Raw genomic sequence first — 112,474 nt, 5'->3', positions numbered from 1 at the left:
CAGCCTGACGCTGTTTTTCGGCGAACTGGACGACACCCATCGCCCACACAAGCTGTATCGCTATCGCCTGGACGGCACCGCCGCGCAGGAAGTGTTCCACGAGCCCGACGGCCGTTTCTTCCTGCATTGCTACCGCTCAAGCTCCGAACGCCAACTGTTGCTGGCCCTGGGCAGCAAGACCACCAGCGAAGTCTGGGCGCTGGACGCCGAGCAACCGCACCTGGCCTTCACCTGCCTGGCGCCACGGGTCGAAGACCACGAATACGACGTCGACCACGGCAAGCGCAATGGCCAGTGGACCTGGTTTATCCGCAGCAACCGCGACGGCATCAACCATGCGCTGTACGTGGCCGCCGACACCGGCACGCCGCCCACCGAAGCGGACTGGCAGAACCTGATCCCCCACAGCGACGAGGTCATGCTCGACGGCGTGAGCCTGAACGCCAACGCCATGACCTTGAGCCTGCGCATCGGTGGCCTGCCAGTCATCGAAGTGCACCCGGAGGATGTGCCGGCCTATCGGGTGCAATTGCCTGACGCCGCCTACAGCCTCTACGTGCAGAACAGCCTGGAGTTTCCCAGCGACAAGATCCGCCTGCGCTATGAGGCCTTGAATCGCCCGGCCCAAGTGCGCCAGCTTGAGCTGGCGACAGGCGCACAGGTCGTGCTCAAGGAAACTCCGGTGCTGGGCGTCTTCAACGCCGACGATTACGTCAGCCAACGCCTGTGGGCCACTTCCGCCGACGGCACTCAGGTACCCATCAGCCTGGTGGTCAAGCGTGACCAGCTCGGCAAGCCGACGCCGCTGTACCTATATGGCTACGGTGCCTACGGCTCAAGCCTGGACCCGTGGTTCTCCCATGCGCGCCTGAGCTTGCTCGACCGTGGCGTGGCGTTTGCCATCGCCCATGTGCGCGGCGGCGGTGAGCTGGGGGAAGCCTGGTATCGCAACGGCAAGCAGGAACACAAGCAGAACACCTTCAGCGACTTTATCGCCTGCGCCGAACATTTGATCGCCGAGGGCCTGACCACCTCCCAGCAACTGGCGATCAGCGGCGGCAGTGCCGGCGGCCTGTTGATCGGCGCGGTGCTCAACCAGCGTCCGGAATTGTTCCAGGCGGCGATTGCCGAAGTGCCGTTCGTCGATGTGCTCAATACCATGCTCGACCCGGAACTGCCGCTGACCATCACCGAGTACGACGAGTGGGGCAACCCCGAGGAACCCGAGGTGTATGCGCGCATCAAGGCTTACGCGCCGTACGAGAACGTCAGCGCCCAGGCTTACCCGGCCACGCTGGTGATCGCCGGCTATAACGACAGCCGCGTGCAGTACTGGGAAGCCGCCAAGTGGGTGGCCAAGCTGCGGGATATCAAGACGGACGACAACCTGCTGCTGCTCAAGACCGAGCTGGGCGCCGGCCATGGCGGCATGAGCGGGCGCTATCAGGGGCTACGTGACGTCGCCCTCGAATATGCCTTTGTGTTCAAGGCTCTCGGGTTGGTCTAACCGCCCGGCGTTTTCGGCTTGCTGTCGTTCTGCTGCAGGCCAGGGACCGTCTGGTCCTTGGGCGGCGCCGGCAGCACGATGGGCGCCAGCGGCGGCGAGCCATTCTGGGTCTTGGGCGCAACGGGCGGCGTGACTTGCGGGTACAACGTGGGTGTTGGCGTGCCCGGCGCGCCTGGGGTTGGCGTGGGCGCGACCGGTACGGTTTGTAACTCCTGAGCCTGCGCGGTACCCAATGCGAGCGCGCTCAACACAATGACCGTTAGAATGCTGCACTTCATCGATGGCTCCATGGCCTGACCGGAATGCCCTAAGGCTACTCCCAACCGCGCAAGAATGCCCTTCCCAATGAGATTTCCATGAAACGTTTCGTTCTGCTCGACACCACCCCAATCCCCGACAACGGCGGTGCCTTGTGCCTGTTCGAATACGGCGAGGACTTCGTCATCAAGATCCAGGGCGGTGACGGTGGCCAGTTGATGAACACGCGCATGCATGGCTCCGAAGATGCCCTGGCGGAGATTCCCTGCCGCAAAGTGGCCGGGCGCCCGGGTTCACGGGTGCTGATCGGCGGTCTGGGCATGGGCTTTACCTTGGCCGCGGCGCTCAAGCATTTGGGCAAGAGCGCCGAAGTGGTGGTGGCCGAACTGGTGCCCGGCGTCGTGGAATGGAACCGTGGGCCGCTGGGGGAGAAATCCGGTCGCCCGCTGCTGGACCCGCGCACCGTGGTCCGCCTGGAAGACGTGGCCAAGGTACTGCAGGCCGAGCCCCAAGGCTTTGATGCGATCATGCTCGACGTCGACAACGGCCCCGAGGGGCTCACGCAAAAAGCTAACAGTTGGCTGTACTCGGCCAGTGGCCTGGCCGCGTGCGCCAAGGCCCTGCGGCCCAAGGGCGTGCTGGCGGTGTGGTCGGCCAGTGCCGACAAGCTGTTCAGTGACAAACTGCGCAAGGCCGGTTTCAAGGCCGAGGAAGTGCAAGTGTTTGCCCATGGCAACAAGGGCACGCGGCATACCATCTGGATTGCAGAGAAGCTCAAGGGCTGATCACGGTTGATTCAATAGCGCCAATCCCCTGTGGGAGCGGCTAGAATCAACCTTGTCCGTGAACCACCCAATAATAGCCAGGAGCCATGATGAGCTCGAACAACCCGCCCTCCCACACCGCCAAGCTGGACCGCATCCTCGCCGATGCCCAGCGCGACCGCGAAATGGGCTACCGCGATAAAGCCTTGAAGATGTACCCCCACGTGTGTGGCCGCTGCGCCCGTGAGTTTTCCGGCAAGCGCTTGAGTGAACTGACCGTCCACCACCGCAACCACAACCATGATGACAACCCCCAGGACGGTTCCAACTGGGAGTTGCTGTGCCTGTACTGCCACGACAACGAACACTCGCGCTACACCGACCAGCAGTACTTCGGCGAAGGCTCCACCAGCAGCCCGAGCATTGCCAAGGCGACGCACAACCCGTTTGCGGCATTGGCGGGGTTGATGAAGAAGGACGACTAACGTTCTTCTTTGCCTGTTCCGGCCTCATCGCAGGCAAGCCAGCTCCCACAGTAGGAATGCATTTCCCTGTGGGAGCCGGGCTTGCCCGCGATGCGATCGCCCAAGCACTGCATCCCCCCAGGCCGTATAATCGCCGTTTTTCTCAAGGCACCCTTCCCCGTGGGCAATAAACGCTACAGCTGCATCGGTCTGTATAACCCCAAATCCCCCGAAAACGTCGGCTCGGTGATGCGTGCCGCCGGCTGCTACGGCGTGGCCTCGGTGTTCTACACCGGCGTGCGTTACGAGCGCGCCCGGGATTTCATCACCGACACCAAGAAGGTGCACCACGATATCCCGCTGATCGGCATCGACGACCTGAAAAAGATCCTGCCCCTGGGCTGCATTCCGGTAGCCGTGGAACTGGTCGAAGGCGCCCGTCCGCTGCCTGAATACACCCACCCCGACCGCGCGCTGTATATCTTCGGCCCCGAAGACGGCTCCCTGGACAAAGAGATCCGCGACTGGTGCGAGGACGTGGTGTACATCCCCACCACCGGCTGCATGAACCTGGCGGCTACGGTCAACGTGGTGCTCTACGACCGCCTGGCCAAGGGCAATAACACCCGTTCGGGCCCCAAGTACTGACATTGCGGGAACATCCGGCACGTGCGCATAGTCAGCTAGTAACACTTGCCCTTGTTGGAGACTGATCATGAGCGACAGCAAAACCTTGCGACCTATCATCGAAGCCACACCCTTGAAGCCTCAACCCACCCAGAACGTGCATGGCTGGGAGCGCATCGGCTCGGTGGCCGGCGGGGTAATGATGGTGGGTAAAGGCTTGCGCCGCGGCGGGATTTTCGGCTTGATCCAGGTGGCGATTGGTGGCGTAGCACTGGCCCGTGGCTTTACCGGGCACAGTTCGCTCAAGGACAAACTGGAACAGGGCCGCCAGGAAATGAACAGCGTGCGCACCAAGATCGAACGTGCCGGTGAAGAGTTGAAGAACCTGAAGACCAAGGCTGAAGTGGCGGCTGAAAAGGCGGTGAAACCTAAAGCCTGATCCCTGTCTTCAAGACTGTGAAGATCTAAAATGTGGGAGCTGGCTTGCTCCCACAGTTTTGTTGCTCAGCGCAGTAATTTGGAATCCAGTACCACCGACGACTCACCGATCACGCTCTCGGCCAACTGCACGAATTCTTTGGTGTTGACGCTGTTCACCCGCATCACCGCCTGCGCCAGATCGTCCAGGGAGCGTTTGTTGTGGGTCTTCACGCGGATCTCACGGTCCAGTTCCTGCAATACCACCACCGAACGCGCCAGCGTCGCGCCGTTGACGTGCTCGCCTTTGAGAGTGGTGACATCTTTGCCTTCTTTGGTCAGCCGCGCCTGGATCGCCGCATAGCGTTCATCGGTGATGCCACCGGCACGTCGCATCAGCTCAATCGCGTAGTACTCGCCCAAGCCCTCGCTGATCCAGTCACTGCTGTCGTGGTCATTGAAACGTCCGATGGCCTGCACCACTTCGCGCAGCAGCGGGCTGCTGCCATTTTCGCCCACCAGCGGCGTGCGGCTGTTGAGGTAGATCGAATCGCGTAACGAATAAGCGCCCCGCCGCATCGGGTCATTGGCACCGACAATCAACAGTTTGCCGGGATGGCGCGGGAACGCGGCTTCCACCTGGGGCCAGACAAACGTCAGCAACGTCAGCACGTCCATGCGGCGCATGCCCTGGCCCTTGGGCGAGGCCACGGTGACGTCGGTTTCACCCAGGCGCAGGCGGCGGCTGCCGAGGTTGCCCGCCAGCATCCAGCCGGTGGGGCGGTCGAACAGGCGGGACACGTTGTCGATGCGGAATTTGTTCTGGCCGATGCGCGGCCAGGCCGTTTCGACGCTCTTCCAACCCGTCGGCAGTTCGAACATCAGACGTGAGACCAGCTCGATACCGTCTTGCTGGTCGAGACGTGCGGCCGGCACCAGGTCTTCGCCGCGCAGTAACGCCCAGCCGGGCGTGATGCGTGTGTCATACACGCCGGGCTTGCGCACATGGGCCAGGCGCACCCGGTAGGTCAGGCTGGCCTTGTCAGGGCTGGGTTGCCACAGGCCACGGTTGCCCGTGACTTGCCACTGGCCATCGGCCTTGAAGTCGCTGTAGTCACCGTCGCGGCCCAGGTCGAAGTTCAGGCTGCGCACCGCCGCGCCCTGGGACAGGCTGACGCGCACCTCGGCCTGCTGGCTTTGGGGCAACAGCTTGATGTGGTAATCCAGGTCGACTTTCTTCGCGCACCAGCCCGGCCCGCTCAGCGCCAGCACGACCAGGCCCGCGGCCCACTTGGCGGCCACCTTCATACACACTCCTCGTTCAGCCTGCGCGGAAAATCAGGTAATCCTCCCAGTCGTCCTCGGGCACGCTGCCTTCGCTGAGCATGCGCCCGGACTGGGAAATGCGTTCGTGGTGTACCGCGTCACGGTCGCCGCAGACCAGGTGATGCCACAGCGGCAAGTCCTTGCGCTCGCTGACCAGGCGGTAACCGCAGGTCGGCGGCAACCATTTGAATTGGTCGGCCTGGCCCGGCGTGAGCTGGATGCAATCAGGCACCGAGGCACGGCGGTTGGGGTAATCGGTGCACTGGCAGGTTTTCAGGTCGAGCAGTTTGCAGGCGATACGCGTGTAATAGACGCTGTTGTCGTCCTCATCCTCAAGCTTTTGCAGGCAGCACAGGCCACAGCCGTCGCACAATGACTCCCACTCCTCTTGGTCGAGGTGCTCAAGGGTTTTGCGTATCCAGAAAGGTTCGACTTTGGCGGCCATGGCTCTGCATCAGTATCGGAAGGTGAAAAGGCCGCCAGTCTAGTGCCCAAGCCCGTTGGGGCCAAGCGCTTACGACTGACGGTGTTGCAAGACTTGTCAGGCCTGGGTGGGCGCAGTAGTTTTGAATCCCGTTTTTTTCATCAGGGTCTGTCCATGAGCAATAACCCCCGTGTTGCCGATTATCCGATCCACACCCAATTCACCGAGCGCTGGTCGCCCCGTGCCTTTACCGGCGAAAGCATCCCGCAAGAGACCTTGCTGAGTTTCTTCGAAGCCGCACGCTGGGCACCCTCGGCCTACAACTCGCAGCCGTGGCGGTTTCTGTATGCGCGCCGTGACACGCCGGATTGGGAGCGTTTCCTGGGCCTGCTGAATGAATTCAACCGCAATTGGGCGCAGCATGCGTCGGCCCTGGTCATCATCGCGTCGAAAACCGACTTCATCGCCCCGGGTGCTACCGAAGAAACCCCGGCGCTGTGGCACACCTTCGACACCGGCTCGGCCTGGGGCCACCTGGCGCTGCAAGCCAGCCTCAGTGGCTGGCACACCCACGGCATGGCCGGTTTCGACCAGGAACTGACCCGCAAGGAGCTCAAGATTCCCCAGGGTTATGCGCTGCATGCGGCGGTGGCGGTGGGCAAGCTGGGTGACAAGTCGAGTTTGCCGGAGTACCTGCAAGGGCGCGAAATGCCGAGCCCGCGCAAGCCGTTGAGCGAGCTGGTGTCCGAGGGTGACTTCAGTCTCTAAGACTTGCATACACTCAATGTGGGAGCGGGCTTGCTCGCGAATGCGGTGTGGCAGCCACAAAATGTGTTGACTGATCCACCGCATTCGCGAGCAAGCCCGCTCCCACATTTTTCCGCGTTTTGTCAGTAGCCGCGCTCGAAATCCACTTCCCCGCGCAGCGCTTGCTTGGCCTGATACGCCCGCAGGTTCTGCACAAACAACTCCACCATCATTGGCGGCGAGGTCGGGGCCGAGCTGTGCCCGGTCAACAGCAAACCCCATGCCGTCCAGAACGGGTGGCGTTGCGGCAAGGGCTCCTGACGGCACACGTCGATCACCGCGCCGGCCAGGTGCCCTTCTTTGAGCGCCTCGACCAGGTCGGCGTCCACCACCGCCACGCCGCGTCCGACGTTGATAAACAAACCGGTGGGTTTGAATTGCTTGAACAGCGCCGCGTCGTACAGGTCATGGGTATCAGGCGTGTTGGGCAGCAGGTTGATCACGTAATCCACCTCCCCCACCAGCCGGCCCAACTGGTCGAGCCCGGCCACTTCGATAAACGGTGCCTGCTCGCGGCCCTGGCTGGCGATGCCATACAACTGCACGCCGAATGGCAGCAGAAACTCGGCCACGCGCTGGCCGATGTCACCGGTGCCGACGATCAGCGCCTTGCGCCCGGCCAGGCTCTGGCCCATGCGGTTATCCCACTTGCGCTCTACCTGGCTGACCAACCGCGCCAGCACTTCGCGCTCGTGACCCAGCATGTAGGTGAGGACAAACTCGGCCATGACCTGGCCATAAATGCCCACCGCTCGGGTCAGGCGATAGTCGCGAGGCAAGCCGTCGGCCAGCAACGGCGTGATGCCCGCCCAAGTCGATTGCAACCATTGCGGATGATGGCCCTGGCGCAGCAGGGTAGCCAACAGATCGGGCTGGCCCAGCCACACCGGACAGTCGGCGGCCAGGCGCGAGAGCTCGGCCGAATCGCCGCTGGTCAGCACTTCGAGGTCTGGGGCGGCGTCCCTGAGCAATTGGGCGTAGAGCGGATGATCCTGTTCAGCAATCAGAACACGCATGGTTCAAACCTTTGAAAAAACAGTGCAGACGGCCGCCCGCATCCTTACGGCCACCGTCCTCTAATACGATTCCATTGAAGCTGTGCCCTGAAGCGGGCACTGGTCGATCACATCGGGTCGTTGCGGCGCAGCAGCTCTTCGGGCAAGTGCTCGATGTACTCGTCCTCGGCCGGCGGCATTTGCAGGTGGTAGCCCTGCTTGTCGAGGTTTTCCAGCACCACGGCGATGTCTTCGCGCGACAGCTTGCGCTCCGGCGTCAGCACCATGTCAAAGGCGTGATGCGCCTTGCCGAAGGCTTCCATCAACGGCTCGGGTACGCGCTCCAGGGCATCGCTTTTGAGCACATAGAGGTACATGCCGTCTTTTTTCTTGCTGCGGTAGATGGAGCAAATACGTTTCAAGGCTGTTCTCCGGCATTGGCCAGGCTGTCGAGCAACGCCTGGCCCATCAACTCGCGGCGCCAGCCACGCAGCGAGTCTGGCAATTGGTAAGGCCCATCGGGGTAGCCACTTTTAACCAGGGCTTCGAGGGTTTTCTTGCGCAGCATCAGTTCCGGCGCCATGTCCAGGCGCTCGGCGAAGGTTTGGCCCAGGGCCCGCAGTTGCTTGATCAACGCGGCAGCGTCCACGGGTAACGGCTCAGCCACGGCAGGCGGCCATTGGTCCATGGGCACGCTACCGGTGCGTTTGATCAGGTCCAGCAAAAACTGGCCGTCCTGGCGCACGGTGCGCGGGTGCATGTCTTCGATCTTGCCCAGGGCGGCGAGGTTATCCGGCTGGGATTTGGCCAGGGGCCACAACGAGTGTTCGCGAATAATACGGTTGCGCGGCAAGTCGCGAGCACGGGCCTGCTGCTCGCGCCAGGCGCACAGTTCACGCAACACCGCGAGTTGGGCACGGGACAATTTCCACGCCAGCTTGGCGTCGCGGTACACCTCGTAGGGGTCGATCTCGCGGCGCAGGTTGGCCACCAATTCGGCGCCGTCTTCCAGTACCCAGGCGTATTTGTCGTCCGACAGTTGCGGGCGCAGACGGGTGTAAACCTCGGCCAGGTGCACCGCGTCTTCGGCGGCGTAGCTGATCTGCGTCTCCGACAATGGCCGCTGCAGCCAGTCGGAGCGGGTTTCACCCTTGGGCAACTCGATATCCAACACCGCCTGCACCAGGCGCGAGTAGCCCATGGAAAAACCGAGGTTGAGGTAGGCCGCTGCCAATTGGGTGTCGAACAATGGCACCGGCAAGCTGCCGGTCAGGCGCGACAGCACTTCCAGGTCTTCACTGCAGGCGTGCACCACCTTGATCACCGCAGGGTTTTCCAGCAAGGCGGCCAAGGGTTGCCAATTGTCGATGGTCAGGGGGTCGATCAGGTAAGCGCGCACGCCATCACCGATCTGGATCAGCCCGGCAATAGGGTAAAAGGTGTCGACCCGCATGAATTCGGTGTCGAGGGCGACGAATGGCAACTGCTGCCATTCGGCGCAATGCTGGCCGAGGCTATCGTTGTCGCAGATCCAGTGAATATCGATGGCCACACGGCTCTCCCTTGAAGAATGGCGCGCAGTATATATCGCGAAAGGGGCTAGCGAGCATCCGCAGTGCACACGCCATCATGAAAACTCCGATAGGAGATGAAGAATAGTCCGACAAACAGGCGTTATCCTCTCTTACGCAAAACGTAGACGCACCATCGCCGCGAGCCCGGCAGGAACTCTTGGTAATTGAGGATTTTGAAGCCGGCTTGGCGAAACTCGCTCTCTACCGGCGTGCCCACGTTCACGGCAACAATCACCGTGTCGCGACTGACGCGGTGAAACTCGTGCAATAACATGAGTCGTGCATCGCTGTCGGGCACATGGCGAAACAAATCTAGGCAGAAAATGCAGTCCACCGCATTCGCCGAAAGGCCAATGGAAAACGCCGAGCCCTGGAATGTTTTGACACGCTTGAGCAACCCGCCCGGGTGATGGGTGCGCGCGTGATCGAGCATCGCCTGGGAGTTGTCCGAGGCCAGGATCACACGGTTGACGTGTTCGGCCAGCACCGGCCAGAAGCGCCCGGAACCACACGCCAGGTCGAGGATAAGCCCTGGCTCGCCCGCCACTTTCAGGGCCTGGCGTACCAACCGCGCATCGCGCCACGCCGACAGGCGCTGCAACAGCCTGGGCGGACGCGGGTCGCCACAGCCCCTGGCATGCTCACGGTCATAGCGCTCGGTGAATTCGGTCTCGATGGAGGATGGAGGTTGTGGCGACATCGCGGGCTCATGTGAATGAAACGGTAGTGAACGACCTTGATCCGCAGCTTAACCTTCGCAACGTGAAAAAAAGGTCGAAAGCCCACCCCGCTAAAACCGGTCACGCTTGATGCAAGTACCACCGCCAATCCTGCTCCCCCACCTCGCCCATGAACTGACGGTATTCGGCACGTTTGACCGCCAGGTAAACGCCGAGGAATTCGCGCCCGAACGCATCCGGTGCCCAGCGGGAGGTTTCCAGCGCGCGCAAGGTGGTCAGCCAGTCGGTGGGCAGCAGTTCCTTGGCCTGGGCGTAGCCGTTGCCTTGCACCGGGGCGCCAGGGTCGAGCTGTTCGCGGATGCCTCGATGAATGCCGGCCAGGATCGCAGCAGCCGCCAGGTAGGGGTTGGCGTCGGCACCGCAGATGCGGTGTTCGATATGCCGCGATTGAGCCGGGCCACCGGGCACGCGCAGGCTGACGGTGCGGTTGTCCACGCCCCAGGTGGCAGCGAGCGGCGCATAGCTGTTGGTTTGGAAGCGTCGATAAGAGTTGGCGTTGGGGCAGAACATCAACAGGGAATCGAGCAAGGTACTGAGCATGCCGCCCAAGGCCTGGCGCAGCAGTAGCGTGCCGTCGGTCGCTTCACTGGCAAACAGGTTATTGCCCTGGGCATCGGCCAGGCTGACGTGCATGTGCATGCCGGTGCCGGCCAGGTCGTCAAACGGCTTGGCCATGAAACAGGCGGTCATTCCATGTTTGTGTGCCACGCCCTTGACCAGGCGTTTGTAGCGCACGGCTTCGTCCATCGCCTGCAGCGCGTCGGTGCGGTGTTCGAGGGTGATTTCCACTTGGCCCGGCGCGTACTCGGAGATAGCCGTGCGCGCCGGAATCCCTTGCAGCTTGCAGGCGCTGTAGAGGTCGGCAAGAAACGGCTCGATCTGCTCCAGTTCGCGCAGGCCGTAGACTTGCGTCGAACGCGGGCGATTGCCATCCACATCCCGCGCCGGTTGCGGGCGGCCGTTGCTGTCGGGCTTCTGGTCGAGCAGATAGAACTCCAGCTCCGCCGCCATCACCGGGTAATAACCATCGGCCTTGAGCGCCTCGATAACATTGGCCAGCAGGTGCCTGGGGTCGGCCACGGTGGCGGGCAGGCCTTCGGTGGGGTGCATGCTGACTTGCACCGCTGCGGTGGGGATCAAGCGCCATGGCATGCGCTGCAAGCTGCCGCTGATCGGGTAGGCGCGGCAGTCAATATCCCCTACCTCCCAGACCAGCCCGGAGTTTTCTACGTCATCGCCATTGATGGTCAGGCCGAGGATGGTACTGGGCAGAGGCCGGCCACTTTCGTACACCGCCAGCAGTTCGTCGCGGTGCAGCAGCTTGCCGCGCGGTACGCCGTTGTTATCGAGGATAAACAGCTCGAACATCTCAATATCGGAGTTCTGTTCAAGGAAAGTCTGGGCTTCATGCAGGCTGGCAAAAACACTCATGGGAATTCTCATACGTTTGCGTCAGGCAAGCGCGCAGGCACCGCCGGGCAGATGCGCACAGGTGTGCGTCATCCATGGGGGTAGATCAACGTAGGAGAGAGGTATCTGGCGGGCGCGCGTGTCGGCAATGGAACAAGGCCCAGAACGCAAGCGCAGACGGCAATGTCGCGGTGTGAGTGTCGGGGCAAGCGTGCATGCGCGGTCCACAGTGATAGAAAGACTTGAGCGTCACACGCGAGGATACGCGAGTAAATTCAGGCTTGATGGAGTTTGGTTGCAGTTTGGCTAAACATTCACCGCGCCTTGCCACCCTGCCCTGTGCTGGAAATAATGAGCCCCCGACCGTGCCCCAAGGATTCGACCCCATGAAAGCGCCTCTGGCCCTCTGTGTACTGGCAAGCCTGGCCACTGTCGCCCAGGCCGACACCGCTGCATCTCGCCTTGACGACGTGATTGCGCGCGGCACCCTCACCGTGTGTACCACCGGCGACTACAAGCCTTACACCTCGCTGCGCAGCGACGGCGGCTATGAAGGTATCGACATTGCCATGGCCGAGTCCCTGGCCAAGAGCCTCAACGCCAAAATCAACTGGGTGCCCACCACCTGGAAAACCCTGATGCCGGACTTTCTGGCCCAACGCTGCGACATCGCGGTGGGCGGTATTTCCGTGTCGTTGGAACGTCAGAAAAAAGCCTTCTTCAGCCAGTCTCTCGGGGTCGATGGCAAGATCCCACTGGTGCGCTGCGCCGATGTGCAGCGCTACCAGACGGTGGAACAGATCAACCAGCCCCAGGTGCGAGTGATCGAACCCGCCGGTGGCACCAATGAAGTGTTTGCCCGTGCGCACTTGGGCCAGACGCAGATTCGCCTGCATGACAACGTGACGATTTTTGATGAGCTGCTGGCGGGCAAAGCCGATGTGATGATTACCGACGCCAGCGAGGCGCGTTATCAGCAGAAGCTCAAGCCTGGGTTGTGTGCGGTCAACCCGGAGCAACCGATGCAGTACAGTGAAAAAGCGTTTTTGTTGCCGCGCGATGATGTGGCCTGGAAGAGTTACGTGGATCAGTGGTTGCATTTGAGTGTGGCGACGGGGGCGTATGCGGGGATTGTGGGGCAGTGGTTGGCTGCGCCTTGAATGTGGCCGACGCGATCTAACTGTGGGAGCTGGCTTGCCTGCGATAGCTATAAGTATCTACACAACGCTGTAACGGTCGACGGTAACCACGATGCGAAGCGAGTCGCTCTTGATCTTGATCTGCTTTTGATCTCAGGCGCCCCGTTAAACCACGCTGGCCGTAATTCGACAGTGATTTGGGGCTCTTTTCCAAAGTGACCCGCCGTCAGGGCGGAACCCTAGGTGGCCGTTACCGCAGGAATGGATATGTACACAATCCACGGTGTTGACTGTCAGGCCGTCTTCGCAGGCAAGCCAGCTCCCACATTTGAATCGCGGGGCATCAGGTAGAAAGGCGTCGGCTGGCGGGCCGTCATCGCGGGCAAGCCAGCTCCCACATTGGGATCCTGGGGCGTCGGTTCGGCCTACGCCTTGATCAACGCTACAAACGCCGCACACGCAGCGCTGCGATACGCGCCCTTGCGGCTCAGGAGTGCCGCGGTGCGCTGCGGCAATGGTGGGTCAATGGCCACGGCATGCAGGCCCGCCTGAGACTCGGCCAGTGCGCGGGGCAGGATGGTTGCCAGGGGCGTGCTGCGCACGATTTCGATAATCGCGCTGATGGAATTGGCTTCCATGGCAATCTGCGGTTTAACCCCTTGCTGGTGGCAGTAGTCGTCGATGTAGCGGCGGGTGGCGAAGCCTGTGTTCAGTAGCACCAGGGGGTGTTCGAGCCAGGCCGGTTGTGTGCGTTCGGGATGGCTGGCACTGACGACCAGGCTCAGCTCTTCGACAAACAGCGCCTCACAGTCGATCTCCAGCCCATGCTCGCCGGTAAAGCCGATGCCGATATCCAGCAGGTCTTCGCCCAGGGCGGCTTCGATGCGGTCTTGGGTCAGTTCCTCAATGCTCAGGGTGATGCCGGGATACAACGCATTGAAGCGTGCCAACAGCGGGCCGATCAGGTAGGCGGTGAAGGTCGGCGTCATGGCCAGGCGCAAATGCCCTCGGCGCAGGTCCTGCACGTCATGTATGGCGCGGGTGCCGGCCTGTAGATCCTGCAAGGCCAGCCGCGCATAACGCACATAGGCCTGCCCCGCGTCGGTCAGGCTGACACTGCGCCCGGAGCGGTCCAGCAGTGGCGCGCCCAGGCTTTCTTCCAGTTGCTTGATCTGTTGCGACAAGGTCGGTTGCGAGACATGTAGCGCCTCGGCGGCACGCGTGAAGTTGCGATGCTCGGCAACGGCCAGCAAGTAACGGATATGACGCAACAGCATGGGCAGCGCTCCAACTATAGGCAGGACTTATAGAAAGCATAATAAACCGGTCTTGGACGCTATAGCCGAAAACTTCCATCCTTGCCCCATCAGCGACGCAAGGAGAACCACCATGCAGCATCTCATCGACGGCTTTCGCAAATTCCAACGTGAAGCCTTTACCCCGCGCAGTGACTTGTTCAAACACCTGGCGACCACGCAAAACCCCGGCACCTTGTTCGTGTCCTGCTCTGACAGCCGCGTAGTCCCCGAGCTGTTGACCCAGCAGGAACCCGGTGACCTGTTCGTCATCCGTAATGCCGGCAACATAGTGCCGTCCTACGGCCCGGAGCCGGGAGGTGTGTCGGCCACAGTCGAATATGCCGTAGCGGTGCTGGGCGTCAGCGACATTGTGATTTGTGGGCATTCGGACTGCGGCGCAATGACCGCGATTTCCACCTGCAAATGCCTGGACCACCTGCCCGCCGTGGCCAATTGGTTACGCCATGCCGAGTCGGCCAAGGTGATCAATGCCGCCCGCACGCACGTATCGGACGCTGCACGCCTGGATTCGTTGGTGCGCGAAAACGTGGTCGCCCAACTGGCTAATCTCAAGACCCACCCTTCGGTCGCCCTGGCGCTGGAACAAGGCCGGATGAACCTGCATGGCTGGGTGTACGACATCGAAACCGGCGGCATCGACGCTTTGGACGGGCACACCGGGCGCTTCGTCTCCCTGCTCGACCACCCCAGCACCCGCGCCCACGCCGCCTGAACCTTATTCAACCCAAGAGGACCTCACCATGTTGCAATCCCAATTCGCTCAAACCCCACGCCTGGCCCTGGCCGACACCGTTATCGACCTCAAGGCACGCAAAAACCTGTCGTGGCAGGACCTCACCGACGGCACCGGGCTGAGCCTGGCATTCGTCACCGCTGCCCTGCTCGGCCAGCACCCGCTGCCCAAGGAGGCGGCCGACATCGTGTGCGGCAAACTCGGCCTCGACGAGGACGCCAGCCGCCTGCTGCAAAGCGTCCCACTGCGCGGCAGCTTCCCGAGCGGTGTGCCGACCGATCCAACCATGTACCGTTTCTATGAAATGCTGCAGGTCTACGGTTCCACCCTCAAGGCCCTGGTGCATGAGCAATTCGGCGACGGCATCATCAGCGCCATCAACTTCAAACTGGACATCAAGAAAGTCGAAGACCCGGACGGCGGCTCCCGTGCGGTCATCACCCTGGACGGCAAATACCTGCCGACCAAACCCTTCTGATTTGCCGCCAACCGTCTACGCTCTTGGCACACCAACAAGAACGAGGGACGGGTAAAATGAAGAGACTGCTCCGATTCACCTGGCTGCTGCTGTTGTGTTGCAGTCAGGTGCATGCCGCCACGGCACAGGAAGCGGATGCCCAAGCCGCCAAGGCCCTGCTGGAAAAGGCCTTGGCGTACTACCACAAGCAAGGTGACAAGGCCTTCGCCGCCTTCAGCCGTCAGGGCGAGTTCATCGACCAGGACCGCTATGTGTTTGTGGTCGATACAAAAGGCGTGCTGCTGGCCAGTGGCGGGCCCTCCTCCGCGCTGATCGGTCGCGACGTGTCCGAGGTACTCGGGCCCGACCTGCAAGCCTCGTTCAAACAAGCCTTGAGCGTGCCGGAAGACCAGGGTATCCAGCAGGCTGACTACCGCTGGCAGAACTGGAATGACGGCAAGGTCGAACATAAGCACGTGTTTTATCAGCGGGTGGGCGAACGCATCCTGGCAGTCGGGTATTACTTGCCGCGCGCCACACCGGAACAGGCACGGGCGCTGCGCAACAAGGCGGTGGAGGCGTTGGTCAAGGATGAAACCGGCACGCTCAAGGCGATCAACTCCTTGCAGAGCGGTTTCCTGCAAGATGATCTCTACGTGTTTGTGGTGGACCTGAACACGCGGCGCTACGTCGCCCATGGCACCAACCTGCGGCTGCTCAACACCGATTTTGCCAAGATCAAGGACCCGGATGGCAAACCGGTGGGTGTGCCGATCCTCCAGATGATGGCCGAACAGGACCAGGGCGAATACAAATACCGCTGGAAAAACCCGGTGACCGGCAAGGTCGAGAACAAGCATGCCTATGTGCGCAAGAGCGGGCATTTCATGGTTGCGGTGGGGTATTACAGCCCCTGATCCTGATCGTTCCCACGCTCTGCGTGGGAACGCCGCCTGGGACGCTCCGCGTCCGCTTATCTAACGTTGTCTTCACGGCCGCGCAGTACCCGATTCGGCATCGCTATCGCTGCTGCCAACCCCAGCAGCGACACCGCCGCACTCACCATCAGCAAATGCCGGAACGTCACCGCCAGCTCGCCGCGCAACGCATCCTGCGCCGGGCCGGGTGCGGCGTTGAGGCCGTCGAGCAGTACGTTGCCGGAACTGCCTTCGGCCACCAGTGCGCCGCTCGTCAAATGGGCGAAACTGGAATCGTGCAACAGCGCCAGCAGCAACGCCGACATGCAAGCTACCCCCACTGCTCCGCCCAGGGAGCGAAACAGGTTGGTGGTGCTGGTGGCCACGCCGATATCCCGCTGCTCCACCGAGTTCTGCGTCCCCACCAACGAGGTCGGGAACTGCATACCGGCGGCGATACCGCACAACAACATGAAGACGCTGGTAAACGCCACCGCCTGGGGCGCGCTGTAGGCCATGCCGAGGATCGCCAAGGGGCTCAACAACGCGCCGCTGAGGATCATCGGTTTATAACGACCGGTCACCGAGGTCATGCGCCCGGCGAAATACGCGCCCATCGGCAAGCCCATCGCCAACGGCAGCAAGTGCAGGGCTGCGCTGTCGGCACCAGCGCCGGTCACGGTCTGGTAGCGCAGGGGCATCAGCACCGTCAGGGAAATCGCCTGGAAGCTGGTGACGAAAATCGTGCACCAGCACAACACCGCACTGCGGTTGGCAAACAAGTGCATCGGCAACAGCGGTTCCCGCGCCCGGCGTTCGTGCCACACAAACACGCTTAACGCCATCAGTGCGCAGGCCAGCAACCCCAGCACTTGATCGTCACGCCACGAATGGCCCTGGCCGATTTCAGTGATGCCCAGCAACAAGGCGGTGAGGCCGACGATCATCAGCACCGTGCCGAGGTAATCGATGATCGGCTTGCGCTGCGGCACCGGCAGCCCCACCAGGGTGCGATGGGCCACGTACCAGGCGCCGACGCCCAGTGGCAGGTTGATCAAAAACACCCAGCGCCACGACAGGTACTCGGTCATATAACCGCCCAGTACTGGCCCGGCCACGCTGGCCACCGCGTACATGCTGCTGAAATACCCCTGATAACGTCCCCGTTCGCGGGGAGGAATAATGTCGCCAATGATCGCCTGGCTCACCGAGACCATCCCGCCAGCGCCGATACCCTGCAGAACCCGCGCCAGCACCAGTTGCTCCATGCTTTGCGCAAGGCCGCAGAACAGCGACGCGAGGGTGAACACGCCCATGCCGATGAGCATCATGGGGCGGCGCCCATACAGGTCACCGAGCTTGCCGTAGATCGGCACCGCCACGGTCATCGCCACCATGTAGCCGGAGATCACCCAGGCCAGCAGGTTGACGTCATGGAACTGTGCGGAAATGGCCGGCATGGACACGGCGACAATGGTCTGGTCCAGGGCACCCAGGAAGATCGCCATCATCAGCGCGACCAGGATACTGCGCACGGCGGGAACGGTTGGAGCGGGCTGATTGAGGTGTGTCACGGCAGAACCTTCGAGCAGGGCCCACAGGCAACGGTCACCGGTGGGAATGCTCGATACGATAGCAGGCTATTCGATAGGCTCATAAGGAAGGCCGACGTAATTTTCTGCGATGGTTTTACGCCCGGCCTCAGAGCGAATGAAATAGTCCAGTTCGCTTTCGGCAATACGCTGGCTGAAGTCATCCGCCTGGGGAAACTGATGCAGCATCGAGGTCATCCACCAGGAAAACCGCTCGGCTTTCCACACCCGGCGCAGGCAGATTGCCGAGTATTTTTCCAGCAAGTCCAGGCGCCCTTCGCGGTACACCTTGAGCAAGATGCGGAATAAGGTGCTCACATCACTGGCTGCCAGGTTCAAGCCCTTGGCACCGGTGGGCGGCACAATGTGCGCGGCATCGCCGAGCAGGAACAGGCGCCCGTACTGCATGGGTTCCACCACAAAGCTGCGCAGCGGCGCGATGCTTTTCTCGATCGACGGGCCGGTCACCAATCGTTCGGCCAACGAGCCGGGCAGGCGGTTTTTGAGTTCATCCCAGAAACGTTCATCCGCCCAGTCTTCCAGCTTCTCTTCGACCGGCACTTGCAGGTAGTAACGGCTGCGGGTCGGCGACCGCATGCTGCACAGCGCAAAACCCCGCGCATGTTTGGCGTACACCAGCTCGGCATGTACCGGCGGCGTGTCGGCCAGCACGCCCAGCCAGCCGAAGGGATAGACCCGTTCGAACACCTTCAGCGCTTGCGCCGGTATCGACTGGCGGGCCACGCCATGGAAACCGTCGCAGCCGGCAATGTAGTCGCACTCCAGGCGACAGGCTTGGCCTTCATGCTCAAAGGTCAGCCACGGCTGTTCACTTTTCAGGTCATGGGGTTGAACATTGGAGACTTCGTACAGGGTGATGGCACCCGCGGCTGCGCGGGCGGCCATCAGGTCGCGGGTGACCTCGGTCTGGCCGTAGATCATCACCGACTGGCCGCCGGTCAAGGCCTTGAGGTCGATGGAGGTGAGTTGGCCATTGAGGGCAATATCAAACCCGTCGTGCACCAGACCCTCGGCGTCCATGCGTTGGCTGACGCCGGCTTCGCGCAGCAGGTCGACCATGCCCTGTTCCAACACACCGGCGCGGATACGGCCTTGTACGTAATCGGCGCTCTGACGCTCTAGAACGAGGGTCTGGATGCCAGCGTTGTGCAGCAGTTGGCCGAGCAGCAATCCGGAAGGACCGGCACCAATAATGGCGACTTGGGTTTTCAGGGTTTTCATTATTTTTATGACCTTCAAGCTTCACGCGAACGTATGGAGTGAAAGAGTTGTCATTGCTCTTGTGGCTGACATTTTTCACTTGAGTGAGGCTCATAAGAAGGTGAAAACTGCGTCAAAACCTGTGCTTTTCGCCAATCGGGGCGATTACCGAACCATTATCCTGAGTATCGGATTGAAACCATGACCAAAACCGCGATTCCGGTCTTCAAGCTTTACGGGGAAAGCCAGCAGTGGCCGACTCCCGATTTGTTGCACTGCGAAACCATTTCCCGGCGCAGTCGGGAATACCAGTGGGAAATCCAGCCCCACCGGCACGCGGACCTGTGCCAGTTGCTGTATGTGCACAAAGGCCAGGCACAACTGGAAATCGAGGGCCAGCGCACCACGCTTAACGAGTCGAGCCTGCAAGTGCTGCCACCGCTGTGCGTGCATGGCTTTCGTTTTTCCGAAGATGTGGAAGGGTTTGTGGTAACGCTTTCGGCGCCGCTGGTCAGCCACTTGCAGGCGCAACTGGGCTCTACCGTCGATGGCCTGCACACACTCGGCAGCTACCCGGCGGGCAAGGACAGCGATTACTTGAACAGCCTGTTCGTACGCTTGCAGGACGAATACGCCGATGACCAACCGGCACGGGACATGATGCTGCACGCCCTGGTCAGCGTGTTGTTGGTATGGGTCAGCCGCCAGGCGATCCAGCGCCGCCATCCACGCGCGCCGCGGGGTCGTGAGTACTTTCGGCGGTTTACGCAACTGGTCGAACAGCATTACCGCGAACACCCGAAGATTGAAGACCTGGCCCACAAGCTGGGCATCTCGGTCTCACACTTGAACGGGACGTGTCGGGAATTGGGTGGGCAACCGGCGTTGCAGATCATGCATGACCGCCAATTGCTGGAAGCCAAGCGCCTGCTGACCTACACCAGCATGACCATCAACGAGATGTCCGAAGTGCTGGGTTTTTCCGACCCGACCAACTTCTCACGGCTGTTTCGCCGCAGGGTCGGGTTTTCACCCAAGGCGTTTCGTGAACAACTGAAGGCAGAGCAGCCTACCTGAGCGCACTGAAACTGCCGGTGCGGGGAACGCATTGGTCCTGATGGCAGCTGATAGCGAACGCCGCTGGCTGCATGCGCGTTTGCTCGACGCGGTAGGCGGCAGTCCCATACAGCGCTGTCGCCAATGCGCAGAGGGTGAAAATTGTCAGGTACTTTCTGGTTTTAATGCTCATGGCACAGACCTCTGAACGGATCTACAGGGTGCTGTTTAAAGCATAGGTCAACTTGCCATGATGCGATGCCATTCAGCGCGCTTATTTCAGCTCAAAGCCCGACATCCCAAACCGGCTCTTCGGGAAAGCGCAGCACCAGGAAATCCAGGAGGCTACGCAACGCCGAAGGCATGTGTTTGCGTGAGGCGTACACCGCATAGATGTTCATTTGTCGGGGCTCGGCGTGCGGCAGCAAGCGCACCAACTCCCCACTGCGAATCAGCTCGCCGGCCTGATAACTGGGCAGCATCGCCACCCCTGCCCCGGCCAGCGTCACGCGCATCAACGTGCTGGCCTCATTGGCCGTGATATTGCCATGGACCGGCACCGACACGTGCTCTCCGTTTTCTTCGAAATGCCACAGGCTCTTGCCGAAGTAAGAGTGGGTCAGGCAATTGTGCCGGGCCAGGTCTTCGACTTTCTGCGGCGCCGGATGCTCGCGCAGATAGGCCGGTGTGGCGCACACCACCGAGCGACATACGGTCAGGCGCCGGGCGATCAGGTTGGGGTCCAGGTCGTTGCTGGTGCGGATCGCCAGGTCGATGCGCTCGTCCACCAGGTTCACCGTGCGATCAAGCATCTGCAAATCCACCGTCACCAGGGGGTAAAGCTTGACGTATTCGGCAATCGCCGCGCCCAGCTGCGCCTGGCCGAACGAGGTGCTGACGCTCAGGCGCAACAGACCTCGGGGCGCATCATCGGGTTCGCTGACGGCGGCCTGCATATCCCCACACAAATCCAACAATTGCCGGCAACGCGGTAGTGTTTCACCCCCGGCGGCAGTGAGGCTGAGCTTGCGCGTGGTGCGGTGCAGCAGGCGTGCGCCCACCCAGTCTTCCAGTTCGGCCAGGTAACGCGAGACCACCGGGCGCGACAGGTCAAGGTGGTCGGCAGCGGCGGATTGGCTGCCCAGGTCCACCACGGTGACAAACACGCGCATTGCTTGAAGACGATCCATGATTTGCCCGCTTTTAGAAACAAACTATGTCCCAGCATCGCATTTTTTGTCGCGTTTTATGCAACTAAGCTCTGTGCATCCCTTACCTATGGCAGGAGCTGCCCGATGTTCTCGACCTTCAAACGCTTGACCCTGGCTACTACCGCCCTGGCATTCGCTGCCCACGCAGCGGCGGCAGACCTGAAACTGGACGTGTACAACCCAGGCGAAGCCGCGATCTTCCCGGTCAGCTCGGTGCTGGTGAGCGGCGAGAAAGACGCGATCCTGGTGGATGCGCAATTCGGCAAAGGCCAAGCCGAGCAACTGGTGCAAAAGATCCGCGCCAGCGGCAAGCACCTGACCACCATCTACATCAGCCACGGCGACCCGGACTACTACTTCGGCCTGGACACCCTCACCGCCGCTTTCCCCGACGCCAAGGTGCTGGCGCCGCAGCCAGTGGTCGACCATATCAACGCCACCGTCGCCGACAAGCTGGCCTTCTGGGGCCCGAAAATGGGCGCAGACAAACCGGCCAAGACCCTTGTACCGCAGGTACTTAAAGGCCACAGCCTGACCCTGGAAGGACAGCAGCTTGAAGTGGTGGGCATCGACGGCCCGCAGCCAGATCGCAGCTTTGTGTGGATCCCGTCGATCAAGGCCGTGGTCGGTGGTGTGGTTATCGCTGAAAACATCCACGTCTGGATGGCTGATACCCAGAGCGCGCAATCCCATAAAGACTGGTTGGCCACCCTCAAGCGCATTGAAGACCTGAAACCGAACACCGTGGTGCCAGGCCATTACCTGGGCACGCCATCGCTGGCCTCGGTCAACTTCACCGCCGATTACATCAAGGCCTTCGACCTCGAAACCGCCAAGGCCAAGGACTCCGCCGCCCTGATTGCGGCCATGAAAAAACGCTACCCCACCCTCGCCGACGAAAGCTCGCTGGAACTGAGCGCCAAAGTCGCCAAGGGCGAAATGAAGTGGTAACTGGCTTTAAACCTTAACCCTGTTGGAGAACATCATGAGCAAGATTGCAATCATTGGTGCCACCGGCCGCGCCGGTAGCCAACTGCTGGAAGAAGCGCTGCGTCGCGGACATACCGTCACCGCCATCGCCCGCAATACCGACAAGCTGGCTGTGCGCCCAGGCGTTACGGTCAAACAGGTTGATGCCCTGGATGCCGAGGCCTTGCAACACGCCATCAGCGGTAGCGACGTGGTGATCAGCGCGGCGCACTTCGCCACGCTTCCCGCCAGCGCCGTGATCGGCCCGGTGAAAAAGGCCGGGGTGAAACGTTTGTTGGTGGTCGGCGGCGCAGGTTCGCTGCTGTTGCCCGGTGGCGGACGCGTGATCGACAGCGAAGGGTTCCCGGCTGAATATAAAGCTGAAGCCAGTGCCGGGGCTGAATTCCTGGAAACGCTGCGCCAGGAAAAGGAGCTGGATTGGACCTTCCTGTCGCCATCGGCCCTGTTCGACGGCACCGAGCGCACGGGCAAATTCCGCCTGGGCACGGATGATCTGCTGGTGAACAGTGACGGCAACAGCTCGATCAGTTTTGCCGACTTCGCCATCGCCATGCTGGATGAAGTGGAAACGCCGAAACACTCGCGCCAGCGCTTTACGGTCGGTTACTGACCCAACGCCGTCAACGCTAACCACGATGCGAAGCGAGTAGCTCTTGATCTGCTTTTGATCTTGATCTTAAGCGCCCCGTTAAACCACGCTGGCCGGAATTCGACAGGGATTTGGGGGGTAAACCGGCAGGGATGCCGGTTTAGCCGCCCCGCGCCATGGATGGCGCGTGGCGGCGGCCCCCAAAATCACTGGCGGATTACGGGTACACCGAGCCTAGGCGAGGTGCCGAGTGGTGGGGCAAGAGCGTTTTGCTTACTTTTGTCTGGGCCGGCATTCCGGCTTTTCAAAAGTGAGCCGCCGTCAGGCGGAACCCTAAGTGGCCGTTACCGCAGCAATGGATATGTACACAATCCAACTGTGTTGACTGTCAGGCCGCCTTCGCGAGCAAGCCCGCTCCCACAGTTGGATCGTGGGGTGTCTAGTAGATAGGCGTTGGCTTTCAGGGCGTCATCGCAGGCAAACCAGCTCCCACATTTGGATCGCGGCGAGTCAGGCAGATAGGCGTTGGCTGTCATCCCGCACTGGCCTCACTCACCAACCAATCCATCAGCGCGACCAGCCCAACCGACGGTTCCTTCCCCGGCGGATACACCAGGAAATACCCCATCCCCGTCGACACCCGCAGTTCAAACGGCATCGCCAACCGCCCCGCCTTCAGATCCTCGCCAATCAGCGCACTGTCGCCCATCGCCACCCCGGAGCCCTGGGACGCTACGGTCATTGCCAAGTCCAAGGTTTCGAAGTGGTGCCGTTGGATGGGATCGCTCAAGCAGGCATTGGCAGCCTTGAGCCACAACGTCCAATCGCGCTCGTCTCGGGTCGGGTGCAACAGTACCTGATGCTGCAAATCCTGCGGCGTACGCAAACTGCCCAGCAACCCAGGCACGCAGACCGGCGTTAGGCGCTCGTCGAATAAGTGCCGCGCCTCGGCCGACTGCTCGGCGATGGGCCCATAGATCACCGCCGCGTCAAACGTCTCACGACGAAAGTCGACGTTATAGGCCACCGTCGTGGTGAGCTCCACCGGCACATCCGGGCGTTCTTTTTGCCATTGCAGCAAGCGCGGCAACAACCAGCGCATCACGCAGGTGGACGCTTTGAGCTGCAAGGTGCGGCGCCGGTCACCGATGTGCTCCACCGCGTCAGCGAGCAAGCCAAACACCTGTTGCGCACACGCCAGCCATTCGCTCCCCTCCTCCGTCAGGCTCAAGCCCCGCGCCTGGCGCTGAAACAGGGCATAGCCCAACTGGCTTTCCAACCCGGCCACCTGCCGGCTCACCGCGCCCTGGGTGATGTGCAGGTGTTCGGCGGCACGGGTGAAGTTGCAGCACTGGGCCGTGACCCAGAAGGTGTGCAACGCAGGTAACGGAGGGAGGCGTTTCATCGGGGCGCAGCCATGACGGGAGGACATGGCGAGTATGACTTTTTATCGATTGTTGCCGCCACCGGCCAACCGCTCCAATAGCGCTTCGAATCCATCACAAGAGCGACCTGTATGGCGACCTGCGGCGAAGTATTGGTGCACCTCCTGGAACGCTACGGCGTGGACCACGTGTTCGGCATTCCCGGCGTACACACCGTGGAGCTGTACCGGGGCCTGGCGCGTTCCAGTATCCGACATGTCACCCCGCGCCACGAACAGGGCGCCGGCTTCATGGCCGACGGTTATGCGCGCACCTCTGGCAAGCCCGGCGTGTGCTTTATCATCACCGGCCCCGGCATGACCAATATCACCACGGCCATGGGCCAGGCCTATGCCGACTCGATCCCGATGCTGGTGATATCCAGCGTGCAGGCACGCAGCCAGTTGGGCGGCGGGCGCGGCAAGTTGCATGAGCTGCCGAACCAGAGCGCGCTGGTGGCCGGGGTGGCGGCGTTCTCCCACACCTTGATGTCGGCGGCGGAACTGCCGGGCGTGCTGGCGCGGGCGTTTGCGTTGTTCCAGGCCGGTCGGCCGCGCCCGGTGCATATAGAGATCCCCCTGGATGTGTTGGTGGAAAATGCCGACGCGTTGCTGGGCAGTACGCCTGTCAGCGTCGCCCGCGCTGGCGCGGCACCGGCGGCCGTGCAGCAGGTGAGCCAGAGGCTGGCTGCGGCCAAGCGCCCGCTGATCCTGGCCGGTGGCGGCGCCATTGACGCAGCCGACGAACTGACCCACCTCGCAGAAGCCCTCGGCGCGCCCGTGGCCTTGACCATTAACGCCAAGGGTATGTTGCCCGCCGCGCACCCGCTGCTGATCGGCTCCACGCAAACACTGCCCGCCACCCGTGCCTTGGTGGCTGAAGCTGACGTGGTATTGGCGATCGGCACCGAGTTGGCGGAGACCGACTACGACGTCACCTTCGCCGGCGGTTTCAACATTCCCGGAACGCTGTTGCGCATCGATATTGACCCGGACCAGACCGTGCGCAACTACCCGCCCCAAGTGGCACTGGTGGCCGACGCGCGCATTGCCGCCCAGGCCCTGCTTACCGCACTCAACCGCCAGCCGCTGGCGCCGCGCACTGCCGACTGGGGTGCAGCACGCGTCGCCCGTTTGTGGGCCGAGCTGGAACCTGCCTGGGACGCTGCGACGCGTGCGCAAACCCGGTTTCTCAACGCGGTTCTGGAGGAATTGCCCGGCGTGGTGTTCGTGGGCGACTCCACTCAACCGGTGTACAGCGGCAACCTGACCCTGAACCTCGACCACCCACGCCGCTGGTTCAATTCCTCCACCGGTTACGGCACCCTGGGTTATGCCCTGCCTGCGGCCATTGGTGCCTGGCTCGGGCGCGGCGATGGCCAACCGGTGGTGTGCCTGATCGGCGACGGCGGCCTGCAATTTACCCTGCCGGAGCTGGCCAGCGCGGTGGAAGCGCGTACACCGGTGATCGTGCTGCTGTGGAATAACCAGGGTTATGAAGAGATCAAGAAATACATGGTCAACCGTGACATCGAACCGGTGGGTGTGGACATCTACACGCCGGACTTTATCGGCGTGGCCAAGGCCTTGGGTTGCGCAGCGCAAAGCGTCCATGGCACTGAAGCGTTGCGCACTGCTTTACGTGCCGCCGCTGATCGCCAAGGGCCGACGCTGCTTGAAATCGACCAGGGGCGGTGGGAGTTGCCGAGTCTGTGATCCCGGCCTGCCAGCCAACACCCCATGCGCGCTTACCTCACCACTCGGCATCCGCATTTTTTCAATAACCCCTGCGACTTTCTGATTTGCCCCGCTGCACGCTCCATGGCCTGATTCGCCCTTGTTCATTCAAGGCAGGCCCATGGAAAACGTTCAGGCAAAATCCACCTCCGCACTATGGCTGATGATCAGCGTGGTGCTCGTCGCTCTCAACTTGCGCCCCTCGATGGCGGCCGTGGGGCCCTTGCTGGCGTCGATTCGTGCGGATGTGCCGCTAAGTTTCAGCAGCGCCGCCTTACTGACCATGTTGCCGGTCATGGCCATGGGCCTGGCGATGTTCTTTGGCATGGGCCTGGCCAAGCGCGTGGGCGAGCATCGCAGCATTGTGCTGTCGCTGCTGGTGATTGGGCTGGCGACCTTGTCGCGGTTGTTCCTGGACTCGGCACTGGAGCTGATAGTAAGTGCCATCGCGGCGGGAGTCGGCATTGCGCTGATTCAGGCATTGATGCCGGCGCTGATCAAGTCGCGGTTCAGCGCCAATGTCTCGTTATTCATGGGCCTGTATGTCACCGCGATCATGGGCGGCGCGGCCCTGGCTGCTTCGTTCTCGCCGTTGGTACAAACCCGGACCGGCAGCTGGCGTATCGGCCTGGCGGTCTGGGCGATGCTGGCGTTGTTGGCCCTGGTGTTCTGGTATGCCCAGCGTGCGGCCCTACCGCCCTTGCCTCAAGCCGGTTCGGGCCCTCAGGAGGCTTTTTTCAGCAATCGCCGCGCCTGGCTGCTGGCGATCTTTTTTGGCCTCGGCACCGCGTCCTACACCTGTGTGCTGGCGTGGCTGGCGCCCTACTACGTCGAGCAGGGTTGGAGTGAACAGAATGCCGGCTTGCTGCTGGGATTCTTGACCGCCATGGAAGTGATCTCCGGCCTGGTCACCCCGGCCATCGCCAACCGCCGCCAGGATAAGCGTGGCGTGGTGGCGGTGTTGCTGGTGCTGATCATCCTGGGTTTCTGCGGGCTCATTCTCAGCCCGCAACACTGGAACCTGTTGTGGCCCTGCCTGCTCGGCCTGGGGATTGGCGGCCTGTTTCCGATGAGCCTGATCCTGTCCCTGGACCACCTCGACAACCCGCGCCGCGCCGGTGGCCTTACCGCCTTTGTGCAGGGCATTGGTTATCTGATCGCCGGCCTGTCGCCGCTCATTGCCGGCATGATCCGCGACCAATTGGGCAGCTTCGAATGGGCCTGGTGGTCATTGATGGCAGTGAGCGGGCTGATGCTGCTGATCGTCATGCGTTTCAACCCGACGCATTACGCACGCCATATCCGCTGACGTCGTATTACAAACATTTTTTGTCCCACACAAAACATTGAAGGGTCCTACAGAGCTTTCTATTGGTACGAGCGTTCCGTTAACATTTTGCTCAGTCTTGTACTGAGTTCGGTACAAAGGGTTTACGGACGAAACCGATGCTAAACAGTAACTTGCTCAGAAAGCTCGATATGCAGGATTTGATGGTGTTCATCGCCGTCTACGACCAGAGCAGCGTTACCGAGGTGTCTGAAACGCTGTTCGTCAGCCAGTCCACCGTGAGCTATAGCCTGAAGAAGCTGCGCACCAGCTTTGAAGATGAGCTGTTTATCAACACCCGCGCAGGCATGCGTCCTACGTACAAGGCCACCACCATGTACGAACACGTGCACAAGATTCTGGAAAGCATCAACCTGTGCCATGCCGGTGGCCAGGCTTTTGATCCGACCCAACAGGCCGTGACCTTCAATGTGTGCGCGCCGGAATATTTCGAACAGTTGATCCTGCCGCGCCTGCTGAAGCGCTTCGACCATGCCGACCTGCCGGTAATCGTCAATGTGCAGAAGCTGGAAACCGACATCCCCGCCGATGACCTGCGTGAAGGTCGCCTGGACCTGGTGATCTGCTTCGGCCCGCACTTTCACCGCGCTCACAAAGACTTCAAGACCCAGATGCTGCTGGAGGACGACTTGGTCTGCGTGTGCGACCAACGCTCAGCGCCCAGGGAACAGGCGTTCAGCCTGCAATCCTTCGTTGAGCGGCGCCACGTATTCCCTACGCCGTGGACCTCCGACACCAACATGATCGATGGCTGGCTTGCGCGCCAGGCCCGCAAGCGTCAGGTGATTGCACGGGCCAACAGCTACAGCGCGGCATTGAAGATGATTGCCGGCACTGACTTCATCGTCACCTTGCCCCGCCGCGTGCAAAAGTTACTGGCACCGGCGCCGGCATTCGGTGTTTGCGAAGCACCTAACGGTTTGCCGGGGTTCACCCTGGATATGCAGTGGAACGAAACCAGTGGGCAGGACAGCGCCAATACCTGGTTTCGGGAACAAGTGGTGAAGGTGTGTGCGGATCAGGGTTTGTTATAGGAACACGCCTGATCAAGCTCTCCACCCCCTGATCAGATAGCCAGTGACGTTCGGCGCTTAGTGACAGCCTGCGATGCAACATCCCGAGCGACCGGGCAATCGATATGGCAGTCTGCTATTACTTTGACCATCCATGCCAGAAACTTCTTTACGGCACCTGAACGCTCACGCCCCGGCACGCACACAGCTGAAAACTGCGCGCCCGGAATCTTGATGTCGGGTCTGTAAGGAATCAGCAATCCATTCGCAACATAGTCTGCCGCCAAGACCGTGCTCGCCAGCGTCAAGCCATGCCCGGCAATAGCGGCCTGGAGCGCAAAATGCTCATCGTTGTATTCACGATAGACCGCGTTTGATAGCCAACTTTCATGATTCGCAGCCGCGCACCAGGACGCCCAACTAATTGAAGCGGGCGATGACGTAGCCCAACGTATATTTATAAGTTTCAACGAAGTTTCAACTTCTTCTTGCCTCCAGTGGGCATGAGAGAAAACACCAAACTGTTCGCGCATAAGCGCGTGGCTGTACAAGTCTGGAAAATCGCGAAACCCACAACGAATAGCTAAATCAACAGATGAATCACGAAACAAATCCACTACTTCATTACTGGTTTCAACACTGATATGAATGTCTGGATGTTCACTATAAAATTTCGCCAGTCGGGGAATCAACCATAAAGACGCAAATGCTGGCGTGGTAGAAACTCGGAGTGTGTTGGCGTCGGCGGGTGGCTTGAGCGAAGACATACTACCGCTTATATCCAGAAACGAAAGATGCACCTTTGAATATAGCCTCTCACCGTTCGCTGTGAGTTGAACACCGTGGGGAGTGCGCACAAAAAGCATACTGCCCAGTAAGTTTTCAAGTGTTTTTATTTGTTGTGATACTGCCGCTGGGGTAACAAACAACTCTGCGGACGCTGCTTTAAACCCGCCGAGTCTTGCGGCAGATTCAAATGCACGAATGGCTGTCAACGGCAATTTTGCGAACATTAATCAATCCCCCTTCCATGGTAAAAAAACTAAGCCAGGCTTACTTTATCTGATTTGCCTTCGCTTTCATAGAAGTGAATTCTAGGCTACGCCACCTAGCCGGTATCAGGAGGCGCGTCGATCGAGAATGTCGAGTCCCTACTGACAGCGCTTGCGGATTGACGGAATTCTTTAGTCTAACTAATGACACTGGCCTATATACGGTCTATCCCTGAGTGCACTTCAGCGTTCATGGAGTAGGTCTCGTTGCGCCTTTTTTAGAGCAAATGGTGCATTCATGGAAAAGAACATACCTATCATTGACGTCGGTAGTTTGACGCAGGGAGCAGAGATATCACCATATCTAGTAAAGGAGATCGACAACGCGTGCAGGGAGGTCGGATTTTTCACCGTCGTCAATCACGGTGTAGATAACACGCTTATTTCAACTGTCTTCTCTCAGATAGAATCGTTTTTTGACCTGCCTGTTCAGGCCAAGGAAAAAATCGAAATTCATAAATCCCCCTATATGCGTGGCTACTTTAGCGAAGGCGCTGATAAGTCGGATGGCATATTGGGCGATGTCAAAGAGGGTTTTGACATGGCAGCGGACTTGTCGCTTGACGACGAGTTCGTAAAAGCCAAATTACCTTTCTACGGCCCCAATGTATGGCCAGAGGAATTACCCGACTTCAAGCTTGCGATGACGGAATATCACTCGCAAATGCTTGCGTTCGGAAAAAAACTGCTAAACGTGTTTGCCCTTGCGCTCAATATGCCGATCGATTACTTCGATGATAAATTCAAGAAGCCGATGGCCCAATTGAGAGTCCTGCGTTATCCCTCCACCCAATATACGCAGGGAGCGCCGATGGGTGCTGGAGAGCATACAGACTTCGGCTGGATCACCATGATCTCGGAAAGTGCCACCGGGGGGTTGGAGGTACAGAGTGCCAACGGCACCTGGATCAAAGTCAAACCCATCCCGAATGCCTTTGTCGTCAATGTCGGGGACCTAATGTCTCGCTGGACGAATGACCGTTACAAGGCAACGCTGCATCGAGTGATAAATACCTCCGGCAAATTACGCCATTCGGCGGCGTTCTTTATGGACCCAGACTACACCGCCAAAGTGGAGTGCCTGCCCAGTTGTTGCGCAGACGGCAGCCCTGCGAAATACAGAGCGATCATCGCGGGTGAGTACATGGACCAGAGGTTCTTGGAAACCACCACATTTCGTGAACTTGAACCCAACTAGTAGGAGTATTGAACGTGCTAGGTAAAGAATACACATTCTATCTATCAGCGATCGTAGCGATACTGGGCACCGTGGGCTATCACATGCTCATGAAGAAAATACCGTCTACGATCAACCCCTTGGTTTCAATTGTCAGTATTTATGTGGCGATCGTTATCCTGTCCACCTTGATGTTGCCGTTTTTTTTGGGCAGTGGAACGTTACTCGCGGGTTTGAAGCAAATGACCTGGCTTCAGGGAGGCATCGCGTTTTGCATCTTGATGATGGAAATCGGCTTTTTGATGATGTATCGCAGTGGATGGGACCTCAGTACGGGCAATATCGTTACCGGCGCCATTATCAATATTGCGCTCGGCTTCATCGGGGTATTTCTGCTTAAAGAAGGACTCTCTTATTTAAATATTGCCGGTGTTTTATTGTGCATCGTCGGCGTGATACTGATCGGCTACAAATCCAGTAGCAGCGAACAACCCGTGGACGCGGATACGCACGCTACGGTCTCGCTAGTACCACCTTCACTGGTGCCAGATGCAACAGCAAAAGAACCCTAGCCAGCCGTACACCTGCAATACATCTCTGGCATTGTGTATGCACACATATTCAAACCCCGCCGTTAGTTCCACATGCGCACGGAAGTGATTACACCTGTCCAGGCATGATCGGTTGTTCAATGCTAGCCCCCAAACCAGCTCAATAAGCGTTTCAGTGATTTTGCTCTTGAAGGTGATGAGATGTCTTTACTGTATGCTGATAATTATCTGCGCGCCATCAAAGACGCCAACGTGAAAACCCTGCTTATTTCAATAGCTAAAGAGCGAAGACTGTTGCCATCGCTGATGGTACTAAGTGCAATAGCATCCTTCACTGTAGGGGGCATATTCCTGGCATATACTCAACAGATCGTTGCGGTACTCGGTGCGATTATCTTGATTGCCCTTGCCAAAATCTGGTCCTGGTACCTGAGCCACGATTGCGCGCACAATTCTGTTTTCAAGTCGAAGAAAGTCAATTCTGTCATCGGAGAGTTGCTGTCTTTCCTTAACGGCCTCTCTTTCTTTTCATTTGAAGCCTATAGAAAAGATCATGTTCGCCATCATGCGGAAAAAATTGATATTGGTGGGTTCGATAGTGGTCACTTTGCTGTCGCTCACCCGAGGCTATTCAGTGCAATCATTGTTGCAGAAAAAATATATCTTCCCGCCTTCTACTATGTGATCAAGCTTACCAATATTTACTCCGTGATATTCAGTGGCAGCAGGCGCGAAGTTGCAAGGGGTATTGGAAGCCTGTGCATTTACGTTGTCGCCTTCGCTACGTTTGCCCGGTTCTCCCTGATACTTGTGGTGGTATGGCAAGCCTCCTCCTTCCTTAGGATACACATCGTACGATTCGTCGACTGTTTCCAGCATTCTTTCCAGCAGGTGTATACGGCGGGAGAAAAGCTAACCCATGGAAAACACTACGAAATCCAGAATACCTTCTCCGTACCGGTGGCAAGAAAGTTTACCTTCCTCAATCTGATTATTTTGAATTTTGGTTACCACGCGGCCCACCACTGCTTTCCAACATGCCCTTGGTATATGTTGCCACAACTGGAAGCTGCCATAACCAAACAGTTGCGGCTTTACGGAATAACGGACACAAGAGAAGAAAGCACGCCATTCTTCAACTTCATGACTGCCTATCATCGTGGGCGGTTATCAAGAATCATCAGCACCGATGAAGGACAACCCTATGATGCTGATGGCCAATTTAACACCCATCATTTCACCGGTGCGTACACAGATAAGCTCTTAGGTTGAGTCACCCACTCAGGTCGGGCCTTATCAAAGCATGGACACTGTCAGGTCGTGGATACGGAGACCCCCACCTCAGCGCTTGAAAGCCGTAACTTACTATAACTCAACTCATGACAAATCAATCAGATCTATAAAGGAGTGCGCGTGGACGATTCATGTGCAGACGCCAACAGCTTCTGGCTGACGGCTGTTGAAAAAGAGAGTATTCGGGACGCGCTCATAGACATTTGTTACGAGCCAACGGGAGGGCGAGACTACATCCACCTCATTCGCATGACCGCTTATCAAAAGTTTCCCGCACGACTTCTAAAAAAGCTTGAATCACTTAAAGATGACGATGCTTCTTATTGTGTATTTGAGAACCTTCCGATTGATGACACATTTGGCAGCCCCCAAGGCGACGCTAATAGCTTGAACTTCAAAAGTGGTTATCTTTCTGAAAATGTGCTGGTTGCCCTGGGCAGTTTGATAGCGGAGCCCTACTCCATCAAGCATGAGGGGCCAAAACTGGTCAATGACTTGGTACCGCATCCGGAGGCCGTAGGCGAGTATACCGGCAACGGTTCGGACCTGGAGTTGGACCTGCACACCGAAAATGCCTTTCAGGCTTATGACTCCCGTGGAGACACCTCGCCGCTGGCTCTTCTGCTTCTCGGCGTTCGCGGTGACCCTGCCGGGGTGGGCCCGAAAACCTGGGTGGCCGATGCGAGGGAAGCCCTTCAGGTTCTGGAACAGGCCGATATTGAAATCCTATATGGCAAACATTTCATCATTCGTCAGCCCTACCGCTGGAGGAACAGTGCCGCAGGCGCTAAAGAAACTCATGTGTACCCAATTCTGAGCGGCCCGCTGACTCACCCTAGAGTCACTGCTGCGTTTTACCCGGACATGGTAATTGCCGCTGATCACGAAGCACAAAATACCCTGTTGAGGTTTTACAACGCGCTTAAAAGCGTAGCGCGGCCGCTGGACATTCAACCTGGCAAGTTGGTGTACATCAACAATCGTTTCATGCTCCATTCGCGTGACAAGTTCACCCCCAGTTTCGATCCAGAGGGGCATGCGTATCGTTGGATCCAGCGTTTGTTCATCACGAACAACTTGTGGAACTTCCGTTCATTCAACAAGTGTGGCGCGCGGATCTTCGAACCCGTTACTCGATGATATAAAGAGATAAATTAAATGTCGAACCATAAGCCATATACATCAATTATTCATAATATAGGCACTTTCCTCACGGGTGATCTCGCGTCTCCACTCATTACAGCAGATACCCTCGTCAGTGTTGATGGAATGATCACCTACGTTGGTCAGGCAGCAGATGTGGATTTTTCACACGCAGACCTGCTGATTGACGCCAAGCAGAGCACGGTCATGCCAGGTTTGATCGACAACCACACTCACCCGACCCTGGGTGAGTACAGCCCGCGCTCTGGCAACCACAATTGGATCTGGCACTCCTTGCAGGGCGGCGTGACGACCATGATCTCTGCCGGGGAAGTGCACGTTCCGGGGCTACCGACCGACAGGGTCGGTACTATCGCCATGGCAATCGCAGCGCAGCGCTCTTTCTCCAATGCGCGCCCTAGCGGAATAAAAATGGAAGCCGGCGCGCCACTGCTCAACGATGAATTTTCAGATGAGGATTTCGCCGCAATGGTTGCTCAAGGCATCAACCAACTGGGAGAGGTCGGGATAGGCCCGGTCAAGTCAGTCAGTCGTGCAGCTGAATTGGTCAAGATGGCTCGCAAACACGGCATGACCTCCATTACCCACACGGGCGGTCCTTCAATTTCTACCTCCCAGAGCATGGGTGCAGAAGAGATCCTTGAAATTGCGCCCGATATCATCGGGCATATCAATGGCGGCTATACCGCACTGGCACCCAGCCAAATCAGATGCCTGTGTGAAGGCTGTCTGGGTGCCTTGGAAATCGTACATAACGGCAACGAGTTCGCGGCGGTTACCACCCTGAATTACGCACGAGAAATGAACCAACTGGACCGTATCGTCATTGGCACGGATTCTCCTGCCGGATGTGGGGTTCCCGCGCTTGGCATGCTCAGGGCAATTGCCTTGCTCAGTAGTTTCGGCGACGTTCCACCGGAAAAGGCCGTCTGTTTCGCAACGGGTAACACCGCCAAGGTGAGAAAGTTGAATCGCGGGATTCTGGGCGTCGGAAGAGAAGCCGACATTCTGATCGCCTGTGGGCCTTTGGGAGGAGCGCAACCCAGCGTACTTGGAAGTTTCAGCAGTGGTGACCTTCCAAGTATTACCTCGATTCTGATCGATGGGCGCCTGGTCGTGAGGCAATCCAGGAACTCGCCACCGCCATCTGTCACACCTGAAATAACTCTGCGTACCTAATAGCAGCGTCCCGAAAGGGACGTCGCCTCGAGAGCACTCATATGCATAGAATTCTGCCCGAAATTACGCGCAGAGGGCCTACCGTACTCGCATGCGGTTGCGCAATTGGATTGGCTATTCCCTATCTTGCAGACTTGGCGAGGCCATTGCTCCCCGTCATGGTTTTCATATTTGTTCTGGGCACTCTCCTGCGTATTAACAACGCTGAAGTCATCAGTGCAGCCAGAAACTTGAAAATATCCCTGATATTTCCAGCCCTGATGGTGGTGGCATGCCCTTATATTTTTGGAATGCTTTCGCTTTACCTCACCGGCAATCAAGAACTTTCCCTTGCGATAGCCATCGCTGTTGCCGCCCCGCCCGCCAGCGGAAATGCAGCCGTCGCGAGAATGCTCGGGCTTGACCCTTCCATGTCACTGGTGACTGCGCTCTGCTCAATGGCAATTATCCCTGTCACCGCTCCGCTGATACTCCACCTATTCGCTGATGGCCTTTCACTCTCCTTGAACCCCGTTGATCTGGCGATCAGACTGGCCGTGTTGATAGGAGGCGCCGAAGGTGCTGCTATTTTGATACGTCGTTTTTCGCACACCTTCGTCGCCACGCACGGCCTGGCTATTGACGGTATTGTCGTCATCGCGCTTTTCCTCTTTGCAGTAGGCACGATGGCGGGCATGCAGCAGGTAATTCTGGAGACCCCTTCGTTGGCCATCTCAATGATCGCCATCGCTTACTGCATCAACATCTGCCTGCAGCTTCTCATGGGCTGTTTATATCCCGGGTCATTGATCGCCAAGTTCACCATGGCACTCAACGGTGGCAATAGAAATGTTGGGCTATTATGGTCTGCTCTTGGTGTCAGCTTATCGCCCACAATGGCGTTGTATTTTGCATGCTGCCAACTGCCTATTCACACCATGCCGAAGATACTGCAGTTTGTTTTACCCAAAGTTGAAAGCTATTTGAACAAACTGGTTTTAAGCAAGAATCGAATTTGAGCTATTACCGCCTGGAACTGCATAAAAATGATACTCACGCCAGAAAATATCAGGCAGATTGCCGAACGCTCTTCGCTGGAGACTACTGCCTGCTCTTGTATTCGGGGCTTGTCGCAGGGGTGGGAAACCTTACCCAAAACACTCGAGGCGAGCAGCCTGTTGCGCTTCATAGGCGAAATCTCGACCGATAGGGCACAAGAACTCAGCCTTGAGGAATACCACCCGAACGGTACCCATTTCTGGTCTGAAGACGCGCCTATCTGCTTTGATTTCTTTCCTTATAATATTTCAAGCATCTGGGGCTGTAAGTGTTGCGCGCGAGCATTCCTCAGGTTTACAGAAGCAGGCGCCTATCACTCCGAGCAACGCATCCGTATTTTGCGTGCGTCGCTGATTGGCAACCCCGTTCAAGAAGAGCACGTTCAGGATTAGCCGTTCTTGAGCCGCCCCCCCTCCTGCCCCTAGCACGGGTATAAACCTCAGGCTTTATTCGCTACCAACCCGCGATCACTCATGAATGCCTCCAGCCGCGAGCGCATCCAGCGTTCCGCCGGGTCTGTGTCAACGTGACTGAGCCACACCATCGACAAATCCAGGGTCGGGGTTTCGAACGGGAACGGCTCGCAGAACAGGTTCCCGCTGGCGGCCATGGCCTGGGCGGTGTAATCCGGCAGGCTGGCGATCATGTCGGTGCCGGCAAGCAAGGCCGGCAACGAGCTGTATTGCGGCACCGAGAGCACTACATGGCGTTTGCGTCCCACCTCTGCCAGCCACTCATCGGCAAACCCGGCGACGTTGGCGGTGTGGGACACCAACACGTGGGGCCGTGCGCAATATTCGTCGAGGGTCAGCGGTGTGTCCGAGGCATCGGCGCGCAGCAGGCACGGGCGGATGTGCCGCAACAGCTTGCGCTTGGCATTGGCCGGCAGCCCGCGGGTCTGGGTGATGCCGACGGTAATATCGCCGGAAGCCAGCAGGTCGGGAATGCGCCAATAATCCACATGCTGCACCACGAACACCACCTGCGGCGCTTCCTGACGCAAGGCCCGTAGCAAGGGTGGCAGCAGGCCGAACTCAACGTCATCGGACAGGCCGATGCGGAAAGTCATGGTGCTGATGGACGGGTCGAAATCATGGGTCAGGCTCAGGGCCGAAGACAGCGAGTCCAGGGCCGGCGACAGGTGCTGGATGATCTCCTCGGCGCGCGCCGTAGGCTCCATGCGATGGCCGACACGAATAAACAGTGGGTCGTTGAACAGGGTACGCAGGCGGTTGAGGGCCGAACTGATGGTCGGTTGGCCGAGAAACAGCTTCTCCGCCACCCGCGTCACATTGCGCTCGAGCATCAGTGCTTCAAAGACCACCATCAGATTGATGTCAGCCTTGCGTAATTCATTGCGATTCATCGGCGCCTGCCCCTTTCCCCAAGACAAGCGGCAGTTTAGGAAGGCTGGGGAGCTGCGTCTATGTGCGTACTGCTCAATAACGGGTTGGGGACGGTAAATCTGCGTTTGAAGGTTGCCGCTGCACTTAAAAATGTGGGAGCGGGCTTGCTCGCGAAGGCGGTGGATCAGCCGACGACTCCGTTGACTGACACACCGCCTTCGCGAGCAAGCCCGCTCCCACAATTAGACCGCGGTTACCTGACTCAAGGCTTGAGCGGAAACTCCTGGTCACGCTCGGAAAGCTCGGTGCCATCGTCCGGATGCTTCCAGGTTTGCGGCTTTTCGTCTTCGCGCTGCCGCCGGGGTTCTTCACGCTCCGGCTCGTTGTGCTGCTTGTGTTCGTTCCCCATAACGGCCTCCGTCCATAAGAATTGGAAACAGCTTCAAGCATAGGACACGGCGGGTTGTTTTGAAGCCGGGATAGATTGATAGCCAATACGCATCAATTCATCCAAATTAGTCACTTATCATTTCTAAATGTGTCAGCCACTATCCCAAGTCTTAAGCGAAACAAGCACTTTAAAAAGAACGCTGGAGACACAAAACCATGACAACCCCTTCCCGGCCTGCGGCTGCCCCCTCGAAAGTAGGCGCGGTATTGCGCGTTACTTCGGGCAATTTCCTCGAACAGTTCGACTTCTTTCTGTTCGGTTTCTACGCCACCTATATCGCTGCCGCGTTCTTCCCGGCCGCTAATGAGTTTGCGTCATTAATGATGACCTTCGCGGTGTTCGGCGCTGGCTTCCTGATGCGTCCATTGGGCGCGATTATTCTGGGTGCCTACATCGATGACGTGGGCCGTCGCAAAGGCTTGATCGTGACCTTGTCGATCATGGCCAGCGGTACGCTACTGATCGTACTGGTGCCGAGTTATCAGACCATCGGCCTGTGGGCGCCGTTTCTGGTGCTGCTGGGGCGCCTGCTGCAAGGTTTCTCGGCCGGTGCAGAGCTGGGTGGCGTGTCGGTGTACCTGTCCGAAATGGCCACGCCGGGCCGTAAAGGCTTCTACACCAGTTGGCAGTCGGGCAGCCAACAGATCTCCATCGTCGTCGCCGCGGCCCTGGGTTATGGCCTGAACGTGTGGATGGAACCTGCGGTGGTGGCCGATTGGGGCTGGCGTATTCCGTTCGCCGTCGGCTGCGTGATCATTCCGTTCATCTTCGTGCTGCGTCGCAACCTGCAGGAAACCGAAGAGTTCGCCAACCGCAAGCATCGCCCGACCATGCGTGAAGTGATGGCGACCCTGGTGAAGAACTGGACCGTGGTCATCGGCGGCATGCTGATGGTGGCCATGACCACCACCGCGTTCTACCTGATCACCGTGTACGCACCGACTTTCGGTAAAACCGTGTTGCACCTGAGCACCTCGGACGCCTTGCTGGTGACCTTGCTGGTCGCGATCTCGAACTTTTTCTGGCTGCCGATCGGCGGCACGTTAAGCGACCGCTTCGGCCGCAAACCCGTGCTGATTGCCATGACGGTGCTGACTGTCCTTACGGCTTATCCGGCATTGTCCTACGTGGTCAACGCACCAAGCTTTGCGCACATGCTGGAAACCCTGCTGTGGTTCTCGTTCCTGTATGGCATGTATAACGGCGCGATGATCCCGGCGTTGACTGAAATCATGCCGGTGGAAGTGCGTGTGGCGGGTTTCTCCCTGGCTTACAGCCTGGCGACAGCAGTGTTCGGTGGCTTCACGCCAGCGATCTCCACCTGGTTCATTCACATCACCGAAGACAAGGCTTCACCTGCGTATTGGATGATCTTCGCCGCGCTGTGTGCATTGTGTTCGACCCTGGCGTTGTATCGCCGCGCCAATACACGTGGCCAAGTCATGCAGGAGGCTGCGCAATGAAGCCACTGTTCAAGACCCTCGCTGCTGTCGTCCTCGGCACCCTGGCGCTATCAGCCCAGGCCGAACAACTCAAGGTCATGACCTCGGGCGGCTTCACCGCCGCGTATAAATTGCTCGGCCCGCAATACGCCGAGCAAAGCGGTGACACCCTCGATACCATCCTTGGCCCGTCCATGGGCAAGGCGCCGGAAGCGATTCCCAACCGCCTGGCCCGTGGCGAACAGGCCGACGTGGTGATCATGGTCGGCTATGCCCTGGATGAGTTGATCAAACAAGGCAAAGTCGACCCCGCGTCCCGCGTGGAGCTGGCGGACTCGCGGATCGGCCTGGTGGTGAAGGAAGGTGCGGCCAAACCTTCGATCAATACCGATGCCGAGCTCAAGGCTGTGTTGAGCCAAGCCAAGTCGGTGGCCTATTCGGATAGCGCCAGCGGGGTGTATGTCGAGAAGGAATTGTTCAAGAAACTCGGCATGCCGGCCAAGGGCACCATGATCGAACGCGTGCCGGTGGGCGAGCAGGTGGCCAAGGGCGATTACGAGGTCGGCTTGCAACAAGTGGCGGAGTTGTTGCCAGTCAAGGGCGTGACGTTCGTAGGCAAGATCCCGGAAGACGTGCAGTCGGTGACGCGCTTTGCCGCCGGTATTCCAGTGAACGCCAAACACCCTGAGCAGGCCAAGGCGCTGGTGCAGTTCATGGCATCGCCCGAGGCCCAGCCGGAGGTGCAATCCACCGGCCTGGACTCGGTGTCACGCTGACCGGAACGGCATCTCCCGCACCAAACGCTCCAACTCCAGCGCCGCCGGTGGCAACGTCCGCCCGCGGCGCTTGATCAAGCCTACATTGCGCAGCACCTGGGGCTCCACCAGCGGCACACTGACCAGAATCGGGTGAGTGTGCGCCGGCATCGCAATAGACGGCACCATCGCTACGCCCAACCCCGCCTCCACCAGTCCGATCATGGTGGTCACGTGGTGCGTCTCGCAGATACTCGGCTTTTTCACCCGCACCCCACGCAGGGCCTGGTCGAGCAGGAAGCGGTTGCCCGACGTCTTGTCCACCTCGATGTAGTCATGCTCATAGGCCTCGGTCCACCTCACGCTGTCACGCCCAGCCAAAGGGTGATCACGCCGACAGGCCAGCACGTAGCGCTCCTGCAGCAGCAACTCGAATTCCACCTCATCGGCCAGGCTGCCGCTGAAACTCACGCCAAAGTCCGCCTCGCCACTGGCTACCGCATTGCACACCTCGCCGGCACTGGCATCCAGCACCCGCAGGCGAATCTTCGGATACAGCTTGTGGAACTCGGAGATCACGTGGGGCATGAAGTAGTACGCGGTAGACGGCACGCAGGCGATGGTGACATTACCCATGCGCGTCGAGGCGACGTTGCTGATACCCATCAGCGCGATGTCGAGATCGTCGAGCATGCGCTCGACCTGGGGCAAAAATGCACGCCCGACCATGGTCAGGCTGACCCGCCGAGTGGTGCGTTCGAACAGCTTTACATCCAGCGCGGATTCGAGCTTTTCGATACGCCGGCTGAGGGCCGGTTGCGAGATACGGATGGCCTCGGCAGCGCCACGAAAACTGCCCTTGTCCACCACGGCGCGGAAAGCTTGGAGGTCGTTGAGGTCGAAGTTGATGATCACGGGAGGCAGGCCAAAGGTGGTCGAGGTGGCGAGCATTATCGTATGGGAGCGGGTGGGACGCCATGTGTGCCGAGATGGTTTGCCGAGATCATCCTGTTACACATATGAAGTCATACATATCAGCAGGTTATCAGCCACCTACGGCAACGCGATCGCCGAAACGGGTCAATACTTTCGGCCTGACCTACACAACTGGAGACGTAGCAACTCATGGAAACCTACCCCTTCTGGATAGACGACGAGGCGCCGGGCATCGGCATCGATCAGTTGCTTCTTGCATCGCGCCAATGGTCGAGTAGGATTGAATCCCACTCACCCCAGACGGATACACCCATGCGCTCAACCCAGCAAATGAGCATCACCCTGCCCCTAGAAATGGCGGCCCTGGTCAAAGCCAAGGTGGCTGCTGGCGAATATGCCAGCGAAAGTGAAGTGATTCGCGACGGCCTGCGGGCGTTGCTGGCGCGTGATCGCGCCATGGAGGATTGGCTCAGAGCCGAAGTCATCCCCGCAGCGACCGCCCTTGAGGCGAAGCCTGAGCTTGGGTTATCGCCAGAACAGGTCCGCGAACATATGGCCGCCAGACGTCAGCGCAAAGGCACAGGGGAAGCGTGAGCTACTCGGTAGTTTTTTCGCCCGAGGTCTTGGCGCAACTCGATGCCCTCGAAGACTACATCAGCGATGTCGGCTCCCCTCCTGTAGCGGCGCGTTTTATCGACAATCTTGTCAGCTACTGTGAAAGCCTTGCCCTGTTTCCCTTGCGTGGCATGCGCCGTGACGACCTGTTGAAAGACTTGCGCATCACTCACTATCGTCGCAGCACCATTATTGCTTTCAGGGTGAAGCCTGACTTCAAAACGGTATCAATAGTGGGGGTGTTTTACGGCGGGCAAGATTACACGGCGTTGTTGCACGCAGATCAGAACGAGCACCCGACAAGGGCTGAAAAGCCTGCTGAAAACTGATCAGCAGGCCTTTAGCGTTCAAACACCCTTTAATGAAGGGCCTGAGCGCGCGTTCCAAGCCGTTGGTGCACCGAAAAACGCCTGGGCATTACTGTCCAACGTTTCCAAGTGATACCCGCCTTCCTGCACGATCACGCAGGGCAACCCCAGCGCACGGATGCGGGCTCCCAACCGCGCAAAGCCTTCCCGCGTCACCGCGACTTTGCTTTGTGGGTCCAGCTCATAGATATCGAAGCCCAGTGACAACACCAGCACATCCGCTGAGAAGTCCTTCACCGCTGCCAGGGCCTGCTCCAGCTTTTCAAAGAACACCGCTTCGCTGGCACCATGGGGCATCGGCAGGTTGAGGTTGTACCCCTCGCCGGCGCCACCGCCTTTTTCGTCGGCAAAGCCTGCCACGCCAGGATAGAAGTTGGTCGGGTCGCCGTGGATCGACACATACAGCACGTCGTCGCGGTCGTAGAAAATTTCCTGGATGCCTTGGCCGTGATGCATATCGGTATCGAGCACGGCGACACGCTGGAAACCCTGGCGCAGTGCTTGCGCAGCCACGGCCGCATTGTTGATGTAACAGAAGCCACCGGCCGCGTCGAAGCGGGCGTGATGGCCCGGCGGCCGGCACAAGGCGTAGGCGGCAGGGGCGCCATCGAGGATGTCTCCCGCTGCGGCGATGGCGCTTTGGGCTGACCAATAAGCCGAGCGCCAGGTCAATTCACCGATGGGGCAACTGCCATCGGCCAGGTAGCGTGCCGCCTGAGCCAGGATGCCGCGCAAGGCATTGGGTTCACGCACGAAGATGTTGGACATGACTTCGTCGCCCCAGTCTTCGGGGATTTCTTTCCAGCGCTGGTGAGCTTCTTGAAGAAAAGCCAGGTAGGCGCCGCCGTGCACCGCGAGCAAAGGATCCATACCGTAATCGGTCGGTTGCTGGATATCGAAGCCCAGGGTTTGCGCAGCCAGCAGCAAGTTGCGCGCTCGCTCGGGAACCTCTTGGGGCGTGCGCATCTGGCCGCGGGAGTAGTAGCTACGCGGGTGATGCAGGAGTTGTTCGGGGTGAAAAAACGTCTTCATGAGTTGCTCCTGGATAAACACAGCACCTGTGGGAGCTGGCTTGCCTGCGATGGCGGTGAATCAGGCAGTACATTGCTCTCTGACAGTCCGCTATCGCAGGCAAGCCAGCTCCCACAGGGGGTACGGCGTCGGCCTTTAGAAATGAACGCGCCCGGCGCGCTTCAAGACGGCATTGAGCAAGACATCGGTGCCTTGGCGCACATCGTCGGGCAAGACATCCTCGGCTTCGTTGTGGCTGAGGCCGCCGACGCAGGGGATGAAGATCATCGCGGTGGGGCAATAGCGCGCCAAGTGAATCGCATCGTGGCCGGCGCCGCTGACGAGGGTCTGTTGGCTGTAGCCCAAGCCGTCCACCGCAGCCTGCACGCAAGCCACGCACTCGGCGTCGAACGGCGTGGCCGGGCTGATCCAGTGAGGCGTGATGGTGACGCTCAGGCCACGGTTGTCCGCGATAGCCTGCAGGCGTGCACGCACTTGCTGCTCCATGGCGTCGATGTCGGCGTCGCGGTGATGGCGAAGGTCGACGGTAAAATTGAGCAAGCCGGGGATGGTGTTGCGCGACGACTTGGCGATGCTCAGTTCACCCACAGTGGTGAGGCCCTGCGGGGCAAAATCGGCGGCGAGGTTTTCCAGGGCCTGGATCATTTTTGCCGCGCCGTACAGCGCATCTTTACGCAACGGCATCGGCGTGGTGCCAGCGTGCGCGGCCATGCCTTCGACCCGTACATCGAGCCAGCGAATCGCTTGACCACCGGTGACTACGCCGATGCTGTTGGCGTTGTCTTCCAGGATCGGGCCTTGCTCGATATGCGCTTCGAAATACGCATCCACTGCGCCACCCAACGGGCGCTCACCGTTGTAGCCGGTGGTGCGCAACGCCTCGTTAACGCTGATACCGTCTACATCAGCGGTTGCCAATGCCTTGCCCAGGGCAAGCGTGCCGGTGAACACTGCCGAGCCCAGCATGGCCGGAGTGAAACGGGCGCCCTCCTCGTTGGTCCACACTGCAATTTCCAACGGCTTGCGCGTCTGGATACCCTGGTCGTCGAGGCTGCGGATCACCTCCAGGCCAGCCAACACGCCGTACACCCCATCGAAGCGTCCGCCTTCGGGCTGGGTATCCAGGTGGCTGCCCATCATCACCGGGGCGGCGTCATTGTCGGTACCCGCGCGGCGGGCGAACAGGTTGCCGATGGCATCCACGCTCAACGTCAGGCCGGCTGCTTTACACCAGTGGCTGAACAGCTCACGACCGGCCTTGTCTTCGGCGCTCAACGCCAGGCGGCAGCTGCCACCGCGTGCGGTCGCGCCGATCTCGGCCATGTCCATCAGGCTACGCCACAGGCGCTCGCCATTAATCCTCAACATTGCTGACTCCCTCAACTGTGTGCCATTTCCAGGCGGTGGGCCGTGGCATGGCGGCGGGACAAGGCCAGCACGCACACCAACGAAACCGCCGCGATCACGCTGTAAAACACTGCCATCGGCCACCATTGGCCCAGGTATTGATGGGCCAGCCAGGTGCCGATCAACGGTGTCAGGCCGCCGGCCAGCGCGCCGCATACTTGGTAAGCCAGGGAAATCGCGGTGTAGCGCACACGGGTTTCAAACAGGCCGCTGACATAACCCGCGATCACGGCATAGAACGACGCCATGCACACCACCGCCAGGGCAATGCCGAGGATGATCAACGGTGCCTGAGCGCTGCTGACCAGGACGAACATCGGGTACGGCGAGGCCATTGCCAGCACGCACATGGCGCACAGAAACCGCGTAGCGCCGACCTTCTCCGCCACCCAGGCGGCCAGCGGCTGGACGCAGAACTGAATAATGGCGACGAAGAACAGGCACTCCAGAATCAACGAGCGCGGCAGGTTAAGTTGCTGAGTGCTGTAGGCAATCATGAAGGTGTTGGTGAAATACACGCCGGCAATCCCCAACGTATTGGCGCCAATGCACAACAACAGTGGGCGCCAAGCGGTCTTCAACACTTCCAGCACGGGGGCTTGGTCCTGCTTGATCGCCCGCGCTTTTTCCGCCTGGGCCTTGTCTTCGAGGAACTCCGGCGACTCGTTCACACCCAGGCGAATCGCCAAGCCGACGACCAACAGCAAAGCACTGGCCAGGAACGGCAGGCGCCAGCCCCAACTGAGCAGGTCTTCTTCAGGTAAACGAGTGACGGCACTGAACGCCAGCAAGGAAAGAATCAAACCGGCCGGGCTGCCCAACTGCGCGAAGGATGCAAAGAAATTACGCCGCCCTTTCGGTGCGTGCTCGCCAGCCATCAACACCGCCCCGCCCCATTCGCCGCCGACTGCAATGCCCTGCACCACGCGTAACAGGATCAACAGCACTGGCGCGGCGGCGCCGATCTGGGCATAGGTCGGCAACAGGCCGATGCACACCGTGACCACGCCCATCATCACGAGGGTAATCACTAAGGATTTCTTGCGGCCGATGCGGTCGCCGATATGACCGAACACAATGCCGCCCAACGGCCGCGCAAAAAAGCCAACGGCGAAGGTGCCGAACGCGGCCATGGTGCTGAACAATTTATCGTCGGAGGGGAAGAACAGCTGACCGAACACCAGCGCTGCAGCGGTGGCATAGATGTAAAAGTCGTACCACTCGATCATGGTGCCGATAAAGGCGGCGGCCGCAGCACGGCGAGGCTGCGGCGAAGCGGAAGGCTTCATGGGGCTGGCTCCTTTGTTTATTTTTTTGGCAGGAGAAAGTCAAACCGGTGCGCTCTGGTGGCGCTCGTTAAACCCGATTTTTCGGCCAGGGGCTATGATTAGTCAATTTTCTATTTATTATCTTGATTATAAGAACTGCTTATTATCGAGCGCCGCCATGCCCGAATTCCGCCGCGATATTCACCCTCTGCTCAATGACCGCCTGGACTGGAACCTGCTGCGCACCTTCCGCGTGATCGGCCAGGAACTGAGCATCAGCCGCGCCGCCGCCCGCCTGCATCTGACGCAACCGGCCATCAGCCAGGCGCTCAAGCGCCTGGAAGAACAGCTGGATTGCCAGCTCATCCTGCGCCGAGGCCCGCGCTTCGTGCTCACCGAGGCCGGTGAGCAGATCTTCGCCATTGCCGGGGAGATTTACGGACAGGTTTCGCAGATGAGCAACGCTCTGCAAAAGCCGGGTGATGAAGTGATCGGCAAAGTGCGCCTGCTGATGATCAGTCGGATTAATTCCGACACTTTCGATGACTTTCTCGCAGGCTTTCATCGCGAACATCCGCGGGTCGATCTGGAAGTCGAAGTGATGCGCAGCTCCGACATTGTCGCCGCGTTGCTGGAAAAAACCGCGACCCTGGGGCTCAGCCTCAACCGCCGGCCACAACCGCGCCTGGAACAGCATCTGTTTCTGCGTCAGCGTTATGCGTTCTTTTGTGGAAAACACCACCCATTGTTCGGACGCACAGGGTTGGTCGAAGGGGATCTGCAATCGGAGAATTTCGTGAGTTTTACCAGCGACCAGATTGGCGGCATGTTGTCGCCGCTGACTATTTTCCGTGACCAGCAAGGGTTCGGTGGGCGGATCGTGGCGTCATCCTCCAGCCTGGAAGAAGTGCGGCGATTGGTCATTGCCGGGTTTGGCTTGGGCTGCTTACCCACTCATGTGGTGGCGGACGATGTGAAGAGCGGGCTGCTGTGGCGGTTGCCGCCGGATGAGGGGATTGCGGATGTGGATATTCATCTGCTGTGGAACCGGGAGCAGAAGTTGAGTCGGGCGGAGGGGGTGTTTATTGAGTGCCTTCTGGAACGGTTGGCCGAAAAATGATTGCTCACATCGATAGCACTGATGATTACTATCGAAACGAGCGCCTGAACGATTGCCGATACTGATTCCTATAATCGCCCCACATTCCCTCCTCGCCTGGCTTCAGGCGACATTCCTCCCGGAACCCAATCCCATGCCAAGCGCGAGCCAGGCCCCTAGCGGCCTTCCCGAACATAATCAACAAAGCGTCAAACAGCAGTGGTTGGCGATTCTTTCGGTCGCCGTGGGTGCCTTTGCCCTGGTGACCAGTGAATTCCTGCCGGTGGGCGTACTCAACGACGTCGCCAGCGATCTGGGCATCAGTGCCGGTCACGCCGGTTTGATGGTGACATTGCCCGGCATCATGGCTGCCCTCGCCGCGCCGTTTCTGTCGGTCAGCATTGGCGCCATGGACCGTCGCTATCTGCTGATTGGCCTGACACTGGTGATGATCATCGCCAACTCGGTGGTGGCCTTCGCTAACGATTTCAGCCTGCTACTGTTCGGCCGCGTATTGCTCGGCATCAGCATCGGCGGCTTCTGGGCCACCGCCATTGCCCTCAGCGGGCGGCTGGCGCCCAAGGGCGTGGGCGTAGCAAAGGCCACCTCGATCATCATGATGGGCGTGACCCTGGCCACCGTGTTGGGCGTGCCGGTAGGTACATGGCTCAGCGGCCTGATGGGCTGGCGGATGACCTTCCTGGTCACGGCGTTGGTGGGCATTCCGGTGCTGTTGGCGCAAATCTTCCTGCTGCCGCGACTCACCCCTGAGAAAGCCATTCAGATCCGTGACCTGCCGGCTTTGTTTATCAACCCACAAGCACGGGTCGGGTTGATCGCCGTGCTGCTGATCGGCCTGGCGCACTTTGCGGCGTATACCTATGTTGCACCGTTTTTCAAACACAGCTCCGGCTTCGACGGCCCCACGATTGGCTCGCTGTTGTTGCTGTATGGCGTGGCTGGAGTGCTGGGCAATATATTCGCTGGCTTTGCCGCCAACCGCAGCGTACGCAACACCCTGCTGCTGGTCGCGCTGATGATCGGTACCAGCACTGCACTGTTCCCCTACTTCGCCACCGGTATGACAGGCGCCGTAGTGCTGATCGCGCTCTGGGGTTTTGCCTTTGGCGCTTTCCCGGCCTGCGCCAGCATCTGGATGTTCGTGGTGGCACCCAAGGATGTGGAACGAGGCATGCCGCTGTTCGTGGCGCTGTTTCAGGTGATCATCGCCCTGGGTTCATTCTTTGGCGGGCGCATCGTCGACCAAATGGGCAGTTCGGTGTTGTTGAGCCTGGCTACGGTGTTGGTGGGGTTCGGGTTCGCGACCGTGCTGGTGTTGGGGCGCAAGGTGAGTAATAGCCTGGTGGCGCAGCCTGCCTGACCGAACTGCATGCGCAAAAAAGCCTGCTGAGCGTTGAGTTCAGCAGGCTTTTCTCGTTTCGGGAGCAGGTATTTATTTGGCCGTGGAGAAATCACGCTCGAGGACAGCATCCACCAAGGCTTGCGCGTTCTCGATCAATTGAGCCAGGGCCATGATCACGGGCGACTGCGTGCTGGCTGGATCTTCGGCGCGGTTTGAGCCCCGGCCAACGCAACCCTGCTCGAAAAGCGCCGATCCCGCATAACGTAAGCACCGGTTTCGGAAAAGCTTGGTAACCAGAATGCCCACAGGGAACCTTGTGTGCGTAAGCCTCTGAGCTAGCCTGAAAAAGGTGGCCGCCGTGGCGGCATACTGTCAAGAGTGCTTACATGCCAACGAGATATCGCGATGCGGTCACAGGTGAATACGTAACCATTGGCCTCGTCGTAAAGATACTGCAACCGGAGGCAGGCATAAAAAATCCAGAGCTCTTATGAGGAGCCTGGATTTTTTCAGCGGGTCAGACTCATTCAGTGCTACAGCGCTTTTACCGGTTTAATCAGACTCTCTGCAGGAATCCCAAACATCTCATGCAGTTTCCAAATCATCGGCAGCGTAAGAGCTCGCTTCCCGTTCAGCACCTCATACACCCGATTCTTGCGCCCAATGGCAGGCACAAGGTCTGTCGCTGACAAACCGGACTGTTCCATCCTGAAACGTATGGCATCCACCGGATTGGGCAGGTCAACCGGAAAGTGTTTCGCCTCATAAGCTTCGATCAGCGTAATCATTACCTCAAGGTAATCCCCTTCAGGCGTCCCGGGCTCTGGTTCATTATCGAACAGAGGCGAGACAGCCTTCAGCGCTTCTTGGTAATCCTGTTCGGTATGAATGGGTCGAATGTTCATGGGTTACTCCATTTCAACAGTATCAGCGTCGACGGCGTCGTACTGCTTATGTGTGCCGACAAATTTGATATAGAGCGCGCCGTAGCGATAGGCCACAGCGACCACTAGCCGGTAGTCATTGCCTTTGATGTTGAACACGACCCTGCGGCTTTTGAGAACGCTCGCATGGCGAAATTGGCCCTTGATGTCTGCGGGCGTCTGCCAGTTCGCTTTCCTTTGCCTCGTCAATCCAGGCAAGGAGGGATTGCTCTGAATCCGGGTATTTCTGCCAGAAAGTCTTGAGCTGGCTGATCGCGATGATTCTCATGGAATGATCCTAGTCCCATACTGGGACCCACACAAGTGCGTTTCATCTGTTTGTCGTGCTCTGATACCCCACCACGCTCAGAAACGCCAAACTGAAATCATGAAGAAATTTTACAGTCAGACACCCACCATGATCGGGCGGTTTAAGAAGCCGTCGTGGTCGCTCACGTCGGCCAGCTGCAGTTCAGATGCACCGATGCTCATGGCCACTGCCACCACGCCGTCGATGCGACCAGGGATTTTGCGCTTGGCGAAGATGCGGCTGTCCTTCTGATCGGCGTCTAATACGGCGCTCGCTGCGGTCCAGCGTAATACCGGGTTGGCTTTGGTCTGGATGCTTTGCGCGGTGAGCAGAGTTTCCGTCAGCTCAAACCAGGCCATGGACGAACAGGAAGACTTCGATGCTCTGAGCTTCCAGTTCCGGTAGGAAACATTTGATGCGATAGGCATCGAACGCCACGCCGATAATATTGAAACGGGCACCGTTCATGTCGACGGCGAACTCAAAGCTCAAGCCTATCTCAAACTCGAAAACTCGGCGTCATACACGACCGTTCGGAACCGGTTGGCGAATCCTCAACGGGTAAAGATCTCATTAGATGACCTGTAGCCTTGAGTTACCGCGGGCCATTTGAATCGGCTTACTATCCCGCGTCCTTAGTGAAGACATGTGCACTGAATGCCAGGAAATCGCCCAGATGTTTGGTGATGATCGCAACGGTAATAGGCAACTGAAGCGTCTTATACTCATGCACAGCGATATTACAAAAACCGACCATGTTTTTCAGATTGGTGAGCTAGGAACGATTCACCCATCCGCCCTGCGCCAGCAGCTCAAACACGTCACGAGCACTTTGGGGGACACCGAGGCGCTCACGACGAATCAGATGTTGCCCCATGTCCAGGGCAGCCTCACAGGTACGCAGAATATTGAGAATGGCCGCATCCTGACGGGTTAAGTCAGTGGCGAAACTGGCTGGATCCTTTTCGTACTCCTCCCGAGCACGAGCAACGTAACGCTCAATGCTGGCAGCCTTGTTGATGAGTACATCATCGGCCATATACCGTTCCGTCCTTTTGAAGGTCGACTAGCAGCTCTGCTCTGGCGCAATCCAACGCAGTCTTCTCGCTGAGTATGTAGCTCTCAAAGATACCCGCCTGACTGTCCTTGCTCCACAGGCGACGCCCTGTCGTTATGACTTGGTATTGCATGACCGTCGAGGCTGCGCGTAAGTCCAGCAAATCAACGGGGACCTTGACGATATCCGCTAATTCTCCGGATAGGCGCCACAGTTGCAGTGGGTCAATGCATCCCTCAATCAGTACAGCCAAGTCAAGATCGCTGTCGCCATTTGCCTCGCCCGTCACCTGGCTGCCAAAGACGTACACTGCCAAAAGATCTGGAAGGTTAGCCCGCAAATGCGTGAGCACTTTTTCAAAGTTCATGATCGACCCGCATTGTCATCAGGTAATGACGACCGTAGCAGAATTCACCTGAGCATTTCTGCTATAAAAACAAAAACCCCCAACAACAGTTAAGTTATTGGGGGTTCTTGTTTATCAATAATGGCGGAGAGATAGGAAAAATACGCCACCCTCTCTACAGCCCTTACACCCCAAGCCCTGCGAAGATCCCGCTTCATTTTGGTACAAAATACTGGTACAAAACAGTATCTCCACCGAAAAAGGCGTGCCCTAGCATGGCAGCGGACAATCTTATCCTCAAAGCGGGCACATGGCACGCCAGATTCGTCATCCCAGAGGACTTACGAGAATATTTCGGGAAGAGTCAGTTTTCCCAATCCTTGAAGACTGGCTCCAAAGCCGATGCTCAAAATCTCAAAATCCCTCACATCAAGCGGTGGAAAGCTGAGATAGAAACGAAGCGAAAATTGCTGCGTGACGAAAGCGGTGATTTAAAGCTGAATTTGGATTTTGAAGAGGTTAAAGAAGTAGCCGTGTCGTACATGGCTACAAAGGCGGAAAAAGAGAAGGATTATTTAGCCAAACTGGTAAACGACCTGATCGGCAATGGCGCTGAATTTGGCGAAACCAAATTAGTAATGAAAAGGGATGAACAAAAAGAAAGGGTTATGCACCTTCATATTCAAGGCTACATTTCTGATCAGGAATATGAAGACCTTATAGAAGAGTTTGATGTCTGGTACGTCAAACACAGCATGATCATTGAAAAGGAAGGTAAGTTAGGATTTGAAACCATCGTCGCCGCAGTAAAGTACTTAAACAGATTAACCACTCAGCTTGATTTAAAAATGCTTATGGGAGAACTTTCCGAAACAGATGAGTTCACCATTACAGAGCGAAAAGATGTGGTGGAATCCGCTAAACATTACGAATCACACGCACCTGAAACGCCCTTCACCAAAGCAAACCTAGAAAAGTTTTCAGCGTATCAAAAGAAGATTCGGAAAGTCATTGACAAGACAGTAGACATGCAAGTTAGCCGCTTGGAGAAGATTAACGACTGGCTAAAAAAAGAAAAATTGCCATTGGAACATAAAAGCGTGCGCCTCTACCTTGAGTCGCAAACATCCCTTTCACCTAAAACAAAGAAACAATACGTTTTGGCTGGCAATACATTTTACAAATGGGGAATGAATAACCTTACACGTTTCGAAGCTAAATATCAGAATATGAAACCCCCATTTCAAAACCACGAATTCCCTACATCACGTAAAGGTAAAGCTCAAGTAGAAGCAGAGCGTAAAAATTACACGGTTAAACAAGCCGAAGAAATTTATGCCAAAGCTAAAGAAGTTAAAGGTAAAAACCGGCAACACTTGATGGATGCGATTCGCATTGGTGCTTTCACAGGCATGAGAATTGAAGAAATATGCCAGCTAGAAATTCAACGAGATTTGGTGGATGACGAAGGTGTTTACTGTATTTCCTTGGATGAGGGCAAAAACCGCTCCTCAATTCGTAAGGTGCCGATCCATCCCGATTTACTCCCAATTATTAAACGCATGAAAGAAAACTCCAAGGATGGGTTCTTGGTGCCCTCCCCGGCTGGAAACAAGTATGGAATTAGGTCAGATTTTTTGAGCAAGGCTTTTGGGCGATTGAAAACTTCGATGGGTTTCAACGAACAGTACGTTTTTCACAGCTTTCGTGGCACGGTAATTACACAGCTCCAACGCGCTGGCGTTGCAGAATTGACCGTCAAATGTATTGTTGGGCATGAAACTGGTGAAGTGACATGGGACATCTACAGTGACGGTGCGTCTCCAGAACAGAAATTTGAGGCGATAAAAAAGTTGAAATATGAATTTGCTGACTAGGTAGAGGATCTTCTATTCATCACTACCCAAAACCCCGCTACCACTGGCTCCGTTCAGCCCACATCTCAGTATCCAAAAAGACCGGGCTGAAGCGCCTTTTTTTTGTTTTTTGAAACCCTGCATCTACTCATCACACCCGGTAGGCAAATATCCCCGCGCAGCGGAATGCGTCAAATGCTAGATTCTCGAATCGCCCGAGGATCTCTACCAACATGCTCATGCAGTTCCTGACCAGCCTCTTGCCTTCCCTGACACCCGATAACACCAAGATCCATTTGGCACAGCACAACGGGATCGAACACCCAATGGACGTGTACCTGGCTGGTGACTTTGATGAGTGGCAGTCGTGGCAGTCAAGGAAGAATTTCGAGTGCCGATACGTCATCGGCCTTGTTGAGATTCCAGAGTCCAAGAACTGGCTCCTAGCTGGGATCTACGATTCGTTGAAAGTGAAAGAGGTACGCCAAGGCAAGGTCCATCGTGACTACGTTTACGAATACCGCCGAGTGCCAGAGTTCGAAGAACTGGCGGGGCGACTGGTCCTGGAGTACAAAAAACCAAGGGCCAACTACCTGTACCTCAAGACATGCATGCCCACGATGAAGCTGTCCGAAATCCTAGAAAGGAAAATGACCGTGGGGAGATTCCCCGGCTTTAAGGATGTAGACATTAGCTTCCAAGAATTGAAAATCATCGCCAGGGAAGGGATCGTGTCGTGGCAGACTGCTTTGAGCAGCGTTGCAGGCGTTTACCTGATATCCGACCGCACCGAGGGTGAACACCAGCTATATGTAGGCTCTGCCACGGGCACAGGTGGCTTGTGGGATCGTTGGGTGACTTACTCAAAGAATGGGCATGGCGGTAACACCCGAATACGTGACCTTCACCTGAAACGGGGTGAGTCGTTTTCTGAACATTTCAGGTTCAGCATCTTAGAAATTGCCGATAAGCACACTGGCGCTGACGAGATGAAGGATAAGGAAATTCACTGGAAAAAGAGACTATTGACTCGTGACAGTGGATTGAATGGCAACTGACTAGAATACGAAACCTTAAAAAATCATTCATTACTATTGTGAAAGCAATACTTATAAGGAAATATACATGGCAGTTAAAAGCAAGGTAATCCAGGCAGAACCTCAATTTCTTCTACGACCGGAAAACGCCGTCAAAAAATATGAAGCGCTTTTCCTTGAAATTGATTCTGGCCAAATTAAACTGCCAATGTTTCAACGTGAATTTGTTTGGGATAAAGAACAAAGTGCCAAACTAATCGACAGCATTCTCAAAGGCTATCCAATCGGCACGTTCATCTTATGGAAGACCAAGGATACCTTGCGGTCCGTAAAAGACATTGGCAACCATAAATTACCAGATACGCCTAAAGGCGACTATGCGCAATACATACTGGACGGTCAGCAACGCATCACCTCCCTATATGCTATTCGCAAGGGCATTCGCATAACCAAAGACAAAAAGGAAATTGATTACAAAGATATTTATGTAAATCTTGATTACGATCCTTTGACCGACGAACAGATAGTAACGAGCCAGCAAGAGGAGGACAAGATTTATGTTTCTGTACATGACCTCCTAACCTCGGACGCATTAGACTTCATTGAAGATATCGGAAAAGAAAAAGCCAAGAAATTTCAAGAGTACAAAACTAATTTAACAACATATGACTTTGCAACGATCACTATCAAAGACTATCCAATTGAAATTGCTTGTGACGTATTTGCCCGGATAAATACAGGCGGTAAACCGCTGACCTTATTTGAAATCATGGTAGCTATGACCTACGATGAAGCTAGGGATGCTCCGATCAACTTGCCGTATGCCGGCGGCCAGTCGCAATTTTCCCGAAGCGCCCCGCTATTTGCTGAAAAGCGAACAGTGCATCGGGTATTGAGGGCGTTTTTGTCCGGCTTTCGGTGTTAAGCGCGCAATTCGCCCATACCCATCAGTTTTTTTCGAGCCATCCACAGGTTCGACAGGGCGAACAGCGTGGTCAACTGGGCCGTGTTTTTCATCAGCCCACGAAAGCGTACTTTCATATAACCGAACTGCCGTTTGATCACCCGAAAAGGATGCTCGACCTTGGCCCGCGTCTGAGCTTTGCAGTACTCGATCTTGCGTTTGGCCTTGTACAGCAGACTGCGTTTATTCAACTTGGAATAGGTGCTGCGGCGAGTCGCGATTTGCCAGATCACTTTACGATTTTCATGCTCTTTACGTTTCTCGACACCGGTGTATCCAGCATCCGCATACACCGCGTTTTCTTCGCCATGCAACAGCTCGGCGACCTGTGTGACATCGGCCACATTGGCAGCGGTGCCATGGACGTGATGAACCAGACCGGATTCGACATCAGCACCGATATGAGCCTTCATCCCGAAGAAATATTGATTACCTTTCTTGGTCTGATGCATCTCGGGATCGCGCTTTCCCTCCTTGTTCTTTGTCGAGCTGGGGGCATGAATAATGGTCGCATCGACGATGGTGCCCTGGCGCAGCGACAGGCCTTTGTCCTGCAAATAGCCATTGATGACAGCGAGGATTGCAGGCGCGAGCTTATGTTTCTCCAGCAAGTGCCGGAAGTTCATGATCGTGGTGTCTTCAGGGATTGGCGCACTCAGAGTCAAACCCGCGAACTGGCGTATGGGCGTGATTTCGTAGAGCGCCTCTTCCATGGCCGGGTCGCTCAGGGAGAACCAGTTTTGCAGCAGATGAATCCGCAGCATGGTTTCCAGAGGATAGGGTTTTCGACCACCGCCAGCCTTCGGGTAATACGGTTCGATCAGCTTTAGCAAAGCGCTCCAGGGCACGACCTGATCCATCTCGGTGAGGAAGCGTTCACGACGTGTCTGCTTGCGCTTGCCTGCGTATTCAAAGTCGGAAAAGCTCATCTGGCTCATGGGTAGCTCGGATCAGGGGACGGACATATTTCAGCACATCTACGGACTTGTTCGGAGAATCCCTAATGAATGGCCCGTAATAAAATCAAAAAAGCTATTTGCCGTTTACAGGCGACTCATACGGTACGCATCGACCCTTTCAAGCGAACAAACCATTCCTGGCAGCCTATCGCGCCGTCGATGCCTTCTCCAGCCCTTTCTTTTCCATAACCCATTTCAGCATGCATTACTTCATGGAATGGCCAACCAGCATTCGACTTGAACTCTTTGGAAAATTAAGAATTCATAAATTCCTTAATTCGTGCAGCACACCCAACCGGTGATTCAGCAATATCCTTTCCAGAAACTCTATAAGAGCGTATGCCTATTTTATTAAGCTTGTCGTCTATAGTGGAGTCTTTGGCTTTATCTTCTGCTGACGTATGATGAGCTACCGAGTCGCAAAATATCGCTATTTTCTCATTCTCAAAAAAGAAGTCAGCTTCAGTTATTATTTTAGAAAGTCTGCTCGTGCGAATCCCACCTTCCCACATAGATTGCAGAGAGGGAAATACAGACCCATCAGGGTAAATTAACATTTGAATTTTCGGATTTAATCCTAACTGGCTCATTGCTTGTAAAAGAAACAGCTCAATCGGTGAGTCGCAACCCCATACTTTTATTGGCGCAACGCTTTTAAAACGCTTAAAGTATCGTGAGAATCTGAATTTTCTATAATCACCGGTCATGCCCTTACTATCGCCAAGCAATGAAGTGCATAAGCCTGGATCGCACACATCAGACTTTACATAATTTGAAGAAAGAAAATAGGTATTATAAAAAAATCCTATCGTATCAGAACACGTATTTTTACTTACCGGCATACCACCTCCAGCATAAATTCCGAATGCTTTCGAGAAGGGGTTATAGCCTATATATTGAGATTGCCCGTCCAGAGCATTCTCAAGATCTATGTTCTCAATCCATTCAGCGTTTACTTCGGCAGGCACGCCTTTCTTCTGAGCAGGATATAGGGAAACATGGTAGGGCAAACCATATAGCTTTCCATTTCTTCTTTCAAAAGAGTGACAGCAAACGACAACATTAATCATTTGAAAAGTGTCACCACGGTCTTTGTATAAATCAATTGCTTCTTTGGAAGGATTCACATGAATCACAGGAACACCTTCAAAGAACTCATTGGATAATTTCATAACCGCCGACTCAAGCGGCTGAATACCATCCAAATCAAAAATATCGTTAGCCAAAAACTCTCCGGCAGCACCGGCTAGATCTATTTGAAAAGACTCATCAGGCAAACAGCTGTAATTTGGAAACGCCCAAAGTTCTTTTGGTCTATTTTGAATATCACCATCTATATTTGACATAATTCCCCCATCCTTTCAGAGCCAACAACGAAACGATCAATCTCTTTGGAGCAGCTTCTTACGAGCGTCGTTATATTCCTGCTCAGAGATGTGCCCATCATCCTTAAGTTTCGCCCACTTAATCAACTCATCGGCAACGGAAAACGATCTCATTCGTTCGCCTTTGATAATGTCGATTTCCGAATTAGCAGGAGTTTTACGTGGTTTGTTCGAAAAAATTCCATTTACTGCAACCCATTCATGGTGCTGTGCCAGCGGTGAGTGGAATAGCTTGCCAATAATTATCACATACGCAAATGCGATCACGACTGCTATACATGCGCTAATGAACTGATCTGTCAGGCGGTCATATCTATCAGCCGCGCCGAGGGTTGTTGCGAACCACAGGGCAAAACAGACAGCAATAACGATGATCAAGTAAAGATAGAATTTAGCATTTCTCACAGCCGTCTCAATATGAGAAAAATCGCTATTCTTTTTCATCATAAATATCCCGAACAGCAGGAATAAAGACGGCAAAATACCGACAAAGAACCCAGTAGGCGGAAGCATTAGCAAGGTAAAGAACAAGATCTTGCTGTGGTCAGTGCTTGAAAGCGGTGTATTACTCATTTGCTTGAACTCTCAAAGTTTAATTATTGCGATAGCTTCCAGTACGATTAACATCAATGCCCAGCCAATATAAATTTGTCGCCGGGTAAATGAGTTGCGCTTAAGCTTAAATACTGACGCTAGCAGCACGTTGATAGTTGGGAGCCCAAGGCTACCGCCGATGGCTTGCATGATGTAGTGCTGAAAGAATTCAGGGTCTTTTACAATTTTCGGCAGATTAGTAAGTCCGTGGTCTCTCCCAAAGAATGCTACGAATGTCAGAGCCGTCGAGATAACCGAAAGCCCTATAGCTAACGTCAAAGAAACTCGTTTGGGCTGCTCCCGCGAAGCTACATCCATAATTTCACGTTCCATATGATGTGCTGGTCAAAAATTAGCCGATGTTACATCGCATAATGGCATTTTGCCAATTGACTAGCGCTGACGCGCTTTGGCCCAGCGGTTTGATACGTGACGATCATTTACGCGGACGCGCACAGAGGCAGGAATGTCAGATCCCCACCTGCCATTCAGAGCAGAACAGAGCTTGCCTATTGCAGCGATAGAATTTGTCCAACTCCAGGTCACCAAACTGCCGGGTATGCTCATCCATACCGCAGGTTCAGGTAGTTGACCGTATGGACAAGGAATTCAGCCATTGATCACCGCCAGAACCCCTGCCGTCAACTCATGTTTCTCCAGCAAGTGCCGGAAGTTGAAGATGATGGTTTCGTCGGGGAGGTGTTCCAGACTCAGCCCGGCGAACTACCGCAGGATGGCCGTCTCATAGAGTGCTTCCTCCATTGCCGAATCGCTGTAGCCGAACGAGTTTTGTAACAGGTGCACGCACGGATAGGCCGGACGGCCACATTCACCCTTCGGATTATACGGTTCGATTAGAGCGGTCAATCCCTGTCACGGCACCATCTGACCTATCTCGATCAGGAACAATTCCTTGCAGGTCTGGCCGGCCTGAATGAAGTGCCAGCCTTGGCGTTAGCACGAAGGGGAAGGCTTAGCCCCTCTGTACCATTTATGAGTTACTCTTATGCAAAAAACCATCTTTATTTTAAAAAAATAAGAACATATTATTAATCGAGTAAAATACTTACCCGACAATAAAAGTCAAAAACCAGAAACCCAGGCAAATGTTACTCATTCACAGCCCAAAGTCCCTTACTCAATTAGTCTAAGAAGCACAAAACTAGCTATACCTGCGCCACCAAGCCTTGAGCCATAAAGGCTCTTTTGTAAAGGAAGCCAAATTGTTATGAAAAACTCTCTCGAGCCACTGTTTTCTCCTGCTAAGGTAGGCGCACTCACGCTAAGGAACCACATGGTAATGTCACCACTGACACGCAGCCGCGCTGGCAAGGGAGACACAGCGACTGCGTTGATCGCCGAGTACTATCGGCAGCGTGCCACAGCCGGCCTTATTATCACCGAATCTTCGCAAATCTCAGCCCAAGCCAAAGGCTATCCACGCACGCCGGGAATATTCAACAATGATCAAGTCGAAGGCTGGAAGCTGGTCACCGACGCCGTCCATGCTGAAGGTGGCCAGATATTCCTACAAATCTGGCATACTGGTCGTCTGTCACATCGAACCGTGCAACCTAGTGGCGCCTTACCGGTAGCTCCGTCAGCGATTAAAGCCGAAGGGGACATCTTCACACCTGAAGGCCTCAAAGCGTTGGAAACTCCGCGAGCGCTAGACATTCTGGAAATCCCAGGCATCGTCGAAGACTTCCGCAGGGCCGCCGCAAATGCCAAACTGGCTGGATTCGATGGAGTAGAAATCCACGCGGCCAATGGATACCTTATTGATCAGTTTCTGCGTGATGGCACTAATATTCGTACGGACTCCTATGGTGGCTCGCTAGAAAATCGTGCTCGTCTTCTCAAGGAAGTAGTCGAGGCGGTAATCCCCATCTTCGGCGCCGACCGTACCGGCGTCCGACTCTCACCAATATTCGACGGTTTTTCTATGAGGGATAGCGACCCTAGAGGGACATTTGGTTATGTCGCAGACTTGCTCTCGAGATATGGACTAGCCTACCTGCATGTTTTGCAGTACGGCGCGGGCGAGTTTGACTTCGTTGAGCTCAAACAACGCTTTGGAGGAACCTACATCGCCAATGGGGGTTACAGTGCCGAGCGCGCAGCACAGGCAATTAGATCAGGTAATGCCGATCTAGTATCGTTCGGCACGGCGTTCCTCGCCAACCCCGACCTAGTTAAACGATTCAAACATGGCGCACGGTTGAACGAGGCAGATAAAGCAACCTTCTACCAGGGCGAAGGGCGAGGTTACATCGACTATCCGTACCTAGAGGAACTCAAGTCAAAGAGCTGATAATTGCGAGCAGGAGGTACTATCTATGGTAGATTACAAAATAGATGTGAATCACCCTGTAGTGGTCAACTGGACTTGCTCCTATCAAACCGGACACCAACACCCCGTTAAGTTGATGCCTACGCCAAACGCCTGAATTCCCGAGGCGAGCGGTATTTCAGTGCGCTGTGCGGATGTTCCTCGTTGTAATGCTCGAAGGCAGTGGCCAGGTTGCGCAGGGCCGTCGCCCGATCAGGCTTGGGCATGTGGCGGATGTAGTCGCGCTTCGTGGTCTTCACGAAGCTCTCCGCCATCCCCTCTGCGGGCTGCATACTGGTGTTGCCAGGGGCAGCAGGTCGATCTGTCGGGCAAAGGCTCGGGTCTGCTCGGCGGTATAGGCCGAGCCGTTATCGCTCAGCCATTGCACCGGCGACGCAGGCAGTTCGCTACCGAAGCGTTGCTCGACGGCTTCCAACATCACATCGCGGACGTCGTCGCCACAGTAGCCGTTTGGGCTGGCCACCCAACTGATGGCCTCGCGGTCGCAGCAGTCCAGGGCGAAGGTCATGCGCAGTTTTTCACCGTCCTCGCAGCGGAACTCGAAGCCATCCGAACACCTGCGGGTGTTACTCGTGTCCACCGCGACACGACCTTCGTGACGCCGCGCCACACCTGGCTGTTTGCGCCAGCGTTCCAGCAACAGATCATGGCCTCGCATGACGCGATACACCCGCTTCACGTTGACCGGTGGCTGGGCCTGCTGCTCATGCTGCCGACGCAACAGGCCCCAGACCCGCCGGTAGCCATAGCTGGGCAACGCGCCGACGGCCTGCTTGATCTGCTCGACCAGGGCGACATCGTTGAGCACCCGGCGGCGACGCGGCCGCAGCCCTGGAGCGGGTTGTTTGAGTCGAGCCGTCAATTGCGAGCGCGCCACACCGAGACTCTCACTGACCACTATCACTGGTCGTCCCCCAGCAACAAGGGGGAGTGCGCAATCCATTTTCGCGAGCGGGCGATCTCCACCGCTTCCTTGAGGATCTCGGCCTCCATGGTTTTCTTGCCCAGCATCCGTTGCAGTTCGCGGATCTGCTTGAGGGCATCGGCCAACTCGGAAGCGGACACCACCGCTTCACCGGCACTGACTGCCGAGAGGCTGCCGTCCTGGTAGAGTTTGCGCCAGTAGAACAATTGGTTGGGATTGATGCCGTTGCACCGGGCCACCACCTAGACGCTTTGCCCGGGCTCCAGGCTCTCGCGCACCATGGCCAGTTTCTCCTCGACGCTCCAGCGGCGACGCCGCTCCTGGCCGAGCACTTCGATGCTTTTGTCTTTTCATAAACACAGTCGTTTGCCTATCCCTTATGGTAAGGGGGAAATGGTGCCCTGTGTTTCAAGGGGCTCGTTCAATCCACCCAGTACGCCAGCCGCCTGTTTCGGCAACAACTCTGGCGCTACCGGATGCAGCAGAGCATGAGCCGCTGAGGGAACTGCCGAGACAATTCGCCGATGGAGCGCCTGTTCCGCAGTCTGAAGTCGGAATGGATTCCGGCGACCGGCTACCTGACGGCGCAGGAGGCCCAGCGGGACATTAGTCATTACTTGATATATCGCTACAACTGGATCAGGCCACATCAATTCAACGCCGGCACCTGCGGTGGACGAAGAAAAACTCAACCCACTGTGCGGGATGGGTTGACCACTACAGTAACGCCTTGCCATACAGGTCTCCAGCCAATCATGGCGGCGATTCTACCCGTCGGCTTTTCGTACAGAACCTAGATTCGGGAAGACCTTTCAGATATCCACTAAAAACTAACTTAGCCCTGATCTAAGCCCATCACACAAAAAATCTATAAAGCTTGATATCTTAATTGGACTCAATCTGTTTTCGGTTAATGCATATACAGATAGTGACTTACCTCTCCACTCGGGCAAAACCCTTACCAGCGCACCATCAGAGACTTCTCTCCTGACCACTCCGGGCGATATCATCGCAACCCCCTCCCCCATAAGAGCTAAAGTTTTTAGCATTCCTATGCTATTCATAAGAAAGCGCCCCTTCAGCTCAACTTCCACCTCTTCATTTTCGCTCAACAAAGCCCAATACTTTCTTTCCTGTGGCGTATTCATTATCAAGCACTTATGAGAGCAAAGATCACTAGGAAACCTAGGATATCCATGAACCCTCAGATATTCAGGAGAGGCATATAAGTAACGAGGAATATCAATCAGATGTCTAGCTATCAAGCTGGAGTTCTGTTGCTCACCAAGCCTTATCGCTACATCCAGAGGCTCTCTTGCCAGATCAACCTGGCGGGGGGTAAGATCAAATTCAAAAAAAATATCTGGATACGCTTCTGAATACTTAATAATCAGTGGAATTATATACGCCATTGAGAAATCTACAGGCATTGAAACTCTAAGCAAGCCAGAAGGTATAGACGCCATATCACTTAAACTTTGGTTTGCAATACGAGCCTCATCTATTATAGGCTTACATCGTTGATAGTAAATATTACCAAGCTCCGTAACCTCCAAGCTCCTAGTGGTTCTCCTAACTAGCCTGACTCCTATCTCTTTCTCTAGAACAGACAATCTTCTCGACAATGTAGAAACAGGTATCTTTAGTTTTTCAGCCGCTTTTCGAAGGCTATTCTGCCGAACGACCTCCACGAAAAGCTCCATATCATCAAGCCTCAACATGCTAGCCACCCAGTTTTTTGTTGTAGTTCAAGCATAAAAGTATAGAATTTTTCCAAAAAATGTATTATACATATAAAAACCACGCCCCTATAAGAGAAAAACCATGGACCAATTACATCGGAAGACGCTAACAGGCTGGGCTTTAACTCGAATCGAAGATAATGTATTGAACCTCGCACTATACGCCATGGTGCCCGGTACAAATCAGCGTATAACTGTAGCCAATCTACAACTTACCAGCTTACAAGCAAGGGCATTAGCAAAGCTTTTACTGAACACTATAGATCAAAGCTCTATGAACAACACCCCCCTCTAGAAAGGCAAGCCCTCCATATAAAAACAGTATCTCTCTATTTAAAAGTCCGCTGAAGCACTGAAATCAGCATAACAGCTAAGGAGACCCAGAAAACCAACCAGTAGTATTCAATCCCCGCCAGTAGAATAGCTTGTCGACTTAACTCTTGACTCTGTTGCAGCATCGCCATGGTAACAGCCTGTTTACTACCATGCGTAAGAGAAATATATTTTGACAACTCATCTATACCTCTACTATATGCAGGATCACTGGCAATCATATTAATATTCAAGTTCCCATACTGAACCGTCTGTCGCCACTGCATGAATATAGTTGCCCCCGCAGTCCCTACCGCTTGCACAATCTGCCCCAACATATTTTTCAGCTGATAGGCATGTGCAAATAGTTGTTCATCCCCCCCGAACTCCCTAAAAGTTTGCATCGCCGTAGTTCCCATCCCAGCACTAATAAAAAAACCACTCAACACTAACGCTGGCACGATATGAGTCCACACATCAACTACTGGCGAAAAAGAGCAAAAGATCCATGCATATATTGCAAGAGAGCCGAAAGAAAACACCCAATATTTTATAGGCGAAGGATATTTCGGCAAGAATAAACGCATGACAGGCATCCAAACTATCAGCGTACATAGAAAAGCTAAAGCTTGAAACTCACCTATAGACTCCCAATAATACCCCAACCCCTCAGCCAAGTACTGAGGCTGCACATAGTTATTCATACCAATCAATAGATAACATACACAGAACAGCCCAACTCCAGCCAGATATCGTTTAGTAGTAAAATCCTTTAAGCGGAGTAACGGCCTCGTACGTTGACGTTCAACATAGAATATCGCCCCTCCCCCTCCCATCGCCAGGACAGCAAAAAATATTAATATAGCTCTATCACTATAGAACTCATAGTAAGAGCGCTGTAGAAGATAGAGGGTAAAAAACGAAAACAAACCCAAAAGAAAAACGAATGAAAGACTACTACTAGTCCAGCTATCTCTAGGAATAGACACTTTCGGTGCATAGATGATAGTCAACAAAGCTACCGCACTTGCCAAAAAGAGTAAAACCCAGAACATAGCTTGCCAGTGCCCTGCACTGACTGTCAGTGCAGCCACCCAGCCCCCTCCCATGGTGCCAAGCAGAACACCCGTCGCAAAGAAGCAAATCCCATTAAAACGCAATTGGCTAGGTAGTGTATTTGCAAGGAGGCGCCCGATAGTCATAAATGCCCCCCCTCCCAAGGCCATAATAATACGTCCAATTGAAAAGCTCACTTTCCCATCACTGAAGCTACAAATCAACGCACCAAGTAGATACAAAGCAATTGAAGAAAGCACATAGTTCCTCCACCCAATACGCTCAATAAACCACCTAACTTTTGAAATAGAAATAACTGCGAAGCAAGCATATAAAACAGCAATAAAGCTATATTCTTCCGGACTTGCCTGAATCTCTCCACGAATAGGAGTCGAGGCAAAACCCAGCATACTAGATTCTAAAAACTGTATTGTTGCCAGCAGCAATACAGCAACATATAAAGAAGCATAACTAGTAGCCAATTCAAGCCTCTCAGGTCAAAACTTAGACGCAGATATCACACTCCCTTCATTGGCGCGAATTATCTCTTCCACATCCTCATTAGCATCATTTAACTCATTATCAAACACTTGCGTATGGTAGGAAGACTCCAAAGCAACATCCGTTCTAATAACCTTCCCACTAGCATTGCTAGTGTCTACAACCACATGCATGGATAATCCCACACGCAAAGGACTTCTTGCTACTTCACTTGGGTCTAAAGATACTTTGACCGGAACCCGCTGTGTAACCTTAATCCAGTTTCCCGTTGCATTCTGTGCAGGGAATAGAGAGAACGCACTACCAGTACCGGCATCAAGCCCAACAATCTCTCCGTGATACACAACATCATCCCCATATATATCGGCGGTTAGTTTAACCGGTTGTCCAATTCGAATATCTTTTAGTTGAGACTCTTTAAAGTTGGCTGTCACCCACAAGTCATTTAGTGGAACAACTGACATTAGTGCAACCCCGGCTCCAATATGTTGCCCGACCTGAACACTACGTTTAGTTACTGTCCCATCAACAGGCGCGAGAATAATAGTTCGTTTCTTCGAGATGTAAGCCTCTCGCAAGCTGGCTGCAGCAGCGACTACATCAGGGTGTGAACGTATCACTGTATTATCTACCTGAGCCAAACGCTGAGAAAGAAGTTGTTTAGTTGAGTCCTGAGCAGCAAGAGCATTCTTAAGTGCATTCTCAGCATGGCTGATTTCCTCACGAGAGAAAGCACCAATCGATGCGATTTTCATGCGCCTAGCTAAGTCAGCTTTAGCCTTTAAGACATCAGTTCGTACTCGTGCAAGATTCGCCTTAGCTTCAGAAACTTGCAAGTATTGTGAACGTACAGATCTTGCAGCTTTCGCAAGTGCTGCACCAGCCTTTTCATAAATAATTTCCTGATCAACAGGATTTAATACTACAAGTGATGAACCTGCCTTAACATAATCAGTGTCATCAGCATGTATTGCAACTACCGTTCCGTCAATTTGCGCCGTCACCTGTACAACATTTCCATTCACCTGTGCATCTTCAGTCCTTTCCACATTTAACTCGTAATAATACCAAAATACAGCTAACGCAACCAAAACAGCAACTACAGTTATTGAAAACAACCAAATACCTTTGCCGCCATCCTGGACAGGAGATACACCACTTTCCAATTGCGAGGAAATAGAGCTGGTAGAATTTTTATTGTCCATTACTCTGCTCTAAGAGACTGGAGAAAATACAGATCAACCTAACAAAAGACTAGATTGCTATAAAGGAAAAAATACAAAACCACCATTTGAGAATCTTTTCATATATAACGATTTTTCAACCGTATCAAATTAGCAAACTTATCAGCTAGAACCTATTTTATATAGCTACTATTTTTAAATTAAGGAGTATGAAGCAAAGCCCAGCAATATTGGTTACTGGGCCTTTGCATATAGTTAAGAGGCCATTAAGGCATTCTGAAGAATCTGCGCAAGCTGCCCTCCCTCTGGGGTAGCCCAGTTTCCTGCAAGCTCTGCAATAAGCTGATTAGTTCCAGTAAGAGTTACTCCATTTTTCTCCATTCGACGTAGAGCCATATCATCAGCAAACTTAGTTGGAGATGCGCCAGCATCAGCAACAACTTGTACTGAATACCCCTCAAGTACAAGGCTGAGTGCTGGGTAAACCGTGCAGACATCATTGGTAACACCAGCAATAATTATATTCTTACGGCCAAAACTCCGTACCGCCGAGGCAAAGTTCTCGTCATCCATGGAGTTAACTATACCCAGACGCTTTACACGAGCGGCAAACTCTTTTGGCAATATTTCCTGTAACTCTGGAAGAAGCGGCCCCTGAGCATGCTCCTCCATACTAGAGGTCAGAACAGTAGGCATTCTGAGGATAGCCGCTGCCTTAGCCAGCATTAATGCATTACGTTTGAGCTCTTCAAACGGTAGAGACTTTGCCCACCCCATAGTACCAATCTGGTGGTCAATCAAAAGCATGACAGAGTTTTCTGCAGTAAATCTTTTAAAAGACATAACATTTCTCCTCGCGCAAGTTAGAAGGCATACTACAACGTTTCAGATACCACTCACCTTCAACAACAAATCCTTTGAAAACCACTTCTTACTTAGCATGAATCGGTTCACCAACAAATACTACAACCCCCGCACGTCCATTATTCGACTTCAACTCTACAGTATACGACTCCATACTCCTCGACAAGAAAGCAACTTTAACGTCACAACCACCATATAACTCACCACCAATTTCAACCTCACCAAAGACCGGAATAACAAACGCTATTTTTCCTGCTTCAACTGGGATGGAAAGATAGCTATTTTCACCCAAAGTTATGTCAAGCAACGTTACATCGGTAGGTGGATCTAGAGGAGACTTAACACCGTGAAAACTACCTATAGGTATTCGCACTTCAGATCCCGGAAGTCGAATTACAGGAACCTTTTCAGGTTCAAGAGTCAACGGATAAGGCTCGACATCTTTCTGACGAGCATCTAAGTCAACAAAAATCTGTAAGGAATGTACTGTTTTATTCGACTCAGAAGGAATCTCCTCATGAACTATCCCTTTACCAGCAGTAGTCCAATGTACCCCACCCGGTCTAATTATATTGTCTGTTCCGATAGAGTCTCTATTATGGACCCCTGTCTCGGAGTCAAGAAAGAGATATGATACAGCAGAAAAGCCAGCATGAGTGTGAGGTGCAAAAGTAGGGGCACTCATCCAAGCATGGTCTACCCCAAGAAAGGGATCCAGCAAGCCTTGTGAACTACGCAACATATAAGCATGAAAGCCATCACCATGCTCTATACGCCGAACAGAAAGTGCAATAGGTGCGACCATTATAGTAAACCTCACCAAGAAAGCTGATTACAGATGGATTATGAACGTATCTGCGCACCCTATCTATGTTAGACAATAGTCCCGCCAACTTGAAGCGCTCATAAATAGGACTGGCTAAATCATTAACCATTTTAATACAGAGATAAAGATGCGATTATGAGTTACAGTTTTCCATTTTTGGACCAATCAAGATAAGCTGCATAGTCTCAGGATTTCGTCGGGCAGATAGAAAACCGTAGTTTACTGGGTTCCGACCGTCCGCCAGCACGCCTCCTGCTGCTTATCCAGCAGGAGCGTTTTGCTTCAACCAGGCCACCACACATCAGCCAAAGGCATCACGACTATTGACTTCCCCGGCGGAGACGTGCAGAAAGTAGTCACGCTCTATGCAATAGAGGCTTGAATAACCTTTCTTATAACTGCATCACTCTCCATCTTGGAATAGAACCGGGCCACATTAGGATACTCTCGCCATGTTTTTGGCAGCCGCTCAGTCCATCGAGTCATGACATACGCATATGCATCAATTACAGATCTTCGCCCTAGGTAAAGATGCCCTTCTTTACCGACAAGCTGGTCGAGATAAGCCAGTACCCGATCTATTCTTAAATATGCCGCATGTACGACATCCTCAAGGGCTTCAGGAGACTTACCATCCGTAAATCGCTGAGGTGTGAAGAAAGGCCAGAAAGATGGATGAAAATCACTAGACAAGAAAGACATTAACTCATTGAACCTTGAGCGATATTCTATTGTGTCACCGGGACCAATTGAAGCTGAAGGGTATCGCTCAGATATAAAATTCAATATAGCACTTGCCTGCGTCAGGACATGACCCTCTCCAGTATCCAACGCAGGAACCAACATAAGGGGATTTATCTGCTGAAACTCTCTGGAGGTGTAATCAACATTTATCACGCTATATTCGTCACCGGCCCATTCCAGTGCAATCCAGCACGCAACCGCGCAGGTTCCAGGCGCATAGAACAGCTTCATTTAGACCTCTCTTCTCTACTCAACTTTAGGGCTAGCATATGAAAAATGACACCAAGTCTATTCAACACAGTGCCACAGTTAACGGGGTACGTCTGCGTTATACCATTTCTGGCTCCGGAGAGCCATTAGTACTACTCCACGGCTGGCCACAAAGCATGAGAGAGTGGCGCCATATAACTCCCTCGCTTGCGTCTCGGTTTACAGTCATTGCTCCTGACATGCGAGGATTTGGTGAATCAGATAAGCCGAGCACTGGATATGATAAGAGAACGGTTGCCCAAGACATTTACGAGCTAGTACATCAACTGGGCTTTAAGAAAATTCATCTCGTCGGGCACGATATCGGCCTAATGGTTGCATACGAATATGCCGTCTCGCACCCAGACGAGGTAAAGAAACTAGTAGTTATGGAGGCAGCGATACCAGGTCTAGGACTGGAAGCTTTGCAAGACACTGCTCGCTTCCCACATCTTTGGCACTTTGGATTTTTCATCGCACCAGGAGTCGCAGAGTCGCTCGTTACAGGAAATGAAGAGATGTTCTTAAGATATTTCATCCAACATCTTGCTTATGATGCCTCAGCGGTTACAGACGAGGATATAAAACACTACTCCAATAACATGAAGTCACCTGGTGGATTAAGAGGAGGGTTTGAGCACTATCGCGCATTCAATGTCGATGCAATCAACAACAAGAAAAACTCATTAACAAAACTGCAAATGCCGGTGCTAGGCATTGGAGGCTCACACGGAATGGGTAGTCATGTGGGGGAACTCATGAAACCTTTAGCTAAAAACGTGCAAACCGCCGTTATTGAACGTAGTGGACACTGGATTCCAGAAGAGCAACCAGAACAACTAGCAAGCTTACTTTTAAACTTCCTAAATAGTAATTAATTCTATTTTTTATAGATCAAGCAAGAGCGCCACTCTTTAAAAGCCGTTGCTGCGAGCGGGGGCGTGCGGCAGCAACGGTGCAAGACAGCTTGCAAACCCAATTCTAGTTATGCTATATACAGTTGTTTCCCTGACTTTCTTCCGATTGCTTTTCCAAATACTCCTTATATTTTATAGCTTCGCTCTCACTCTGGTAGACTCCAACAAGTACATCTCCCTGATACACCTCCCAAAGATCAGCACCCACACCTTTGAACTCCCGACTCATTCTTTCTTGGTCGTGCTGCCTTACGAAAACTTTCATATAACTCACCTCTAACATTTAGCCTTCTCGCAGAAGCCATCCGGGCAAACCACTATCTAACTTTAAGTGCATCAGCAACACCCATCCCATACTCCAAGTCAACCTTAGAAAATAGAGATAATTGTCGGAGCTTAATCTGTTCTGGTACGTTACGGATGTCTTCGGCAATGTTGTTGAACAAGCGCAGCTTCTGTTCGTCGGTGAACAGACGGAACAGTGCCGCCGGCTGGCTGTAGTAGTCGTCGTCCACTCGATGGTTCCAGTGGTCCGCCGCGCCCTCCAAGCTCAGCGGCGGCTCGGAGAAGTCAGGTTGCTCCTGCCACTGGTTGAAGCTGTTCGGCTCGTAGGTGACACGTAATAGAGCGTTATTACCATCCACTCGCATACCTCCATCGCGGTGATAGACCTGGTGCGGGCAACGTGCCGCATTCACCGGGATCTGGTGGTGGTTGACGCCCAGACGATAGCGATGGGCATCGCCGTAGGAGAACAGGCGCCCCTGGAGCATCTTGTCCGGAGAGAAACCGATACCAGGCACTACGTTGGCCGGGCTGAAGGCAGCCTGCTCGACCTCGGCGAAGTAGTTGTCCGGGTTGCGGTTCAACTCGAAGAAGCCCACCTCGATCAACGGATAGTCGCCGTGCGGCCAGACCTTAGTCAGGTCGAACGGGTTGTAGCGGTAGGTCGCCGCATCCTTCTCCGGCATGATCTGCACGTACAGCTTCCAGCGCGGGAAATCGCCTTTCTCGATGCTCTCGTACAGGTCACGCTGCGAGCTTTCGCGATCCTCGGCGATCACTTCGGCGGCTTCGGCGTTGGTCAGGTTCTCGATACCTTGCTGGGTCTTGAAGTGAAACTTGACCCAGAAACGTTCATTGCTGGCGTTGATGAAACTGAAGGTGTGGCTGCCGAACCCGTGGATGTGCCGGTAGCTCTTCGGCAGGCCCCGGTCGCTGAAGTCGATGGTCAACTGATGCAGCGACTCCGGCAGGTGGGAGAAGAAGTCCCACTTGAAGGTGGCGTTGCGCAGGTTGGTGCGCGGATCACGCTTGACCACGTGGTTGAGGTCAGGGAATTTGAGGGGATCGCGCAGGTAGAACACCGGGGTATTGTTGCCGACCAGATCCCAGTTGCCTTCCTCGGTATAGAAGCGCATGGAGAAACCACGGATATCGCGCTCGGCATCCGCCGCGCCGCGCTCGCCGGCGACGGTGGAGAAACGCAGGAACATGTCGGTCTTCTTGCCGACTTGGGAGAAGATCTTCGCCCGGGTGTAGGGGGTGATGTCATGGGTGACGGTGAAGGTGCCGTAGGCCGCGGAGCCTTTCGCATGCATGCGTCGCTCGGGGATCACTTCGCGATCGAAGTGGGCGAGCTTCTCGAGGAACCACACGTCCTGCAGCAACATCGGGCCACGCGGACCGGCGGTCTGCACGTTCTGGTTATCGGCCACGGGAATTCCAGCAGCAGTAGTCAAACGTACTCCTGTTGACATCTTTATCACCTATTTAAGATTGGACGTTACAACTGAAACTATAGCTGAGTAGGTACCAGCAGATTAACACTAAAAATGGTAATCTAAATTCCAAAAACACCAAAATAAAAACGCAAAAAGTTAAGAAAACATCCTATCAAGCAACCTAGTCACAATACATTCAAGAAGACCGGGGCCATCTGCACAAGAAAAACGCAAATAGTCAAAATCTGAACCCTCAAATTCCGTGCATTGTGCTGCACAACGGCCAAGATGTAGGCGCGCTGGTAGCGGGGAAGCTCTACAGGTTCGATTCCAGCCTCACTGTGCAGAACCAGCATGCAGAGGCAGGATTCCTTGTGGATAACGTCCTATTCCAGCATGGAGAGCCAATAGGTTACCTTGAGGGCCGAAGGCTCATCATTGACAGCCGTAGCGAAGTTCTAGAGCTGGTGGAAGCCTAAACACCCTTCTCTACTCCACCGGCAAGCTGACTACGAGCAGCATCGAGTGATTCCAAAAGGCTCTGTGAATAGCTGACGGCATCAGCTAGAGCCAGCTCTGCAAAGCCCGTATCAACCTCTACGAACTTCTCCACAAACGCCCTGCAGTACTCCTGCCATTCCCCATCCTCAACCAAGGCGTAAAGCCCAAGCCAACAAGCGATTATCTGGTGTACGTGCATAGCATTCCTTGCAGCCTCTCCTAGTGTCCGTAGAAAGGCTTCGCGGTCATCAGAGACCGAGAATTCACGGAAAACCTGTAGGTGTTGATTCAGGTTAAGGACACACGTAGCCACGTCAAAATCAAGCTGAATGCGCTCCCTAGGGTTGTACCTGTTGCGTATCGGTCGAGACATGTGAGGGCGCCCTGGAAGAAGTCGATCTGATCCTAACTCCAGATCTCGCAGCGAAGCCACTTAGGAATCACAGAAAGCGAAAAGCCCGCATGATTGCGGGCCTCTCTAAAAACAAACCTAACTAACAAGCAGCGGACTTTACTAAAAGATGAACAACTTGCTGCTTGCCTTTACAGTTTAACATTTATATTTACAAATAAAGACAATAAATAATTTATTCTTTAAGATAATTAGATTTTCTTTTTTAAATGCTATTATTTAAAAACAACAAACCTTTACTAAAATGAAAATCAGATTATTTACCTTTGCAGCTTTAGCGTTGCTTTCGAGTTTATCCCATGCGAATGACTCAACTCAAAACAAATCAGGTAAACAGAATATATATGAACAAAACCTGATTGAGGCCACGAGACAAATTGTTGACTCAGTGGGTTTCGTTGATATGGATGCACAGTCACGTTCTTTTTTAAGCACAGACTTCAAAGGAATTCCTATTGAAGATTATGAAGACACAAACGATTACGACGCCCATATAGACGCTTCATGATTAACCACTTATCAATTAAAGCCTCAACAGAGGCTTTAATTTTGCCCAAAGGAAAAGTATGCAAACGGCAAAATGGTATAATTAAGCTAATAAACAAACCTTTAAATCATGCAAAAAACTATAATAGCCATATCAACACTTTCTGCTTTGTTGATAGCAAACACAGCATCAGCAGCAATTACATGGCCTGCCGAACAAACATACGAAGAATCATTAAGTTCTGGAATTTGGTTTCAGCCTTGCGAAAACCCTTCACAAGAAAAATGTTCAGAAGAATAAATACAGTAAACCCTGATGGAAGCGAAAACATTATAAATAAAGGAAATGGGGTTTACATAGACAACAAGAGCGGAGACGGATTTGAACAAATATCTAAATGCTATGAAACAAAAGATAGAGATTTAGAAAAATCAAAGACAATCAAGTCAACAGTAGAATCAATTTCGCAAAAATGCGAAAACCCTTTTGATACAGGGATAATAAATAAACGTCGTCAATTTACCGAATGGAATTCAGATAGAGTAAGCAGCAATTTTAAAACAAATTTTATTGTGACAATTTCTAACACTTGTGGACTAAACGAAACTAAGGTGTTTGATAACCCTGTTTGTGCAACAAAAAACCCAGAATACCCACTTGGCGCAATTTATGGCACCTGGACAAGAACGACAAAAGGTGGCGTATTGGGAGAATGGACTTCAAATCCATTTTATCCAGTTACGAACAAATGCTATAAAACTGTAACTGAAACCAAAAACCCTTCTTGCCCCGCTGGTTATACAGGGCAAATGACGCAATCAAGAACATACGATTTGTGGAAAACAGGCAGCACAAAAAATGATACAGGCTTTATCACAACGCAAGACACATGTTCAAAAACTGAAAATCAGCAGCTTGAACAAGAGAATTGCCTAGCAGTAAACCCAGCATACCCTTCGGGCACAACAAACGGTCTTTATTCAAGAACGGTGACACCAAAAGGGGTAACAAGCGATTGGAAATTAACGTTTCTTATTTCAAATAGTTGTTACTACATGAAAGACACAGTAACAAGCACAAATGAGGTTTCATGCCCAACAGGCCAATCTGGAAAAATCATAAGAGAAACGCATGTTAAACTAAAACAATATCTCTCTTTTTCACAGAATGATTCTTCATACATCGTTGAAAAAGAAAACACTTGTAAAGCGTCAGGCCCCGTCACTGTTGAAGTAAAACCCGGTAGCGAAACCGTAAGCTGTGATTCGTATTATGGAACACAAGCAGGAACGTACACAGGAAACGTTACCAAAACGGGCGACAACATCACAATCTTTGACCCCGTATCGGGCGCGACAAACACAACCTTTCAAGCGAAAAGCGAAGACACAACATCGTGCATAAAAGAAATCACAACGACTACGAAAGAAATCATTGAAGAAGAATGCCCAGCCGGATTTATAGGTAAAATCACAAAGTATTTAGTAAAAGCTGAAAGCTCCACTGGTACTGTTTATCCCTATGGAACCACGCCAATTCTTGATTCAAATACCTGTACTGCTGTTTCGGTAAGCAATGAAATAAACGCTCCTAGCACTGAACATTTGCAAGATTCAGTTCTTTCAAACTTGAGTTTCACCACAACCTCTATCTCAAAAAGCGATTTGATAATCGACCAACTCAACAAAATAGACACATCGAAGCTTGAAGGTAAAGCCTATGTAATGAATATAAATGCAGACAATTTAAGTGCCGGAGCTTTCGATAAAAACAAAATAAATAATCTTGTAAAAACATTTAAAACAAAATTAGGTCAATCAGCTAACGTAAAAATATCGTCAGTGCCAGTGACATTGGATAAATACATTAATCAAGATGGCTTAACACAATCTAGAATTCGATTAGAAAGATTATCGCTTTCTGGCACAAGCGTTAACAATGGCACGGTCACTGTTAAGTACGTTTCTCTTGCGAAATCAACACCTGAACATTTCAGCTTCACAGTAAAGGTCTTTGAATAACATAAGCCACCAACAGAAGCCCTACGGGGCTTTTTTTGTGCCTTGAAATCACCGCCATGAGCCGTCCTAACCTTATCCACACAAAGGCACACCCCAACCTTTGAAAGCTCTCAAATCAATCGACAGCCATCCCAAATAGGAATTCTGCAATTTTCTTGGCTTACGGGCTACTTTACAAAACCAAAATGGTATAATTCGATTAACAAACAACCCTTTACTAAAAATGAGAACAACATTAGTCCAAACCATAAAAAGATTAAACTTAAGATCTGACACCAATCCTTTCTATTTGGCATCCAATCTATGCATTTGCATATTTTTATCAGCTCTTATTTTTTCATTCATAATAGAAGCCTTGCTATTAGGAGACAAAAACTCCCTATACTTATATTCCCTTCACCAGATATTCATGTTGAGTCTCGTAACGGCCATTTATTTTCTTGCCCGCTGCATAGCCTACATGTTCAATTTATATACCTTGTTTCGAAAGACCCGCAAACATGAAAATAAGATTTTAAGAAAACTGGCAAAGTCGGGTTCAAATCTAAAAGACCCAAGAGTAATATCAAAAATCTCGGAGCGCTTCAAAAGGACCAATGCTAAAGACGATATTATATTCCTAGCAAAGAAAAAAGCTAAACACGAGAATCATATTATAAAGCGAATAGAAGACAGAGAACTCTTGAATAAACTGCATGAAGACTTAAGAAAACAAGAACACCTTAACAGCCTCGAAGTAAAAAGGATTCATGATGAGTACGAGGTTTCAAAAAACAAATGATTTTGTAATCGCTGAATTAATGATAACGCCAAAAGGAGTTATTTCTTTATCAAAAACAGTTTTTCAAGCAGGCTTTTGGAATCGCAATCGCCTGCGTATGGATTGAAATCGCACCTTGATAATGGCCCATTGCCAGTTGAGTAATTTGCTATAGTAAGAACGTGCATGGTAGCCATTAAATTAAATTGACTTTAAACGCGAGCAGACTTTGTATCTAAAATATTACGTTCAGAACTTGATAATCTCGGTAGGCATTTTTATTTTATTCTTTACCGATTGGTTTGGAGGGGAGGCATTCATAGAAAGGACGAACCCAATTTTTCTAACGCTGGGTGTATGCAGTGCTTTGTTATTCCCTTTTTCGCGGATGATAATAGAAAAAACGGCGCTTCGCTTCACTACGCGAGAATTCTGGACTACTGGCTTATTTACTGAGTCGCCAGGAAAAAATGGTCTGTATGCAATCTTTTATGTAGCCTGCACTATCCTAGCAGTCCCCATTTTTTGTTTATATTTAATTTATATGGCATTAAAAAAAGTGGCCTAAAAAGGCCACTTTTCCCTTTCTCTTTTAAGGCAGAATTGCGTTAAGTGCGTCGTTGAATTGCTTAACGTGCGCATCATCAATATATGCACTGACAAGTGCCATAATCAGAGCAAAAGCTACGATACCAACTGGTGTGGAGACGGTCACTCCAAAAGCAAAGGAAATTAGACCTGTAGCTGCAGCGCCCGCGAAAAGTGTTTCCACTTTCAGTACGGTATTGTTCCAGTCACCCGATGCGTAGCTTTTCTTCACCTCTTCTACCAAGTCATACGCATCCAAAGCTTTGCCTGTATAGCCAAACCCTTTTGCGAAGAGGTTAAGGTTTTGTGCCAACTCAGCTCGATCAAGCGAATCCAGAGCGTTCACGATGGCTGCACGATCTGCAGCACTGAATTTCTTATCCAGATGATCTTTGTATTGATCAAAAGCCTTCAAAGCCTCTGCAGCACTGCGAAGCGTTTTACCCTTTGCAGTTTCAGCCAAATCTGTGGCTAATGCCGACATTTGAGCGCCATATTTTTCACCGATTTCTTTGTAGAAATCAGCAGTGAATTTAATAGCCCCCTTAATTTCCTCCTCTGCCTTTGCTTGTTCTTCGGCAATACGTTTTGCTTCTGCTTCCTCTGCAGCTTTTTTGGCTGCCGCTTCAGCCGCAATACGTTCATCCTCTGCAGCCTGTGCTGCTGCAACAGCAAGGGTCAAGGTGTTAGACTTTTCAGTGAGAATCCGGATTTTTTCAACCAACTTTTTACTTTCATAAACGGCTGAAATCGAAGCGATAAAAGATCGATAGATTTCAATCGGCGTGCCTGGGCGCTTTCCGTTTACAATATCTGTTGCGAGAATTGCGGAATTCTTTTTGAGTTCTACTGCAAGAGGATCTCTTCCAAAATAAGAATTAGCTACTGCATTACTGTTAACCAGTAGCTCTTGTGTTTGTGCAACCAGCCCATCTACTACTGCTTTCTCTTTTTGGGCTTTTTCCAATTCACTCAGAAGGCTGACATCACCAAGTGCAGCGGCTACTTCGCTTTCAGTTTGGGTTGGAATATTTGGAAAATTCGCATTGTAGGCCGTTTCAATGTCCACCTGGGCACGAGCTGCTTTACCTGCAATGGGCAAAACATAATCCGACGAAGATCGAATACCAGGAAGACTCAGAAGGGTCTCTACGTCTGTACCAACCGGTACATCTACTGAATGTGGAGGTTGTGCGCCGGGTACTCCTGGTACAACAACAGGTGGTAGCGGAGGCGGAGGCGGAAGGGGGTCTGGTGTGATGATGATAGGGGGTAGCTCAATTCCATTTGTAGACATATGAATCTCCATGTGACTAGGCATAAATGAGAAATGCTCAAATCTTAAATTTCAGCAGTCCAAAAGCAGACTGTGTCCTGTTTTGTCTACATACAATCGTAGACGCCAGGCAAAACAACTGTACATAAACCCAGCTAATTGCGCAACCCGACATATGCATTAATGCATTTATCTTGTTGTGTTACCCTTTAAAATCAAAAGGTTATGATCTTCACGGCATGCTCAAATGCATTTTCCCTTGCTTTGACGTGTCCCTGCCTCATCAGGAAGGCCAACACGTCATCACCGCTGTAATGCTCTGCAAATGCTTGCCTAGCGACCTTCCTATCGATCACATCGTCAACCACAGCGTCACCAAGAAGCCTAGATTTGTACACCAGCGTTTCACGTAACGCATTTAAGTAGAAAGCGGTGTCATCAGGATTACCAGCTCCAACAGCAGGCGCTGTGAGCTTCATTCCCCTTACCTTCTGTATCTGAGCCACACATTCAGTGCAGGAACGCTTTAGCGAGCGATTACAGGTCACGAATGACCCTGTGCCATGGTGCTTGAATCCACCAGCGTGAATAGGTGCTTCAAGGCTCTTCGGACGAGGTACGCGCAAGGTGCTGACACTCTTGTTCAGAGCCCACACAAACATCTGTGCGTTGAATGCGAACTGGTCATCGTCCTTATGCTTGCCGATCCTACACACAACGTCATAGAGCTTGCTGTGAAGGCTTCCCTTGATCGTTGTTACCAGAGTGGGGGCAAAGCCAAGGCTAGCCAGGTCTTTGAGCTTTACGGACGTGACAGAGCTAATCGTGAGGTAGTGGAAGGTCTTAGACTTCGGGACAATCGTTACGTCATACCCTTCGATGTTTTTTGCGCTCATCAGCTTGAAAAGCTTGTCTGTGAGAAGGTCATCAGCAGTGAAAAACTGATCCTTCACCCCCTGCGCGTTGTAGGCTTTCAGGCAGAAAGCCGCCTTCTCTTTGGCAATCAAGGTATCTGTAGCGGGGTTGAATATGACTTGGAATTTGTCAGCTTCAAAGGATGCTAACTGGTTTGAAAAATGGTCGATTCTAGCTATTTTTGTTTTTGTCATGTTGTTCTCGTTTTTTGTTATTTCTCCTTGCGGAATATTATTGCTAATTAGAATGGGATGAGCCCATCTACACCCTCTTGCTTCATATAATTATTAAATTGCTTATATTTCTTGAATTTATCTTTACAAATCTGTCCATTTACCAAAGCAGCAGATCTAAAAGATTTGTTCAATGCGCTAGGCATCTTCATTTTCTCTTCAATACTACCTTTACAAGCAAACTGGACATTCACCTTAAAAGTCGTTTCACCACCAGTCCTATTACTATTTTTAGTTTCAATGAAATTCATATACCTCAAAACATTTAGGGATTTCTTACGAGTATTTTCAGAAACGTCCAAGTACTTATCAAGGTCATGGAGGTTAACTTTGCATTCATTAAATCTATCCATATTTTCGACTGCAGCCATCAGGATTTGCCCAGCCACTTTATCAAAACCAACCACCGCAATATAATAAGGCATTGCGCTCGTAAGAATCTGTGCGTAAAAATTCTTTTCTAATTTATTAAATGCTATACTATTAAAAGGGTTCTTCATCTCAACCTCAACTCATTAATTAGACTATTTGCCGCAGTCTTTTTATTTTTCCATCAATTAAAGGTTAAGGAACTTAACTTCAATCCACATCATTCCATGGGCTTTATCATGCTCAACAGCAATTAATTTCTGCTCAATTAAAACGTTCATGCATCTGCGTACATTTTCGCTTGTGCAATCCATCCACTTCATAATCTCTGCTTTGTCCGTATAAACGATATGAAAGCCAGTTTCTGTTTTATCAGCAGCAGTGCAGAGTTTTATCAATAGCGTATGCGCGGAGTGTTTTGTCAAAGCCACTTTACAAAGAGCTTCCAATGCTTTGTCAGAAGTAGGCAGTTTTATATATCTTCTATTCTCAATGTTCATGTCGATTATTATTTAGTTTGTTTTAATACAATAGCATTTGAAAAACACAAAATTGTGGTTTAAGCACAAATTTGTTGAAAAATATTTTAGCATGAGAAAATAAAGCATACTTTGGAGTACAATTTTTTGTACTCCAAAAAGAGAAATTCCACAAATATGTTGCAAAAAACCGTTTTAGAGTAAAGTTTTTTGTACTCTAAAATACCTTTAGAGTACAATTTTTTGTACTGTAAAGTCTCTACAGGCCACGGAAATCAAGGACTGAAAACCTATAGCGCGCGCGTATAATTTTAGATCTCATTAAAAGCCTAAAGGCGTCAGCAAACCAGCTATCGATAACTGGGTATTGGATCATGTATTAACCATTGAAATGCATTAGACAGTGCAATGTCTTTGGTTGATCCTTGAAGCTCATTCTTTTGTTTACCGTCCAGGCACTCGCTGCGCGAAATTGTTCAGCACTGCAAGCCCAAAACTTTGGATCATGCGTTTGTCGTTCAGCTACCCGCCAAGATACTTTTTTAATTAAAGCTATTCCTGCATTTCTGATGGTGGATTATCTGGCCTTGCTGGTTGGTCCATTGGGCTGAATCTCGTTCAGCTCAACACGATCAGATTATTTTCCCATGAGAAGGGCTGTGAAGCGTTTTGAGACGCTTATGACCCACCAACCTACCCTTCTGTCGTTTTCCGTACAAACTTCCCAGCACAGGTGTCCTAGGACGGAACAACCGTGGGTGACGAAAGGAAAGCGGGGGTTAAAGCCTTACCAGATCCGTAGGCACAGCAACTGAACAAATTTTGGTCAAAAAAAAGCCCCAATCCGAAGATCAGGGCTATTTTTTGGTACAAAGCGTTGGTACAAAACGCTTTATGTGACCTCTCGTAAGTGCTTGATTTACAAGAGCGTCAATAAAATGGCGGAGAGATAGGGATTCGAACCCTAGGTACCGGTGAAGGTACAACGGATTTCGAATCCGTCCCATTCGGCCACTCTGGCATCTCTCCAACGGCGCGCATCATAACAGCATGATTGATGGATGCAAAGCGCCGAAGCGATTTTTTTCCGTGCTATCAGATGCTTGCGTCGATTACAGCGGTACGCCGAGACGATTGGCGACTTCTTCGTAGGCTTCGATCACGTCACCGAGGCCCTGGCGGAAGCGGTCTTTGTCCATCTTCTTCTTGGTGTCCTTGTCCCACAGGCGGCAGCCGTCCGGGCTGAATTCGTCGCCCAGGACGATGGATCCGTCGTGGAATACGCCGAACTCCAGCTTGAAGTCCACCAGCAACAGGCCAGCGTCGTCGAACAGCTTGCTCAGCACGTCGTTGACCTTGAGGGACAACTCCTTCATGCGCGCCAGTTGCTCAGCGGTGCCCCAGCCGAACGCCACGACGTGGGATTCGTTGATGAACGGGTCGCCCTTGGCGTCGTCCTTCAGGAACAGTTCGAAGGTGTAAGGGTTGAGCTTGAGGCCCTCTTCCACGCCCAAACGCTTGACCAGGCTGCCGGCGGCGTAGTTACGCACGACGCACTCCACCGGGATCATGTCGAGCTTCTTGACCAGGCACTCGTTGTCGCCCAGCAGTTTGTCGAATTGGGTCGGGATACCGGCCACTTCGAGTTTCTGCATGATGAAGGCGTTGAACTTGTTGTTCACCATGCCTTTGCGATCCAGCTGTTCGATGCGCTTGCCGTCGAACGCCGACGTGTCGTTGCGAAACAGCAGGATCAAGCGGTTGGCGTCGTCGGTCTTGTATACCGACTTGGCTTTGCCGCGGTAGAGTTCTTCACGTTTTTCCATGATGGGCTCCGCTTTGAGTAAGGTGGGCTAGGCGATGTGTCGCCAGTCGAGCCCTGAATCTTGATCGGCCAGTTGCAGCCAGTCCGGGTCGCACCCGAGGGTGTCGACAAAACATTGCCGGGCAAGCGTCGGCAGGTTGTTCTTGCTGCTGAGGTGAGCCAGGACCAGGTGCTGCAGGTCTTGCCAGCCCAACTCATACACCAGGTATGCGGCCTGGTGGTTGTTCAAATGTCCCAGCTCGCCGCCCACCCGCTGCTTGAGAAAGTAAGGGTAGTGACCGCGTGCCAGTAGATCCCTGCAGTGGTTGGACTCGATCATCAAGGCATCGAGATCCCGGTAACCGTCCAGCACCTTCGCGCAATAGGAACCCAGGTCGGTCAGCACGCCGAAACGCCGCTGGCCGTCACTGAATACGTATTGCGTGGGCTCCTGGGCATCGTGGGCCACCGCGATGACATTGATGCTCAGGGCACCGATTTGCAGTTGCTCGCCACCGGCCAGAAAACCTGTCGGCTCAATAGGTTTGCGCATCCCGCGCAGCGTGCCGCGACTCAAGTACACCGGCAGATTGTAGCGCCGAGACAGCAAACCCACGCCATGCACATGGTCGGCATGTTCGTGGGTTACCAGAATCGCGCTCAGTTGCGTGGGGTGAACCCCCAGGCGCAACAGGCGCCGCTCGGTTTCCCGCAGGGAGAAACCACAATCGACCAGCACGTACGTGTCATCATGGGCGACCAGCGTACCGTTCCCTTGGCTACCGCTGCCGAGAACGGCAAAACGCATCGGATCAGCCCAGGTTGTCTTGAATCACGCCCAACACTTTGCGCGCTGTTTCAGCTGGCGCGACGGTGTTGATGTTCTTCTCGACGGTGACTTGCACGCTTTCGCCCACCTTGCTCAAACGAACCTGGTAACGCTCGGCACGGGTTTCGATCTCTTCCTTGGTCGGCGCGCTGCCGAACAATTTGCCGAAGAAACCTGGCTCATCGTCTTTCTTCTCAGCCTTTTCAGCCACGTTGATGTAGTACAGGCCCAGGCTGCGGTTGATGTCTTCAACGCGCCAAGGGCCCTGCTCCAACGCACGGCCAACACTGGCCCAGGCACGGTCGAGGTCTTCACCCAGGTTCAGCACGACGTTACCGCTGCCGTCTTCGGTGAGGCTGACGCGGCTAGGGGTGTCGTAATCACGGGCGGCGAGCAGGGAAACGGAACCGCCCTTCTCGGAGATACGGCTCATGCTGGCCAGCATCTCGTCGACCAGCGCGGCGTCGACGCCGGTGTTAACCGAGCGCGGCGTGAAGTCGACGTCAGCCGTGCTGCCGGCAGGCCGCTCGGCGCTGACTACATAGACTTCGCTGGTATTGCGCTGCACGCCGGGCTCTATGCGCACACGCACACGGGCTTCACTGTCGGCGGCTACACCGCCCGCCAGCAGGCGCTGGGCCATGTTGGCGGACAGCTCGCGACCTTGCTGCCATGCGGTGGTGAACTCACCGGTCTGCGGGCGTTGCTGGTCGAGGCGGAAACCGTTGTCCTGGAAGAACTGCACCGCCACCGGCCAGACTTCGGCAGGCGGACGCTGAGCCACGATCCAGCGGTTGTCGCCGCTCTTCTGCAAGCTATAGTCGCTGGCATCGGCCACGGCCATAATCGGCTGTGGGCGCGGCACTACGTACTCACCCTTGACCGTGTCGTCGGCGACGTTGCGTGGAATCGGCAACAATGGGTCAAGGCGCTTGGCGACATTGACATCAGGCGGCAGTTGCATCGGTTTGGTTGCTTGCGCTTCCAGGTAATCGCTGCCGCGGTCACGGAAGTAGCCTTCCGGGCCCCATACCCAACCGCAGCCACTGGTGCTGGAGATAATCAAGGCAAGTGCGGAAAGTCCGGCCAATCGCTTCATGCGTAGTGCTTCCTCAATTAAACCAGGACGCCGGACTGGCGCAGGGCCTGTCGCAGCGGTTCGTGACAGGCTTCGCTGAGGGGGGTGAGCGGCAGACGGATACCGTCCGGCATCAGGCCCATCTCAAACAGCGCCCACTTCACGGGAATAGGATTGGATTCGATAAACAGTGTCTTGTTGAGCGGCATCAGCTTTTCGTGGATGGCGCGAGCGGTGACTGCATCGCCCGCGATGGCGGCGGCACACATATCGCTCATGGCGCGCGGGGCCACGTTGGCGGTCACGGAGATATTGCCCTTGCCACCCAGCAGGATCAGCTCGACAGCGGTGGCGTCGTCACCGGAATACACCAGGAAGTCGCTGCTCACGCCGGCCAGGATGTCCTTCGCGCGCTGCAGGTCGCCAGTGGCTTCCTTGATGCCGATGATGTTGGGCACGGTGGACAGGCGGATCACGGTCTCGGCCTTCATATCGCACGCGGTGCGACCCGGTACGTTGTAGAGGATCTGCGGGATCTGAACGGCTTCGGCGATAGCTTTGAAGTGCTGGTACAAGCCTTCCTGGGTCGGCTTGTTGTAGTACGGGGTTACCAGCAGGCAAGCGTCGGCGCCAGCCTTCTTGGCGTTCCTGGTCAGCTCGATCGCTTCACGCGTCGAGTTGGCGCCCGTACCGGCGATCACGGCAATGCGGCCTGCTACGCGCTTGACCACGAACTCGATCACCTGGATGTGTTCTTCCACATCGAGGGTGGCCGATTCACCTGTGGTGCCGACCGCCACAATGGCGTTGGTGCCCTCTTGCAGGTGGAAGTCCACCAGTTTGCCCAGGCTGTCCCAGTCGAGACGACCTTGTGCATCCATGGGTGTGACCAGTGCCACCATACTGCCCGCAATCATGCAACCGCTCCTGCCGGAAAAAGAGAGCCGTAATGGTACTGGCGCCAAGATGCTTGTACAAGCGAAGTACCGCGTGAGGATGCGTTCTGGCGCAACTAAACGTCGGGCAATGACATCATCGGGCCAAAGGACCGCCCGAAGCCGGCTGATCACGCAATGAAAACGCCACCTCCTAGCCCTTGGCGACGCTTTTCGCTACCCTTGATTCTTTGATCGATACAGTCCACACGGTATCGACCGCTCATCGCTTTAGGAAGGCTGCATGTCCACCCCCACAGTTCGCGAACAATTCCTTGTTATCAGTGCCCTCGGCGCCAACCCCATGGAGCTGACCAACGTCCTGTGCCGCGCCAGCCATGAGAACCGCTGCGCCGTCGTGACCTCCCGCCTGACCCGCCACGGCGAGTGCAGTGCGCTGGTCCTGCAGATTTCTGGCTCCTGGGATGCCTTGGCGCGCCTGGAAACCGGCCTGCCGGGCCTGGCGAAGAAGCATGATTTCACCGTCAACGTGGTACGCAGCGCCGCCCTGGAAAACCGTCCCCAGGCCCTGCCTTACGTAGCCTATGTCAGCTCGGCCTACCGTTCGGACATCGTCAACGAGTTGTGCCAGTTCTTTATCGACCATAACGTCGAGCTGGAAAACCTGACCTGTGACACCTACCAGGCGCCACAAACCGGCGGCACCATGCTCAATGCCACCTTTACCGTGACCTTGCCGGCCGGCGTACAGATCAGTTGGCTGCGCGACCAGTTCCTCGATTTCGCCGATGCCCTGAACCTCGACGCCTTGATCGAACCATGGCGCCCACAGAACCCCATGTAAGGAAGTACCTCTCTATGCCGGTAGCCATCGACACACCCGTGGCCGATTTCGAGGCCCAGGCCACCAGCGGCCAGACTTTCAGCCTCGCGGCCCTCAAGGGCAAGCAAGTGGTGATCTACTTTTACCCGAAGGACAGCACCCCAGGCTGCACTACCGAAGGCCAGGGTTTTCGTGACCAGTACGCCGCGTTCAAGGCCGCTAATACCGAAGTGTTCGGCGTGTCGCGTGACAGCGTGAAGTCCCACGAAAACTTCAAGGGCAAACAAGAGTTTCCTTTCGAGCTGATCAGCGATAAGGACGAAGCGGTCTGCAAGCTGTTTGACGTGATCAAGTTGAAGAAGCTGTATGGCAAGGAATACCTGGGTGTGGATCGCAGCACATTCCTGATCGACAGCCAAGGCGTGCTGCGTCAGCAATGGCGCGGCGTGAAAGTGCCAGGGCATGTCGATGCCGTGTTGGCGGCAGCGCAGGCGCTGAATAAGGCCTGATTCTGCGTCGATAAGGCCATCAGCCCTTGCGCAACCAATAACGGTACACACCCTCGGCGGCGTCTTCATGCTCCAGGGTGTGGCCGGCCAGCTTGGCAAAGGTGCGAAAATCACGCTGGGAGCCGGCGTCGGTGGCAATCACCTTGAGCACCTTACCGCTGGCCATTTTATTGAGCTCCAGCTTGGCCTTGAGCAACGGTAAAGGGCAGTTCAGACCGCTGGCGTCGAGTTCGGCGTCACAGGCTACAACGTCGGTCATGGTGCTACTCCAGGCAAACATTCGGGCCGCTTAGAATATCTGGTCCCAAGCTCAGTGTCCGGCTACAGTAAGCTCTTTGTCGAAAGGCTTTGTGCATGACTTTTTTGCGCCCTACCCTGCTGACGCTAGCCTGCCTGCTGGCCTCCCCGGCCTTCGCTGACGACCTGCCGTCACTTGGTGATGCCAGTTCTGCCATTGTCTCGCCGCAACAGGAATACCAACTGGGCCGCGCCTGGCTTGCTTACCTGCGCGGCCAGGTTTCGCAACTCAATGATCCGCAACTCAAGGATTACGTTGAAACCAGCGTGTACAAGCTGGTGGAGACCAGCCAGGTCAATGACCGGCGCCTGGAATTCATCCTGATCAACAGCCCACAGCTCAACGCCTTTGCGGCTCCCGGTGGGATCGTCGGGGTCAACGGCGGCCTGTTTCTCAATGCACAGACCGAAGGCGAATACGCGTCGGTAATGGCCCACGAACTGGCGCACTTGTCCCAGCGTCACTTCGCCCGAGGCGTGGAAGCGCAATCACGCATGCAACTGCCGATGATGGCCGCCCTGCTTGGCGGCATTATCGCCGCCGCTGCGGGTGCCGGCGATGCCGGTATCGCCGCGATTGCCGGCTCACAAGCCGCCGCGATCCAGGAACAGCGCCGCTTCTCTCGCCAGAACGAGCAAGAGGCCGACCGCATCGGCATCCTCAACCTGGAGAAAGCCGGCTACGACCCGCGCTCCATGCCCACGATGTTCGAACGGCTGATGCGCCAATACCGCTTCGACGCCAAGCCACCGGAGTTCCTGCTGACTCACCCCGTGACCGAATCGCGTATCGCCGACACCCGCAACCGCGCCGAACAAGCCAAACCTGGCGGCAAGGAAGACAGCCTGCGCTATCAACTGATTCGCGCACGGGTGCAGCTCAAGTACGAAGACACACCAGGTCTGGCCGCCAAGCGCTTCCAGGCGCAGCTGGATGAGAACCCTAAAAATGACGTAGCGCGTTATGGCCTGGCCATCGCTCAGATCAAGGGTACTCAACTCAAGGAAGCGCGGGAAAGCCTGGCGCCGCTGTTGGCCAAGGCGCCCAACGACATTACCTACAACCTGGCCCAAATCGAACTGGACATCACCAGCAACCGCATGCCGGATGCGCAGCAACGTACCGACCGCATGCTCACCCAGTACCCCAGCAACTATCCGCTGAACCAGGTGCGGGTAGACCTGCTGCTTAAACAGAACCGTACCGCCGATGCAGAAAAGGCACTGGATGGGCTGCTCAAGTCGCGACCGGACGATCCGGACGTGTGGTATCAGGTCGCCGAGACTCGCGGCTTGTCCGGCAACATCATTGGCCTGCATCAGGCTCGCGCCGAATATTTCGCATTGGTGGGGGATTTCCAGCAAGCCATCCAGCAGTTGGACTTCGCCAAGCGGCGCGCCGGCAATAACTTCCCGTTGTCCTCACGCATCGACGCCCGTCAGCGTGAGCTGATCGAACAGGAGCGCTTGGTGAAAGGCATGATGAGCTGAACCCGCCGCCCACAAAAAAGCCCCGCTGCCGTTAACCGGCAGCGGGGCTTTTTTATAGGTCTAGCGGATTACTCGGCCAGTTTGAAGGTAATGAAGCTGGCACGGCCTTGACGCAGGACGCGCATCGACACCGAGCGATTCTTCGGCAACGCCTTGGCGATGTCGGCGAATTCCTTGGTGGTATCGATCGCCTGGTTGTTCAAGTGGGTGATCACGTCACCCGGTTGCAGGCCGATCAAGGCGGCTGGGCCGTCCTGAACTTCCTTGATCACTACACCGCTTTGCAGGTCGAAGGTTTTCTTCTGCTCGGCGGTCAGTTCAACGACGGCGATACCCAAGCGGTTACTGCTGCGCTCGGCGCCTGGCTTGGCGTTGCCCAGGGCGTCCAGGGTCGCGCCTTCTTCCGGAATTGCCCCAACGGTCAATTCGACGTTCTGGCGCTTGCCGTCACGAATCACTTCCAGCTTGGCTTTGCCGCCGGCCTTGAGCGCGCCGACCAAGTGAGGCAAGTCCGCCGACATGATGATCGGCTGGCCGTTCATGCTCAGGATGACGTCACCGACTTTCAGGCCGCCTTTGGCCGCAGGGCCATTGTCCTGAATCTGCGCCACCAGGGCACCGGCCGGCTTGTCGAGACCGAAGGACTCAGCCAGGTCCTTGTTCACTTCCTGGATTACCACGCCCAACCAGCCGCGGCTGACCTTGCCGCCGCTTTTGAGCTGATTGGAGACGTCCATGGCTACATCGATCGGGATCGCGAAGGACACGCCCATGAAGCCACCGGAGCGGGTGTAGATCTGCGAGTTGATCCCCACCACTTCGCCGGCCAGGTTGAACAGCGGGCCACCGGAGTTGCCCGGGTTGATCGGCACGTCGGTCTGGATGAACGGCACGTAGTTTTCGTTTGGCAGGCTGCGACCGATGGCGCTGACGATGCCTTGGGTAACGGTGTGGTCAAAGCCGAACGGAGAACCGATCGCGACCACCCACTGACCGGCCTTCAGGTCCTGGGACTTGCCCAGTTTAAGCACCGGCAAGTCCTTGCCATCGATTTTGAGCAAAGCCACGTCGGAACGTGGATCGGTGCCAATCAGCTTGGCCTTGAGTTCACTGCGGTCCGCCAGGCGCACGAGAATCTCGTCGGCATCGGCAATCACGTGGTTGTTGGTGAGGATGTAACCGTCAGGCGAAATGATGAAGCCGGAGCCCAGGGACTGGGCTTCGCGCTGGCCACCGCCGCCACGAGGAGAGCGAGGTTGCGGCATCCCGCGTTCGAAGAACTCGCGCAACATGGGCGGCAAGCCTTCCAGGTCGGGCATCTGCTGGTTCGAGACTTTGCGATCCGGCAGCTTCTGCGTGGTACTGATGTTCACCACGGCAGGCGAGGCCTGCTCCACCAGTTGGGTGAAGTCAGGCAGCTCGACCGCTTGCGCAGGTAAGGCCTGGCCCAGCACCAGCACTGTGGCGACTATGGATAAGTAAGACTTCAAACGTGGTATCGACATACAGCTCCCGTTACGACGAGCAGGGTTAAGCGACAGGGTTCAATAAACGCCGGATACTGCGACCGGCATTTTTGTTCCGCGAACAAACAAGGCCAGAGCCATCAAACCCTGACCTATAAAAAACATGGGAAGTTTTTGCAAGTGAAAATGCTGATCCAGAGATTTCATACGCCCAGTACCCAACGAAATTCGGGCCCAGATTGATAGACCAGGATGAACATAAGATTAACAATCTCAGGGCTTGGCGGCGGCCTTTTCACCACGCACCGACAACGCGATACGTTCAGCTGTGCCGATGGGAATTTCGCCCACCACCGTGACCATCATTTCGCCATCTACCGTATTCAAACGCCGGGATACTGCCACGGTCGGCCCAAGCTGAGCGCGGGTTTCATTCACATCAGCGCCGTTGGCTGACTCAAGAAACACCGAAAAACGCGCGAGCCCATCGTCATACATCAGGCTGTCGACGGTAGATTTCGTTTGGGCATCTTTGCGCGTAGCGCTGCTGATCTGTTGGAAACCAGGCGGTAGCCAGTCCAGATGCCACCTTTGCGTGGCAGACAGCTCAGGTGCTTTAGCGGCGGACATCGTTACCGGCGAACAGTCGCCGCTGGGCTGCAAGTCCTGGTCAGAAGGAATGGCCGAAGCATCCAGATGGGTGAACTGAAAACGCTCCAACAACTGCCCTTGGTCATTCAGCAGCAAGGATTTAAGCGGCAGCGCAGTTTCACGGTCCAGGTGTAATTCAAACCCATAACGGTAGGGATCACGCGGGCTGATCGACACAATCACCGCATGACGACCGGCCACGCGCGATTTGCCAATAACGGCCAGGTCATAGAATAAAGTGAGTTTTTTTGGATCAAGAATACGCGAGGGTGCCTCAGGTGACTGACCGAGACCAGCCGCCAATGTGCCACTGACACATTGTGCCCGACCATCAACCCTGACCGCTTCCTGGGCGGAGCCGTCAAGTTGCAACAAGCGTTCACGCACATGACCATTCTGGACACGGTGCCAGATGTCATGGGTAGAAAAACTGCCGTTACGTTCGTAGACAAACGTACCTTCAAAGCTTTGCTGCTGCTCTGCACGCCCAAGTCGAGTCAGCCAGTCTTGGGCTTCATCGGCATGGGCGGATAGTGCAAACCAACTACTGAGCAAAAGCGTAAGGAGCGGTATGGCGCGCATAGGGCTCCTTAGCGAATCAGCGGTTTTCCTGGCTTGCTGCACGAGCGTATGGCAGAGCGCTGTCAGTGCCTTTGGCAGCCGATTCCTGCGCATGTTGACGCAGGTAGCCTGGAAGGCGCTGATCCTGCCAGCCGGATTGCCCCTGAAGTACACCATTAGCCATAGGGCCGGTGGTATCAGTGCTTTCCTTGTAGCCAGCCAGCACGGCCGGACCTTTGACTTGCGGACCGGCCATGACCGGTTGCTGAGTCTGTTGGGCCAGCTCGTTGCCTGCGATCTCGTCCTGATTGTACAGGCGAACACCTGCCAACACAGCAACGGTCACCGAAGCGGCCACTGCCAGACGACCCAGGCTGCGCCACGGACCACGCGAGGCTTTTGCCGGAACGGCTTCATCAGCCAGTGCAGCAGAAACGGCCGCAGCAATATCCAGACGAGGGATTAGGAGATCCTTGTGCATCACCGCCCGAGCGACTTGGTAACGAGACCAGGTATCACGGGTTTCGGCGTCATCAAATGCGTTGAGCACTCGACGAAGTTCCAGTTCATCCGCTTCGTTATCCATCACTGCGGACAGCGATTCCTGCAGGGCATCACGACTCATGGCGGTTCCTCTCTTGGCTGTCGCCGCTGTCTTTAGTTTTCCTGCAACAACGGTTGCAAGGCTTTGTCGATGGCTTCCCGGGCCCGGAAAATCCGCGACCTCACAGTCCCCACCGGACATTGCATGACGCTCGCAATGTCTTCGTAACTCAGACCATCGAATTCACGTAAAGTTAACGCCGTACGCAAATCTTCTGGCAGTTGCTGAATAGTGCGATGGACGGTGCCTTCGATCTCGTCGCGCAGCAATGCACGCTCCGGCGACTCGAGATCTTTGAGGCCGTGATCACCATCGTAGAATTCAGCATCTTCTGAACTGACATCACTGTCTGGTGGGCGGCGACCGCGTGACACCAGATAGTTTTTCGCCGTGTTGATGGCGATGCGGTATAGCCACGTGTAAAACGCACTGTCACCGCGGAAATTTCCAAGTGCACGGTAAGCCTTGATAAAGGCTTCCTGCGCAACGTCCTGCGCTTCATGGGTGTCGTGCACAAACCGCACGATCAACCCGAGAATTTTGTGCTGGTATTTCAGCACTAGCAGATCAAATGCTCGCTTATCACCGCGCTGTACGCGCTCGACCAGCTGCTGATCCTCTTCCTGGGTTAGCATGAACACTCCTCGTTGTACTTGAAGGAGGCTTGCATAACTAAACGATCAGGCTTGCAAACATAGACTCGGGCTTTTCGCAAAAGTTCTCCCCCTTCAAGCAAGTTTCCGGCATGCACTGATTTGGCACACACGAAAAACGCAGCACGGTCGGTGCCGGCTGCGCGAATAATCTTGTCGCCGGTTTCGTGACGCGTCCAATGCTCCCGACGGGCCAATAAACTCAACGTTTTCCCAGCTTTCGGGCAACCTGCTATTGAGTCGGGGCTTATGCAAAAAGTTCCCGTCCCGCCAACCGGCCGTTTCCCAAAGCTGCGCAGCATAATCTCACAATGCCACGAAGGCGTGGCTATTGTGCCGCTCCACCCCTCTATATACTAGTGGCCCGTGTGACCCTTTGATTCGCCGATCCAGGCGTACTGTTTGCGCCCCCCTTTGGATCGCTTTTTGCGGAATCCGTCAAATGAGCCAACAGTTTCAACACGATGTCCTCGTAATCGGCAGCGGCGCCGCCGGCTTGAGCCTGGCCCTGACCCTGCCCAGCCATTTGCGTATAGCGGTTTTGAGCAAAGGCGACCTGGCCAACGGCTCGACCTTCTGGGCCCAGGGCGGCGTTGCTGCGGTGCTGGACGACACAGACACCGTGCAATCCCACGTCGAAGACACCCTTAACGCCGGCGGTGGCCTGTGCAACGAAGACGCCGTGCGCTTCACCGTCGAGCACAGCCGGGAAGCCATCCAATGGTTGATCGACCAAGGTGTGCCTTTCACCCGCGATGAACATGCCGGCAGCGACGACGGTGGCTTTGAGTTCCACCTGACCCGCGAAGGCGGCCACAGCCATCGCCGAATCATTCACGCCGCCGATGCCACCGGGGCCGCGATTTTCAAGACCCTGCTCGACCAGGCCCGCCAACGTCCAAATATCCAATTGCTGGAGCAGCGCGTCGCCGTCGACCTGATCACCGAAAAACGCCTGGGCCTGCCGGGCGAACGCTGCCTGGGCGCCTACGTACTCAACCGCACCAGCGGTGAAGTCGATACCTACGGCGCACGCTTCACCATTCTCGCCTCGGGCGGCGCCGCCAAGGTCTACCTCTATACCAGCAACCCCGACGGTGCCTGCGGCGACGGCATTGCGATGGCCTGGCGCTCGGGCTGCCGGGTCGCCAACCTGGAGTTCAACCAATTCCACCCCACGTGCCTGTACCACCCGCAGGCCAAGAGCTTCCTGATCACCGAAGCCCTGCGCGGCGAAGGCGCACATTTGAAGCTGCCCAATGGCGAACGCTTCATGCAGCGCTTCGACCCACGCGCCGAGCTGGCACCACGCGATATCGTCGCCCGCGCCATCGACCACGAAATGAAGCGCCTTGGTATCGACTGCGTGTACCTGGACATCAGCCACAAGCCCGAAGCCTTCATCAAGACCCACTTCCCGACCGTCTACGAACGCTGCCTGACCTTCAATATCGACATCACCAAAGGCCCGATCCCCGTGGTACCGGCCGCGCACTACACCTGCGGTGGCGTGATGGTCGATCAGCATGGCCGCACCGACGTGCCGGGCCTGTATGCCATCGGCGAAACCAGCTTCACAGGCCTGCACGGCGCCAACCGCATGGCCAGCAATTCATTGCTTGAATGCTTCGTGTATGCGCGCTCGGCGGCAGCGGACATTCTTGAGCAACTGCCGCGCATCCCGGTACCGGCCGCCCTGCCCCGCTGGGACGCGAGCCAGGTCACCGATTCGGACGAGGATGTGATCATCGCCCACAACTGGGACGAGCTGCGGCGCTTCATGTGGGACTATGTGGGCATCGTGCGCACCAACAAACGCCTGCAGCGGGCGCAACATCGGGTGCGCTTGCTGCTGGATGAGATCGACGAGTTCTACAGCAATTATAAGGTCAGCCGCGACCTGATCGAGTTGCGCAACCTGGCCCAAGTGGCCGAGCTGATGATCCGGTCGGCCATGGAGCGAAAGGAAAGCCGCGGCCTGCATTACACCCTTGACTACCCACAGATGCTGCCCGAAGCCCGGGACACTATCCTGGTGCCAACCACCTACGGCGGCTGAACTTCAGGCGTACCCGCAGGCGCCGGTGCACATCGGCCGCCTGCGCATCCTTTGGCACGCAGATTGACCGCACCCGCCACTCACCCTGCACCCGGTAACGCAACACCACGATCAGCGGCAACGCCAGGCTGTCGGGCCGCAGTTGCACAGGGTGCCACCCGCGCGCGGCGCTCCATAACTGCCAGCCATCGTCGTCACGGCGCAGGCCACGAATCGACGAACGGTGAGTGAGCAGGATTTGCCGCGGCAATACCCAGGCACAATGAGCCAGGCATAGCAGGATGCCAAGGCTTGAATAAGGCAGGTCGAGAGCCAGCAGGCTGCTCAGCGCGACCAGCTGGGCAAGGACATAGGCCGCCAGCAACAGCCGTGAGGCCTGCCAGCGGCATTCGAAACGATTACTTGGGCTGGACACGATCCAGGATCATCCGAACCATGCGCTGCAGCTCCGGGTCTTCGGATTCGGCACGCTCCATGAACCAGCCAAACATGTCCTGGTCTTCGCACTCGAGCAACCTGACGTAGAGGTCGCGGTCCACCTGATTGAGCGTCGCGTATACCTCTTTGGTGAAAGGCACCAGCAACACATCCAGCTCCAGCATGCCGCGACGGCTGTGCCAGTAGAGGCGATTGATTTCTACATCTTCGACCATGGAGCCCTCCTAAAATAGAGCGCAAGTATACAGCCCCGACGACACTGGAACAGTCGGCTTTGGTCGCCCTATATGGAAACTATGCATTTGCCGGACGCCCCTCTATGATGCACCCATGACTTTTTGACCTGCGATGACCCATGGCTGACTCCGCTTTTTTCTGCTCCCTGTCCCACGAAGGCGTTCTCGCCGTCCGCGGCTCTGATGCTGCCAAGTTCCTGCAGGGCCAACTGACCTGCAACCTCAATTACCTGAGTGATACCCAGGCCAGCCTGGGCGCGCGCTGCACGCAAAAAGGCCGGATGCAGTCGAGCTTCCGCATCCTGCTGCAGGGTGATGGCGTACTCCTGGCCATGGCCACCGAGTTGCTTGAGCCGCAGTTGGCGGATCTGAAAAAGTACGCGGTGTTCTCCAAATCCAAGCTCACCGACGAAAGCGCTGCCTGGGCGCGCTTCGGCCTGGTGAACGCAGACGCGGCCTTGACCGATCTAGGCCTGGAACTGCCGGTCGAGACCGACAGCGTGGCACGCAACGAGGCATTGATTGCCGTCCGCGTTTCCCCGGGCCGTGCCGAACTCTGGGTACCTGCCGAACACGCCGACGCCTTGCGCAGCCAATTGGCCGCGCAGTTGCAACAAGCTGAATTGAATGCCTGGCTGCTTGGCCAGATCCGTGCCGGTATCGGCCAAGTGATGCCCCAGACGCGCGAGCTGTTCATTCCGCAGATGCTCAACCTGCAGGCTGTGGGCGGCGTCAGCTTCAAGAAAGGCTGCTACACCGGCCAGGAAATCGTCGCGCGCATGCAGTACCTGGGCAAACTCAAGCGGCGCCTGTATCGCCTGAGCCTGGAGGCCGACGAACTTCCTGAGCCAGGCACTCCGTTATTTTCCCCGAGCCATAACAGCGCGATCGGCGAAGTGGTCATCGCAGCAAAAGCTGACCAGTCGATTGAACTTCTCGCCGTGCTGCAAGCCGAAGCTGCCGACAGTGGCGACGTGCGCTTGGGAACCCTGGAGGGCCCGGGCTTGCACCTGCTTGACCTGCCCTACCAACTGGACCGTGATCGCGAGATCCAGCGTTAATCGCCGTACTTTTTGCAGCACCCTAGAGAGCATGAATGAACAAGCTGGCGGAAAAAGTCCAACAAGCGTTGGTAACGGCCATCGACAACGATGACCTGGTTCTGCCGACATTGCCGGAGGTGGCCCTGAAAATTCGCCAGGCCGCCGAAGACCCGGACATCAGCATCAGCCACCTGAGCAAAGTGATCAGTCGTGACACGGCCCTGTCGGCGCGCCTGATCAAAGTGGTCAACAGCCCGTTGCTACGGGCCAGCCAGGAAGTCACCGACCTGCACACCGCCATCACCCGGCTCGGTACCAACTACAGCAGCAACCTGGCAATCGGCCTGGTGATGGAGCAGATCTTTCACGCCCGCTCCGAGGTGGTCGAACAGAAAATGCGCGACGTGTGGCGCCGCAGCCTGGAAGTGGCGGGCGTGAGCTACGCCTTGTGCCGTCGCCACAGCCAGCTCAAGCCAGACCAGGCGGCCCTGGGTGGCCTGGTGCATCAGATAGGCGTGCTGCCGATCCTCACGTATGCCGAGGATCACTATGAGCTGCTGGCCGACCCCGTCAGCCTCAACCACGTCATCGACAGCATCCACCCGGTGCTGGGGGACAAGCTGCTGCGGGTCTGGGACTTCCCCGAGATGCTGGTGAATGTGCCGGGCCAATACCTGGACCTGACACGCGACTCTGCAAGCCTGGACTACGTCGACCTGGTGCAGGTCGCCGCGCTGTACTGCCACCGCGGCACCGAACACCCCCTGGGAACCGTGCCGATTACCGCCTTGCCGGCCCTCATGAAGTTGCGCATAGACCTGCACAGCGACGCCCTGCGCAGCGAACTGGACGAAGCGCGCTCGATGTTTTACTGATCAACCCGCGATAAAACTCACGCGCACCTTAAGCCCCGCCAGTTCGCCATCATGCAGGCTGATCTGCGCCAGGTGCGCACGGCAAATCTCCCCGACAATCGCCAGCCCCAAGCCCGACCCCATGCCCTGTTGGCTGCGTCGATAAAAGCGTTCGAACACCCGGTCCCGCTCATCCAGTGGGATGCCAGGGCCGTCATCCTCGACTTCCAGCACCGCCGGAGCCGTCACTCGCAAAATCACATTGCCGCCGGGCGGGGTATGGGCCAAGGCGTTATCCACCAGGTTGCTGAGCAGCTCATTCAACAGCGTTGGTTCGCCGCGCAGCCATACCGGCTCGTCGGCCTCCAGCGCCAGGGCCACGCCCCGCGCGTGGGCCAGCGGCGCCATGGCCATACCGAGCTCACGGGCCAATTGGCTTAAATCGAGCAGTTGCGCACCGCCTTCGGCAATGGCGCGGGCACCGTTTTCGATGCGGGCCAGGGACAACAATTGATTCGCCAGGTGCGTCAGGCGGTCGGTACCCTGGGCGGCCGTTTCCAGGGTGCTGCGCCAGGTGGCCGGTTCTTCGGCACGCAGGCCCAGTTCCAGCCGGGCCTTGAGCGCCGCCAGGGGGGTGCGCAGCTCGTGGGCAGCGTCGGCAATAAACTGCGCCTGGCGCTCGAACTGCCCGCGCAGACGTTCGGTGAAATGGTTGAGAGAGCGCACCAGTGGGCCGAACTCATCCTGAACTTCCACTAATGGCAGAGGCCGCAGGTCATCAGGCTGGCGCTCTTCCACCGCCGTACGCAGGCGCTCCAGCGGGCGCAGTGCGGCGCTCACCGCGAACCACACCAGCAATAACGCACCGATGGCGAGCATGCCCAGACGCAGCAGTGTATCGGCCATCAGGCTGCGGGCCATGGCCACCCGGGCTTCGTCGGTCTCCGCGACACGAACTTCGGCCATGCCATTCATGTTCGGCTCCGAGACGGCCTTGAGCAGGCTCACCACGCGCACCTGCTGGCCCAGGTACATGGCGTTGTAGAACCGCGCCAAGGCTGGATAATCGTCGGTGCGGGGCGTGCCCGGCGGCGGGCCAGGCAGGTTTTCGTAACCGGAAATCAGTTTCTGATCAATATCATTGACCTGGTAATAAATGCGCCCGGCACTGTCGTAGGCAAAGGTGTCCAGGGCCACATAGGGCACATTGGCGCTGAGGGTGCCGTCCACCTGGGTCAAGCCGGCGGCAATGGTGCGTGCCGAGGCCAGCAGCGTGCGGTCATAAGCGGTGTCGGCGGCTTCGCGACCGTTCCAATAAGCGCTCATGCCGCTGGCGAGCATCAACAACACCAGCAATAACGCAAGGTTGCACAGCAAGCGCCAGCGCAGGCTGCTGGGCTTATGCATCACGGGCTTCCAGCAAATAGCCAAGGCCGCGGAAGGTGACGATGGCGATGGGTTGGCCATCGAGCTTCTTGCGCAGGCGATGCACGTAGATTTCGATGGCGTCGGGGCTGGCCTCCTCGTCCAGGCCGAATACCTGGGACGCCAATTGTTCCTTGCTCATCACGCGCCCCGGCCGGGCGATCAAGGCTTCGAGCACCGCTTGTTCTCGGGAGGTCAAGGTCATCAGTTCGCCTGCGACCGTGAAGCGCCGGGTGTCGAGGTCGTACACCAGCACACCGCAGGTCTGCTGGCGCTCGCCGCCCAGCACGCTACGCCGCAACAGTGCCTTGACCCGGGCTTCGAGTTCCGTGAGTTCAAACGGTTTGGCCAGGTAGTCATCGGCGCCCAGGTTCAGGCCGTGCACGCGGTCTTTTACATCACTGCGAGCAGTCAGCATCAGCACCGGCAGGTTTTTTCCACGCGCCCGCAAACGTGCGAGCACCTCGAAACCATCCAGGCGCGGCAACCCTACGTCCAGGATCACCGCGGCGTATTCCTCGCTGCTCAAGGCCAGGTCCGCCGCCACGCCGTCATGCAACACATCAACGGTCAAACCCATGCTCTTGAGCGCTTGGGCCACGCTTTCAGCGAGCTGCAAATGGTCTTCAACCAGGAGGACACGCATGGATTTCTACCTCGTTCAGGGGTGGTCGACGCCACGCTTTGCCCGGCAGTTTACAGCCGCAACCTGGCCTGTGAAGCCCGAAAACATTGAAAGGCGATTGAAAGGTTAGTGAAAGCTTCGCCCTTTAGCATCCAACCACGGTGGTCTATGCCCGCCGAGTTGCCTGACCCGTAGCGCCCGAAAAACGCCTCGAAGCGTTTTCGCCAGAATAAGAACAATAACGGAGTACACCACGATGCTGTCGACCCAGCCACAGGCTTGCCCGCCTGTTCGTTCTTCCCGCCTGACCCACACCGCCCTCGCCAGTGCCGCTGCCCTTGCCGGCTTTTCGCCGCTCAGCCAGGCTGCCTTCTTCGAAGACAGTAGCGCGACCCTGGAAACCCGCAACATGTACTTCAACCGCGACTTTCGCGACGGTACCAGTGCCCAGCAATCCAAGCGCGACGAATGGGCCCAGGGCTTCATGCTCAACGTGCAATCGGGCTACACCGACGGCACCGTCGGCTTTGGTGTGGATGCGCTGGGCATGCTCGGCGTCAAGCTCGACTCCAGCCCCGACCGCACCGGCACCGGCCTGCTGCCGACCCACGATGACGGCCGCGCCGCCAACGAGTACTCCAAGCTGGGCCTGACCGGCAAAGTGAAAATCTCCGCCACCGAGCTGAAGATCGGCTCGCTGATCCCCGAACTGCCCATCCTCAAGCCCAACGACGGGCGCATCCTGCCGCAGACCTTCAACGGTGGCTTGATCACCTCCAAGGAATTCAAGAACCTGGTGTTCACTGGTGGTCGCCTGGACAAAGCCAAGGACCGCGACGACACCAACTACGAAGACATCGCGCTCAATAACAAGAACAGCCGCTTCCTCAGCGGTGCCACCGGCAAGCACTTCAACTTCGGTGGCGTCGACTACAAGTTCGCCGACAAGATCACCGGCAGCTACCACTTCGCCCAACTCGACGACGTTTACCGCCAGCACTTCCTCGGCATGGTCGCATCCCGCCCGATGGGCCCTGGCACCTTCGGCGCCGACCTGCGCCTGGCGATCAGCGATGACACCGGCTCGGCCCGCGGCGGCAATATCGACAACACGTCCCTCAACGGCCTGTTCAGCTATGCCCTCAATGGCCATAAGCTCAGCGCCGGCTACCAGCACATGTCCGGCGACAGCGCCTTCCCGTATGTGGATGGCAGCGACCCGTACCTGGTCAACTTCGTGCAGATCAACGATTTTGCCGGCGCCGAAGAACGCTCCTGGCAGGCACGCTACGACTACGACTTTGCCAAGCTTGGCATTCCGGGCTTGAGTTTCATGAGCCGTTACCTCTCGGGTGACAACATCAAGCTCAAGAACGGCGAGACCGGCAAGGAGTGGGAACGCAACAGCGAGATCAAGTACGTGGTGCAAAGCGGCACGTTCAAAGATGTGGCCGTGCGCCTGCGTAACGCCACCTATCGTTCCAACTATTCGGCCCGTGACGCAGATGAAATGCGCTTGCTGGTCAGCTACAGCGTCGCACTTTGGTAGTAACCCCCTCATAACAAAAACGATGGAGATCACCATGACCCTTTCACTGCGTAAATTTGCCCTCGCCGCTGGCTGCATGCTGTTCGCCGGCCAACTGCTGGCCGCCGACGAACCCAAGCGGCCGGAATGCATCGCCCCGGCCTCCCCAGGCGGCGGTTTTGACCTGACTTGCAAACTGGCGCAAAGCGCGCTGGTGAACCAAAAGCTGCTGACCAAGCCGATGCGTGTGACCTACATGCCAGGCGGCGTGGGCGCGGTAGCCTACAACGCGGTCGTCGCCCAGCGCCCTGCGGATGCGGGCACGTTGGTCGCATGGTCGAGCGGTTCGCTGCTGAACCTGGCCCAGGGCAAGTTCGGCCGTTTTGATGAAAGCGCCGTGCGCTGGTTGGCGGCAGTGGGCACCAGCTATGGCGCCATCGCGGTGAAAAGCGACTCGCCCTACAAGACCCTCGATGACCTGGTCAAAGCCCTGAAGAAAGACCCAGGCAGCGTGGTGATCGGCTCTGGCGGCACCGTCGGCAGCCAGGACTGGATGCAAACCGCGCTGATCGCCAAGGCCGCCGGGATCAACCCGCGCGAACTGCGTTACGTCGCCCTTGAGGGTGGCGGTGAAATCGCTACGGCTCTGCTGGGGGGGCATATCCAGGTGGGCAGTACCGACATCTCCGACTCCATGCCGCATATCCAGAGCGGCGATATGCGCCTGCTGGCGGTGTTCTCCGAGCAACGCCTGGATGAGCCGGAAATGAAGGATATCCCGACCGCCAAAGAGCAAGGCTACGACATCGTCTGGCCGGTGGTGCGTGGCTTCTACCTGGGGCCAAAGGTCAGCGATGCCGACTACGCCTGGTGGAAAGACGCCTTCGACAAACTGCTGGCTTCCGAAGAGTTCGCCAAGCTGCGTGACCAGCGCGAGCTGTTCCCGTTCGCAATGACGGGCCAGGAGCTGGACACCTACGTGAAGAAACAGGTGGCTGACTACAAAGTGCTGGCCAAAGAGTTCGGCCTGATCCAGTAATCGCCCCTCTTTTGTGTAATGCCCCTGCAGGAGCGAGCGTGCTCGCGAAGAACCCAAGGACATCCACGTGCGTCCAGAGAGCACGCGTTATCGTTGAAGTTTTTCGCGAGCAAGCTCGTTCCTACAAGAGGGGCCTTGGAGTTTTCTATGCTCTTACAACGCATTTTCGCTGCCGTGCTATTGCTGGCCTGTATCGGCCTGGCACTGATGGCTTGGCCGTATCAGGCGGCTTTTTCCTACGAACCCGTAGGGCCAAGAGCCTTCCCCCTGCTGTTGCTCGGGCTGATGGGTCTGGCGCTTATCTACATGATGATTCGCCCGCAGGCGACCAAACACACCGACGATGAACCCGCGCTGGATCAACCCACGTTGATCAAGATCGGCATCTGTGTGGCCCTGCTGCTGGTGTTTGCCGGCACATTCGAATCCTTGGGTTTCATTCTCAGCAGCATGCTGATCGGTATTCCGATGGCACGGCTGTATGGCGGCCGCTGGTGGCCCAGCGTGGTGATCATCACCTTGATGAGCGTCGGGCTTTATCTGCTGTTCGATAAAACCATGGACGTACCGTTGCCCCTCGGCCTGCTCGACGTTCTGGAGAACTGATATGGATACTTTTGGCTATTTGGGCCAGGGTTTCGGCATTGCGCTGAGCCCCTATAACCTGGTGACCGCGTTGTGCGGCACCCTGATCGGCACCGTGGTCGGCCTGTTGCCGGGCCTGGGCCCGATCAACGGCGTGGCACTGCTGATTCCCATCGCCTTCGCCCTGGGCTTGCCGCCCGAGTCGGCGCTGATCCTGCTGGCAGCCGTGTACCTGGGCTGCGAATACGGTGGCCGCATCAGTTCGATTCTGCTGAACATCCCAGGCGAAGCCTCCACCGTGATGACCACCCTCGACGGCTACCCGATGGCCCGCAAAGGCCTGGCCGGCGTGGCACTGTCGTTGTCGGCCTGGAGTTCGTTCATCGGCGCGTTTATCGCCACCTGCGGCATGGTGCTGTTCGCCCCGCTGCTGGCCAAGTGGGCAATTGCGTTCGGCCCGGCGGAATACTTCGTGTTGATGGTGTTTGCGATTGTCTGCCTGGGCGGCATGGCCGGTGACAAACCGCTGAAGACTTTTGTTGCGGCGCTGATCGGCTTGTTCCTCTCTTGCGTGGGCATCGACGCCAACAGCGGTGTGTACCGCTTCACCGGCGACAATATTCACCTGACCGACGGTATCCAGTTCGTGGTCCTGGTGCTCGGCCTGTTCTCCATCAGCGAGATTCTCCTGCTGCTGGAAAAAACCCACCGTGGCCAGGAAGCGGTGAAAGCCACAGGGCGCATGATGTTCAACGTCAAGGAAGCCCTGTCGGTGCTCACCGTGAATCTTCGTTGCGGCGTGTCGGGCTTTATCATCGGCGTGTTGCCGGGCGCTGGTGCGACCATGGCCTCGGCCGTTGCCTACATGACCGAGAAACGCATCGCAGGCGCCAGCGGCAAATTCGGTCAGGGCGACATGCGCGGCCTGGCAGCTCCTGAAACCGCAATCGGCGCGTCGGTCTGCGGCGCTATGGTACCCATGCTGACCCTCGGCGTTCCTGGCTCGGGCACCACGGCGGTGATGATCGGCGCGCTGTCGCTGTACAACATCACCCCCGGCCCATTGCTGTTCCAACAGCAACCGGACATTGTCTGGGGCCTGATCGCCTCGTTGTTCATTGCCAACATCATGCTGGTGGTGCTCAACATCCCGATGATCCGCATCTTCACCCGTATCCTCGCCGTGCCGAACTGGGCGCTGGTGCCGGTGATCGCCATCATTACCGCGATTGGCGTGTACGCCGTGCATGCCACCACCTTCGATCTGTTCCTGATGATCGCCATCGGCATCTTCGGCTACATCCTGCGCAAGCTCGACTTCCCGCTGTCGCCGCTGCTGCTGGGCTTTATCCTCGGAGGCCTGATGGAGCAGAACCTGCGCCGTGCGCTGTCGATCTCCAACGGTGCGCTGGAAATCCTGTGGTCGAGCCCGATCACCTTTGGCGTCTGGGTGCTGACCGCAATCATGCTGCTTGTACCGCTGCTGCGTATCTGGCGTAAACGCGTGCAACAGCGTCGTGCCCTGGCCGATGTCTGAGGTCACCTTTAAACATTGGTGGGGAACACCGCTGGTCGGCCTGGCCGGCGGTTACCTGGCCAGCCTGGTCGGCTGGCCGTTGCCGTATATGGTCGGCTCGTTGCTGGCGATCATCCTGGTGCGCTGCCTGACGCCCTGGCAATTGGCAGAGATTCCCGGCGGGCGCAAATGCGGCCAATGGGTGGTGGGCATCGGCATTGGCCTGCACTTCACCCCGGTGGTGATCGAGCAGGTGATGAGCCACTTCGGCCTGATCTTCTTCGGCGCATTGGTCACCAGTTTGTCGAGCGTGGTGGGCGTATGGTTGATGCGCCGCAGCGGTGAAGACCGCGCCACGGCGTTTTTCTCCAGCATGCCGGGCGGCTCCGGGGAGATGGTCAACCTTGGCGCCCGCAATGGCGCGGTGCTCAGCCGGGTTGCGGCCGGGCAAAGCCTGCGTGTGCTGGTGGTGGTGCTGTGTGTGCCAGCGATCTTCAAATATTTGCTCGGAGGCGGCGCGCCGCAGTTCCATCCGGCGCCCGTGGACTGGGCGTGGCTGGCCGTGCTGTTTCCGGTGGGTGCGCTGGTTGCCTGGGGCTGGCAACGCTTGCGCCAACCCAACCCTTGGCTGTTCGGGCCATTGCTGGTGAGTGCGATCGCCAGTGTGACCTGGGATTTACACATCGGCCTGCCAGACGGCGGCAGTCAGATCGGCCAATGGTTGATCGGCAGCGGTTTGGGCTGCCACTTCAATCGGCAGTTCTTCCGTCGCGCGCCATCGTTCATGGGCCGCACCTTGATTGGCACGGCGTTGACCATGCTGCTGGCGACGTTAGCGGCGGTGGGCTTGAGCGCCCTCACTCACCTCGACCTGCGATCACTGACCCTGGGCATGATGCCAGGCGGTATCGCTGAGATGAGCCTGACAGCTGAAACCCTGCAGCTGTCGGTGCCCTTGGTGACGGCGATGCAGGTGATGCGCTTGTTGTTCGTGCTGTTTTTGGCCGAGCCTTTGTTTCGGCACTGGAACCGTCAGCCAGCCCCCCTCTAAAACCTCCCACATGTTGAATGTGCCAGGCCTCACACCGGTGGCAAACGCCACTCAATGGGGGCCTCGCCATTCTGCTCGAGAAACTTGTTGGCCCGGCTGAAATGCCCGCAGCCCAGAAACCCGCGATACGCCGACAACGGCGACGGATGCACCGAGGTCAGCACCAGATGCTTGGTGGCGTCGATGAGCTTCTGCTTGCTTTGAGCATGGGCGCCCCACAGCAGGAACACCAGGTGCGGCTGATGCTCGCTGACTACCTCGATAATCCGATCGGTAAAGAACTGCCAGCCCTTGCCCGCATGGGCGTTGGCGTTGGCGCGCTCCACGGTCATGGTGGTGTTGAGCATCAGCACGCCTTGGTCGGCCCAGCTTTGCAGGTAGCCGTGGTTGGGGATGTCGATGTTCAGGTCGCGCTTGAGCTCTTTATAGATATTGACCAGCGACGGCGGCGCCGGCACGCCCGGTTGTACCGAGAAGCACAGGCCATGGGCCTGGCCAGGGCCGTGGTAGGGGTCTTGTCCGAGGATCACGACCTTGACCTTGTCCAGCGGCGTTGAGTTGAGCGCGTTGAAAATCAATGGGCCGGGGGGGTAGATCTCTTTGCCAGCAGCATGTTCCTGGCGCAGAAACTCGCGCAATTGCGCCATGTAGGGCTTCTCGAACTCCTCCCGCAGGGCGTGTTTCCAGCTGGGTTCGAGTTTGATACGGTCGCCATCGGTCATAGTTGAATTGTCTTGTAAAAAAGAATGAGGCGAACCCTAGGAAAGCCGACCCCGCTTGTCAATTGATCTGACACAGCACCGGCACTTTCCCACGAAGGGATCATACTCATCCTTCACCTTCTCGATTGAGGTCACGATGAACCTGCATTTCGAAGAACTGACCGGCAGTGGCGGCGCTCGCATCGGTATCGCCAGCCTGGACGCGCCAAAGTCCCTTAACGCCCTCTCCCTGCCGATGATTCTGGCCCTGGATGAGCGCATGGAGGCCTGGGCCAAAGACCCGCAGATCGTCTGCGTGCTGCTGCGCGGCAACGGCCCCAAAGCTTTTTGCGCCGGTGGCGAAGTGCGCAGTCTGGCTCAGGCTTGCCGTGAACAGCCGGGCGAAGTTCCGACCCTGGCCGCGCAGTTTTTTGCCGCCGAATATCGTCTTGACTACCGCCTGCACACCTACCCGAAGCCGTTGATCTGCTGGGGCCACGGTTATGTATTGGGCGGTGGCATGGGCCTGTTGCAAAGCGCCGCCGTGCGTATCGTTACGCCAAGCAGTCGTTTGGCCATGCCCGAGATCAGCATTGGCTTGTACCCGGATGTGGGGGCCAGTTGGTTCTTGTCCCGCTTGCCGGGCAAGCTCGGCCTGTTCCTGGGCCTCACCGGCGCCCATATCAACGGTCGCGACGCGCTGGACTTGGGCCTGGCCGACCGTTTCCTGCGTGATGACCAGCAAGACGATCTGCTCGATGGCCTGCTGCAGTTGAACTGGCAGGAACAGAGCGCGATGCAACTCAACAGCTTGCTCAAGGCCCTGGCGCAGGAGGCAATCAGCGATCAACCCGAAGCGCAATGGCTACCGCGCCGCGCACAGATCGACGAATGGCTGGATGTAGGAGATGTGCGGTGTGCCTGGCGCGCCTTGAGCCTGCTGCGCGACCACAGCGACCCGCTATTGAGCCGGGCCGGCAAAACCCTCAGTGAGGGCTGCCCACTGACGGCGCATCTGGTGTGGGAACAGCTCCAGCGTGCCCGTCACCTCTCATTGGCCCAGGTGTTCGAGCTGGAATACACCCTGAGCCTCAACTGCTGCCGTCATCCGGAATTCGCCGAAGGGGTTCGGGCGCGCCTGATCGACAAAGACCAGGCGCCTCGTTGGCACTGGCCGGATATCAACACACTCCCGGAAACGGTGGTGCAGGCGCACTTTGACAAAGCCTGGGAAGGTAGGAATCCTCTGGCAGATTTATCTGATTACTGACAGGTCTGTACGCTTTTCGTTGACCTTGAAAGCGCAATTGTCCGGCTGGCTGTCCTCGCACGTATACACCGGCAACTCGAACGCATCGGGCTGCAGCCTCCAATACAAGGTGCTGGTCAACGACATGTTGATAACCTCATTGCCGCTGCTTGGCCTCAACGCTACCACCCCGTTCCAACTGGTGCGGTAGATGCACTTGTCCATGTAGCCGTTTCCTCTCTCCTCGCCCTCGCCCGGCATAAAGACTGCACCAATGAATCCGTCAATAACACCACGAGACGCAACCTTCGGGCTTTGCCAGTGCAGGCCATTGTCCTTGGCGCGATAATGGCCGTCGGCGTACGCGATCTGCGTCGTATAAGGACAGCCCTGCTCCGCTTTTGCCGGCGCAATGACGTAGCTCAACAGCAGCAGCACGCAAATCAATTGTTTGAACATAGGGATTCCATCTGCTCAGTCTCACCACGCAAAAGCACAGGCTTTGCGCTAGTGAAGTACAGCTAGCACCTCAAAGATAGCTGTTAAATCTGACAGTACAGACGTACGGTACCCATAAAAAACGGCGCATGATGCGCCGCTTGTTTTTCAAGATATTTAACGGTGACCGCCGCGGCCACCTCCGTGGTCGGAACCACGTCCACGCCCGCCATTCCCCCAGCGGTCGCCCCACCCATGGTTTGGGGAGGGCCTGTAGCCGGCCCGCGGGTAATAGCGCGGGGCTGGTTGGTAGTAGCGCGGCGCCGAATAGTAACGAGGCTGTGGCGCATAGTAACGAGGCGCTGGCGCGTAATAGCTGCGCCCGGAAGGGTAATAACGCGGGCCGCCGTAATAATAGGCTGGCGCCGGTGCGGTGTAGACCTCGGAGCGATAGTAGGTAGCGCCTCCATCGTAATAGGGCACGCAGGCTGAAAGGGTCAGGCCGAGCAAAGCGATGAGCAGCAGTCGTCGATACATGGCGGCCTCCTGGACCGCGGAAGAGCTCCTCCAGCGACGCTGGCGAGCGGCATTCAGCTTTCACTGAATGACGAAACATCTGACATCAAAAACCGAATCTGGTGCGTTCGCGACACAAGTGGAAACATCTGTTTCAGACGAAGTGAAAGCCCGCCAAAACGCCATGAGGATGGAATGCCGCGCAGCCGCGCTGTATCGTGCAACAACTAACGTGCCCTACCCGATTTCCTTCTGAACCAACCCATGACCTCGCCGACTCTTTGCCCCGCCTGTGGTGCCCGCAACGACTGCTCCCTGGCCGATCCGCGCACTGCCGATCAAGCCTGCTGGTGCTACAGCGTCAGAATCGACCCGGCGGTGCTTGAAGCCCTGCCGGATGAGTTGCGGAATAAAGCCTGCCTGTGCCCACGCTGCGCCCAGGTGGACGAACAGTTGCGGAACCGCAATGCGCGTTGATCGTTTCCTCAGCAACCTGCCACAGTTCAATCGCAAGCAAGTGCGCCTGTTGCTGGTGGAACGCCGGGTGACCGTTGAAGGGGTTGCGGTCAGCGATCCTCACCATGACGTACGTGAATTCAGCCAGGTCTGCGTTGATGGTGAAATCCTGCAAGCGGGCAAGCCGGCGCGCTATTTCATGCTGCACAAACCCGAGGGTTGCGTCAGCGCCACGTCGGACCCGCAACACTCCACGGTCCTTGACCTGCTGGACGAACCGGACAAAGCCGAACTGCATATCGCCGGGCGCCTGGATTTCAACACCACCGGCCTTATGCTGATCACCAACGACGGCCAATGGTCGCGGCGCCTCACGCAACCGCAGACCAAGTTGCCCAAGGTGTACCACGTGCAAACCGAACAGGACATCGGCCCGCAGTACGCGGTGACGTTCGCGGCGGGCGTGTATTTCGCTTTCGAAGACCTCACCACCCAACCTGCCGAACTTGAACTGCTGGGTCCCAGGACAGCGCGGTTGAGCATCATCGAAGGCCGATATCACCAGGTCAAACGCATGTTCGGTCATTTTGATAACAAGGTGATCGGCCTGCACCGCGAGCGAATGGGCCCCTTAATGCTCGATGCGTCGCTTGCGCCGGGTCAGTATCGACCACTGACTGACGAAGAGATCCTAAAAGTCTGACGACCGTTCAGCCGATGATGGCAAAAAACCAGCCGCTCGCCTTGCGACATGCGTTCCGTACTGCTTGAATCAGGGCTTCAGCCAGATAATGACTGATGAGTCGCCTATAACCTCCAAGAAACACCTTGCCTCGCCCGCGCCTGATCCACGGGCCTTCCGGCAAACCGCCCGCCATAACAACACCCGCCGGCCAGCCGTCATCGGACCGACATGGGCCCTCATTTTCCAGGCGTATGCCTACCTGTCATAAAGCTCGTGCAGAGTGATCTGCGCGCACTACCCGCTTGCCAGGAGTCTTACGACATGAGGCCAGAAATCGCTGTGCTGGATATACAGGGTCAGTATCGGGTGTACACGGAGTTCTATCGCGCGGACGCGGCGGCAAAGACCATCGTCCTGGTCAACGGCTCAATGGCGACCACAGCGTCCTTCGCTCAAACCGTGAAAAGCCTGTACCCGCAATTCAATGTGGTGTTGTACGACCAGCCCTACGCTGGCCGTTCCAAAATCCATAACCGTCATGAGCAGATGCTTACCAAGGAAGTCGAAGGCCAGATCCTCCTTGAACTGCTCGACCACTTCGCCGCTGAACACGTATTGTCCTTCTCCTGGGGCGGGGCCGCCACGTTGGTTGCCCTCGCACAGCGACCCCATCGGGTAGAAAAAGCCGTGATCAGCTCATTCTCACCGGTGATCAATGCGCCCATGCGTGACTACCTCGAACGTGGCGTCGACTACCTGGGCAACCTCGACCGCGACCGCGTCGGCCATCTGGTCAACAGCACCATCGGCAAGCACCTGCCTTCGCTGTTCAAACGCTTCAACTACCGCCATGTCAGCAACCTGGCCGCACACGAATACGGGCAGATGCACTTTCACATCAGCCACGTACTCAACAGCGACCGGCAGTGCTACCTCAAGGCAGCCAGGCAGATCGATATTCCAGTGTTGTTCTTGAACGGCGAGTGGGACGAATACACCAGTGCAGACGACGCCAAACTGTTTGGCCAGCATGTGGCCAAGAGCAGCTTCAGCACCATTCAGGCAACGGGACACTTCCTGGACATGGAACATAAAGCCGCGTGCCGCGACAGCCGTGACGCCGTGGTGGGCTTCTTGAAAGGGCAGCGGCCCGCAAGCCCGTTACGGTATAGCCAGGGCCAGGCGCAGCATGCATGGACGCTTTGAAATCAGGCCCGACACTGTGGCGAGCAAGCTGTGTCGCCACACGCAACTCTCACATTTTTCAAAGAAAAACTTCAAATCCAGCTGAACATCTGGTACAAAGTCAGCCGCTCTGAGCGGGTATAGTTTAGTGGCAAAACGAAAGCTTCCCAAGCTTTAGTTGAGGGTTCGATTCCCTCTACCCGCTCCACTCAGATTTGCACTTGCGTCAGGGGGTTTCTGGCGGAGGCTGCACAAAAAACCGGTCCTTGGTGAGCGGTTTTTTTATGCCTAAAATTTAGTCTCCAGCACTCATCTGCTGCTCGGCTATCTGTTGAATCGCATCGTTGAATACGTGTTGAATCATCCCCAGGAAAAAGCTGCTCGGGGTTTCTGGCATTCGCAGCGCGAAAGGTATTACAACAGGAGCGATAGGTACGCCTAAGCAAAGTCTTACAGGAAGACCGGCAACACCTCACGATAATGTAGGCTCATCGGCCCAGAGTTCGGAAACATGGCAATGCTGGACACCAGAAAAGCCACACCCAAAATCATCCTGTGCCAAGTAGCCGGCTGGGTGTTGGTTTTGCCGCTGCTGGTCTCGTTTGTACGGCTGCCCTTGCCCCTCGGATTATTGCTGGAGTTAGGAGTGATTGCCGCCTCAGCGTATGGCGTGAGGTTTGCCTGGCGTCACGCAACGCCACGCGTGGCTGTGTTCGCTTTGTTTGTCACCCTGCTCAACGTCATTTGTATGGTCATGTTAAGTACAGCGTCAGTACTCAAGGCCCTTTACATTATCGCCTGGCTCTACGGGTACCCCCATTATTCCAGCTGGGTTTACTGGAATGTCTAGTTGGGCAAGAATTTGACCGCAAGAAACGTAGTTCCCAACCCCCTTGGTGGAACTACAGTGGCGTCGTCCCCATCAACGCCCTTCAAGGAAACTGCTCATGGACTACCAGTACAAGCTCATGCCTTCCCCTGTCGGTGAACTCACCCTGGTGGCGCGGGATGGCAAACTCAACGCCATCCTCTGGGAAGTAGAACGTGCCAATCGCGTGCGCCTGGGTGAATTGATCGAAGCCGACGACAGCCCAGTGCTCTTGGAAACCGAGCGTCAATTGCAGGAATACTTCGCCGGAAAGCGTAACCACTTCGAACTGGAACTGGACTTCACCGGCACTGACTTCCAGAAGCAAGTCTGGCAAGCACTGCTGACCATTCCCTTCGGCGAAACCCGCAGCTATAGCCAGATCGCACAGCAGATCGGCAACCCCAAAGCCGTGCGCGCCGTCGGCGCCGCGAATGGGCGCAACCCCATTTCAATCATTGCGCCATGTCACCGGGTGATCGGTGCCTCCGGCGGACTGACCGGATTCGCAGGCGGGCTGGCAGCCAAGCAGTATTTGCTCGCACTTGAAGGCACAGGTCAGACGGAACTGGCGTTATAGACGGCATTGACCCATACCCCGTCTAAAACCCTGCATAAAAACGGCGGTGGGAGTCCCCTCCCACCGCCGTTTTTCAGATCGGGCAGCGGCCTCAACCGTCGCCTTGATGGCCCTTACCGTAGGTCGACGCCAGGGCCCGGGCTTTTTGCAAGCGCTCTTCGAGCTTGGGCAGCGTCTCACCCACCAGTGCCTTTATCTCTGGCACATCCGACGCCGCACCTTCTTTCTGGAACAGGGCAATGGCGTCTTCGTTCTCCTTGACCTGCTGCGCGGTATAGGCCGCGTCAAAGGAATCGCCGTCCTTGAGTTCAGGCATCAGGGTTTCGGCCTTATCAACTATCTTCTCCCGTGGGGCCACTGGCAAATCAAGCTTCTTGGCGATCGCCGCCAAGTGCTGGTTGGCCAGCGTGCGCTCGTTGATGACCTCAATGGTGTAGTCCTTGATTTCCTGGGACGAGGTCTTGGCGTGGGCCATGCGACTGGTTTCGATATCGGCCATGCCTTTGGCCGAAGCCTGCTCGATGAATTCTGCAGGCGACTGGGCGAAAGCATTGCTGGCGCCGAGGCCCAGCAGCATCGCGAAACTGGCGGTGCGTAACCGGATAGCCATGCGGCTCATGATGGGTTCCTCCAGGGCAAAAATAGGCGCGGGAGCATACAACCCGCCCTGAATTCGAATTTTCACGGCGGTAAAGGTTTAGAAAAAACTTACCTGTGCGACGAACGGTCGTCGTCGCCTCAGGCCGCTTTGCTGCCGAACAGGCCCGGCAATGCGTGCGCCAGGGCATTGAGGGCGAAGCCGATAAACATCACGCCGCAGAGCTTGGTGATCAGGATTTCATGGCGTTGATACAGCGTGCGCACCCGTTGGGCACCCACCACGCCGATCAGGATCGCGTAGGCCAGCAAACCACCGATAAAGCTCAGCAGAATCAAGGTCGGCAGCATCGACCAAGTCAACAACTCGGCCCGGCTGGACAGCAACGCGGTGAACGTCGCCACGGCAACCGGGTAGGCCTTGGGGTTGGTCAAGCCAAACAGAATACCGTGCCAGAACGGATGGCGCGCCGCGCCCTGAGGAGCGTCGCTGTTGCGGCGTTGGGTACGGATCGCACGCCAGCCGAGCCAGAACAAATACATTCCACTGAGTACACCGAGTACGTCAAACGCACTGCTGCCGACTTCCCGCGCACCGACGATGGCAATCAGCGCCGTACTGCACCACACCACATCGCCGAGCAAATGACCGCACAAGAATCCTGCCCCGGCACGCCGGCCACGGGCCGCACCGATGCCGAATACGGCCAGGACACCGGGGCCAGGGGTAATGCCGTAGATAAAACCCGAAGCCAGTACGGCGAACAGCAAGGATGGGGTCATGGTAGACGCTCCGACAGACGCTTGAAGGTGAACGATTCTGCATGTTTCAGCGCGGTGGGTAAAACTTCATTCCAGCATAGGGCCGGGCGCGACAGGCTTGCAGCCGCGAGGCCAGATCGCCGACATGGAGCTCCAGCTTATGACCATCGGGATCGAGAAAATAAAACGATGCGCCTTCACTGCGGTTGTCTCGCCACTCCTGTATGCCGGCGGCGCGCAGGCGTTCGACCAAGGCAGTGAAATCAGCAGCATCGACAGTAAGGGCATAGTGGGTGTAATCCACCGCCGGAGCAGTCGAGCGCAACGGGTCCAGCGACAGGCACAGCCAAAGCCCAGGCAGTGAGAGGTAGGCACCGTTGTCCCAGGTTGCGTCGAGCTGCAGGCGCAGCAGGTCTTGATAGAAACTGACGCTGCGCGGCACATCGGTGACGGCCAGGGTCAGGTGGTTGAAACCGCTGAGCATCTAGGTGTTCTCGCGTTGTCGTGGGTCTGCGGACAATACACCCACCACCCTGCCAATCAACCACTGTAACCCCACATCCCCACCCCGCCGCGTATGCCAGGCCAGCTCAAAGGCAAACGACGGAATATGAAACGGCGGTGGCACGGCCAGCAATTGCCGAGCGTCAATATTCATCAAACCCCGGGACGACACCGTCAGAATCAGGTCCGTACCCTGGATCAACTGCGGCGCCACACCCCAGTGCGGCAGGCTTATAGCTACATGGCGGCGTTCACGAATGGCCGTCAGCGCCCGTTCTATTTCTGGCGTGCCGCTGCCGCGCATCTCCAGCAGCACATGGGGGCGTGACAGGTATGTCGGCAGGTCCAGCACTCCGTTGGGCGCAAGGCTGGTGGGGTCGACCAGGCAGGTGTAATGCTCTTCGAACAGCGGCGTAGTCCGCAGTTCGGCGGGCATGTCGGGGAATACGCCCGCAGCCAGATCGAGATCGCCATTGAGCACACCCTCAACCATGCCTTCGCGGCTGGCCTGGATGATCTGCAAGTCGATACCGGACGCTTCATGGCGTAGGACGCGAACCAGGCCGGGCAGGAATATCGCCGCGCTGTAGTCCGACATCGCCACGCGAAAGCGGCGCTTGGCCGAGGCGGGATCAAAACGATTCGGCGCCAGTAAGGCCTGCACCTGGGCCAGAGCTTCGGTCAGTGGCCCCGCCAATTCCAGGGCGCGGGCGGTTGGCACCAGTGTGCCGCCCTGACGCATCAGCAGCGGGTCGCCCAGCATATCGCGCAGCCGCGCCAACGCATGGCTGACCGCCGGCTGGCTCAGGTGCAGGCGCTCGGCGGCGCGGGTGACGTGTTGCTCGCTGAGCAAGGCGTCGAGGATCACGAGCAGGTTAAGGTCGACGCGGCGCAGATCATTCATAAGCTGCATGCCCAGCATAAGACTTTGGAATTTAAATTTGCGCGACGAATACCCTAGAGTCCAGCAAAACCTTTGGGAGCGTCGAGATGACTGTGTTGCATTGGGTAGGTTTGTTAGCGCTGGCGGTGTTCGCCGGCGCGGTGGTGCCGTTTCAGAGTGCGATCAACGCCAACCTCGGGCGCGGGCTCGGCCATCCGTTGTGGGCCACCCTGGCATCGTTGCTGGTGAGCATCATCGTGCTGCTGCCGGTGATTGTGGCGATGCGTTTACCCCTGCCGAGCCTGGCCTTTATCAGCAAGGCACCGTTGTGGATGTGGGCCGGTGGTGCCTTTGGCGTGTGTTTTATTTCATTGGCGTTGATGCTGCTGCCCAAGCTCGGCGCATCGGGCTTCATTGCGCTGGCCATGGCCGGGCAGGTTCTCGCGTCATTGCTGCTGGACCATTTCGGCCTGTTCGGCCTGGTGGAACGTCAGTTGACAACCTCCCGGGCGTTAGGCGCGTTACT

The 112,474-nt window shown here is 55.8% G+C and carries 117 protein-coding genes, 2 tRNA genes and 6 pseudogenes (2 of these 125 only partly in view); 59 read left to right on the top strand and 66 right to left on the bottom strand.

The window, feature by feature from the left end:
* On the top strand, positions 1-1,507 hold the 3' portion of the coding sequence (locus CLM72_RS08385) for a S9 family peptidase (RefSeq protein WP_105226160.1). 536 nt of this gene lie to the left of the window's left edge; the window shows 1,507 of its 2,043 coding nt (coding positions 537-2,043); the start codon falls outside the window, past its left edge; the stop codon is at positions 1,505-1,507.
* Here CLM72_RS08385 and CLM72_RS08380 read toward each other — a convergent pair.
* Positions 1,504-1,785: a hypothetical protein gene (locus CLM72_RS08380; RefSeq protein ID WP_034126625.1), complete on the bottom strand. Its 282-nt coding sequence runs from the start codon at positions 1,783-1,785 to the stop codon at positions 1,504-1,506. The genes CLM72_RS08385 and CLM72_RS08380 overlap by 4 nt on opposite strands.
* A 78-nt stretch (positions 1,786-1,863) precedes the next feature.
* Between CLM72_RS08380 and CLM72_RS08375 the strand changes: the two genes are divergently transcribed.
* The 4 genes from CLM72_RS08375 (at position 1,864) to CLM72_RS08360 (ending at position 4,059) form a co-directional block, all read left to right on the top strand.
* Positions 1,864-2,550: a spermidine synthase gene (locus CLM72_RS08375; protein ID WP_034126624.1), complete on the top strand. Its 687-nt coding sequence runs from the start codon at positions 1,864-1,866 to the stop codon at positions 2,548-2,550.
* Positions 2,551-2,639: 89 nt separating this feature from the next.
* Complete coding sequence (locus tag CLM72_RS08370) at positions 2,640-3,014, top strand: YajD family HNH nuclease (protein ID WP_003189609.1); 375 nt, start codon at positions 2,640-2,642, stop codon at positions 3,012-3,014.
* 159 nt (positions 3,015-3,173) lie between these two features.
* Positions 3,174-3,641 (top strand): RNA methyltransferase, encoded by a 468-nt coding sequence (locus tag CLM72_RS08365; RefSeq protein WP_003189607.1) that lies wholly within the window; start codon positions 3,174-3,176, stop codon positions 3,639-3,641.
* Between the two features lie 67 nt (positions 3,642-3,708).
* The gene (locus CLM72_RS08360; protein ID WP_019818260.1) at positions 3,709-4,059 is read left to right on the top strand and encodes a DUF2892 domain-containing protein; all 351 of its coding nucleotides are present in this window, start codon (positions 3,709-3,711) and stop codon (positions 4,057-4,059) included.
* Between the two features lie 65 nt (positions 4,060-4,124).
* On the opposite strand, the gene CLM72_RS08355 is transcribed toward CLM72_RS08360, so the two are convergent.
* Together CLM72_RS08355 and CLM72_RS08350 are read right to left on the bottom strand one after the other, a co-directional pair.
* The gene (locus CLM72_RS08355; RefSeq protein WP_105226159.1) at positions 4,125-5,345 is read right to left on the bottom strand and encodes a hypothetical protein; all 1,221 of its coding nucleotides are present in this window, start codon (positions 5,343-5,345) and stop codon (positions 4,125-4,127) included.
* Between the two features lie 13 nt (positions 5,346-5,358).
* Positions 5,359-5,808, bottom strand: a complete 450-nt coding sequence (locus tag CLM72_RS08350) for a YcgN family cysteine cluster protein (RefSeq protein WP_003172524.1) — start codon at positions 5,806-5,808, stop codon at positions 5,359-5,361.
* 153 nt (positions 5,809-5,961) lie between these two features.
* On the opposite strand from CLM72_RS08350, the gene CLM72_RS08345 reads away from it, so the two are divergent.
* A complete protein-coding gene (locus CLM72_RS08345) occupies positions 5,962-6,555 on the top strand; it encodes a nitroreductase family protein (protein ID WP_003189601.1) in 594 nt (197 codons plus the stop codon).
* A 122-nt stretch (positions 6,556-6,677) separates the two neighbouring features.
* Here CLM72_RS08345 and CLM72_RS08340 read toward each other — a convergent pair whose 3' ends face one another.
* The 5 genes from CLM72_RS08340 to CLM72_RS08320 form a co-directional block, all read right to left on the bottom strand.
* Positions 6,678-7,610 carry a D-2-hydroxyacid dehydrogenase gene (locus tag CLM72_RS08340; RefSeq protein ID WP_105226158.1) on the bottom strand — a complete coding sequence of 311 codons (933 nt, stop codon included), beginning with the start codon at positions 7,608-7,610 and terminating at the stop codon, positions 6,678-6,680.
* A 107-nt stretch (positions 7,611-7,717) separates the two neighbouring features.
* Positions 7,718-8,011 (bottom strand): YcgL domain-containing protein, encoded by a 294-nt coding sequence (locus tag CLM72_RS08335; RefSeq protein WP_003189597.1) that lies wholly within the window; start codon positions 8,009-8,011, stop codon positions 7,718-7,720.
* Complete coding sequence (rnd, locus tag CLM72_RS08330) at positions 8,008-9,141, bottom strand: ribonuclease D (protein ID WP_014717481.1); 1,134 nt, start codon at positions 9,139-9,141, stop codon at positions 8,008-8,010. Before rnd ends, CLM72_RS08335 begins: the two co-directional genes overlap by 4 nt.
* A gap of 122 nt (positions 9,142-9,263) precedes the next feature.
* Positions 9,264-9,863, bottom strand: coding sequence for a class I SAM-dependent methyltransferase (locus tag CLM72_RS08325; RefSeq protein ID WP_014717480.1), 600 nt, complete (start codon positions 9,861-9,863; stop codon positions 9,264-9,266).
* Positions 9,864-9,963: 100 nt separating this feature from the next.
* Positions 9,964-11,334, bottom strand: coding sequence for a glutamine synthetase family protein (locus CLM72_RS08320; RefSeq protein WP_105226157.1), 1,371 nt, complete (start codon positions 11,332-11,334; stop codon positions 9,964-9,966).
* Positions 11,335-11,699: 365 nt separating this feature from the next.
* Between CLM72_RS08320 and CLM72_RS08315 the strand changes: the two genes are divergently transcribed.
* Complete coding sequence (locus CLM72_RS08315; protein WP_105226156.1) at positions 11,700-12,473, top strand: transporter substrate-binding domain-containing protein; 774 nt, start codon at positions 11,700-11,702, stop codon at positions 12,471-12,473.
* Positions 12,474-12,877: 404 nt separating this feature from the next.
* On the opposite strand, the gene cynR is transcribed toward CLM72_RS08315, so the two are convergent.
* Complete coding sequence (gene cynR / locus CLM72_RS08310) at positions 12,878-13,729, bottom strand: transcriptional regulator CynR (RefSeq protein ID WP_105226155.1); 852 nt, start codon at positions 13,727-13,729, stop codon at positions 12,878-12,880.
* 112 nt (positions 13,730-13,841) lie between these two features.
* Here cynR and CLM72_RS08305 point away from each other — a divergent pair, with 112 nt between their 5' ends.
* From CLM72_RS08305 to CLM72_RS08295, 3 genes are read left to right on the top strand one after another with little or no spacing between them, the layout of a single operon-like run.
* Complete coding sequence (locus tag CLM72_RS08305; RefSeq protein WP_054919998.1) at positions 13,842-14,483, top strand: carbonic anhydrase; 642 nt, start codon at positions 13,842-13,844, stop codon at positions 14,481-14,483.
* A gap of 28 nt (positions 14,484-14,511) precedes the next feature.
* Positions 14,512-14,982 carry a cyanase gene (gene cynS / locus CLM72_RS08300; RefSeq protein ID WP_014717475.1) on the top strand — a complete coding sequence of 157 codons (471 nt, stop codon included), beginning with the start codon at positions 14,512-14,514 and terminating at the stop codon, positions 14,980-14,982.
* A gap of 56 nt (positions 14,983-15,038) precedes the next feature.
* Positions 15,039-15,878 carry a cache domain-containing protein gene (locus tag CLM72_RS08295; protein ID WP_105226154.1) on the top strand — a complete coding sequence of 280 codons (840 nt, stop codon included), beginning with the start codon at positions 15,039-15,041 and terminating at the stop codon, positions 15,876-15,878.
* Positions 15,879-15,934: 56 nt separating this feature from the next.
* On the opposite strand, the gene CLM72_RS08290 is transcribed toward CLM72_RS08295, so the two are convergent.
* Both CLM72_RS08290 and pobA read right to left on the bottom strand, forming a co-directional pair.
* Complete coding sequence (locus CLM72_RS08290) at positions 15,935-17,452, bottom strand: MDR family MFS transporter (RefSeq protein ID WP_105226153.1); 1,518 nt, start codon at positions 17,450-17,452, stop codon at positions 15,935-15,937.
* Positions 17,453-17,518: 66 nt separating this feature from the next.
* Entirely contained in the window at positions 17,519-18,703 is a 1,185-nt protein-coding gene (pobA, locus tag CLM72_RS08285; RefSeq protein ID WP_177430950.1) for a 4-hydroxybenzoate 3-monooxygenase, read from the bottom strand.
* 189 nt (positions 18,704-18,892) lie between these two features.
* On the opposite strand from pobA, the gene CLM72_RS08280 reads away from it, so the two are divergent.
* Positions 18,893-19,768 carry a helix-turn-helix domain-containing protein gene (locus tag CLM72_RS08280; protein ID WP_014717471.1) on the top strand — a complete coding sequence of 292 codons (876 nt, stop codon included), beginning with the start codon at positions 18,893-18,895 and terminating at the stop codon, positions 19,766-19,768.
* Here CLM72_RS08280 and CLM72_RS29205 read toward each other — a convergent pair.
* Together CLM72_RS29205 and CLM72_RS08270 are read right to left on the bottom strand one after the other, a co-directional pair.
* A complete protein-coding gene (locus CLM72_RS29205) occupies positions 19,761-19,940 on the bottom strand; it encodes a hypothetical protein (RefSeq protein ID WP_003189580.1) in 180 nt (59 codons plus the stop codon). The two genes, CLM72_RS08280 and CLM72_RS29205, sit on opposite strands and share 8 nt — an antisense overlap.
* A gap of 91 nt (positions 19,941-20,031) precedes the next feature.
* Positions 20,032-20,937 carry a LysR family transcriptional regulator gene (locus CLM72_RS08270; protein WP_096143699.1) on the bottom strand — a complete coding sequence of 302 codons (906 nt, stop codon included), beginning with the start codon at positions 20,935-20,937 and terminating at the stop codon, positions 20,032-20,034.
* A 105-nt stretch (positions 20,938-21,042) separates the two neighbouring features.
* Between CLM72_RS08270 and CLM72_RS08265 the strand changes: the two genes are divergently transcribed.
* Positions 21,043-21,909: an MBL fold metallo-hydrolase gene (locus tag CLM72_RS08265; RefSeq protein ID WP_105226151.1), complete on the top strand. Its 867-nt coding sequence runs from the start codon at positions 21,043-21,045 to the stop codon at positions 21,907-21,909.
* Between the two features lie 34 nt (positions 21,910-21,943).
* Positions 21,944-22,558 carry an NAD(P)-dependent oxidoreductase gene (locus CLM72_RS08260; protein ID WP_105226150.1) on the top strand — a complete coding sequence of 205 codons (615 nt, stop codon included), beginning with the start codon at positions 21,944-21,946 and terminating at the stop codon, positions 22,556-22,558.
* Between the two features lie 511 nt (positions 22,559-23,069).
* Here the strand turns inward: CLM72_RS08260 and CLM72_RS08255 are convergent.
* Positions 23,070-23,942 (bottom strand): LysR substrate-binding domain-containing protein, encoded by an 873-nt coding sequence (locus CLM72_RS08255; RefSeq protein ID WP_105226149.1) that lies wholly within the window; start codon positions 23,940-23,942, stop codon positions 23,070-23,072.
* A 111-nt stretch (positions 23,943-24,053) separates the two neighbouring features.
* Between CLM72_RS08255 and CLM72_RS08250 the strand changes: the two genes are divergently transcribed.
* The 3 genes from CLM72_RS08250 to CLM72_RS08240 all read left to right on the top strand — a co-directional run bounded on the left by CLM72_RS08250 (position 24,054) and on the right by CLM72_RS08240 (position 28,079).
* Positions 24,054-25,676 carry a 5-guanidino-2-oxopentanoate decarboxylase gene (locus tag CLM72_RS08250; protein ID WP_105226148.1) on the top strand — a complete coding sequence of 541 codons (1,623 nt, stop codon included), beginning with the start codon at positions 24,054-24,056 and terminating at the stop codon, positions 25,674-25,676.
* A gap of 142 nt (positions 25,677-25,818) precedes the next feature.
* Positions 25,819-27,006: a cyanate transporter gene (locus CLM72_RS08245; RefSeq protein WP_105226147.1), complete on the top strand. Its 1,188-nt coding sequence runs from the start codon at positions 25,819-25,821 to the stop codon at positions 27,004-27,006.
* Between the two features lie 137 nt (positions 27,007-27,143).
* Entirely contained in the window at positions 27,144-28,079 is a 936-nt protein-coding gene (locus CLM72_RS08240; RefSeq protein ID WP_034126603.1) for a LysR family transcriptional regulator, read from the top strand.
* A 32-nt stretch (positions 28,080-28,111) separates the two neighbouring features.
* Here the strand turns inward: CLM72_RS08240 and CLM72_RS08235 are convergent, their stop codons facing one another.
* On the bottom strand, positions 28,112-29,071 hold the full coding sequence (locus CLM72_RS08235; RefSeq protein ID WP_105226146.1) for a LysR substrate-binding domain-containing protein: 960 nt from the start codon (positions 29,069-29,071) through the stop codon (positions 28,112-28,114).
* Positions 29,072-29,348: 277 nt separating this feature from the next.
* Here CLM72_RS08235 and CLM72_RS08230 point away from each other — a divergent pair, with 277 nt between their 5' ends.
* From CLM72_RS08230 to CLM72_RS08200, 7 genes are all read left to right on the top strand, one after another.
* A complete protein-coding gene (locus tag CLM72_RS08230) occupies positions 29,349-30,308 on the top strand; it encodes an isopenicillin N synthase family oxygenase (protein ID WP_105226145.1) in 960 nt (319 codons plus the stop codon).
* A 14-nt stretch (positions 30,309-30,322) separates the two neighbouring features.
* Positions 30,323-30,859: a hypothetical protein gene (locus tag CLM72_RS08225; RefSeq protein WP_052199952.1), complete on the top strand. Its 537-nt coding sequence runs from the start codon at positions 30,323-30,325 to the stop codon at positions 30,857-30,859.
* Between the two features lie 180 nt (positions 30,860-31,039).
* The gene (locus CLM72_RS08220; protein WP_105226144.1) at positions 31,040-32,110 is read left to right on the top strand and encodes a fatty acid desaturase; all 1,071 of its coding nucleotides are present in this window, start codon (positions 31,040-31,042) and stop codon (positions 32,108-32,110) included.
* 141 nt (positions 32,111-32,251) lie between these two features.
* Positions 32,252-33,271 carry a TauD/TfdA family dioxygenase gene (locus CLM72_RS08215; protein ID WP_034126600.1) on the top strand — a complete coding sequence of 340 codons (1,020 nt, stop codon included), beginning with the start codon at positions 32,252-32,254 and terminating at the stop codon, positions 33,269-33,271.
* 18 nt (positions 33,272-33,289) lie between these two features.
* Positions 33,290-34,474, top strand: a complete 1,185-nt coding sequence (locus CLM72_RS08210; RefSeq protein ID WP_089041235.1) for an amidohydrolase family protein — start codon at positions 33,290-33,292, stop codon at positions 34,472-34,474.
* A gap of 41 nt (positions 34,475-34,515) precedes the next feature.
* Positions 34,516-35,472, top strand: a complete 957-nt coding sequence (locus tag CLM72_RS08205; protein ID WP_105226143.1) for a hypothetical protein — start codon at positions 34,516-34,518, stop codon at positions 35,470-35,472.
* 27 nt (positions 35,473-35,499) lie between these two features.
* Positions 35,500-35,904 (top strand): hypothetical protein, encoded by a 405-nt coding sequence (locus CLM72_RS08200; RefSeq protein ID WP_105226142.1) that lies wholly within the window; start codon positions 35,500-35,502, stop codon positions 35,902-35,904.
* 47 nt (positions 35,905-35,951) lie between these two features.
* Here CLM72_RS08200 and CLM72_RS08195 read toward each other — a convergent pair whose 3' ends face one another.
* Together CLM72_RS08195 and CLM72_RS28915 are read right to left on the bottom strand one after the other, a co-directional pair.
* Positions 35,952-36,878, bottom strand: a complete 927-nt coding sequence (locus tag CLM72_RS08195) for a LysR substrate-binding domain-containing protein (protein WP_003189553.1) — start codon at positions 36,876-36,878, stop codon at positions 35,952-35,954.
* A 242-nt stretch (positions 36,879-37,120) separates the two neighbouring features.
* A complete protein-coding gene (locus tag CLM72_RS28915) occupies positions 37,121-37,267 on the bottom strand; it encodes a hypothetical protein (RefSeq protein ID WP_164919346.1) in 147 nt (48 codons plus the stop codon).
* A gap of 197 nt (positions 37,268-37,464) precedes the next feature.
* Between CLM72_RS28915 and CLM72_RS08185 the strand changes: the two genes are divergently transcribed.
* Positions 37,465-38,772, top strand: a complete 1,308-nt coding sequence (locus CLM72_RS08185; RefSeq protein ID WP_003189550.1) for an MFS transporter — start codon at positions 37,465-37,467, stop codon at positions 38,770-38,772.
* The gene (locus CLM72_RS08180) at positions 38,769-39,527 is read left to right on the top strand and encodes a substrate-binding domain-containing protein (RefSeq protein WP_105226141.1); all 759 of its coding nucleotides are present in this window, start codon (positions 38,769-38,771) and stop codon (positions 39,525-39,527) included. The genes CLM72_RS08185 and CLM72_RS08180 overlap by 4 nt, the downstream gene beginning before the upstream one ends.
* Here CLM72_RS08180 and CLM72_RS08175 read toward each other — a convergent pair.
* The gene (locus tag CLM72_RS08175) at positions 39,519-40,421 is read right to left on the bottom strand and encodes a LysR family transcriptional regulator (protein ID WP_105229101.1); all 903 of its coding nucleotides are present in this window, start codon (positions 40,419-40,421) and stop codon (positions 39,519-39,521) included. The two genes, CLM72_RS08180 and CLM72_RS08175, sit on opposite strands and share 9 nt — an antisense overlap.
* A gap of 333 nt (positions 40,422-40,754) precedes the next feature.
* Here CLM72_RS08175 and CLM72_RS08170 point away from each other — a divergent pair, with 333 nt between their 5' ends.
* The gene (locus tag CLM72_RS08170; protein ID WP_034127030.1) at positions 40,755-41,036 is read left to right on the top strand and encodes a type II toxin-antitoxin system ParD family antitoxin; all 282 of its coding nucleotides are present in this window, start codon (positions 40,755-40,757) and stop codon (positions 41,034-41,036) included.
* Positions 41,033-41,386: a type II toxin-antitoxin system RelE/ParE family toxin gene (locus CLM72_RS08165; RefSeq protein ID WP_034126594.1), complete on the top strand. Its 354-nt coding sequence runs from the start codon at positions 41,033-41,035 to the stop codon at positions 41,384-41,386. The genes CLM72_RS08170 and CLM72_RS08165 overlap by 4 nt, the downstream gene beginning before the upstream one ends.
* 18 nt (positions 41,387-41,404) lie before the next feature.
* On the opposite strand, the gene CLM72_RS08160 is transcribed toward CLM72_RS08165, so the two are convergent.
* From CLM72_RS08160 to CLM72_RS08150, 3 genes are all read right to left on the bottom strand, one after another.
* Complete coding sequence (locus CLM72_RS08160) at positions 41,405-42,457, bottom strand: histone deacetylase family protein (protein ID WP_105226139.1); 1,053 nt, start codon at positions 42,455-42,457, stop codon at positions 41,405-41,407.
* A gap of 135 nt (positions 42,458-42,592) precedes the next feature.
* A complete protein-coding gene (locus tag CLM72_RS08155) occupies positions 42,593-43,825 on the bottom strand; it encodes a Zn-dependent hydrolase (RefSeq protein WP_105226138.1) in 1,233 nt (410 codons plus the stop codon).
* A gap of 11 nt (positions 43,826-43,836) precedes the next feature.
* Entirely contained in the window at positions 43,837-45,153 is a 1,317-nt protein-coding gene (locus CLM72_RS08150) for an MFS transporter (protein WP_105226137.1), read from the bottom strand.
* 157 nt (positions 45,154-45,310) lie between these two features.
* On the opposite strand from CLM72_RS08150, the gene CLM72_RS08145 reads away from it, so the two are divergent.
* Positions 45,311-46,252, top strand: coding sequence for a LysR family transcriptional regulator (locus CLM72_RS08145; protein WP_105226136.1), 942 nt, complete (start codon positions 45,311-45,313; stop codon positions 46,250-46,252).
* Positions 46,253-46,385: 133 nt separating this feature from the next.
* Positions 46,386-47,612: an MFS transporter gene (locus tag CLM72_RS08140; protein ID WP_105226135.1), complete on the top strand. Its 1,227-nt coding sequence runs from the start codon at positions 46,386-46,388 to the stop codon at positions 47,610-47,612.
* A 515-nt stretch (positions 47,613-48,127) separates the two neighbouring features.
* Here CLM72_RS08140 and CLM72_RS08130 read toward each other — a convergent pair.
* The 6 genes and pseudogenes from CLM72_RS08130 to CLM72_RS08110 form a co-directional block, all read right to left on the bottom strand.
* Positions 48,128-48,499: a type II toxin-antitoxin system HigA family antitoxin gene (locus CLM72_RS08130; protein WP_017848700.1), complete on the bottom strand. Its 372-nt coding sequence runs from the start codon at positions 48,497-48,499 to the stop codon at positions 48,128-48,130.
* 3 nt (positions 48,500-48,502) lie between these two features.
* Positions 48,503-48,806 (bottom strand): annotated as a pseudogene (locus tag CLM72_RS08125) (type II toxin-antitoxin system HigB family toxin).
* A 116-nt stretch (positions 48,807-48,922) separates the two neighbouring features.
* On the bottom strand, positions 48,923-49,186 hold the full coding sequence (locus CLM72_RS08120; protein WP_105226134.1) for a hypothetical protein: 264 nt from the start codon (positions 49,184-49,186) through the stop codon (positions 48,923-48,925).
* Entirely contained in the window at positions 49,173-49,319 is a 147-nt protein-coding gene (locus CLM72_RS28725) for a hypothetical protein (protein ID WP_158688680.1), read from the bottom strand. Before CLM72_RS28725 ends, CLM72_RS08120 begins: the two co-directional genes overlap by 14 nt.
* A gap of 130 nt (positions 49,320-49,449) precedes the next feature.
* Positions 49,450-49,866, bottom strand: a pseudogene (locus CLM72_RS08115) (DUF86 domain-containing protein).
* The gene (locus tag CLM72_RS08110) at positions 49,856-50,251 is read right to left on the bottom strand and encodes a nucleotidyltransferase domain-containing protein (RefSeq protein WP_105226133.1); all 396 of its coding nucleotides are present in this window, start codon (positions 50,249-50,251) and stop codon (positions 49,856-49,858) included. The pseudogene CLM72_RS08115 and the gene CLM72_RS08110 overlap by 11 nt, the downstream one beginning before the upstream one ends.
* A 254-nt stretch (positions 50,252-50,505) precedes the next feature.
* Here CLM72_RS08110 and CLM72_RS08105 point away from each other — a divergent pair, with 254 nt between their 5' ends.
* The 3 genes from CLM72_RS08105 (at position 50,506) to CLM72_RS08095 (ending at position 54,048) form a co-directional block, all read left to right on the top strand.
* A complete protein-coding gene (locus CLM72_RS08105) occupies positions 50,506-52,107 on the top strand; it encodes a tyrosine-type recombinase/integrase (protein ID WP_105226132.1) in 1,602 nt (533 codons plus the stop codon).
* Between the two features lie 212 nt (positions 52,108-52,319).
* Complete coding sequence (locus tag CLM72_RS08100) at positions 52,320-53,144, top strand: GIY-YIG nuclease family protein (protein WP_105226131.1); 825 nt, start codon at positions 52,320-52,322, stop codon at positions 53,142-53,144.
* Between the two features lie 67 nt (positions 53,145-53,211).
* On the top strand, positions 53,212-54,048 hold the full coding sequence (locus CLM72_RS08095) for a DUF262 domain-containing protein (protein WP_256595322.1): 837 nt from the start codon (positions 53,212-53,214) through the stop codon (positions 54,046-54,048).
* On the opposite strand, the gene CLM72_RS08090 is transcribed toward CLM72_RS08095, so the two are convergent.
* From CLM72_RS08090 to CLM72_RS08070, 5 genes and pseudogenes are all read right to left on the bottom strand, one after another.
* Positions 54,045-55,025 carry an IS5 family transposase gene (locus tag CLM72_RS08090; protein WP_105226130.1) on the bottom strand — a complete coding sequence of 327 codons (981 nt, stop codon included), beginning with the start codon at positions 55,023-55,025 and terminating at the stop codon, positions 54,045-54,047. The two genes, CLM72_RS08095 and CLM72_RS08090, sit on opposite strands and share 4 nt — an antisense overlap.
* A 275-nt stretch (positions 55,026-55,300) precedes the next feature.
* Positions 55,301-56,392 (bottom strand): hypothetical protein, encoded by a 1,092-nt coding sequence (locus tag CLM72_RS08085; RefSeq protein WP_105226129.1) that lies wholly within the window; start codon positions 56,390-56,392, stop codon positions 55,301-55,303.
* Between the two features lie 36 nt (positions 56,393-56,428).
* Positions 56,429-57,004: an SHOCT domain-containing protein gene (locus tag CLM72_RS08080; protein WP_105226128.1), complete on the bottom strand. Its 576-nt coding sequence runs from the start codon at positions 57,002-57,004 to the stop codon at positions 56,429-56,431.
* 12 nt (positions 57,005-57,016) lie between these two features.
* Positions 57,017-57,358, bottom strand: a complete 342-nt coding sequence (locus CLM72_RS08075; RefSeq protein ID WP_146120491.1) for a hypothetical protein — start codon at positions 57,356-57,358, stop codon at positions 57,017-57,019.
* 279 nt (positions 57,359-57,637) lie between these two features.
* Positions 57,638-57,961, bottom strand: a pseudogene (locus tag CLM72_RS08070) (transposase); the annotation flags it as partial.
* A 292-nt stretch (positions 57,962-58,253) separates the two neighbouring features.
* Here CLM72_RS08070 and CLM72_RS08065 point away from each other — a divergent pair.
* Positions 58,254-59,339, top strand: a complete 1,086-nt coding sequence (locus CLM72_RS08065; protein WP_057391219.1) for an alkene reductase — start codon at positions 58,254-58,256, stop codon at positions 59,337-59,339.
* A gap of 119 nt (positions 59,340-59,458) precedes the next feature.
* Here the strand turns inward: CLM72_RS08065 and CLM72_RS08060 are convergent.
* A pseudogene (locus CLM72_RS08060) lies at positions 59,459-60,641 on the bottom strand (IS3 family transposase).
* 84 nt (positions 60,642-60,725) lie between these two features.
* On the opposite strand from CLM72_RS08060, the pseudogene CLM72_RS08055 reads away from it, so the two are divergent.
* Positions 60,726-61,019: pseudogene (locus CLM72_RS08055) on the top strand (integrase core domain-containing protein); the annotation flags it as partial.
* Positions 61,020-61,133: 114 nt separating this feature from the next.
* On the opposite strand, the gene CLM72_RS08050 reads toward CLM72_RS08055, so the two are convergent.
* The 6 genes from CLM72_RS08050 to CLM72_RS08025 all read right to left on the bottom strand — a co-directional run bounded on the left by CLM72_RS08050 (position 61,134) and on the right by CLM72_RS08025 (position 67,763).
* Entirely contained in the window at positions 61,134-62,024 is an 891-nt protein-coding gene (locus CLM72_RS08050; protein WP_105226126.1) for a LysR family transcriptional regulator, read from the bottom strand.
* A 350-nt stretch (positions 62,025-62,374) separates the two neighbouring features.
* Entirely contained in the window at positions 62,375-63,895 is a 1,521-nt protein-coding gene (locus CLM72_RS08045) for an MFS transporter (protein ID WP_043095463.1), read from the bottom strand.
* A gap of 15 nt (positions 63,896-63,910) precedes the next feature.
* On the bottom strand, positions 63,911-65,119 hold the full coding sequence (locus CLM72_RS08040) for an HlyD family efflux transporter periplasmic adaptor subunit (RefSeq protein ID WP_105226125.1): 1,209 nt from the start codon (positions 65,117-65,119) through the stop codon (positions 63,911-63,913).
* A gap of 234 nt (positions 65,120-65,353) precedes the next feature.
* Positions 65,354-65,941 (bottom strand): isochorismatase family protein, encoded by a 588-nt coding sequence (locus tag CLM72_RS08035; protein ID WP_105226124.1) that lies wholly within the window; start codon positions 65,939-65,941, stop codon positions 65,354-65,356.
* An 88-nt stretch (positions 65,942-66,029) separates the two neighbouring features.
* Entirely contained in the window at positions 66,030-66,767 is a 738-nt protein-coding gene (locus tag CLM72_RS08030) for a pirin family protein (protein WP_052156434.1), read from the bottom strand.
* A gap of 384 nt (positions 66,768-67,151) precedes the next feature.
* Positions 67,152-67,763, bottom strand: coding sequence for a glutathione S-transferase family protein (locus tag CLM72_RS08025; protein ID WP_023123891.1), 612 nt, complete (start codon positions 67,761-67,763; stop codon positions 67,152-67,154).
* A 38-nt stretch (positions 67,764-67,801) separates the two neighbouring features.
* On the opposite strand from CLM72_RS08025, the gene CLM72_RS08020 reads away from it, so the two are divergent.
* Entirely contained in the window at positions 67,802-68,659 is an 858-nt protein-coding gene (locus tag CLM72_RS08020) for an alpha/beta fold hydrolase (protein WP_023123892.1), read from the top strand.
* Between the two features lie 356 nt (positions 68,660-69,015).
* Here the strand turns inward: CLM72_RS08020 and katA are convergent, their stop codons facing one another.
* Positions 69,016-70,458: a catalase KatA gene (gene katA, locus CLM72_RS08010; protein ID WP_105226123.1), complete on the bottom strand. Its 1,443-nt coding sequence runs from the start codon at positions 70,456-70,458 to the stop codon at positions 69,016-69,018.
* A 439-nt stretch (positions 70,459-70,897) separates the two neighbouring features.
* On the bottom strand, positions 70,898-71,296 hold the full coding sequence (locus CLM72_RS08000) for a hypothetical protein (RefSeq protein ID WP_105226121.1): 399 nt from the start codon (positions 71,294-71,296) through the stop codon (positions 70,898-70,900).
* A gap of 283 nt (positions 71,297-71,579) precedes the next feature.
* Between CLM72_RS08000 and CLM72_RS28720 the strand changes: the two genes are divergently transcribed.
* From CLM72_RS28720 to CLM72_RS29525, 4 genes are all read left to right on the top strand, one after another.
* Positions 71,580-71,843: a hypothetical protein gene (locus CLM72_RS28720; RefSeq protein WP_146120492.1), complete on the top strand. Its 264-nt coding sequence runs from the start codon at positions 71,580-71,582 to the stop codon at positions 71,841-71,843.
* Positions 71,840-73,843: a hypothetical protein gene (locus CLM72_RS28715; RefSeq protein ID WP_146120493.1), complete on the top strand. Its 2,004-nt coding sequence runs from the start codon at positions 71,840-71,842 to the stop codon at positions 73,841-73,843. Before CLM72_RS28720 ends, CLM72_RS28715 begins: the two co-directional genes overlap by 4 nt.
* A 752-nt stretch (positions 73,844-74,595) precedes the next feature.
* Entirely contained in the window at positions 74,596-74,730 is a 135-nt protein-coding gene (locus CLM72_RS29200; RefSeq protein ID WP_256595318.1) for a hypothetical protein, read from the top strand.
* A gap of 102 nt (positions 74,731-74,832) precedes the next feature.
* Complete coding sequence (locus tag CLM72_RS29525) at positions 74,833-75,171, top strand: colicin E1 family microcin immunity protein (RefSeq protein WP_371920442.1); 339 nt, start codon at positions 74,833-74,835, stop codon at positions 75,169-75,171.
* A gap of 24 nt (positions 75,172-75,195) precedes the next feature.
* Here the strand turns inward: CLM72_RS29525 and CLM72_RS07990 are convergent, their stop codons facing one another.
* The 9 genes from CLM72_RS07990 to dapA all read right to left on the bottom strand — a co-directional run bounded on the left by CLM72_RS07990 (position 75,196) and on the right by dapA (position 83,091).
* Positions 75,196-76,488, bottom strand: coding sequence for a colicin-like pore-forming protein (locus CLM72_RS07990; RefSeq protein WP_105226119.1), 1,293 nt, complete (start codon positions 76,486-76,488; stop codon positions 75,196-75,198).
* Between the two features lie 194 nt (positions 76,489-76,682).
* Positions 76,683-77,576 (bottom strand): hypothetical protein, encoded by an 894-nt coding sequence (locus CLM72_RS07985; RefSeq protein ID WP_105226118.1) that lies wholly within the window; start codon positions 77,574-77,576, stop codon positions 76,683-76,685.
* 47 nt (positions 77,577-77,623) lie between these two features.
* Entirely contained in the window at positions 77,624-78,115 is a 492-nt protein-coding gene (locus CLM72_RS07980; RefSeq protein ID WP_105226117.1) for a hypothetical protein, read from the bottom strand.
* 57 nt (positions 78,116-78,172) lie between these two features.
* Entirely contained in the window at positions 78,173-78,484 is a 312-nt protein-coding gene (locus tag CLM72_RS07975) for a hypothetical protein (protein WP_105226116.1), read from the bottom strand.
* 918 nt (positions 78,485-79,402) lie between these two features.
* Positions 79,403-79,492 (bottom strand) — tRNA-Ser (locus CLM72_RS07970).
* A gap of 83 nt (positions 79,493-79,575) precedes the next feature.
* Positions 79,576-80,289, bottom strand: coding sequence for a phosphoribosylaminoimidazolesuccinocarboxamide synthase (purC, locus tag CLM72_RS07965; protein WP_105226115.1), 714 nt, complete (start codon positions 80,287-80,289; stop codon positions 79,576-79,578).
* Between the two features lie 27 nt (positions 80,290-80,316).
* Positions 80,317-81,075 carry an MBL fold metallo-hydrolase gene (locus CLM72_RS07960; RefSeq protein ID WP_105226114.1) on the bottom strand — a complete coding sequence of 253 codons (759 nt, stop codon included), beginning with the start codon at positions 81,073-81,075 and terminating at the stop codon, positions 80,317-80,319.
* Between the two features lie 4 nt (positions 81,076-81,079).
* On the bottom strand, positions 81,080-82,195 hold the full coding sequence (gene bamC, locus CLM72_RS07955) for an outer membrane protein assembly factor BamC (RefSeq protein WP_032892980.1): 1,116 nt from the start codon (positions 82,193-82,195) through the stop codon (positions 81,080-81,082).
* Positions 82,196-82,212: 17 nt separating this feature from the next.
* Positions 82,213-83,091: a 4-hydroxy-tetrahydrodipicolinate synthase gene (gene dapA, locus CLM72_RS07950; protein WP_105226113.1), complete on the bottom strand. Its 879-nt coding sequence runs from the start codon at positions 83,089-83,091 to the stop codon at positions 82,213-82,215.
* A gap of 262 nt (positions 83,092-83,353) precedes the next feature.
* Between dapA and CLM72_RS07945 the strand changes: the two genes are divergently transcribed.
* Together CLM72_RS07945 and CLM72_RS07940 are read left to right on the top strand one after the other, a co-directional pair.
* Positions 83,354-83,914 (top strand): glycine cleavage system protein R, encoded by a 561-nt coding sequence (locus CLM72_RS07945; RefSeq protein WP_003189463.1) that lies wholly within the window; start codon positions 83,354-83,356, stop codon positions 83,912-83,914.
* A 14-nt stretch (positions 83,915-83,928) separates the two neighbouring features.
* Positions 83,929-84,402, top strand: coding sequence for a peroxiredoxin (locus tag CLM72_RS07940; RefSeq protein WP_105226112.1), 474 nt, complete (start codon positions 83,929-83,931; stop codon positions 84,400-84,402).
* A gap of 19 nt (positions 84,403-84,421) precedes the next feature.
* Here CLM72_RS07940 and CLM72_RS07935 read toward each other — a convergent pair whose 3' ends face one another.
* Positions 84,422-84,661: a sulfurtransferase TusA family protein gene (locus CLM72_RS07935; RefSeq protein ID WP_105226111.1), complete on the bottom strand. Its 240-nt coding sequence runs from the start codon at positions 84,659-84,661 to the stop codon at positions 84,422-84,424.
* 95 nt (positions 84,662-84,756) lie between these two features.
* On the opposite strand from CLM72_RS07935, the gene CLM72_RS07930 reads away from it, so the two are divergent.
* Entirely contained in the window at positions 84,757-86,190 is a 1,434-nt protein-coding gene (locus tag CLM72_RS07930; RefSeq protein WP_105226110.1) for a M48 family metalloprotease, read from the top strand.
* A gap of 68 nt (positions 86,191-86,258) precedes the next feature.
* On the opposite strand, the gene CLM72_RS07925 is transcribed toward CLM72_RS07930, so the two are convergent.
* From CLM72_RS07925 to rpoE, 4 genes are all read right to left on the bottom strand, one after another.
* Positions 86,259-87,695 (bottom strand): DegQ family serine endoprotease, encoded by a 1,437-nt coding sequence (locus CLM72_RS07925; protein ID WP_014717365.1) that lies wholly within the window; start codon positions 87,693-87,695, stop codon positions 86,259-86,261.
* Positions 87,696-87,929: 234 nt separating this feature from the next.
* The gene (locus CLM72_RS07920; protein ID WP_105226109.1) at positions 87,930-88,889 is read right to left on the bottom strand and encodes a MucB/RseB C-terminal domain-containing protein; all 960 of its coding nucleotides are present in this window, start codon (positions 88,887-88,889) and stop codon (positions 87,930-87,932) included.
* Between the two features lie 16 nt (positions 88,890-88,905).
* Complete coding sequence (locus CLM72_RS07915) at positions 88,906-89,493, bottom strand: sigma-E factor negative regulatory protein (protein ID WP_034126575.1); 588 nt, start codon at positions 89,491-89,493, stop codon at positions 88,906-88,908.
* Positions 89,494-89,525: 32 nt separating this feature from the next.
* Positions 89,526-90,107, bottom strand: a complete 582-nt coding sequence (rpoE, locus tag CLM72_RS07910; protein ID WP_003172477.1) for an RNA polymerase sigma factor RpoE — start codon at positions 90,105-90,107, stop codon at positions 89,526-89,528.
* A gap of 460 nt (positions 90,108-90,567) precedes the next feature.
* Between rpoE and nadB the strand changes: the two genes are divergently transcribed.
* Complete coding sequence (gene nadB, locus CLM72_RS07905; protein WP_054897610.1) at positions 90,568-92,184, top strand: L-aspartate oxidase; 1,617 nt, start codon at positions 90,568-90,570, stop codon at positions 92,182-92,184.
* Here nadB and CLM72_RS07900 read toward each other — a convergent pair.
* Both CLM72_RS07900 and CLM72_RS07895 read right to left on the bottom strand, forming a co-directional pair.
* Entirely contained in the window at positions 92,153-92,599 is a 447-nt protein-coding gene (locus CLM72_RS07900; RefSeq protein WP_105226108.1) for a protein YgfX, read from the bottom strand. The two genes, nadB and CLM72_RS07900, sit on opposite strands and share 32 nt — an antisense overlap.
* On the bottom strand, positions 92,583-92,837 hold the full coding sequence (locus tag CLM72_RS07895) for a succinate dehydrogenase assembly factor 2 (RefSeq protein ID WP_003189444.1): 255 nt from the start codon (positions 92,835-92,837) through the stop codon (positions 92,583-92,585). The genes CLM72_RS07900 and CLM72_RS07895 overlap by 17 nt, the downstream gene beginning before the upstream one ends.
* A gap of 140 nt (positions 92,838-92,977) precedes the next feature.
* On the opposite strand from CLM72_RS07895, the gene CLM72_RS07890 reads away from it, so the two are divergent.
* Positions 92,978-93,919: a folate-binding protein YgfZ gene (locus tag CLM72_RS07890; protein ID WP_105226107.1), complete on the top strand. Its 942-nt coding sequence runs from the start codon at positions 92,978-92,980 to the stop codon at positions 93,917-93,919.
* Positions 93,920-93,954: 35 nt separating this feature from the next.
* On the top strand, positions 93,955-94,776 hold the full coding sequence (locus CLM72_RS07885) for an HDOD domain-containing protein (protein ID WP_105226106.1): 822 nt from the start codon (positions 93,955-93,957) through the stop codon (positions 94,774-94,776).
* On the opposite strand, the gene CLM72_RS07880 is transcribed toward CLM72_RS07885, so the two are convergent.
* A complete protein-coding gene (locus tag CLM72_RS07880) occupies positions 94,777-96,162 on the bottom strand; it encodes a sensor histidine kinase (protein WP_105226105.1) in 1,386 nt (461 codons plus the stop codon).
* Positions 96,155-96,826 carry a response regulator gene (locus CLM72_RS07875; protein ID WP_014717358.1) on the bottom strand — a complete coding sequence of 224 codons (672 nt, stop codon included), beginning with the start codon at positions 96,824-96,826 and terminating at the stop codon, positions 96,155-96,157. Before CLM72_RS07875 ends, CLM72_RS07880 begins: the two co-directional genes overlap by 8 nt.
* 235 nt (positions 96,827-97,061) lie before the next feature.
* Here CLM72_RS07875 and CLM72_RS07870 point away from each other — a divergent pair, with 235 nt between their 5' ends.
* The 5 genes from CLM72_RS07870 to CLM72_RS07850 all read left to right on the top strand — a co-directional run bounded on the left by CLM72_RS07870 (position 97,062) and on the right by CLM72_RS07850 (position 102,524).
* Positions 97,062-98,354, top strand: a complete 1,293-nt coding sequence (locus tag CLM72_RS07870; RefSeq protein WP_105226104.1) for an OprD family porin — start codon at positions 97,062-97,064, stop codon at positions 98,352-98,354.
* A 28-nt stretch (positions 98,355-98,382) separates the two neighbouring features.
* Positions 98,383-99,372: a tripartite tricarboxylate transporter substrate binding protein gene (locus CLM72_RS07865; RefSeq protein WP_161793218.1), complete on the top strand. Its 990-nt coding sequence runs from the start codon at positions 98,383-98,385 to the stop codon at positions 99,370-99,372.
* Between the two features lie 147 nt (positions 99,373-99,519).
* Complete coding sequence (locus CLM72_RS07860; protein ID WP_056790511.1) at positions 99,520-99,978, top strand: tripartite tricarboxylate transporter TctB family protein; 459 nt, start codon at positions 99,520-99,522, stop codon at positions 99,976-99,978.
* A 1-nt stretch (position 99,979) separates the two neighbouring features.
* On the top strand, positions 99,980-101,494 hold the full coding sequence (locus tag CLM72_RS07855; RefSeq protein WP_047710295.1) for a tripartite tricarboxylate transporter permease: 1,515 nt from the start codon (positions 99,980-99,982) through the stop codon (positions 101,492-101,494).
* Complete coding sequence (locus tag CLM72_RS07850; protein ID WP_057975659.1) at positions 101,487-102,524, top strand: AbrB family transcriptional regulator; 1,038 nt, start codon at positions 101,487-101,489, stop codon at positions 102,522-102,524. Before CLM72_RS07855 ends, CLM72_RS07850 begins: the two co-directional genes overlap by 8 nt.
* 29 nt (positions 102,525-102,553) lie before the next feature.
* Here CLM72_RS07850 and ung read toward each other — a convergent pair whose 3' ends face one another.
* Positions 102,554-103,246, bottom strand: a complete 693-nt coding sequence (gene ung / locus CLM72_RS07845) for a uracil-DNA glycosylase (protein ID WP_020301023.1) — start codon at positions 103,244-103,246, stop codon at positions 102,554-102,556.
* A gap of 136 nt (positions 103,247-103,382) precedes the next feature.
* Between ung and CLM72_RS07840 the strand changes: the two genes are divergently transcribed.
* Entirely contained in the window at positions 103,383-104,495 is a 1,113-nt protein-coding gene (locus tag CLM72_RS07840) for an enoyl-CoA hydratase/isomerase family protein (RefSeq protein ID WP_105226103.1), read from the top strand.
* On the opposite strand, the gene CLM72_RS07835 is transcribed toward CLM72_RS07840, so the two are convergent.
* Entirely contained in the window at positions 104,481-104,933 is a 453-nt protein-coding gene (locus tag CLM72_RS07835; protein ID WP_105226102.1) for a DUF3757 domain-containing protein, read from the bottom strand. The two genes, CLM72_RS07840 and CLM72_RS07835, sit on opposite strands and share 15 nt — an antisense overlap.
* A 156-nt stretch (positions 104,934-105,089) precedes the next feature.
* Positions 105,090-105,449, bottom strand: a complete 360-nt coding sequence (locus tag CLM72_RS07830; protein WP_105226101.1) for a hypothetical protein — start codon at positions 105,447-105,449, stop codon at positions 105,090-105,092.
* Between the two features lie 243 nt (positions 105,450-105,692).
* On the opposite strand from CLM72_RS07830, the gene CLM72_RS07825 reads away from it, so the two are divergent.
* The 7 genes and pseudogenes from CLM72_RS07825 (at position 105,693) to CLM72_RS07800 (ending at position 109,202) form a co-directional block, all read left to right on the top strand.
* On the top strand, positions 105,693-105,905 hold the full coding sequence (locus CLM72_RS07825) for a cysteine-rich CWC family protein (protein ID WP_105226100.1): 213 nt from the start codon (positions 105,693-105,695) through the stop codon (positions 105,903-105,905).
* The gene (locus CLM72_RS07820; RefSeq protein WP_105226099.1) at positions 105,895-106,587 is read left to right on the top strand and encodes a pseudouridine synthase; all 693 of its coding nucleotides are present in this window, start codon (positions 105,895-105,897) and stop codon (positions 106,585-106,587) included. Before CLM72_RS07825 ends, CLM72_RS07820 begins: the two co-directional genes overlap by 11 nt.
* Before the next feature lie 303 nt (positions 106,588-106,890).
* Positions 106,891-107,775: an alpha/beta fold hydrolase gene (locus CLM72_RS07815; RefSeq protein WP_105226098.1), complete on the top strand. Its 885-nt coding sequence runs from the start codon at positions 106,891-106,893 to the stop codon at positions 107,773-107,775.
* A gap of 113 nt (positions 107,776-107,888) precedes the next feature.
* A tRNA-Gly gene (locus CLM72_RS07810) sits at positions 107,889-107,962 on the top strand.
* Between the two features lie 108 nt (positions 107,963-108,070).
* Positions 108,071-108,186 (top strand): annotated as a pseudogene (locus tag CLM72_RS28705) (type II toxin-antitoxin system HicB family antitoxin); the annotation flags it as partial.
* 85 nt (positions 108,187-108,271) lie between these two features.
* On the top strand, positions 108,272-108,604 hold the full coding sequence (locus CLM72_RS07805; protein WP_105229099.1) for a hypothetical protein: 333 nt from the start codon (positions 108,272-108,274) through the stop codon (positions 108,602-108,604).
* 97 nt (positions 108,605-108,701) lie between these two features.
* Positions 108,702-109,202 carry a methylated-DNA--[protein]-cysteine S-methyltransferase gene (locus CLM72_RS07800; protein ID WP_105226097.1) on the top strand — a complete coding sequence of 167 codons (501 nt, stop codon included), beginning with the start codon at positions 108,702-108,704 and terminating at the stop codon, positions 109,200-109,202.
* Between the two features lie 91 nt (positions 109,203-109,293).
* Here the strand turns inward: CLM72_RS07800 and CLM72_RS07795 are convergent, their stop codons facing one another.
* The 4 genes from CLM72_RS07795 to CLM72_RS07780 all read right to left on the bottom strand — a co-directional run bounded on the left by CLM72_RS07795 (position 109,294) and on the right by CLM72_RS07780 (position 111,987).
* On the bottom strand, positions 109,294-109,821 hold the full coding sequence (locus tag CLM72_RS07795; RefSeq protein ID WP_105226096.1) for a DUF4142 domain-containing protein: 528 nt from the start codon (positions 109,819-109,821) through the stop codon (positions 109,294-109,296).
* A gap of 119 nt (positions 109,822-109,940) precedes the next feature.
* Positions 109,941-110,582, bottom strand: coding sequence for a LysE family translocator (locus CLM72_RS07790; protein ID WP_105226095.1), 642 nt, complete (start codon positions 110,580-110,582; stop codon positions 109,941-109,943).
* A gap of 46 nt (positions 110,583-110,628) precedes the next feature.
* Positions 110,629-111,045 carry a fosfomycin resistance glutathione transferase gene (gene fos / locus CLM72_RS07785; protein WP_105226094.1) on the bottom strand — a complete coding sequence of 139 codons (417 nt, stop codon included), beginning with the start codon at positions 111,043-111,045 and terminating at the stop codon, positions 110,629-110,631.
* On the bottom strand, positions 111,046-111,987 hold the full coding sequence (locus CLM72_RS07780; RefSeq protein WP_105226093.1) for a LysR family transcriptional regulator: 942 nt from the start codon (positions 111,985-111,987) through the stop codon (positions 111,046-111,048).
* A gap of 68 nt (positions 111,988-112,055) precedes the next feature.
* On the opposite strand from CLM72_RS07780, the gene CLM72_RS07775 reads away from it, so the two are divergent.
* Positions 112,056-112,474, top strand: the 5' portion of a protein-coding gene (locus CLM72_RS07775; RefSeq protein ID WP_105226092.1) for a DMT family transporter. The gene runs 58 nt beyond the window's last position; the window shows 419 of its 477 coding nt (coding positions 1-419); the start codon lies at positions 112,056-112,058; its stop codon lies off the right edge, out of view.

Origin of the sequence: Pseudomonas sp. MYb193 (assembly GCF_002966775.1) — a bacterium.
Classification (GTDB): domain Bacteria; phylum Pseudomonadota; class Gammaproteobacteria; order Pseudomonadales; family Pseudomonadaceae; genus Aquipseudomonas; species Aquipseudomonas paracarnis.
Note: the sequence above shows the minus strand (reverse complement) of the source record. Positions and strands in the feature narration are given on the sequence as shown.

Coding starts and splice junctions, on each gene's coding strand:
- CLM72_RS08025 (WP_023123891.1), bottom strand. CDS start 67,763: ATGAAGCTGTTCTATGCGCCTGGAACCTGCGCGGTTGCGTGCTGGATT.
- dapA (WP_105226113.1), bottom strand. CDS start 83,091: ATGATTGCGGGCAGTATGGTGGCACTGGTCACACCCATGGATGCACAA.
- CLM72_RS08350 (WP_003172524.1), bottom strand. CDS start 5,808: ATGGCCGCCAAAGTCGAACCTTTCTGGATACGCAAAACCCTTGAGCAC.
- CLM72_RS08140 (WP_105226135.1), top strand. CDS start 46,386: ATGCCAAGCGCGAGCCAGGCCCCTAGCGGCCTTCCCGAACATAATCAA.
- CLM72_RS07935 (WP_105226111.1), bottom strand. CDS start 84,661: ATGACCGACGTTGTAGCCTGTGACGCCGAACTCGACGCCAGCGGTCTG.
- CLM72_RS07835 (WP_105226102.1), bottom strand. CDS start 104,933: ATGTTCAAACAATTGATTTGCGTGCTGCTGCTGTTGAGCTACGTCATT.
- CLM72_RS08075 (WP_146120491.1), bottom strand. CDS start 57,358: ATGGAACGTGAAATTATGGATGTAGCTTCGCGGGAGCAGCCCAAACGA.
- CLM72_RS08250 (WP_105226148.1), top strand. CDS start 24,054: ATGGCGACCTGCGGCGAAGTATTGGTGCACCTCCTGGAACGCTACGGC.
- CLM72_RS08230 (WP_105226145.1), top strand. CDS start 29,349: ATGGAAAAGAACATACCTATCATTGACGTCGGTAGTTTGACGCAGGGA.
- CLM72_RS28715 (WP_146120493.1), top strand. CDS start 71,840: ATGATTAACCACTTATCAATTAAAGCCTCAACAGAGGCTTTAATTTTG.
- CLM72_RS08020 (WP_023123892.1), top strand. CDS start 67,802: ATGAAAAATGACACCAAGTCTATTCAACACAGTGCCACAGTTAACGGG.
- CLM72_RS07825 (WP_105226100.1), top strand. CDS start 105,693: ATGACCTCGCCGACTCTTTGCCCCGCCTGTGGTGCCCGCAACGACTGC.
- CLM72_RS28720 (WP_146120492.1), top strand. CDS start 71,580: ATGAAAATCAGATTATTTACCTTTGCAGCTTTAGCGTTGCTTTCGAGT.
- CLM72_RS08220 (WP_105226144.1), top strand. CDS start 31,040: ATGTCTTTACTGTATGCTGATAATTATCTGCGCGCCATCAAAGACGCC.
- CLM72_RS08180 (WP_105226141.1), top strand. CDS start 38,769: ATGAAGCCACTGTTCAAGACCCTCGCTGCTGTCGTCCTCGGCACCCTG.
- CLM72_RS28915 (WP_164919346.1), bottom strand. CDS start 37,267: ATGGGGAACGAACACAAGCAGCACAACGAGCCGGAGCGTGAAGAACCC.
- CLM72_RS08200 (WP_105226142.1), top strand. CDS start 35,500: ATGATACTCACGCCAGAAAATATCAGGCAGATTGCCGAACGCTCTTCG.
- CLM72_RS07985 (WP_105226118.1), bottom strand. CDS start 77,576: ATGACAAAAACAAAAATAGCTAGAATCGACCATTTTTCAAACCAGTTA.
- CLM72_RS07790 (WP_105226095.1), bottom strand. CDS start 110,582: ATGACCCCATCCTTGCTGTTCGCCGTACTGGCTTCGGGTTTTATCTAC.
- purC (WP_105226115.1), bottom strand. CDS start 80,289: ATGGAAAAACGTGAAGAACTCTACCGCGGCAAAGCCAAGTCGGTATAC.
- CLM72_RS08325 (WP_014717480.1), bottom strand. CDS start 9,863: ATGTCGCCACAACCTCCATCCTCCATCGAGACCGAATTCACCGAGCGC.
- CLM72_RS08120 (WP_105226134.1), bottom strand. CDS start 49,186: ATGGCCTGGTTTGAGCTGACGGAAACTCTGCTCACCGCGCAAAGCATC.
- CLM72_RS08205 (WP_105226143.1), top strand. CDS start 34,516: ATGCATAGAATTCTGCCCGAAATTACGCGCAGAGGGCCTACCGTACTC.
- CLM72_RS08050 (WP_105226126.1), bottom strand. CDS start 62,024: ATGTTGAGGCTTGATGATATGGAGCTTTTCGTGGAGGTCGTTCGGCAG.
- CLM72_RS07895 (WP_003189444.1), bottom strand. CDS start 92,837: ATGGTCGAAGATGTAGAAATCAATCGCCTCTACTGGCACAGCCGTCGC.
- CLM72_RS07830 (WP_105226101.1), bottom strand. CDS start 105,449: ATGTATCGACGACTGCTGCTCATCGCTTTGCTCGGCCTGACCCTTTCA.
- CLM72_RS07925 (WP_014717365.1), bottom strand. CDS start 87,695: ATGTCGATACCACGTTTGAAGTCTTACTTATCCATAGTCGCCACAGTG.
- CLM72_RS07960 (WP_105226114.1), bottom strand. CDS start 81,075: ATGCGTTTTGCCGTTCTCGGCAGCGGTAGCCAAGGGAACGGTACGCTG.
- CLM72_RS08170 (WP_034127030.1), top strand. CDS start 40,755: ATGCGCTCAACCCAGCAAATGAGCATCACCCTGCCCCTAGAAATGGCG.
- CLM72_RS08130 (WP_017848700.1), bottom strand. CDS start 48,499: ATGAACATTCGACCCATTCATACCGAACAGGATTACCAAGAAGCGCTG.
- CLM72_RS08150 (WP_105226137.1), bottom strand. CDS start 45,153: ATGAAGCCTTCCGCTTCGCCGCAGCCTCGCCGTGCTGCGGCCGCCGCC.
- CLM72_RS08195 (WP_003189553.1), bottom strand. CDS start 36,878: ATGAATCGCAATGAATTACGCAAGGCTGACATCAATCTGATGGTGGTC.
- CLM72_RS07880 (WP_105226105.1), bottom strand. CDS start 96,162: ATGCATAAGCCCAGCAGCCTGCGCTGGCGCTTGCTGTGCAACCTTGCG.
- CLM72_RS07980 (WP_105226117.1), bottom strand. CDS start 78,115: ATGAAGAACCCTTTTAATAGTATAGCATTTAATAAATTAGAAAAGAAT.
- CLM72_RS08085 (WP_105226129.1), bottom strand. CDS start 56,392: ATGTCAAATATAGATGGTGATATTCAAAATAGACCAAAAGAACTTTGG.
- CLM72_RS08375 (WP_034126624.1), top strand. CDS start 1,864: ATGAAACGTTTCGTTCTGCTCGACACCACCCCAATCCCCGACAACGGC.
- CLM72_RS08095 (WP_256595322.1), top strand. CDS start 53,212: ATGGCAGTTAAAAGCAAGGTAATCCAGGCAGAACCTCAATTTCTTCTA.
- CLM72_RS07915 (WP_034126575.1), bottom strand. CDS start 89,493: ATGAGTCGTGATGCCCTGCAGGAATCGCTGTCCGCAGTGATGGATAAC.
- CLM72_RS08100 (WP_105226131.1), top strand. CDS start 52,320: ATGCTCATGCAGTTCCTGACCAGCCTCTTGCCTTCCCTGACACCCGAT.
- CLM72_RS08345 (WP_003189601.1), top strand. CDS start 5,962: ATGAGCAATAACCCCCGTGTTGCCGATTATCCGATCCACACCCAATTC.
- CLM72_RS08260 (WP_105226150.1), top strand. CDS start 21,944: ATGAGCAAGATTGCAATCATTGGTGCCACCGGCCGCGCCGGTAGCCAA.
- CLM72_RS07945 (WP_003189463.1), top strand. CDS start 83,354: ATGTCCACCCCCACAGTTCGCGAACAATTCCTTGTTATCAGTGCCCTC.
- bamC (WP_032892980.1), bottom strand. CDS start 82,195: ATGAAGCGATTGGCCGGACTTTCCGCACTTGCCTTGATTATCTCCAGC.
- nadB (WP_054897610.1), top strand. CDS start 90,568: ATGAGCCAACAGTTTCAACACGATGTCCTCGTAATCGGCAGCGGCGCC.
- CLM72_RS08160 (WP_105226139.1), bottom strand. CDS start 42,457: ATGAAGACGTTTTTTCACCCCGAACAACTCCTGCATCACCCGCGTAGC.
- CLM72_RS07860 (WP_056790511.1), top strand. CDS start 99,520: ATGCTCTTACAACGCATTTTCGCTGCCGTGCTATTGCTGGCCTGTATC.
- CLM72_RS07780 (WP_105226093.1), bottom strand. CDS start 111,987: ATGCTGGGCATGCAGCTTATGAATGATCTGCGCCGCGTCGACCTTAAC.
- CLM72_RS08035 (WP_105226124.1), bottom strand. CDS start 65,941: ATGTCTTTTAAAAGATTTACTGCAGAAAACTCTGTCATGCTTTTGATT.
- CLM72_RS29205 (WP_003189580.1), bottom strand. CDS start 19,940: ATGAGCATTAAAACCAGAAAGTACCTGACAATTTTCACCCTCTGCGCA.
- CLM72_RS08370 (WP_003189609.1), top strand. CDS start 2,640: ATGAGCTCGAACAACCCGCCCTCCCACACCGCCAAGCTGGACCGCATC.
- CLM72_RS08315 (WP_105226156.1), top strand. CDS start 11,700: ATGAAAGCGCCTCTGGCCCTCTGTGTACTGGCAAGCCTGGCCACTGTC.
- CLM72_RS08080 (WP_105226128.1), bottom strand. CDS start 57,004: ATGAGTAATACACCGCTTTCAAGCACTGACCACAGCAAGATCTTGTTC.
- CLM72_RS08000 (WP_105226121.1), bottom strand. CDS start 71,296: ATGTCTCGACCGATACGCAACAGGTACAACCCTAGGGAGCGCATTCAG.
- CLM72_RS07870 (WP_105226104.1), top strand. CDS start 97,062: ATGCTGTCGACCCAGCCACAGGCTTGCCCGCCTGTTCGTTCTTCCCGC.
- CLM72_RS07850 (WP_057975659.1), top strand. CDS start 101,487: ATGTCTGAGGTCACCTTTAAACATTGGTGGGGAACACCGCTGGTCGGC.
- CLM72_RS08305 (WP_054919998.1), top strand. CDS start 13,842: ATGCAGCATCTCATCGACGGCTTTCGCAAATTCCAACGTGAAGCCTTT.
- CLM72_RS07875 (WP_014717358.1), bottom strand. CDS start 96,826: ATGCGTGTCCTCCTGGTTGAAGACCATTTGCAGCTCGCTGAAAGCGTG.
- fos (WP_105226094.1), bottom strand. CDS start 111,045: ATGCTCAGCGGTTTCAACCACCTGACCCTGGCCGTCACCGATGTGCCG.
- CLM72_RS07795 (WP_105226096.1), bottom strand. CDS start 109,821: ATGAGCCGCATGGCTATCCGGTTACGCACCGCCAGTTTCGCGATGCTG.
- CLM72_RS08065 (WP_057391219.1), top strand. CDS start 58,254: ATGAAAAACTCTCTCGAGCCACTGTTTTCTCCTGCTAAGGTAGGCGCA.
- CLM72_RS08090 (WP_105226130.1), bottom strand. CDS start 55,025: ATGAGCCAGATGAGCTTTTCCGACTTTGAATACGCAGGCAAGCGCAAG.
- CLM72_RS08110 (WP_105226133.1), bottom strand. CDS start 50,251: ATGAACTTTGAAAAAGTGCTCACGCATTTGCGGGCTAACCTTCCAGAT.
- CLM72_RS07840 (WP_105226103.1), top strand. CDS start 103,383: ATGAACCTGCATTTCGAAGAACTGACCGGCAGTGGCGGCGCTCGCATC.
- ung (WP_020301023.1), bottom strand. CDS start 103,246: ATGACCGATGGCGACCGTATCAAACTCGAACCCAGCTGGAAACACGCC.
- CLM72_RS08270 (WP_096143699.1), bottom strand. CDS start 20,937: ATGGATCGTCTTCAAGCAATGCGCGTGTTTGTCACCGTGGTGGACCTG.
- rpoE (WP_003172477.1), bottom strand. CDS start 90,107: ATGCTAACCCAGGAAGAGGATCAGCAGCTGGTCGAGCGCGTACAGCGC.
- CLM72_RS07885 (WP_105226106.1), top strand. CDS start 93,955: ATGAACAAGCTGGCGGAAAAAGTCCAACAAGCGTTGGTAACGGCCATC.
- CLM72_RS08280 (WP_014717471.1), top strand. CDS start 18,893: ATGACCAAAACCGCGATTCCGGTCTTCAAGCTTTACGGGGAAAGCCAG.
- CLM72_RS08105 (WP_105226132.1), top strand. CDS start 50,506: ATGGCAGCGGACAATCTTATCCTCAAAGCGGGCACATGGCACGCCAGA.
- CLM72_RS07930 (WP_105226110.1), top strand. CDS start 84,757: ATGACTTTTTTGCGCCCTACCCTGCTGACGCTAGCCTGCCTGCTGGCC.
- CLM72_RS07975 (WP_105226116.1), bottom strand. CDS start 78,484: ATGAACATTGAGAATAGAAGATATATAAAACTGCCTACTTCTGACAAA.
- CLM72_RS08355 (WP_105226159.1), bottom strand. CDS start 5,345: ATGAAGGTGGCCGCCAAGTGGGCCGCGGGCCTGGTCGTGCTGGCGCTG.
- CLM72_RS08295 (WP_105226154.1), top strand. CDS start 15,039: ATGAAGAGACTGCTCCGATTCACCTGGCTGCTGCTGTTGTGTTGCAGT.
- CLM72_RS08380 (WP_034126625.1), bottom strand. CDS start 1,785: ATGAAGTGCAGCATTCTAACGGTCATTGTGTTGAGCGCGCTCGCATTG.
- CLM72_RS07920 (WP_105226109.1), bottom strand. CDS start 88,889: ATGCGCGCCATACCGCTCCTTACGCTTTTGCTCAGTAGTTGGTTTGCA.
- CLM72_RS29200 (WP_256595318.1), top strand. CDS start 74,596: ATGAGTACGAGGTTTCAAAAAACAAATGATTTTGTAATCGCTGAATTA.
- CLM72_RS08245 (WP_105226147.1), top strand. CDS start 25,819: ATGGAAAACGTTCAGGCAAAATCCACCTCCGCACTATGGCTGATGATC.
- CLM72_RS08145 (WP_105226136.1), top strand. CDS start 45,311: ATGCCCGAATTCCGCCGCGATATTCACCCTCTGCTCAATGACCGCCTG.
- cynR (WP_105226155.1), bottom strand. CDS start 13,729: ATGCTGTTGCGTCATATCCGTTACTTGCTGGCCGTTGCCGAGCATCGC.
- CLM72_RS08155 (WP_105226138.1), bottom strand. CDS start 43,825: ATGTTGAGGATTAATGGCGAGCGCCTGTGGCGTAGCCTGATGGACATG.
- CLM72_RS08030 (WP_052156434.1), bottom strand. CDS start 66,767: ATGGTCGCACCTATTGCACTTTCTGTTCGGCGTATAGAGCATGGTGAT.
- CLM72_RS08265 (WP_105226151.1), top strand. CDS start 21,043: ATGTTCTCGACCTTCAAACGCTTGACCCTGGCTACTACCGCCCTGGCA.
- CLM72_RS07855 (WP_047710295.1), top strand. CDS start 99,980: ATGGATACTTTTGGCTATTTGGGCCAGGGTTTCGGCATTGCGCTGAGC.
- CLM72_RS08255 (WP_105226149.1), bottom strand. CDS start 23,942: ATGAAACGCCTCCCTCCGTTACCTGCGTTGCACACCTTCTGGGTCACG.
- CLM72_RS07940 (WP_105226112.1), top strand. CDS start 83,929: ATGCCGGTAGCCATCGACACACCCGTGGCCGATTTCGAGGCCCAGGCC.
- CLM72_RS07820 (WP_105226099.1), top strand. CDS start 105,895: ATGCGCGTTGATCGTTTCCTCAGCAACCTGCCACAGTTCAATCGCAAG.
- CLM72_RS07800 (WP_105226097.1), top strand. CDS start 108,702: ATGGACTACCAGTACAAGCTCATGCCTTCCCCTGTCGGTGAACTCACC.
- CLM72_RS08185 (WP_003189550.1), top strand. CDS start 37,465: ATGACAACCCCTTCCCGGCCTGCGGCTGCCCCCTCGAAAGTAGGCGCG.
- CLM72_RS08320 (WP_105226157.1), bottom strand. CDS start 11,334: ATGAGTGTTTTTGCCAGCCTGCATGAAGCCCAGACTTTCCTTGAACAG.
- CLM72_RS07805 (WP_105229099.1), top strand. CDS start 108,272: ATGCTGGACACCAGAAAAGCCACACCCAAAATCATCCTGTGCCAAGTA.
- CLM72_RS07890 (WP_105226107.1), top strand. CDS start 92,978: ATGGCTGACTCCGCTTTTTTCTGCTCCCTGTCCCACGAAGGCGTTCTC.
- CLM72_RS07990 (WP_105226119.1), bottom strand. CDS start 76,488: ATGTCTACAAATGGAATTGAGCTACCCCCTATCATCATCACACCAGAC.
- CLM72_RS08210 (WP_089041235.1), top strand. CDS start 33,290: ATGTCGAACCATAAGCCATATACATCAATTATTCATAATATAGGCACT.
- CLM72_RS08360 (WP_019818260.1), top strand. CDS start 3,709: ATGAGCGACAGCAAAACCTTGCGACCTATCATCGAAGCCACACCCTTG.
- CLM72_RS08240 (WP_034126603.1), top strand. CDS start 27,144: ATGCTAAACAGTAACTTGCTCAGAAAGCTCGATATGCAGGATTTGATG.
- cynS (WP_014717475.1), top strand. CDS start 14,512: ATGTTGCAATCCCAATTCGCTCAAACCCCACGCCTGGCCCTGGCCGAC.
- CLM72_RS07815 (WP_105226098.1), top strand. CDS start 106,891: ATGAGGCCAGAAATCGCTGTGCTGGATATACAGGGTCAGTATCGGGTG.
- CLM72_RS08235 (WP_105226146.1), bottom strand. CDS start 29,071: ATGTTCGCAAAATTGCCGTTGACAGCCATTCGTGCATTTGAATCTGCC.
- CLM72_RS08040 (WP_105226125.1), bottom strand. CDS start 65,119: ATGGACAATAAAAATTCTACCAGCTCTATTTCCTCGCAATTGGAAAGT.
- katA (WP_105226123.1), bottom strand. CDS start 70,458: ATGTCAACAGGAGTACGTTTGACTACTGCTGCTGGAATTCCCGTGGCC.
- CLM72_RS08340 (WP_105226158.1), bottom strand. CDS start 7,610: ATGCGTGTTCTGATTGCTGAACAGGATCATCCGCTCTACGCCCAATTG.